Source organism: uncultured Microbacterium sp., from assembly GCF_947488465.1.
In the GTDB taxonomy this organism is placed as follows: domain Bacteria; phylum Actinomycetota; class Actinomycetes; order Actinomycetales; family Microbacteriaceae; genus Microbacterium.
Genome location: NZ_CANKZA010000005.1, coordinates 1 through 115,015, shown reverse-complemented (window position 1 = coordinate 115,015; position 115,015 = coordinate 1). Strand labels below are relative to the sequence as shown.

General features: G+C 68.9%; 104 protein-coding genes, 1 tRNA gene, 2 pseudogenes and 1 riboswitch (1 of these 108 cut by a window edge). Of the genes and pseudogenes, 61 read left to right on the top strand and 46 right to left on the bottom strand.

The features are described from left to right. From Q0653_RS11775 to Q0653_RS11750, 6 genes are all read right to left on the bottom strand, one after another. Positions 1-309, bottom strand: the 5' end (the start) of a protein-coding gene (locus Q0653_RS11775; protein ID WP_298944726.1) for a glycosyltransferase. Its footprint begins 804 nt before the window's first position; 309 of the gene's 1,113 nt are visible here — the first part of the coding sequence; its start codon is at positions 307-309; its stop codon lies beyond the left edge, outside the window. Positions 310-312: 3 nt separating this feature from the next. Beyond that, complete coding sequence (locus Q0653_RS11770) at positions 313-1,764, bottom strand: LCP family protein (RefSeq protein ID WP_298944725.1); 1,452 nt, start codon at positions 1,762-1,764, stop codon at positions 313-315. After that, positions 1,761-2,228: a 5-(carboxyamino)imidazole ribonucleotide mutase gene (gene purE, locus Q0653_RS11765; protein WP_298944851.1), complete on the bottom strand. Its 468-nt coding sequence runs from the start codon at positions 2,226-2,228 to the stop codon at positions 1,761-1,763. The genes Q0653_RS11770 and purE overlap by 4 nt, the downstream gene beginning before the upstream one ends. Positions 2,229-2,357: 129 nt before the next feature. Beyond that, positions 2,358-3,476: a 5-(carboxyamino)imidazole ribonucleotide synthase gene (locus Q0653_RS11760; RefSeq protein ID WP_298944724.1), complete on the bottom strand. Its 1,119-nt coding sequence runs from the start codon at positions 3,474-3,476 to the stop codon at positions 2,358-2,360. 40 nt (positions 3,477-3,516) lie between these two features. Continuing rightward, a complete protein-coding gene (locus Q0653_RS11755) occupies positions 3,517-4,080 on the bottom strand; it encodes a PH domain-containing protein (RefSeq protein WP_298944723.1) in 564 nt (187 codons plus the stop codon). 104 nt (positions 4,081-4,184) lie between these two features. Next, positions 4,185-4,961: a biotin--[acetyl-CoA-carboxylase] ligase gene (locus Q0653_RS11750; RefSeq protein ID WP_298944722.1), complete on the bottom strand. Its 777-nt coding sequence runs from the start codon at positions 4,959-4,961 to the stop codon at positions 4,185-4,187. Between the two features lie 59 nt (positions 4,962-5,020). On the opposite strand from Q0653_RS11750, the gene Q0653_RS11745 reads away from it, so the two are divergent. After that, positions 5,021-6,655 (top strand): acyl-CoA carboxylase subunit beta, encoded by a 1,635-nt coding sequence (locus Q0653_RS11745; RefSeq protein ID WP_298944721.1) that lies wholly within the window; start codon positions 5,021-5,023, stop codon positions 6,653-6,655. Beyond that, complete coding sequence (locus Q0653_RS11740; RefSeq protein WP_298743361.1) at positions 6,652-6,906, top strand: acyl-CoA carboxylase subunit epsilon; 255 nt, start codon at positions 6,652-6,654, stop codon at positions 6,904-6,906. Before Q0653_RS11745 ends, Q0653_RS11740 begins: the two co-directional genes overlap by 4 nt. Positions 6,907-7,107: 201 nt before the next feature. Here Q0653_RS11740 and Q0653_RS11735 read toward each other — a convergent pair whose 3' ends face one another. From Q0653_RS11735 to Q0653_RS11720, 4 genes are read right to left on the bottom strand one after another with little or no spacing between them, the layout of a single operon-like run. Further along, positions 7,108-8,157: a hypothetical protein gene (locus tag Q0653_RS11735; protein ID WP_298944720.1), complete on the bottom strand. Its 1,050-nt coding sequence runs from the start codon at positions 8,155-8,157 to the stop codon at positions 7,108-7,110. After that, positions 8,154-9,392, bottom strand: a complete 1,239-nt coding sequence (locus tag Q0653_RS11730) for an ATP-binding protein (RefSeq protein WP_298944719.1) — start codon at positions 9,390-9,392, stop codon at positions 8,154-8,156. Before Q0653_RS11730 ends, Q0653_RS11735 begins: the two co-directional genes overlap by 4 nt. Next, the gene (locus Q0653_RS11725; protein WP_298743367.1) at positions 9,382-10,047 is read right to left on the bottom strand and encodes a response regulator transcription factor; all 666 of its coding nucleotides are present in this window, start codon (positions 10,045-10,047) and stop codon (positions 9,382-9,384) included. The genes Q0653_RS11730 and Q0653_RS11725 overlap by 11 nt, the downstream gene beginning before the upstream one ends. Positions 10,048-10,079: 32 nt before the next feature. Further along, positions 10,080-11,384 carry a TRAM domain-containing protein gene (locus Q0653_RS11720; protein WP_298944718.1) on the bottom strand — a complete coding sequence of 435 codons (1,305 nt, stop codon included), beginning with the start codon at positions 11,382-11,384 and terminating at the stop codon, positions 10,080-10,082. Positions 11,385-11,422: 38 nt separating this feature from the next. On the opposite strand from Q0653_RS11720, the gene Q0653_RS11715 reads away from it, so the two are divergent. The 3 genes from Q0653_RS11715 (at position 11,423) to Q0653_RS11705 (ending at position 14,395) form a co-directional block, all read left to right on the top strand. Next, positions 11,423-12,076, top strand: coding sequence for a nucleoside triphosphate pyrophosphatase (locus Q0653_RS11715; protein WP_298944717.1), 654 nt, complete (start codon positions 11,423-11,425; stop codon positions 12,074-12,076). Between the two features lie 80 nt (positions 12,077-12,156). Beyond that, positions 12,157-13,953 (top strand): biotin carboxylase N-terminal domain-containing protein, encoded by a 1,797-nt coding sequence (locus tag Q0653_RS11710; protein ID WP_298743373.1) that lies wholly within the window; start codon positions 12,157-12,159, stop codon positions 13,951-13,953. Between the two features lies 1 nt (position 13,954). After that, positions 13,955-14,395, top strand: coding sequence for a hypothetical protein (locus Q0653_RS11705; protein ID WP_298743375.1), 441 nt, complete (start codon positions 13,955-13,957; stop codon positions 14,393-14,395). 24 nt (positions 14,396-14,419) lie between these two features. Here the strand turns inward: Q0653_RS11705 and Q0653_RS11700 are convergent, their stop codons facing one another. Next, positions 14,420-15,871: an NAD(P)H-quinone dehydrogenase gene (locus Q0653_RS11700; RefSeq protein ID WP_298743378.1), complete on the bottom strand. Its 1,452-nt coding sequence runs from the start codon at positions 15,869-15,871 to the stop codon at positions 14,420-14,422. 78 nt (positions 15,872-15,949) lie between these two features. On the opposite strand from Q0653_RS11700, the gene Q0653_RS11695 reads away from it, so the two are divergent. From Q0653_RS11695 to Q0653_RS11685, 3 genes are all read left to right on the top strand, one after another. Beyond that, positions 15,950-16,783, top strand: a complete 834-nt coding sequence (locus Q0653_RS11695; RefSeq protein WP_298944716.1) for a purine-nucleoside phosphorylase — start codon at positions 15,950-15,952, stop codon at positions 16,781-16,783. After that, on the top strand, positions 16,780-18,441 hold the full coding sequence (locus Q0653_RS11690; protein WP_298944715.1) for a phospho-sugar mutase: 1,662 nt from the start codon (positions 16,780-16,782) through the stop codon (positions 18,439-18,441). Before Q0653_RS11695 ends, Q0653_RS11690 begins: the two co-directional genes overlap by 4 nt. 510 nt (positions 18,442-18,951) lie before the next feature. After that, the gene (locus Q0653_RS11685; protein ID WP_298743384.1) at positions 18,952-19,524 is read left to right on the top strand and encodes a GNAT family protein; all 573 of its coding nucleotides are present in this window, start codon (positions 18,952-18,954) and stop codon (positions 19,522-19,524) included. 34 nt (positions 19,525-19,558) lie between these two features. Here the strand turns inward: Q0653_RS11685 and Q0653_RS11680 are convergent, their stop codons facing one another. Next, complete coding sequence (locus tag Q0653_RS11680; protein ID WP_298944849.1) at positions 19,559-21,454, bottom strand: PTS sugar transporter subunit IIA; 1,896 nt, start codon at positions 21,452-21,454, stop codon at positions 19,559-19,561. 133 nt (positions 21,455-21,587) lie between these two features. Here Q0653_RS11680 and Q0653_RS11675 point away from each other — a divergent pair, with 133 nt between their 5' ends. From Q0653_RS11675 to Q0653_RS11640, 8 genes are all read left to right on the top strand, one after another. Then, the gene (locus Q0653_RS11675) at positions 21,588-21,917 is read left to right on the top strand and encodes a PTS sugar transporter (protein WP_298743386.1); all 330 of its coding nucleotides are present in this window, start codon (positions 21,588-21,590) and stop codon (positions 21,915-21,917) included. Beyond that, positions 21,914-22,189, top strand: coding sequence for an HPr family phosphocarrier protein (locus tag Q0653_RS11670; RefSeq protein WP_298743388.1), 276 nt, complete (start codon positions 21,914-21,916; stop codon positions 22,187-22,189). The genes Q0653_RS11675 and Q0653_RS11670 overlap by 4 nt, the downstream gene beginning before the upstream one ends. Positions 22,190-22,209: 20 nt before the next feature. Then, the gene (gene ptsP, locus Q0653_RS11665; RefSeq protein WP_298944714.1) at positions 22,210-23,877 is read left to right on the top strand and encodes a phosphoenolpyruvate--protein phosphotransferase; all 1,668 of its coding nucleotides are present in this window, start codon (positions 22,210-22,212) and stop codon (positions 23,875-23,877) included. Positions 23,878-23,907: 30 nt separating this feature from the next. Further along, on the top strand, positions 23,908-25,461 hold the full coding sequence (locus Q0653_RS11660) for a PTS mannitol transporter subunit IICB (RefSeq protein WP_298944713.1): 1,554 nt from the start codon (positions 23,908-23,910) through the stop codon (positions 25,459-25,461). Positions 25,462-25,547: 86 nt separating this feature from the next. Then, positions 25,548-25,988, top strand: a complete 441-nt coding sequence (locus Q0653_RS11655) for a PTS sugar transporter subunit IIA (protein WP_298944712.1) — start codon at positions 25,548-25,550, stop codon at positions 25,986-25,988. Then, positions 25,985-27,139: a mannitol-1-phosphate 5-dehydrogenase gene (locus tag Q0653_RS11650; RefSeq protein ID WP_298944711.1), complete on the top strand. Its 1,155-nt coding sequence runs from the start codon at positions 25,985-25,987 to the stop codon at positions 27,137-27,139. Before Q0653_RS11655 ends, Q0653_RS11650 begins: the two co-directional genes overlap by 4 nt. Positions 27,140-27,173: 34 nt before the next feature. Next, positions 27,174-27,920 (top strand): alpha/beta hydrolase, encoded by a 747-nt coding sequence (locus Q0653_RS11645; RefSeq protein WP_298944710.1) that lies wholly within the window; start codon positions 27,174-27,176, stop codon positions 27,918-27,920. A 230-nt stretch (positions 27,921-28,150) separates the two neighbouring features. Beyond that, on the top strand, positions 28,151-29,002 hold the full coding sequence (locus Q0653_RS11640) for a DUF559 domain-containing protein (RefSeq protein ID WP_298944709.1): 852 nt from the start codon (positions 28,151-28,153) through the stop codon (positions 29,000-29,002). Positions 29,003-29,198: 196 nt separating this feature from the next. On the opposite strand, the gene Q0653_RS11635 is transcribed toward Q0653_RS11640, so the two are convergent. From Q0653_RS11635 to Q0653_RS11600, 8 genes are all read right to left on the bottom strand, one after another. Then, positions 29,199-30,314, bottom strand: a complete 1,116-nt coding sequence (locus Q0653_RS11635; RefSeq protein WP_298944708.1) for an adenosine deaminase — start codon at positions 30,312-30,314, stop codon at positions 29,199-29,201. A gap of 31 nt (positions 30,315-30,345) precedes the next feature. Beyond that, a complete protein-coding gene (locus Q0653_RS11630) occupies positions 30,346-31,638 on the bottom strand; it encodes a thymidine phosphorylase (protein WP_298944707.1) in 1,293 nt (430 codons plus the stop codon). Further along, complete coding sequence (locus tag Q0653_RS11625) at positions 31,635-32,033, bottom strand: cytidine deaminase (RefSeq protein ID WP_261607290.1); 399 nt, start codon at positions 32,031-32,033, stop codon at positions 31,635-31,637. Before Q0653_RS11625 ends, Q0653_RS11630 begins: the two co-directional genes overlap by 4 nt. A gap of 5 nt (positions 32,034-32,038) precedes the next feature. Continuing rightward, complete coding sequence (locus Q0653_RS11620; RefSeq protein WP_298944706.1) at positions 32,039-33,322, bottom strand: ABC transporter permease; 1,284 nt, start codon at positions 33,320-33,322, stop codon at positions 32,039-32,041. Further along, on the bottom strand, positions 33,319-34,626 hold the full coding sequence (locus Q0653_RS11615) for an ABC transporter permease (protein ID WP_298944705.1): 1,308 nt from the start codon (positions 34,624-34,626) through the stop codon (positions 33,319-33,321). Before Q0653_RS11615 ends, Q0653_RS11620 begins: the two co-directional genes overlap by 4 nt. Next, the gene (locus tag Q0653_RS11610) at positions 34,623-36,137 is read right to left on the bottom strand and encodes an ABC transporter ATP-binding protein (RefSeq protein ID WP_298944704.1); all 1,515 of its coding nucleotides are present in this window, start codon (positions 36,135-36,137) and stop codon (positions 34,623-34,625) included. Before Q0653_RS11610 ends, Q0653_RS11615 begins: the two co-directional genes overlap by 4 nt. An 87-nt stretch (positions 36,138-36,224) precedes the next feature. Beyond that, positions 36,225-37,343, bottom strand: coding sequence for a BMP family ABC transporter substrate-binding protein (locus tag Q0653_RS11605; protein WP_298743409.1), 1,119 nt, complete (start codon positions 37,341-37,343; stop codon positions 36,225-36,227). Between the two features lie 164 nt (positions 37,344-37,507). Then, on the bottom strand, positions 37,508-38,623 hold the full coding sequence (locus Q0653_RS11600; protein ID WP_298944703.1) for a mannose-1-phosphate guanylyltransferase: 1,116 nt from the start codon (positions 38,621-38,623) through the stop codon (positions 37,508-37,510). A 210-nt stretch (positions 38,624-38,833) separates the two neighbouring features. Between Q0653_RS11600 and sdhC the strand changes: the two genes are divergently transcribed. The 7 genes from sdhC to trpS are packed head-to-tail and all read left to right on the top strand — an operon-like array spanning position 38,834 to position 45,481. Continuing rightward, positions 38,834-39,268 carry a succinate dehydrogenase, cytochrome b556 subunit gene (sdhC, locus tag Q0653_RS11595; RefSeq protein ID WP_298944702.1) on the top strand — a complete coding sequence of 145 codons (435 nt, stop codon included), beginning with the start codon at positions 38,834-38,836 and terminating at the stop codon, positions 39,266-39,268. Further along, positions 39,268-39,729 (top strand): succinate dehydrogenase, hydrophobic membrane anchor protein, encoded by a 462-nt coding sequence (gene sdhD / locus Q0653_RS11590; RefSeq protein ID WP_298944701.1) that lies wholly within the window; start codon positions 39,268-39,270, stop codon positions 39,727-39,729. Before sdhC ends, sdhD begins: the two co-directional genes overlap by 1 nt. A gap of 47 nt (positions 39,730-39,776) precedes the next feature. Further along, positions 39,777-41,600 (top strand): succinate dehydrogenase flavoprotein subunit, encoded by a 1,824-nt coding sequence (sdhA, locus tag Q0653_RS11585; RefSeq protein WP_298944700.1) that lies wholly within the window; start codon positions 39,777-39,779, stop codon positions 41,598-41,600. Then, on the top strand, positions 41,600-42,358 hold the full coding sequence (locus tag Q0653_RS11580) for a succinate dehydrogenase iron-sulfur subunit (protein ID WP_298743419.1): 759 nt from the start codon (positions 41,600-41,602) through the stop codon (positions 42,356-42,358). The genes sdhA and Q0653_RS11580 overlap by 1 nt, the downstream gene beginning before the upstream one ends. 24 nt (positions 42,359-42,382) lie before the next feature. After that, positions 42,383-43,573: a YihY/virulence factor BrkB family protein gene (locus tag Q0653_RS11575; RefSeq protein WP_298743421.1), complete on the top strand. Its 1,191-nt coding sequence runs from the start codon at positions 42,383-42,385 to the stop codon at positions 43,571-43,573. Positions 43,574-43,602: 29 nt separating this feature from the next. Further along, a complete protein-coding gene (locus Q0653_RS11570) occupies positions 43,603-44,436 on the top strand; it encodes an exodeoxyribonuclease III (RefSeq protein ID WP_298944699.1) in 834 nt (277 codons plus the stop codon). A 40-nt stretch (positions 44,437-44,476) separates the two neighbouring features. Further along, positions 44,477-45,481 (top strand): tryptophan--tRNA ligase, encoded by a 1,005-nt coding sequence (gene trpS / locus Q0653_RS11565; protein WP_298944698.1) that lies wholly within the window; start codon positions 44,477-44,479, stop codon positions 45,479-45,481. 170 nt (positions 45,482-45,651) lie between these two features. Here the strand turns inward: trpS and Q0653_RS11560 are convergent, their stop codons facing one another. Beyond that, positions 45,652-46,500 (bottom strand): DUF559 domain-containing protein, encoded by an 849-nt coding sequence (locus tag Q0653_RS11560; protein WP_298944697.1) that lies wholly within the window; start codon positions 46,498-46,500, stop codon positions 45,652-45,654. A gap of 418 nt (positions 46,501-46,918) precedes the next feature. Between Q0653_RS11560 and Q0653_RS11555 the strand changes: the two genes are divergently transcribed. Beyond that, positions 46,919-47,782 (top strand): DNA-formamidopyrimidine glycosylase family protein, encoded by an 864-nt coding sequence (locus Q0653_RS11555; protein WP_298944696.1) that lies wholly within the window; start codon positions 46,919-46,921, stop codon positions 47,780-47,782. A gap of 66 nt (positions 47,783-47,848) precedes the next feature. On the opposite strand, the pseudogene Q0653_RS11550 reads toward Q0653_RS11555, so the two are convergent. Next, positions 47,849-48,151, bottom strand: a pseudogene (locus tag Q0653_RS11550) (FGGY-family carbohydrate kinase); the annotation flags it as partial. Between Q0653_RS11550 and Q0653_RS11545 the strand changes: the two are divergent. The 7 genes from Q0653_RS11545 (at position 48,079) to Q0653_RS11515 (ending at position 54,793) form a co-directional block, all read left to right on the top strand. Continuing rightward, positions 48,079-48,804 (top strand): sugar-binding domain-containing protein, encoded by a 726-nt coding sequence (locus tag Q0653_RS11545; RefSeq protein WP_366521991.1) that lies wholly within the window; start codon positions 48,079-48,081, stop codon positions 48,802-48,804. The pseudogene Q0653_RS11550 and the gene Q0653_RS11545 overlap by 73 nt on opposite strands. Positions 48,805-49,063: 259 nt before the next feature. Further along, positions 49,064-50,095, top strand: a complete 1,032-nt coding sequence (gene ribD / locus Q0653_RS11540) for a bifunctional diaminohydroxyphosphoribosylaminopyrimidine deaminase/5-amino-6-(5-phosphoribosylamino)uracil reductase RibD (protein ID WP_298944695.1) — start codon at positions 49,064-49,066, stop codon at positions 50,093-50,095. Next, positions 50,095-50,727: a riboflavin synthase gene (locus tag Q0653_RS11535; protein ID WP_298944694.1), complete on the top strand. Its 633-nt coding sequence runs from the start codon at positions 50,095-50,097 to the stop codon at positions 50,725-50,727. Before ribD ends, Q0653_RS11535 begins: the two co-directional genes overlap by 1 nt. Beyond that, positions 50,724-51,989 (top strand): GTP cyclohydrolase II, encoded by a 1,266-nt coding sequence (gene ribA / locus Q0653_RS11530; RefSeq protein ID WP_298944693.1) that lies wholly within the window; start codon positions 50,724-50,726, stop codon positions 51,987-51,989. Before Q0653_RS11535 ends, ribA begins: the two co-directional genes overlap by 4 nt. Further along, positions 51,986-52,459 carry a 6,7-dimethyl-8-ribityllumazine synthase gene (gene ribH, locus Q0653_RS11525; RefSeq protein ID WP_298944692.1) on the top strand — a complete coding sequence of 158 codons (474 nt, stop codon included), beginning with the start codon at positions 51,986-51,988 and terminating at the stop codon, positions 52,457-52,459. The genes ribA and ribH overlap by 4 nt, the downstream gene beginning before the upstream one ends. Positions 52,460-52,484: 25 nt before the next feature. Next, positions 52,485-52,835: a Fe-S protein gene (locus Q0653_RS11520; RefSeq protein ID WP_298944691.1), complete on the top strand. Its 351-nt coding sequence runs from the start codon at positions 52,485-52,487 to the stop codon at positions 52,833-52,835. 56 nt (positions 52,836-52,891) lie between these two features. Then, entirely contained in the window at positions 52,892-54,793 is a 1,902-nt protein-coding gene (locus tag Q0653_RS11515; RefSeq protein ID WP_298944690.1) for an ABC transporter ATP-binding protein, read from the top strand. 75 nt (positions 54,794-54,868) lie between these two features. On the opposite strand, the gene Q0653_RS11510 is transcribed toward Q0653_RS11515, so the two are convergent. Together Q0653_RS11510 and Q0653_RS11505 are read right to left on the bottom strand one after the other, a co-directional pair. Next, a complete protein-coding gene (locus tag Q0653_RS11510; RefSeq protein ID WP_298944689.1) occupies positions 54,869-55,066 on the bottom strand; it encodes a CsbD family protein in 198 nt (65 codons plus the stop codon). 124 nt (positions 55,067-55,190) lie between these two features. Continuing rightward, positions 55,191-57,080, bottom strand: a complete 1,890-nt coding sequence (locus Q0653_RS11505) for a phosphoenolpyruvate carboxykinase (GTP) (RefSeq protein ID WP_298944688.1) — start codon at positions 57,078-57,080, stop codon at positions 55,191-55,193. Between Q0653_RS11505 and Q0653_RS11500 the strand changes: the two genes are divergently transcribed. The 11 genes and pseudogenes from Q0653_RS11500 (at position 57,073) to Q0653_RS11450 (ending at position 66,153) form a co-directional block, all read left to right on the top strand. Beyond that, positions 57,073-57,204, top strand: a complete 132-nt coding sequence (locus tag Q0653_RS11500) for a hypothetical protein (protein WP_298744449.1) — start codon at positions 57,073-57,075, stop codon at positions 57,202-57,204. The genes Q0653_RS11505 and Q0653_RS11500 overlap by 8 nt on opposite strands. Next, entirely contained in the window at positions 57,201-58,643 is a 1,443-nt protein-coding gene (locus tag Q0653_RS11495) for an XRE family transcriptional regulator (RefSeq protein ID WP_298744447.1), read from the top strand. The genes Q0653_RS11500 and Q0653_RS11495 overlap by 4 nt, the downstream gene beginning before the upstream one ends. Beyond that, a pseudogene (locus tag Q0653_RS11490) lies at positions 58,597-59,427 on the top strand (cation:proton antiporter); the annotation flags it as partial. The gene Q0653_RS11495 and the pseudogene Q0653_RS11490, both read left to right, overlap by 47 nt. Before the next feature lie 184 nt (positions 59,428-59,611). Next, positions 59,612-60,520: a hypothetical protein gene (locus tag Q0653_RS11485; protein ID WP_298944687.1), complete on the top strand. Its 909-nt coding sequence runs from the start codon at positions 59,612-59,614 to the stop codon at positions 60,518-60,520. Positions 60,521-60,599: 79 nt separating this feature from the next. Further along, entirely contained in the window at positions 60,600-61,397 is a 798-nt protein-coding gene (locus Q0653_RS11480) for a transglutaminase family protein (RefSeq protein ID WP_298944686.1), read from the top strand. 55 nt (positions 61,398-61,452) lie between these two features. Next, on the top strand, positions 61,453-62,076 hold the full coding sequence (locus Q0653_RS11475) for an ABC transporter permease (protein WP_366521997.1): 624 nt from the start codon (positions 61,453-61,455) through the stop codon (positions 62,074-62,076). A gap of 61 nt (positions 62,077-62,137) precedes the next feature. Further along, positions 62,138-62,695, top strand: coding sequence for a hypothetical protein (locus Q0653_RS11470; RefSeq protein WP_298944685.1), 558 nt, complete (start codon positions 62,138-62,140; stop codon positions 62,693-62,695). A 110-nt stretch (positions 62,696-62,805) separates the two neighbouring features. Continuing rightward, positions 62,806-63,651 (top strand): ABC transporter substrate-binding protein, encoded by an 846-nt coding sequence (locus tag Q0653_RS11465; protein WP_298744439.1) that lies wholly within the window; start codon positions 62,806-62,808, stop codon positions 63,649-63,651. Positions 63,652-63,691: 40 nt separating this feature from the next. After that, positions 63,692-64,537: an amino acid ABC transporter permease gene (locus Q0653_RS11460; protein WP_298944684.1), complete on the top strand. Its 846-nt coding sequence runs from the start codon at positions 63,692-63,694 to the stop codon at positions 64,535-64,537. Next, the gene (locus Q0653_RS11455; RefSeq protein WP_298944683.1) at positions 64,534-65,268 is read left to right on the top strand and encodes an amino acid ABC transporter ATP-binding protein; all 735 of its coding nucleotides are present in this window, start codon (positions 64,534-64,536) and stop codon (positions 65,266-65,268) included. Before Q0653_RS11460 ends, Q0653_RS11455 begins: the two co-directional genes overlap by 4 nt. Before the next feature lie 234 nt (positions 65,269-65,502). Further along, the gene (locus tag Q0653_RS11450; RefSeq protein ID WP_298944682.1) at positions 65,503-66,153 is read left to right on the top strand and encodes an NAD(P)H-dependent oxidoreductase; all 651 of its coding nucleotides are present in this window, start codon (positions 65,503-65,505) and stop codon (positions 66,151-66,153) included. Positions 66,154-66,156: 3 nt separating this feature from the next. Here Q0653_RS11450 and Q0653_RS11445 read toward each other — a convergent pair whose 3' ends face one another. Both Q0653_RS11445 and glyA read right to left on the bottom strand, forming a co-directional pair. Beyond that, the gene (locus Q0653_RS11445) at positions 66,157-67,038 is read right to left on the bottom strand and encodes a bifunctional methylenetetrahydrofolate dehydrogenase/methenyltetrahydrofolate cyclohydrolase (protein ID WP_298944681.1); all 882 of its coding nucleotides are present in this window, start codon (positions 67,036-67,038) and stop codon (positions 66,157-66,159) included. A 147-nt stretch (positions 67,039-67,185) separates the two neighbouring features. Continuing rightward, a complete protein-coding gene (gene glyA / locus Q0653_RS11440) occupies positions 67,186-68,460 on the bottom strand; it encodes a serine hydroxymethyltransferase (RefSeq protein ID WP_298944680.1) in 1,275 nt (424 codons plus the stop codon). 54 nt (positions 68,461-68,514) lie between these two features. Then, positions 68,515-68,599: riboswitch (ZMP/ZTP riboswitch) on the bottom strand. A gap of 76 nt (positions 68,600-68,675) precedes the next feature. On the opposite strand from glyA, the gene Q0653_RS11435 reads away from it, so the two are divergent. From Q0653_RS11435 to Q0653_RS11420, 4 genes are read left to right on the top strand one after another with little or no spacing between them, the layout of a single operon-like run. Further along, positions 68,676-69,695 carry a family 20 glycosylhydrolase gene (locus tag Q0653_RS11435; RefSeq protein ID WP_298944679.1) on the top strand — a complete coding sequence of 340 codons (1,020 nt, stop codon included), beginning with the start codon at positions 68,676-68,678 and terminating at the stop codon, positions 69,693-69,695. Further along, positions 69,692-70,834: an N-acetylglucosamine-6-phosphate deacetylase gene (nagA, locus tag Q0653_RS11430; RefSeq protein WP_298944678.1), complete on the top strand. Its 1,143-nt coding sequence runs from the start codon at positions 69,692-69,694 to the stop codon at positions 70,832-70,834. Before Q0653_RS11435 ends, nagA begins: the two co-directional genes overlap by 4 nt. Positions 70,835-70,857: 23 nt before the next feature. Further along, on the top strand, positions 70,858-71,253 hold the full coding sequence (locus Q0653_RS11425; protein WP_298944677.1) for a YrdB family protein: 396 nt from the start codon (positions 70,858-70,860) through the stop codon (positions 71,251-71,253). Then, entirely contained in the window at positions 71,250-72,626 is a 1,377-nt protein-coding gene (locus Q0653_RS11420) for an FAD-linked oxidase C-terminal domain-containing protein (RefSeq protein ID WP_298944676.1), read from the top strand. Before Q0653_RS11425 ends, Q0653_RS11420 begins: the two co-directional genes overlap by 4 nt. Before the next feature lie 391 nt (positions 72,627-73,017). Here Q0653_RS11420 and Q0653_RS11415 read toward each other — a convergent pair whose 3' ends face one another. The 3 genes from Q0653_RS11415 to Q0653_RS11405 form a co-directional block, all read right to left on the bottom strand. Next, the gene (locus Q0653_RS11415; protein ID WP_298744419.1) at positions 73,018-73,797 is read right to left on the bottom strand and encodes a glucosamine-6-phosphate deaminase; all 780 of its coding nucleotides are present in this window, start codon (positions 73,795-73,797) and stop codon (positions 73,018-73,020) included. After that, complete coding sequence (locus Q0653_RS11410) at positions 73,790-74,245, bottom strand: hypothetical protein (RefSeq protein WP_298944845.1); 456 nt, start codon at positions 74,243-74,245, stop codon at positions 73,790-73,792. The genes Q0653_RS11415 and Q0653_RS11410 overlap by 8 nt, the downstream gene beginning before the upstream one ends. A 270-nt stretch (positions 74,246-74,515) precedes the next feature. Next, complete coding sequence (locus Q0653_RS11405; protein WP_298944675.1) at positions 74,516-75,691, bottom strand: ROK family transcriptional regulator; 1,176 nt, start codon at positions 75,689-75,691, stop codon at positions 74,516-74,518. 195 nt (positions 75,692-75,886) lie between these two features. On the opposite strand from Q0653_RS11405, the gene Q0653_RS11400 reads away from it, so the two are divergent. Then, the gene (locus tag Q0653_RS11400) at positions 75,887-77,338 is read left to right on the top strand and encodes a L,D-transpeptidase family protein (protein WP_298944674.1); all 1,452 of its coding nucleotides are present in this window, start codon (positions 75,887-75,889) and stop codon (positions 77,336-77,338) included. Positions 77,339-77,700: 362 nt separating this feature from the next. On the opposite strand, the gene Q0653_RS11395 is transcribed toward Q0653_RS11400, so the two are convergent. Continuing rightward, a complete protein-coding gene (locus Q0653_RS11395; RefSeq protein WP_298744410.1) occupies positions 77,701-79,917 on the bottom strand; it encodes an NADP-dependent isocitrate dehydrogenase in 2,217 nt (738 codons plus the stop codon). Positions 79,918-80,078: 161 nt separating this feature from the next. Between Q0653_RS11395 and Q0653_RS11390 the strand changes: the two genes are divergently transcribed. Further along, the gene (locus Q0653_RS11390) at positions 80,079-80,531 is read left to right on the top strand and encodes a GNAT family N-acetyltransferase (protein WP_298744408.1); all 453 of its coding nucleotides are present in this window, start codon (positions 80,079-80,081) and stop codon (positions 80,529-80,531) included. A 13-nt stretch (positions 80,532-80,544) separates the two neighbouring features. Here the strand turns inward: Q0653_RS11390 and Q0653_RS11385 are convergent, their stop codons facing one another. The 7 genes from Q0653_RS11385 to Q0653_RS11355 all read right to left on the bottom strand — a co-directional run bounded on the left by Q0653_RS11385 (position 80,545) and on the right by Q0653_RS11355 (position 90,356). Beyond that, complete coding sequence (locus Q0653_RS11385) at positions 80,545-82,359, bottom strand: ABC transporter ATP-binding protein (RefSeq protein ID WP_298944673.1); 1,815 nt, start codon at positions 82,357-82,359, stop codon at positions 80,545-80,547. Continuing rightward, on the bottom strand, positions 82,356-84,197 hold the full coding sequence (locus Q0653_RS11380; protein ID WP_298944672.1) for an ABC transporter ATP-binding protein: 1,842 nt from the start codon (positions 84,195-84,197) through the stop codon (positions 82,356-82,358). Before Q0653_RS11380 ends, Q0653_RS11385 begins: the two co-directional genes overlap by 4 nt. 295 nt (positions 84,198-84,492) lie before the next feature. Beyond that, the gene (locus Q0653_RS11375) at positions 84,493-84,993 is read right to left on the bottom strand and encodes a methylated-DNA--[protein]-cysteine S-methyltransferase (protein ID WP_298944671.1); all 501 of its coding nucleotides are present in this window, start codon (positions 84,991-84,993) and stop codon (positions 84,493-84,495) included. Next, positions 84,990-86,576, bottom strand: a complete 1,587-nt coding sequence (locus Q0653_RS11370; protein ID WP_298944844.1) for an AlkA N-terminal domain-containing protein — start codon at positions 86,574-86,576, stop codon at positions 84,990-84,992. The genes Q0653_RS11375 and Q0653_RS11370 overlap by 4 nt, the downstream gene beginning before the upstream one ends. 169 nt (positions 86,577-86,745) lie before the next feature. After that, positions 86,746-88,353: a bifunctional phosphoribosylaminoimidazolecarboxamide formyltransferase/IMP cyclohydrolase gene (purH, locus tag Q0653_RS11365; RefSeq protein ID WP_298944670.1), complete on the bottom strand. Its 1,608-nt coding sequence runs from the start codon at positions 88,351-88,353 to the stop codon at positions 86,746-86,748. A 25-nt stretch (positions 88,354-88,378) separates the two neighbouring features. Further along, entirely contained in the window at positions 88,379-88,969 is a 591-nt protein-coding gene (purN, locus tag Q0653_RS11360; RefSeq protein ID WP_298744399.1) for a phosphoribosylglycinamide formyltransferase, read from the bottom strand. 4 nt (positions 88,970-88,973) lie between these two features. Next, positions 88,974-90,356 (bottom strand): DUF6350 family protein, encoded by a 1,383-nt coding sequence (locus tag Q0653_RS11355; RefSeq protein ID WP_298944669.1) that lies wholly within the window; start codon positions 90,354-90,356, stop codon positions 88,974-88,976. Positions 90,357-90,457: 101 nt separating this feature from the next. On the opposite strand from Q0653_RS11355, the gene Q0653_RS11350 reads away from it, so the two are divergent. From Q0653_RS11350 to Q0653_RS11325, 6 genes are all read left to right on the top strand, one after another. After that, complete coding sequence (locus tag Q0653_RS11350) at positions 90,458-91,924, top strand: NCS2 family permease (protein WP_298944668.1); 1,467 nt, start codon at positions 90,458-90,460, stop codon at positions 91,922-91,924. A 19-nt stretch (positions 91,925-91,943) separates the two neighbouring features. After that, entirely contained in the window at positions 91,944-92,876 is a 933-nt protein-coding gene (locus tag Q0653_RS11345; protein ID WP_298944667.1) for a hypothetical protein, read from the top strand. 103 nt (positions 92,877-92,979) lie between these two features. Beyond that, positions 92,980-94,344 carry a hypothetical protein gene (locus Q0653_RS11340; RefSeq protein ID WP_298944666.1) on the top strand — a complete coding sequence of 455 codons (1,365 nt, stop codon included), beginning with the start codon at positions 92,980-92,982 and terminating at the stop codon, positions 94,342-94,344. Then, entirely contained in the window at positions 94,341-94,928 is a 588-nt protein-coding gene (locus Q0653_RS11335) for a hypothetical protein (RefSeq protein ID WP_298944665.1), read from the top strand. Before Q0653_RS11340 ends, Q0653_RS11335 begins: the two co-directional genes overlap by 4 nt. Continuing rightward, entirely contained in the window at positions 94,925-95,509 is a 585-nt protein-coding gene (locus tag Q0653_RS11330) for a hypothetical protein (protein ID WP_298744387.1), read from the top strand. Before Q0653_RS11335 ends, Q0653_RS11330 begins: the two co-directional genes overlap by 4 nt. Next, positions 95,494-95,835: a hypothetical protein gene (locus Q0653_RS11325; protein WP_298744385.1), complete on the top strand. Its 342-nt coding sequence runs from the start codon at positions 95,494-95,496 to the stop codon at positions 95,833-95,835. The genes Q0653_RS11330 and Q0653_RS11325 overlap by 16 nt, the downstream gene beginning before the upstream one ends. A 67-nt stretch (positions 95,836-95,902) precedes the next feature. Here the strand turns inward: Q0653_RS11325 and sucD are convergent, their stop codons facing one another. Both sucD and sucC read right to left on the bottom strand, forming a co-directional pair. Beyond that, on the bottom strand, positions 95,903-96,805 hold the full coding sequence (gene sucD, locus Q0653_RS11320; RefSeq protein ID WP_298944664.1) for a succinate--CoA ligase subunit alpha: 903 nt from the start codon (positions 96,803-96,805) through the stop codon (positions 95,903-95,905). 14 nt (positions 96,806-96,819) lie between these two features. Continuing rightward, positions 96,820-97,986 carry an ADP-forming succinate--CoA ligase subunit beta gene (sucC, locus tag Q0653_RS11315; RefSeq protein ID WP_298944663.1) on the bottom strand — a complete coding sequence of 389 codons (1,167 nt, stop codon included), beginning with the start codon at positions 97,984-97,986 and terminating at the stop codon, positions 96,820-96,822. A 149-nt stretch (positions 97,987-98,135) separates the two neighbouring features. On the opposite strand from sucC, the gene Q0653_RS11310 reads away from it, so the two are divergent. After that, on the top strand, positions 98,136-98,813 hold the full coding sequence (locus tag Q0653_RS11310) for a TetR/AcrR family transcriptional regulator (protein ID WP_298944662.1): 678 nt from the start codon (positions 98,136-98,138) through the stop codon (positions 98,811-98,813). 143 nt (positions 98,814-98,956) lie between these two features. Here the strand turns inward: Q0653_RS11310 and Q0653_RS11305 are convergent, their stop codons facing one another. Beyond that, a complete protein-coding gene (locus tag Q0653_RS11305; protein WP_298944661.1) occupies positions 98,957-100,678 on the bottom strand; it encodes an acyl-CoA dehydrogenase in 1,722 nt (573 codons plus the stop codon). Between the two features lie 209 nt (positions 100,679-100,887). On the opposite strand from Q0653_RS11305, the gene Q0653_RS11300 reads away from it, so the two are divergent. The 3 genes from Q0653_RS11300 (at position 100,888) to Q0653_RS11290 (ending at position 104,628) form a co-directional block, all read left to right on the top strand. Next, entirely contained in the window at positions 100,888-101,922 is a 1,035-nt protein-coding gene (locus tag Q0653_RS11300) for an ATP-dependent DNA ligase (RefSeq protein ID WP_298944660.1), read from the top strand. 183 nt (positions 101,923-102,105) lie between these two features. Further along, positions 102,106-103,407 carry a threonine/serine exporter family protein gene (locus tag Q0653_RS11295; protein WP_298944659.1) on the top strand — a complete coding sequence of 434 codons (1,302 nt, stop codon included), beginning with the start codon at positions 102,106-102,108 and terminating at the stop codon, positions 103,405-103,407. Positions 103,408-103,461: 54 nt separating this feature from the next. After that, positions 103,462-104,628: an AI-2E family transporter gene (locus Q0653_RS11290; RefSeq protein WP_298944658.1), complete on the top strand. Its 1,167-nt coding sequence runs from the start codon at positions 103,462-103,464 to the stop codon at positions 104,626-104,628. Here the strand turns inward: Q0653_RS11290 and ligD are convergent, their stop codons facing one another. From ligD to Q0653_RS11275, 3 genes are read right to left on the bottom strand one after another with little or no spacing between them, the layout of a single operon-like run. Then, positions 104,629-105,639, bottom strand: a complete 1,011-nt coding sequence (gene ligD, locus Q0653_RS11285) for a non-homologous end-joining DNA ligase (RefSeq protein ID WP_298944657.1) — start codon at positions 105,637-105,639, stop codon at positions 104,629-104,631. It abuts the gene before it with no gap. Positions 105,640-105,692: 53 nt separating this feature from the next. Beyond that, positions 105,693-106,691, bottom strand: a complete 999-nt coding sequence (locus Q0653_RS11280; protein ID WP_298944656.1) for an SseB family protein — start codon at positions 106,689-106,691, stop codon at positions 105,693-105,695. Positions 106,692-106,710: 19 nt separating this feature from the next. Continuing rightward, positions 106,711-109,173, bottom strand: coding sequence for a UvrD-helicase domain-containing protein (locus Q0653_RS11275; protein WP_298944655.1), 2,463 nt, complete (start codon positions 109,171-109,173; stop codon positions 106,711-106,713). Positions 109,174-109,391: 218 nt separating this feature from the next. Here Q0653_RS11275 and Q0653_RS11270 point away from each other — a divergent pair, with 218 nt between their 5' ends. The 3 genes from Q0653_RS11270 to Q0653_RS11260 all read left to right on the top strand — a co-directional run bounded on the left by Q0653_RS11270 (position 109,392) and on the right by Q0653_RS11260 (position 111,375). Continuing rightward, positions 109,392-109,790, top strand: coding sequence for a YccF domain-containing protein (locus Q0653_RS11270; RefSeq protein WP_298744361.1), 399 nt, complete (start codon positions 109,392-109,394; stop codon positions 109,788-109,790). 8 nt (positions 109,791-109,798) lie between these two features. Then, a complete protein-coding gene (locus tag Q0653_RS11265) occupies positions 109,799-111,181 on the top strand; it encodes a threonine/serine exporter family protein (protein WP_298944654.1) in 1,383 nt (460 codons plus the stop codon). Between the two features lie 121 nt (positions 111,182-111,302). Continuing rightward, positions 111,303-111,375, top strand: a tRNA-Met gene (locus Q0653_RS11260). A 311-nt stretch (positions 111,376-111,686) separates the two neighbouring features. Here Q0653_RS11260 and Q0653_RS11255 read toward each other — a convergent pair. From Q0653_RS11255 to Q0653_RS11245, 3 genes are all read right to left on the bottom strand, one after another. Beyond that, a complete protein-coding gene (locus Q0653_RS11255) occupies positions 111,687-112,685 on the bottom strand; it encodes a hypothetical protein (protein WP_298944653.1) in 999 nt (332 codons plus the stop codon). A gap of 150 nt (positions 112,686-112,835) precedes the next feature. Then, a complete protein-coding gene (locus Q0653_RS11250; protein WP_298944652.1) occupies positions 112,836-114,227 on the bottom strand; it encodes a DUF2252 domain-containing protein in 1,392 nt (463 codons plus the stop codon). Positions 114,228-114,424: 197 nt separating this feature from the next. Beyond that, on the bottom strand, positions 114,425-114,802 hold the full coding sequence (locus tag Q0653_RS11245) for a tyrosine-type recombinase/integrase (RefSeq protein ID WP_366521988.1): 378 nt from the start codon (positions 114,800-114,802) through the stop codon (positions 114,425-114,427). Between the last annotated feature and the right edge of the window lie 213 nt (positions 114,803-115,015).

Genomic DNA, 115,015 nt, shown 5'->3' with positions numbered 1-115,015 from the left:
CTTGACGAGCGGCGCAAGGATCGTCGGCGAGTGGACCATGCCCCGAGGTGCCCCCGACGGCACACCCAACTGCCACGCGGCGGCGAGTTCGCGGCGCGGCAGTGTCATTCGGGTGATGTCGGACAGGCCCGGGACCTCCCGTTCGAGGGTGGCTGCGGCATCCGGCCCCGCGGGGACGACCGCGGCGACCTCGCACCCGGCCGGCGCCGTGCGCACGAGTTCACGGGCGAGTTCCCGCGATGCGGTGGCGAGGTCGGCATCCGTCCGCGCAACGACCTGGTCGAGCACGACGTGCAGCGTCGCGGTCATGCCTCACCCCTCCGGGGCCGGGGTCGCGGTGGGCGGGTGCAGCGTCGTCTGCATCAGATCGCGCACGAGCGCCCAGTCGTCGACAGTCGGCGCATCCGGGTCAACCCCCGCACCCTCAGGAGTGAGCTCGATCGTCGTGACCGGCTGCTCCTTCGCCTTGACGGCAAGCCCGGTCAGGAACGGCAGGAGCGACTCGGGGATGTCGGTCTGGACGAGATCCTCCCCCGCCGCGGCGACCTCCTGGAAGCGCACGAGCACGTTTGCCGGGGTCGCCTGCGCGAGGATCGCTTGCTGCAGCTCGCGCTGGCGACGCATGCGGTCCCAGTCGCTCGTCGTGTAGCGAGAGCGCGCGTACCACTGCGCCGTGTCGCCGTCCATGTGCTGCGGTCCGGCTTCGATCCAGCCGGTCGCCCAGTCCGCCGCGGGCTCGCCCTCATACGTGGGTCCGCCGCCCTCCGGCAGACGCTCGGTGACGGTGATGTCGACCCCACCGAGCGCGTCGACGATATCGGCGAAACCCTTCATGTCGACGAAGACGTAATAGGGGATCTCGATGCCGAGGACCCCGGATGCGGCATCCTTCGTGGCTTCGATCGCGGGCGACGAACCCTGATCGGCGGCATCCGGGTAGATGCTCTCGCCGCGATCGGGCTGGCAGACCTCGACGGCGTTGGTCAGCTGGTTCATGCCGGCGGCCCAGCCGCACGTCTGCGACACGTGCCCCTCGAACCCATTCGGATAGAGATCCTGCATGGGCCCCTCAGCGAAGGGGGCGTTCTGCATATCGCGCGGGATGCCGGTGATCGTCACCGCGCCGCTATCGGCGTTGACGGAGACGACCGAGATGCTGTCGAAGCGCATGGAGTCGCGGCCGAGGCCGCTGTCGGCACCCAAGAGCAGGATGTTGTAGTAGCCGTCGGACGGCGGGACGGACGGGCCGCTGTTGCCGAAGATCGTGGCGAGCGCCTCGCGGGCCGGCCCGATGAGCGACTGCGCCGCGTAGACCGCACCACCGCTGGAGAGGACGAGGCCGACGATCGCGACCACCGCCGCACCGGCCTTCGACCAGCCGCTGACCTTGACGAAGCGGACGAGCCTCAACGTGTCGATCGTGAGGACGAGCCAGAGCACGGCGTAGGCGAGCAGCACGAGCTGGACGACGAGGAGCGCCGCTCCGTTGGCGAGCGAATAGAGCAGCGTCGGCCAGAGGAGAGAGGTCAGCAGCGCCAGCAGCGCGACCGTCCACATCACGAGCGTCGCGGTGAGGCCGATGCGCCCCAGGCGCCGCGAGCCGGCGAGGATCTGCGCCGATCCGGGGATGAGGAAGTTCAGCGCCACGAGCCACCAGGCCCGGCGGGTCATCATGGCGGGCGACGACGCATCCGGTCGGCGCATCGGCTGCGTCTCGATGAGCGGAGCCGGCCGCGTTCCCGACCGCGGCGGTGCCAACGTCACAGGGAGTCCTTCAGCCGACGGTTCTTCTCGTCCACCTGAGCCTCGAGCGTGCGCGCGTACTCCTCGACGCGGTCTGCGAGGCGGTCATCACCCGTCGCGAGGATGCGTGCCGCGAGCAGTCCGGCGTTCTTCGCGCCGTTGATCGACACCGTCGCCACCGGGATGCCGGCGGGCATCTGCACGATGCTGAGGAGCGAATCCATGCCGTCGAGGGTGGCGAGTTGGACGGGCACACCGATCACCGGCAACGCGGTCAGCGAGGCCAGCATCCCCGGCAGGTGCGCTGCTCCCCCGGCGCCCGCAATGATGACCTTGAGTCCGCGCGATCGCGCCTCGCGGCCGTAGCTCAACAGCTTGTCGGGCGTGCGGTGCGCCGAGACGACCTCGACCTCGTGCGCGACGCCGAACTCCGTCAGCGCCTGCGAGGCGTCGCTCATGATCCGCCAGTCCGAGTCGGAGCCCATGACGACGCCGACGAGAGGAGAGTCTGAGGAATGCAGGGCGCGGGTCACCCGTCCAGGGTAGGCGGCTCGGCTGGAAGAATCCCGGAGCGCCACGCAACCCCGGCCGGCGGCTGGATCCCCGGCCGCGCGTCAGTCGCCGAAGCAGGCGGCAGCCGAGCGGGCCTCGTAGACCACGGCGTCCAGATCGTCGCCGGCGGCGTTCACGTGGCCGACCTTGCGGCCTGGGCGCGGCGCCTTGCCGTACGTGTGGACCTTGGCCGACGGGTGGGCGGTGAGCGCCGCCGGCAGGCGGCTCTCAAGGGTGTCCGCCGCCGGTCCGCCCAGGATGTTGACCATGACCGACCACGGCTGCCGGATGCCGGGGTCTCCGAGCGGCAGGTCGAGCACCGCCCGGACGTGCTGCTCGAATTGCCCGGTGATCGCGCCGTCCTGGCCCCAGTGGCCGGAGTTGTGCGGGCGCATCGCGAGCTCGTTGACGAGGATGCGTTCATCCGCCGTCTCGAACAGTTCCACGGCGAGCATCCCGGTGACGCCGAGCCCCTCGGAGATCGCTTCGCCGATCTGCGCGGCGACCTCGGCGAGGCGGCCGGTCGCGTGCGGCGCGGGGGCGATCACTTCGGCGCAGACACCGCCGCGCTGCACGGTCTCGACGACGGGATAGGTGACGATCTGCCCCGACGGGCGCCGCGCGACCTGCTGGGCGAGCTCGCGCGTGAAGTCCACGAGCTCTTCGACCAGCAGCGGTGTGCCGTCCGCGAGCCAGTCCGCGGCATCCTCCGGCGTCGACACCACGCGGACTCCCTTGCCGTCGTAGCCGCCGCGCGGAGTCTTGATCACGGCCCGCCCGCCGTGCGAGTCGAGGAAAGCCTGGAGGCCGGCGGCATCCGTGATCTCAGCCCACTCCGGCTGCGGCATGCCGAGCTCGGCGAGGCGTGCGCGCATGACGAGCTTGTCCTGCGCGTACTGGAGCGCATCGGGCCCGGGATGGACGGCGATCCCCTCGGCGACGAGCGCGCGCAAGACGTGCTGCGGGACGTGCTCGTGGTCGAAGGTGACGACGTCGACATCCTGCGCGAACGCGCGGACGGTCTCGAGGTCGCGGTAGTCGCCCGTCGCCGTCGCCGCGATCTGCGCCGACATTCCGGGCTCCTCAGCGAGCACCCGCACGTCGATGCCGAGTTCGACCGCCGGCGCGATCATCATGCGCGCCAATTGTCCGCCGCCGACGATTCCCAGAGTCAGTGCCATGCAGCCATCTTCCCAGGTCCGCGAGGGGCACGCCGTCCCGTCAGGGCAGCGGAGGTGGATCGCCGGGCATGATCGGGATGCTGTGCGAATCGCGGTGGGCGAGGATCTGGCTCACCTCGACCTGATCGGCAAGCGTCTCGTGGACCAGTCGCACGGAGGGGACGTTCGCGAGCCGAAGCGTGCGGTCCGCGCCGGTGAGGGTCAGGGTCCCCGCTCCCCAGAGCCGCTGCAGCGGCCCGCGTCGCTCAGAGATGGCGTAGCCGCGGGCGTGGCTGAGTTCGCTGCGGCGGCGGCCGAAGAATCCCGACCGCTCGATCACGCGCCGCGTGGTGATCGTGTAGGTGTGCGACAGCCACCGGACGTAGGGCACCACGACGAGCAGCAGGACGATGAGTCCGGCGGCGGTCCACAGCATCCAGTCCTCGAACGGAGCCGGGAGGTTCTGCCAGAAGTAGCCGACCGCGGCGGCCACCGCAATGAGCACGAGCGCCGACCACAGCAGGCGCCGGGCGTGCGCGCGCAGGCGCGCGACGCGCAGCTCCGCCGCCGCGCTGCCCGGAGCGGGCGTGACGGGGCGTCCCTGGTAGGCCGTCGGCTGGGTCACGGGTCCATTGTGCCCATCCGCGTGCCGTTTACAGGCTCGACCGGCCAGGAAACGCCGGATCGACCCGCAAAACGACGATTCATCCTGTAGGCGTCACGCGCGAATCAGCGCAGATGCACGATGTCGGCCGCAGCGATGACCGATTCGACCCCGTCCGCGGCGAGAACCAGGCGGCCTTCCGCGTCCAGGCGCTCCGCGCGGCCGTGCAGCACGGTGCCGTCCGGCAGAGATGCCGCGACGTCGGCGCCGATCGTCGCGCACAGCGCCGAGACGGCCGGCGCCACGGCCGCACCCCCGTGGACGGCGAGCGTCGCGATGTCGTCCCGGAGGAACGTCAGATAATCGGCAAGAAGCCGGTCCTCGTCGGCCTCGCGACCGAGCGCGGCGAACGACGTCGCGGTCGTGACGGGCAGATCCGCGGCCACCATCGAGGTGTTCACTCCGGCCCCGACGATCACGACGTGCGGATCCGACGGCAACACCTCCGCCAGGATGCCGCAGATCTTCTGCCGGTCCACGAGCACATCGTTGGGCCACTTGAGCGTCACCGGGAGCCCCGTGAGTTGTGCGGCGATCGCCCGGGTCATGGCGGCGCCGGCGATCAGCGGAATCCAGCCCCGGTCGGCGGTGGCGACGGCACTCACCCGCAGAAGGACCGAGACGGCGAGCGCCGAGCCGGCCGGCGTCGTCCACGACCGGTCGAGCCGGCCGCGGCCGGCGCGCTGATCGCGGGTGAGTAGGACCGACAGGTGCGGATGCCCGTGGACATCAGCCTCGGCATCTCGGAGGAGTTTCGCGTTGGTCGAGTCGACCTGATCGATCACCTGCAGGCGCGGGCTGACGGCGGCGGCACGCGGATATCCCTCGGGAGGCATAGACATGCGCCCCACCCTACGCCGCCCCCGCGAGAGTGCACAGCGGAATCGGGATCGCGTTGTCGATGTCCCCTCATGTCCGAGGCGACCCGGTCGCTAGGGTGGAACGCGTGACCGACAGCTTCGACATGTCCACGACCGCCGGCAAGATCGCCGACCTCCGCGCGCGCTATCAGGAGGCGGTCGTCGACGCCGAGACCGTCGCGCGCGACAAGCAGCACGCCAAGGGCAAGATGACGGCGCGCGAGCGCATCGAGCTGCTCGTCGACCCGGGTTCCTTCGTCGAACTCGACGAGTATGTCCGCCACCGCACGAGCGCGTTCGGGATGGATCGCGCGCGCCCCTACGGCGATTCCGTCGTCACGGGCGTCGGGACGATCCACGGCCGCACCGTCGCGGTCTACTCCCAGGACTTCACGACCTTCGGCGGCTCACTCGGCGAGGTCGCCGGCGACAAGATCATCAAGGTCATGGAGTTCGCTCTCCGCGGCGGCATGCCGATCATCGGCATCCTCGACTCCGGCGGCGCGCGCATTCAGGAAGGCGTGGTCGCCCTCGGCAAATACGGCGAGATCTTCCGCCTGAACACCGCAGCGTCCGGCGTCATCCCACAGATTTCGCTCATCATGGGCCCCGCGGCGGGCGGTGCGGTCTACTCTCCCGCGCTCACGGACTTCGTGGTCATGGTCGACAAGACGAGCCAGATGTTCGTCACCGGCCCCGACGTCATCAAGACCGTCACGGGCGAAGACGTCGGCATGGAAGAACTCGGTGGCGCGCACACGCACAACACCCGTTCGGGCGTCGCGCACTACCTCGCCGAAGACGAAGACGACGCGATCGACTACGTCCGCACCATGGTCGGATTCTTGCCCGATAACAACATGTCGGAGATCCCGGTCTACGAGAACGGTTTCGAGTGGGAGACGACGGATGCCGATCGCGTCCTCAACACGGTGATCCCCGACTCCCCGAACCAGCCGTACGACATCCACCAGGTCATCGCGCACATCACTGACGGCGGGGACTTCCTGGAGGTGCAGCCGCTGTTCGCGCCGAACATCGTGATCGGCTTCGGCCGGATCGAGGGGCGCACGGTCGGCATCATCGCCAACCAGCCGTCGCAGATGGCCGGAACGCTCAACATCCAGGCGGGCGAGAAAGCCAGCAGGTTCGTGCGGTTCTGCGACGCGTTCTCCATCCCGATCTTGACCCTCGTCGACGTGCCCGGATATCTCCCCGGCACCGACCAGGAATGGGAGGGTGTCATCCGGCGCGGCGCGAAGCTCCTGTATGCCTACGCCGAAGCAACGGTGCCGCTCGTGACCGTGATCCTCCGCAAGGCCTACGGCGGCGCGTACATCGTCATGGGTTCCAAGCAGCTCGGCGCCGACGTCAACCTCGCATGGCCGACCGCCGAGATCGCGGTCATGGGTGGCCAGGGCGCCGTCAACATCCTCTACCGCGGCGAGATCAAGAAGGCGGAGGACGCCGGGGAGGACGTCGCCGCCGTCCGCACCCGCCTCGCCAACGAGTACACCTACGACGTCGCCTCTCCGTTCCTGGCAGCCGAACGTGGCGAGCTCGACGGCATCATCGAACCCGCTCAGACCCGGGTGTACGTCGCCAAGGCCCTGCGCGCGCTCCGCGGCAAGCGCGCCAGCCTGCCCGCGAAGAAGCACGGGAACATTCCGCTATGAGCGGCCAGGGCGATGCGCGCTCGACCCCCCGCGAGCCGGGCGCCGAGCCGGTGCGCCTCCGCGTGCTCAGCGGCGAGCCGACTCCGGAAGAGCTCGCGGCGGTCATGGCCGTCGTCACGGAGGCCTATGAGGGCGAAGCCGCCGCGGCCGTGACAGAGGACGCTCCGCTCACCTCGGCGTGGCAGATCTCGGCGCGCGCCCTGCGGCCGACGCTGCGTCGCGATATCGCCTGGGGCCGGTTCGGCGGGTAGCGGACCACACCCATGTCCCCCAAAGTACCTACAGACAACGCGACCATGGGTCGCGAAACTAGAACTGCTGGAACGCTTCTGCGTTCGGTCGAGATGCTCTTCGAGCAGATCGACCTTTGCGAGTCGGTTTTCGGGTAACCACTCGCTCAGGCGAGGGGTGTGCGGTTCCGCCGCCCCTCGCCTTCCTCATTTCTTCGGCGCTCAGACGCTGGCGCCCCGGCGCGGGATCTCGTGCCAGAGATCCACACTCTCGTCGCCGTCGTCGCCGGCAGAGCGGCCGACGACGGTGACCGCCACATCTTCGTGGGTCGACGCGCGGATGTACACCCGCTCCGAGGTCGCGCCGCCGAGGATGACGGCGAGCTCCCGCCGGATGCGGAGGAGATCGGCTTCGCTCACGCCATCGAGGCCACCCTCATCGAGCACGGTCACGGCGGCGCCGCGACGCCGCGCGTCAGCCAGCCGCTCGCGCACGACATCATCGAGGAGGGCAGGGCCCCGGAGATCGTCGCGGAGAGTCCCCTCGGCGATCCGCGCCTGGACGCGTTCGTCCTCGCTGAGCCCGCCGTCCGACTCGATCGTGCGGACGAGCACGGGTCCGGCAACCGAGAGCGCCCGCTGAATGTGCGTCCGACGCTCGCGCCGCGTGCCCTCTTGCGAGGCGAGCCACTCCGAGGCCGCACGCTCCAACTCGGTCAGTTCGGCGGTATCCCGCGCGGCGCGCTCGACCAACCAGGTCAGCAACTGGGCAACCCCCACCCACAGCACGGCTCCGACGAGCCCGAAGGCCAAAGCATCCACAAGTCCGATCCAGGCCGTCGCGGAGACGGCCAGAAGCACGATCCCCGTCCACGCCGCCCACGGCCGACGGCGCACCATGACGATCGACATCAACGCGCCGATGGCCCCGAGGCTCCAGGTCGCGAAACCCTCCAGGCGCGCGCTCTCCCCCGCTGCCAACCAGGTGGCCGACGGAATGACGGCAGCGACCAAGACGCTCAGCGCCGCGGCCCACACGGGAAGCACCGAGCGGCGCCCCAGCCCACCGATGACCGCGTGTGCCACCTCCCCCGCGGGACGTCGAACATTCCAGAACGTGCACAACCACGTGGTCAGCAGGTAGAGGACGACCGCCGCGACGAGGAGCCAGGGATGCCTCGGCGGCGTGGTCCACAAGAGCGCCCCGACCGCCAGATACGTGGTGAATGCGACCGCGAGAGCCGTCAGCACGGAGCGGATCGCGACCGTCATCGCGCGTGCTCCCACGCGAGGGTGACAATCGTTCCCGTCCCATCACTGTGCACCCGCGCCCGCCCGCCGACCGCGGCGGTGCGCGCGACGATCGATCCACGGATGCCGAGACGGTCATCGGGCACCGAGGACGGATCGAACCCGCCCCCGGAGTCGGAGATCCGGATGCGGACGCCGGCCCGGTCGGCGATCACGTCTCCGCGCAGGCCGGTCGCCGTGGCGTGCTGCACGGAGTTCGCGAGCGCCTGCATGGCTGCCAGCACGAGGGCGCGCGCGACGCGGCCCGGCACGGCGGGGGAGGCCGCATCCACGGCGGAGTCGATGACGATCTCGACTCCCAGGTCTGACGCAGCCGACTCGATGCCCCGAACGATCACGTCGGGGCTCACGGGCTCATCCGACCCTTCCGCGGGGTCTTGGTCGGCGTTGGCCAATCGGGTGAGCGCATCGCGCGACATCGAGACGGCCAACGTCCGCTCTCGCTCGCTCCGCGCGCGCTCCGCGGCGATCAGCGCCGCGAGCACGCTGTCGTGCATGAGCGCGGCCACGGCGACCCGCTCCTGCTCGGTGGCATCGGCGGCGGCGGCCGCGGCGTACGAGGCGATGGCATCGCGCCGCGCACCGTCGATGCCCACGGAGACCGAGCGCAGCATCCATCCGATCGCCATGAGCACGCTGGCCAGGATGATCGCGAAGACGACGTCCAGGGCCACGCGGGTGAGGTGCTCGACCGCGAATCCGAGTTGCACGGCGCGCACAAGGCCGTACATCAGGGGGATGCCGATCGCCCACGCCACCTGCGCCGAGAGGCGGAACGTCATCGCGGCGGCGACCGTAGCGACGTTGATGAGATACCAGATCCAGGGCTGACCGAACGCTTCCGTTTCTCGCCCGGCCGTCGCGAGCGGCCAGACGAGAAGGACCAGGGGGAACACCACGGCGAAGACCGTGGAGGTGGTCCGGGTCAAGAATCCCCCGAAGAGCGCGAGGATCATCGCCGTCAGCGGCACGAACACGACCACGAGGAGGGGGCCGTGCCACCGAGGGTCTTCCTGCACCGACCCGAGTGCGTTGAGGAATGACTGCCCGCCCAGGACGGTCGAACCGATCGCGACGACGAGGGCGAGGATGCGCTCGACTCGGCGCTCGGTGAAACGCTCCGCACCCGACGAGATGTCGCCGAGCGGACGGCGCACCGCGGGATCGACCGCGATGGCGGGGGCGTCAGCGGCCACTCGCGCCGCTCGCTTCTCCGGCGACCAGGCCGTCCTCCATCGCACGCCGGAGGAGGTCCACCTTCGTCGGTGCGGGACGCCCCACCTCGACGTACTTGACCCGCACGCGCGTGATGTTCTCTTTCGCTGTCGAGTACGCAACACCGAGGCGGTCGGCGACGAGCTTCAGCGGGAGCCCGGCGGCGTAGAGACGGAGGACGTCCCGCTCACGTGCCGAGAGTTGCGCGTCGGCGAACGCGCGATCGCCCTCCACGGCGCTGGCCCATTCGACGTTGTCGAGGGGCTCTCCGGCGGCGACCGTGGCGATCGCCGAGATCACATCGTCGATGCGCGAGGCCTTGCTCACGACGCCGGCTGCGCCCGCCGTCAATGCTTCCCGGACGGCGGCAGGCCGGTCGGCGACGCTGTGGATGATGACCTGGGATCCGTCGCGAACGATCCGCCCGACGTTCTCCGTCACGGTCGTGCCGTCGCCCAAAGTGAGGTCGAGGACGACGACGTCCGCCGGCACTTCCCGTGAGAACGTGCGCCAATCGAGGTATGCCCGCACGGTACTGCCCGAGTAGACCACCTGGTGGATGCCGGAGCGCGCACACGCGGCTTCCAGCCCCAGGCGCACCGACTCGTGATCGTCGATCAGCGCCACCCGTGTCATCAGGCCAGCCTATCCAGGCCCACCCCGGGAGATCACCGAGAGAGGACGGCGACGGTCTCGATGTGGTGCGAGTTCGGGAAGAGGTCGAGCGCGTCGATCCGCTCGGGCCGATAGCCGAACGAGGCGAATGTCGCGATGTCGCGAGCGAGCGCGACCGGGTCGCACGCGACGTAGACGACGGATGCCGGCGCGATGCCCGCGATGTGCTCGACGACCTCGCGCCCTGCCCCCGCCCGCGGCGGATCCAGCAGCACGACGCCGCGGCGCAGCCGACCACGCTCCCGCGGACTGGCGCTGGCGGCCTGCGCCGCCAACCAGCGGTCGACCCGGCCGGTCTCGGCGCGAGCGCCGACCCACTCGGCGAGATTGTCTCCCGCGTGCTCGGTGGCCCGCGCGTCGGATTCGACCGAGGTGACCTGCGCGCTCGCGCCGGCCAGTTCCGCCAACGTCGCGGCGAACAGGCCGACACCGCCGTAGAGATCGAGGTGCTGCGCTTCGGGGTCGATTCGGTCATCGCCCGAGAACGCGGCGCGGACGACCGAGGTCAGCGCCTCCGCCGCAAGGCGGTGCACCTGCCAGAAACCACCGGCATCCACCCGGAACGCGCGGCCACCGACGATCTCGGTCACGATCTCGTGCGCGGTCGGGTCGACCCGAGGGCGCGGCGGGCGGGGTGCCGAGCGTGCACCTCTGCTCCGAGCGGGGCGGGGAGCGCGCGGGATCTCGGGCCGGAGGATCACTCGCACGCTGCCGTCTGCGGGCTGGACCAGGTCGATGCGCCCGGGCTCGAAGCCCTCGAGACCCCGTGCGACGTCCTCGATCTCGCGGGTCGCCAGCGGCAGATCGGTTACCGGGATCACCCGATGGCTGCGCGCCGCGAACGGGCCGATATGGCCGGACTCATCCACGTGCAGGCTCACCCGGGTGCGCCACTGCGTACCATCCGGGGTCTCTCCGTCGAGTCCACGCATCGTGACGTGGGGCTCGTCGATCCCTCCGAATCTCCGGAGCGCGTCTTCGAGCACGCGCTGCTTGAGCGCGCGCTGGTGGCCGAGCTCGATATGGCCGAGATCGGCGCCACCGGGACGCTCCTCCGGGGGCGTGTCGATGTCGGCAGCCCCCCAGACGTGCGGCTGGCGGTGCGGCGATGCGTCGAGCACCTCGACCGCTTCGGCCCGCCAGAAGGATGCTTTGCCGACATCGGTCAGCCGCACCCGCATCCGCTCCCCGGGAATCGCGTCGGGCACGAACACGACACGGTTCTCGTGGCGGGCGACGAAGACGCCACCGTGGGCGACATCCGTGATGTCGAGGTCGAGGAGGTCTCCGGGCTGCATCCCTCCACGCTAGTGCGCGCACGCCTACGCTGGAACGCATGCGCGTGTGCCTGGCCTCCACCTCCCCCGCCCGCCTGATGTTGTTGCGCAGCGCCGGCATCGAACCGCTCACCCGGGCGCCACAGGTGGATGAAGAAGCGGTCATCGCCGCCGTGGAGGCGCATGAGGGGCGCGCCCTCGCACCGGACGAGCACGTGTTGCTGCTGGCCCGCCGGAAGGCCGCCGACGTCGCCGCCACGATCGCCGTGGAGGATCCCTCCTTCGACGGGATCGTCATCGGTGGAGACTCGATGTTCGAGCTCGACGGGGAGATCCTCGGCAAGCCTCACGTTCCGGAGGTCGCCGCTGCGCGCTGGCGCGCGATGCGCGGACGCACCGGCATCCTGCACTCCGGCCACAGTGTCTTCCGGCTGCGCCCGGGTGCAGAGCCACGCGAGGCGCACGCGGTCGCTGCGGCATCCGTCAGCTTCATCGCCGACATCACCGACACCGAGATCGACGCCTACGTCGCCTCCGGCGAACCCCTCCAGGTCGCGGGAGCGTTCACCGTCGACAGCCTCGGCGGGGCCTTCATCGACCGTGTCGAAGGCGACCCCTCGACGGTCGTCGGGATGTCGCTGTCGACCGTGCGGCGCTTGGTCGGCGACCTCGGCCTCGTGTGGACCGATATGTGGAACGTTCCCGCGCACTAGAGGGTCCCCTACACGATTTCGGGGCGATCTTGTGCGAGTGATCCAAAGGGGACCACCCCTCTCTGAGTAGGCTGGCACCCATGCCTCTCCCCTCCGATGCGTCCGGCGTGCGTACTCCGATGACCAAAGTGCTCGTCGCGAACCGCGGCGAGATCGCCGTGCGCGTGATCCGCGCCGCGCGCGATTCCGGCAAGGGGTCGGTCGCGGTCTACGCGGATCAGGATCGCGACGCGATGCACACCGGACTCGCCGACGAGGCCTACGCGCTCGACGGCTCCACGAGCGCCGACACCTACCTCTCGATCGAGAAGATCCTCTCGATCGCCCGGCGCTCGGGGGCGGACGCCATCCACCCGGGCTACGGGTTCCTCGCGGAGAACGCCGATTTCGCGCGCGCGGTGATCGGAGCGGGCCTCATCTGGATCGGCCCATCGCCCGACGCGATCGACGCGCTCGGCGACAAGGTCACCGCGCGTCACGTCGCCGAGAAGGTCGGCGCGCCGCTCGCGCCCGGCACTCCCGGCCCCGTCTCCGGTGCCGACGAGGTCATCGCTTTTGCCGAGGAGCACGGGCTGCCGATCGCGATCAAGGCGGCGTACGGCGGCGGCGGACGAGGCCTCAAGGTCGCCCGCGAGTTCGACGAGATCGCCGAGCAGTTCGAGTCTGCGACCAGAGAAGCCATCGCCGCGTTCGGTCGCGGAGAGTGTTTCGTCGAGAAGTACCTCGACAAGCCCCGGCACGTCGAGACCCAGTGCTTGGCGGATGCCGCCGGCAACGTCGTGGTGATCTCCACCCGCGACTGCTCGCTGCAGCGCCGCCACCAGAAGCTCGTCGAAGAGGCTCCGGCACCGTTTCTGACCGACCAGCAGAACCGCACGCTGTACGAATCGTCCAAGGCGATCCTCCGTGAGGTCGGCTATGTCGGCGCGGGCACGTGCGAGTTCCTCATCGGCGCCGACGGGACGATCTCCTTCCTCGAGGTCAACACCCGACTGCAGGTCGAGCACCCGGTGTCGGAAGAGGTCACCGGAATCGACCTGGTGCGCGAGCAGTTCCGCCTCGCCGAGGGCGGCACGCTCGACTACGACGACCCCGCACCGGTCGGGCACTCTTTCGAGTTCCGCATCAACGGCGAAGACCCGGGGCGGGGCTTCCTGCCGCAGCCGGGCCGCATCCACCAATTCAAGACGTTCGGTGGCCCCGGCATCCGCCTCGACTCGGGCGTCACCGCGGGCGACAGCGTCTCGGGCGCGTTCGATTCGCTTCTGGGCAAGATCATCGTGACCGGCCGCGACCGCGCCGAAGCGCTCGAGCGCTCTCGTCGGGCGCTGGACGAGTTCGAGGTCGCCGGCATGCCGACGGTGCTCCCCTTCCACCGCAAGGTCGTCACCGACCCCGCCTTCACCGCGGAGAACGGCGATTTCGGCGTCTTCACACGCTGGATCGAAACCGAGTTCGTGAACGACATTCCGCCGTGGGACGGCGAACTCGAGTCGCCGGATGATCCGGAGCCGCGCCACACGGTCGTCGTCGAAGTGTCCGGCAAACGTCTCGAGGTGAGCCTGCCCGACCGCATCGTGCACGCCCCCGTCAAGGTCGGCCGGCCCGCCGCGGTGCCCCCGTCGCGTCGGTCGCACGCCGTCGCCGTTTCGGCCGGCGCCTCGGGCGATGCCGTCAAGTCCCCCATGCAGGCGACGATCGTCAAGCTCGCGGTCGAGGAGGGACAGCAGGTCGTCAAGGGCGACCTCGTCGTCGTCCTCGAGGCGATGAAGATGGAGCAGCCGCTGCAGGCACACAAGGACGGTGTCGTCGGCGCGATCGATGCGGCGCCCGGCACGACCGTCTCGGCCGGTCACCAGCTACTCACGATCTCCTGACGTGAACCGCCGCCTGGTCGCTGTCGCCGCGGGGACTCTCCTCGCCCTCGGACTCGCCGGATGCACCGGCGGACCGACCGAAGCCGACCGCTCCGCCTGGTCGGGCTGGTTCACCGAGGTCAGCAGCGCCGGGTCCGGCAACAGCGTCGGCGGGCAGGTGACCGACTCGAGCGCGGCGAGTGCGACCCGGATCGACTTCGCCGAGCCGGCGACGTTCACCTCCGTCGAACTGCGGTGCATCGGCAGCGACCGCGCCGCTTTCACGCTCACCTACACGGGAGCAGACACCACCCTCACACTGTCGCAGGACATCGTCTGCCATGGCGGAGAGCCCCTCACCCCGATCGCGGTTCCCGCGCAGGTCGGCGCCCTCACGGCGTTCGCCGCGGCGGCGACGTCGGCGCAGGCCGAGGGCTACTGGGTCGCCACCCTCCAGCCCTGATCCCGGAGGTGCTCCGGCGGGGCGTCAGGCGACGGTGTCCTCGTCGGTCGTGACCTGGTGCATCGCACGCGTCGCGTCGGTGATCGAGCCGGTCAGCGACGGGTAGACCGCGAACACGCGCGAGATCTGATCGACCGTGAGTCGGCGCTCGACGGCGATCGCGATCGGGTAGATCAACTCGGAAGCGCGCGGCGCGACGATCACGCCGCCGATCACCGTGCCCGATCCTTCCCGGGCGATGATCTTCACGAATCCATCCTTGACGCCCATCATCTTCGCGCGCGGATTCGCCGCCAGCGGCAGCTTGTGCACGTACCCGTTGATCGCACCGGATTCGAGGTCTTTCTCTTGACGTCCGACGGTGGCGATCTCAGGAGCGGTGAAGATGTTGGCGGTAATCCGGCGGCGCTCCAGCGGGATCACGGTGTCGCCGAGCGCGTGGAAGACCGCCGTGCGCCCCTGCATCGACGCGACGGATGCCAGGGGTACGAAGGTCGTGCAGTCCCCCGCGGCGTAGATGTTCGGCACCGACGTCCGGGCGACGCGGTTGACCTGAATGTGACCCGAGTCGGTGAGCTGGATGCCGGCGGCCTCCAGGCCGATCCCCGCAGTGTTGGGGATCGACCCCACGGCCATGAGGCAATGGCTGCCTTCGACCGTTCGACCGTCCGACAGTGTGACGATGACGCCCTCCCCCGACCGCTCCACCCGCTCGGCACGTGAGCGCGAGAGCACGGTCATGCCGCCGCGCGTGAAGACCTTCTCGAGGACGGCAGCCGCATCCCGGTCTTCACCGGGAAGAACCTGGTCACGGCTCGAAATCAGCGTGACTTTCGCGCCGAGGTTCATGTACGCCGATGCGAACTCGGCGCCCGTAACGCCCGAGCCGACGACGATGAGGTGCTCCGGAAGCGCCCGCATGTCGTAGAGCTGGGTCCAGGTGAGGATCCGTTCGCCGTCCGGCCGCGAGCTCGGCAGCTCCCGCGGCGATGCACCGACCGAGACGACGAGAGTGTCCGCCTCGATGCGATCGAAGTCCGTTCCGCCGGGGCCGGTCGACACGACGATCGAGTTGCGGTCTTCCAGCCGGCCGTGGCCGGAGATGATCCGCACTCCGGCGTCGACGAGCTGGGCGCGCATGTCGTCGGACTGCTGCCGCGCGAGCGAGAGCAGGCGCCGGTTGACGGCGGCGAGGTTGATGGCGATCTCGGGCTTCATCGGACGACCGCTGTCCGACTTCGCGAACAGTTGCACCCCGAGGTCTTCGGCTTCGGCGATCGCGACGGCGGCATCCGCCGTGGCGATGAGACTCTTCGACGGGACGACGTCGGTCATGACCGCTGCGCCGCCGACACCCGCACGCTCGACGAGGGTGACCTCGGCGCCCAGTTGCGCGGCAGCGAGTGCCGCTTCGTATCCGCCGGGACCGCCGCCGAGCACGGCGACGCTCTGGTTACTGACGAAGCTGGGGGACATTCCTCCATTCTCTCAGGCACGGCACACGCCGACGTGACCAGTGGCCCCGGATGCCGTCTCCTTCATAGAGTGGGACCCATGTCCGACACGATCACCCACCCCCTCGACGACCCGACCGCCGATCCGTTCGCCGTCGCCGCCGATGCCGCTGCCGATATCGCCCGCCTGACCGGGGTGGAGCGGCACGACATCGCTCTCACTCTCGGCAGCGGATGGGGCAAGGCCGCCGACCTCATCGGCGAGACGACCGCCACTCTCGCCGCCACCGACGTCACCGGTTTCAGCTCGCCCGCGCTCGCGGGTCACGTGGGGTCGATCCGCAGCATCCTCACCCCGTCGGGCAAGCGGGTGCTCGTCATCGGGGCCCGCACGCACTACTACGAGGGGCACGGCGTGCGCCGGGTCGTTCACAGTGTGCGGACGGCCGCGGCGACCGGCGCGCAGACGATGGTGCTGACCAACGGCGCCGGCGGCATCAAGCCGACGTGGACCCCCGGACAGCCCGTGCTGATCAGCGACCACATCAACCTCACCGGCGACTCGCCGTTGGAGGGCGCGACGTTCATCGACCTGACCGATCTCTACTCGACGCGCCTCCGCGACCTGGCGCGCCGCGTCGACCCGTCGCTCGACGAGGGCGTCTACTGCCAGTTCCGTGGACCGCAGTACGAAACGCCCGCCGAAGTGCGGATGGCGAAGACCATCGGCGGACACATCGTCGGCATGTCGACCGCGCTCGAGGCGATCGCGGCGCGTCAGGCCGGCATGGAGATCCTGGGATTCTCGCTCATCACGAACATGGCAGCCGGCATCCAGACCACCCCCCTCAGCCACGCCGAGGTGATCGAGGCAGGCCAGACCGCGGAGCCCGTGATCTCGGCGCTGCTCGCGCGCGTGATTGGTCAGCTGTGAGCACCGTCGCGGCCGCGCACGCGTGGCTCGCGCAAGACCCGGACCCGGTCACCCGCGCGGAACTGTCCGCGGTGATCGCCCGGGCTGAAAGCGGGGATGCTGCCGCTCTCGCCGACCTCGACGACCGCTTCGACGGCCGGCTGGCGTTCGGCACGGCGGGACTCCGTGGACGCCTCGGCGCCGGCAGCAACCGGATGAACCGCGTGCTGGTCGGTCAGGCCGCGGCCGGATTCGCCGGGTACCTCCGCGAGAAGGCGGCCTCCGGCGCGGTTCCCACGGTCGTGATCGGCTACGACGGCCGGCGCAACTCGGATGTGTTCGCGCGGGACAGTGCCGAACTCTTCGCCGGCGCGGGACTCCGGGCGATCCTGCTCCCCCGACTTCTGCCGACGCCGGTACTCGCCTTCGCGGTCCGCCACCTGGGCGCGGCGGCGGGCGTGATGGTCACGGCATCCCATAACCCTCCCGACGACAACGGGTACAAGGTCTACCTCGGGGGCGCCGACGAAGGCTCGCAGATCGTCTCTCCCGCCGACGGTGAGATCGCCGCGCACATCCAGCGGGTGGCCGATGCCGCTGACCTCGGCGCGCTCCCCCGTTCAGAGGCGTATGAGATCGCCGATGAATCGGTGATCGAGGCCTACATCTCCCAGACCGCGACGGTCGCCCCGGCGCCCGCGGGCGCTGCCGGGATGCGCTGGGTCTACACCGCGATGCACGGCGTGGGCTATGAGACGCTCGTCCGGATTCTGGAGACGGCTGGGTACCCGCTGCCGACCGTCGTCGAGGCTCAGATCGAGCCGGATGGCCGCTTCCCGACGGTCGCATTCCCGAACCCGGAGGAGCCCGGCGCGATGGACCTCGCGTTCGAGACGGCCCGGGTAGCCGGCGCCGAGTTCCTCCTGGCCAACGATCCGGATGCGGACCGGCTCGCCGTCGCCATTCCCGAACCCGCGGCAGACGGGGGCTGGCGCCGACTCACCGGCAACGAGGTGGGATTGCTGCTCGGCTGGCGCGCCGCGGAGCGCGCCACGGGAGGATCGCTCGCGTGTTCGCTCGTCTCCTCGCCGGGCCTGCAGGCGGTCGCCGAGCACTACGGCCTCGACTTCCATGCGACTCTCACCGGGTTCAAGTGGATCTCGCGCGCCCCCGGACTCGTCTACGGCTTCGAGGAGGCGCTCGGCTACCTCGTCAACCCGGGAACCGTGCGGGACAAGGACGGCATCTCGGCGGCGATCGCGATGCTCGGGATGATCGCCGAGGCGCGGGAACAGGGCGAAACCCTCGCCGATGTCATCACGCGCTTCCACGACACATTCGGTGCGTTCGCGAGCGGCCAGGTCTCGATCCGAGTCGATGACGTCGCCGTGATCGGCACGATCATGGCGGCCCTGCGGGCAGAGGCTCCGGCATCCATCGGTGACGTCGCCGTCGAGCGGGTCGAGGACCTCCTGGTCCCATCCGATGATGTGCCGCCGAGCGACGTGCTGCGGCTGTGGCTGACGGACGGATCGCGCGTGATCGTGCGCCCGAGCGGCACCGAGCCCAAGCTGAAGGTGTATCTCGATGTCCGCGGCGACACGCCCGCCGATGCCGCCGCGCGCGTCGCGGCGCTCGACGCGGGGGCCCGGGCTCTGCTGGCCGCCGCGCAGGCCTGACTCAGCCCGGTCGGGCTCGCCGGCAGGTCCGGCGCCCTCCGCCGCCGAGCTCCTCCGGCCCGCGGTCCCCCTCGGCCCGCGGTCCCCCTCCCGCAGTGGTTCCCCGGCCGCCCTCCCCGGCCGCCCTCCCCGGCCGCCCTCCCCCGGCCGCCCTCCCCCGGCCGCCCTCCCCCGGGGTCCTCCGCCCCGCGGTCCATATTCAGTCCGCCCGCAGGGCCGACCGCGCGACAGCCGCGCGACTCCGGGGCGGGACCGCGCGGCCGCGGCCGTCCAGACTGAATACGGACCGAGGAGTGCCGGCGGCCGAGCGCACGGTGAGCCGGTGCCGGTGGCGGTCGTGCCCGGGCGAGGGTTCCGAGCCGCCCCGCGCGAATGTGTCGATTACAGGACTTTCGCACGCCGAGGTCCCTGTCGATCGCGGTTTTCCGCGGGTGACGTCGCAGGCGGTGCCAGTTCGTCCTGTACACGGGACGGCGAGCGGCCTCGCCTCGGCGGCATAGGCTCGGATGCGTGCTGCTGAATGAACCCGTCGTGCTCGAGAACACCTATGTGCGGCTCGAGCCGCTGAGCCAGAGCCACGCAACAGACCTAAGGGACGCCCGCGAGGGGCTGGAGTACGCGTGGTACACCTCGGTGCCCGCCGCCGTGCCCGAAGAAATCGAGCATCGCCTCGCCGAGCACGCCGCTGGCCGCATGAACCCCTTCGCCGTCGTCCGCGACGGACGAGCCGTCGGTATGACGACCTTCTGCGGCATCGATCAGGCGAGCCCGCACGTCGAGGTCGGCTACACCTGGCTGTCACCGACGGTTCAGCGGACCTCGGTGAACACCGCCGCCAAACTTCTCCTTCTCACCCACGCGTTCGAGACCTGTGGCGCCATCGCAGTCGAGCTGCGCACACACTTCCACAACCTGCAGTCGCGCGCGGCGATCGCGCGACTCGGTGCACGCCAGGACGGCATCCTGCGCAATCACCGCCTCGGCCCCGACGGGAGCCCCCGCGACACGGTCGTCTTCTCGATCCTCCCGCACGAGTGGCCGGGCGTCCGCCGCGGGCTGGAAGCCCGGCTGGCGCGCGGCTGACCCTGCCGGCGCCGGCATCCGCACGCCCCCGGCCTCAGCCGTCGACGACCGCCACGAGCTCGTCGAGGAACGCAGTGAAGGTCGTTCCACGGCGCAGGATGCGGTGGACACTCTCCCGCTCGCTGAACACCTCCACGAGCTGCTCGAACACCGTCTGGAACGCTTCCCGGTCGGACTCGGAGAAGGCCACCATCGCCACGACCTGCACGCGCCCTTCACCCCACCGGATCGAGGACTCGGCGAGGGCGACCGCGATCGCGGTGCGCGTGGCCGTCATTCCGATCGCGTGCGGGACGGCGAGCGCGTCGGTGAATGCGGTCGACGACAGCCGCTCGCGTTCGAGCGTCCGTGTGACGTAATCGTCGTCGATGACTCCCCGGGCAACGAGCGCCGCGCCCAGCGTGCGGATGACACCATCGGCGTCGGCGTCGGCCGGCACCCCCGCGACGAACGCATTCTCGACGAAGTACCGCTCCAGTTCGCCTCGCAGGCGCGTGAGCCGGCGTCCCCGTCGCACGCGACCCGCCGCCGCCTGCACACGTTCGATGTCGTTCTCCGTCAGAAACGGCTGGATGCGCACGACTCGGTCGCCCGCGATCGGCGCATCGATCGTGGTGAGCACGAGGTCGGTATCCAACGCGTGCCAGTCGGGATCGACCCGCGTTTCGACGCCGACCACGTCGACGGCCTGCCCGAGCGAGCGGTCGATCGACGAGCGCAACAGCTCGTGGAGTTCGTAGTATCCGGGGCACACGATCGTCGCCGTCAGCACGGCGCTCGCGGCGCGGCGCCGTTCGAGTCGCCCGCCGACATGCATGGCGATGTAGGCGATCTCATCCTCGGCCAGGTCGATCCCGAGGAGTCCCCGCAGCCCGTCCGCGACGAAGACCGCAACTTCGAAGATCATCGGGTACGTCGACTTCAACGAGCGGGTGAGGGGGTTCCGTGACCACGCCTGCTCCTGCGCCCGCTGGCGGAGGTTCTGCACGTGGAGGGCGAGGCGGAGCACGAAATCCTCGTCGTCGATGTCGACGAGGAACTCGGCCGCCGCGCGCTGGACGACATCACGCACCGCGCTTTCGACGTCGGGTTCGATCCGGGACCGCATGACGGATGCCGTCTCCGCCACCCCCGGTGCCACGACGCGGCTGAGGATCAGTGCCGCGAGGTGGCGACGATCACCCGCGCCGAGACGGACATCCAAATGCTCCTGGCACAATCGGTCGAGCAAGTCGCCCACCTCGGGAGCGGATTCTGCTCCGGCGGACGCATCGGCCCCCAACGCGCGGTCGCGGGCCACGCGATCAGCGGTGATCGCGATGTGCATCATGACGTCGCCGATGCCGAATTCGTTCACGAAGTACCCGAGCGCGCCGAGGCCGGCGACGAGGTCGCTCTTGAACGGCCCGAACACGGCCGTCCCGATCGATCCTTCGCCGAGCGTTCGGCGGAGGGCGGCGAGGTCGAACGCGCCGTCCTCGGTCTCTTCGTGGGCGAGGCGGCTGAGCAACCGTCGCTGGGCCATCTCGGTCCCGCGGAGTTTGGCGAGGGATGCGGTGCGCTCGAGCGTCAGGTGCGTGCCGCCGAGCAGGGCCCGCACGCGCCCCAGGTCGCCCTCGAGGGTCGCCGGGCTGACGTGAAACTGCTCCGCGGTCGCATAGACGTCGATGCCGCCCTCGTCGGCCAGCAACGCCCGCACGAGACGGTGCAGGCGCTCGCGCGGAGTGGTGGCATCGACGGCGGAGCGCAGCGCCGCGGGGGCATCCGCGCCCGCCCGATAGCCGATCGGGCTCGACTCGACGACCGTCCCGCCGGGCACCCGGGCGTTCAGCGCCGTGACGTAACTGCGGATGCTGCGCGGAGTGACCCCGATCGCGTCGGCGAGTGCGCCCGCCGTCATCCAGTCGCCGTCTCGGGTCAACAGAGCCATGACACGGTCTTGGCGGGCTCTGCTCACCCACCCAGTCAACCATCTCGGCAGAAGACTTTCCGGTCCCGCGGAAAGAGGCCTGGTTGTCTCCTCCCAGCACTTTCACAAGAATGGCGGAGAAGGAGGCGGGTCAATGAGGATCCTCGTGGTGTGCGGCGCGGGAGCGTCGAGCACATTCGTCGCGCAGCGCGTTCGGCATGCCGCTCAGGCTGCGGGACGGGACATGAGCGCGATCGCCGGCACCGAGCAGTCGCTGCCGATCGATCTCGATGCGGCCGATGTCGTGCTCGTCGGCCCCCATTTGGTGCAGTCACTGCCACGAATCGAGCAGGATGCCGCGTCCCGCGGTGCGACGGTCGTCCTCTTGCCCGCGGACATCTTCACGGATTTCGATGGGACCCGCGCGCTCGCGCTCATCGACGACGCGCTTGAGAAACCACACCACCGAAGGGACCAGACATGACTGAGGCCACCCGCACGATCCGGATCGGTTCCTCCAACGGGCTGCATGCCCGGCCGGCGAAGCTCTTCGCCCAGGCGGTGAAGGACTCCGGCATCCCCGTGACCATCGCGAAGGGATCGGGGAGCCCGGTGAACGCTGCGAGCATTCTGGGGGTCATTTCACTCGGCGCGGAAAAGGGTGACTACGTCACGCTCACCGCCGAGGGCGAGGGCGTGGAGGAACTCCTCGACACGCTCGCCGACCTGCTGTCCACCGACCACGACGAAAACTGAAACCGAGGAGAGAGAAGAACATGAGCGAACTGCGCGGAGTCGGCATCGGACTGGGTGTTGCCCAGGGACCTGTGGCACGGATGGCTGAGCCCCTGCCCGCCCCCGAGGACACCCCCAGCACGCGAAGCGCCGACGAGGAGACGGCACGCGTCCGCGAGGCCGTCGCTGCGGTGGCCCGCGAGCTCGAAGAACGCGGATCGCACGCCGGCGGTCTGGCCCGCGACGTGCTGGAGGCCCAGGCAATGATGGCCGAGGACCCGAGCCTCGACGCCGAGATCGGCACGCGCATCGCGGCCGGCAAGACCGGCGAGTTCGCGGTGCACGACGCCTTCGCCTCGTTCCGCGACACACTGTCGGCCATGGGCGGCTATCTCGGCGAGCGCGCTGCTGACCTCGACGACGTCGCCCAGCGCGTCATCGCCCGCCTGCGGGGCCTGCCGGCCCCCGGCGTCCCCGATCCGGGCCACCCGTTCATCCTGGTCGCGAAGGACCTCGCTCCGGCCGACACCGCGCTCCTCGACCTTGACAAGGTCCTTGCCCTCGTGACCACCGACGGTGGACCGACCTCGCACACCGCCATCCTTGCCCGCGAGAAGTCGATCGTCGCGATCGTCGGCGCTGCCGCGGCGAAGGATCTCGTCGACGGTCAGACGGTCATCGTCGATGCGGCCAAGGGCGTCGTGACGCTCGACCCGACCGACGACGAGCTCGCACAGGCGCAGCACCGCGCCGACGCGCGCGCGGCGCAGGCCTCGGCACCGCTCACCCCGGGCGCTCTGGCCGACGGCACCAAGGTTCCCTTGCTGGCCAATCTCGGCAAGCCCGCCGGAGCGGCCGAGGCCGTCGAGCTCGGCGCGGAGGGTGTGGGCCTGTTCCGCACCGAGTTCCTCTTCCTGAGTTCGACGAATGCCCCGACGGTCGATCAGCAGACGAAGGCCTACACCGAGCTGCTCTCCGCCTTCCCCGGCCAGAAAGTCGTGGTGCGGGCGTTGGATGCCGGTGCGGACAAGCCGCTCGCGTTCCTCAACGACGCGCACGAGGAGAACCCGGCACTCGGGCTCCGCGGCATCCGTGCCCTCCGGGCAAGCGAAGACATTCTGCGCGAGCAGCTCACGGCGCTCCAGCAGGCCGACAAGGCCACCGAGGCAGACCTCTGGGTCATGGCGCCGATGGTGGGCACGGTCGAGGAGACCGAGTACTTCACGACGCTCTGCCGCGAGTACGGCATCAAGACAGCCGGCGTCATGGTCGAGGTGCCGTCCGCGGCGCTCATGGCCGAGAAGGTGCTCGCGATCGCCGACTTCGCCTCGATCGGCACCAACGACCTGACGCAGTACACGATGGCCGCCGACCGGCTGCTGGGCTCGGTCTCGAGCTTCCAGGACCCCTGGCACCCCGCCGTGCTGAAGCTGATCGGCCTGACCGGTGCTGCCGGAAAGGCGCAGGGCAAGCCGGTGGGCATCTGCGGCGAGGCCGCCGCCGACCCGCTGCTGGCCGTCGTGCTCGTGGGCCTCGGCGCCACGAGCCTGTCGATGGCGCCGACGGCGCTCGCCGACGTGCGGGCCACGCTCCTGCAGTACACGCTCGACGACGCCCGACGCATCGCGGAAGCGGCCCTCGCCGCCCCGGATGCCGCCGCGGCCCGAACCGCGGCCCAGGCGGCCGCAGACACCGAAACCTCGGCATAGGCCGCGGTCGACCCGAAGGAGAAGCAGCACATGACAACGGCGTCCACGACCACCGGAGGAGCCAACAGCGCACGCGTCGGCGTCCAGCGGTTCGGTACGTTCCTCTCGGGCATGATCATGCCCAACATCCCCGCGTTGATCGCGTGGGGAATCTTCACGATGTTCTTCATCGAGAAGGGCTTCACCCCCAACGCCGGCCTGGCGACCATCGTCGGACCCTTCATCCATTACCTGCTCCCCCTGGTCATCGGCTACACCGGCGGATACATGGTGTACAAGCAGCGTGGTGGCGTGGTCGGCATCATCGCCACGATGGGAGCGATCGCGGGCTCGGACCTGCTCATCGCGCAGTTCAACGCCGCCGCGGTCGCTGCCAACCCGGATGCCGGCGAGCTCGGACAGGTCCACATGTTCATCGGAGCGATGATCCTCGGACCCCTGGCCGCCTGGTCGATGAAGCGGCTGGACAGCCTGTGGGACGGCAAGATCCGCTCCGGCTTCGAGATGCTCGTGAACATGTTCTCGGCGGGCATCTGGGGCTTCGTGATGGCGATCATCGGCTTCTACCCGATCGCGTGGCTGGTCAACGGACTGATGACCGTGCTGAGCAACGCCGTGAACTGGCTCGTCGAGCTGAACCTGCTCCCGCTGACGAGCATCCTCATCGAGCCGGCGAAGGTGCTGTTCTTGAACAACGCCATCAACCACGGTGTGCTCACCCCGCTCGGCCTCACCGAGTCCGAGGCGGACGGCAAGTCGATCCTGTTCCTGCTCGAGGCCAACCCCGGCCCGGGTCTCGGTCTGCTGCTCGCCTTCGCCTTCTTCGGGATCGGCGCCGCCCGCGCCTCGGCACCGGGTGCTGCCGTCATCCAGTTCCTCGGTGGCATCCACGAGGTGTACTTCCCCTACGCGCTCATGAAGCCGAGCCTCATCCTCGCGCTGATCGCCGGCGGCATGACGGGAGTCACGACGAACATGCTGCTCGGCGGTGGTCTGGTCTTCCCGTCCGCGCCGGGAAGCATCTTCGCGGTGAGCGCCGCGGCGGTGGCTGGCGGTGTGCCGAACCTGCTCGTGGTGCTCCTGTCGGTCGTGCTGGCCGCCACGGTGACCTTCCTCGTCGCGAGCGTCATCCTGCGGGCGTCTCGTAAGCGCGACCTGCTCGCGCAGGGCGACCAGTTCGCCGACGCGATCGCGAAGACCGAGGTGAACAAGGGCAAGAGCTCCGACGCGCTCGCGAACCTGCGCAGCGGCGCGGCGGCCGACACGGCCGGTGTCGCCACCGACAAGCAGGTGCGCACGATCGTGTTCGCCTGCGACGCCGGCATGGGGTCGTCCGCGATGGGCGCGAGCGTGCTGCGCAACAAGATCAAGAAGGCGGGCGTCGAGTCGGTCTCGGTCACCAACAAGGCGATCGCGAACCTCGACGGCAGCGAAGACCTGGTCATCACGCAGCAGCAGCTGACCGACCGGGCACGCGCGAAGAACCCCGGCGCGTTGCACATCTCGGTGGACAACTTCATGAACTCGCCCAAGTATGAAGAGGTCGTGGATCTGGTCAAGAATCAGAACACCGACGGCGCCTGAGCGCCGGTGAACCGCTGCGGAGCCGGATGGCGTGATGCCCCGGCTCCGCGGCCCACACTGTTACACAGACACGAAGGAGACGCACGATGGCACACGAGGTTCTCAACGTCGGACAGGTCCGCATCCACTCCGGATCGGTCAGCCGCGAAGACGCGATGCGCGAAGCCGCCGACATCCTCGAATCGGCGGGTGCCGTCACCAGCGCCTACTTCGACGCGATGCAGCAGCGCGAGGTCACGGTCTCGACCTACATGGGCAACGAACTCGCGATCCCGCACGGGACCAACGAGACGAAAGACGCCATCCTCGATTCGGCGCTCTCGTTCGTCCGCTACGACGGAGGCGTCGACTGGGGCGGGGAGCCGGTGAGCTTCGTCGTCGGCATCGCGGGGAAGGGCGACGAGCACCTCGAGATCCTGTCGCAGATCGCCCTGATCTTCTCCGACGACGACGAGGTCGCACGGTTGAAAGAAGCGAACACCCCCGAGGAGCTCTACAGCCTGCTGTCGTCGGTGAACGAGCGATGAAGGCCGTCCACTTCGGCGCCGGCAACATCGGCCGCGGGTTCGTCGGCCTTCTGCTCCACGAGGGCGGGTACGACCTCGTCTTCTCCGATGTCGCCGCTCCCCTCGTGGATGCCGTGAACGCCGCGTCGAGCTACACCGTCCACGAAGTGGGCGAAGGCGGCACCGACAAGGTGGTCACGGGCTTCCGCGCCATCAACAGTCAGACCGATCCGCAGGCCGTCGTCGATGAGATCGCCGGGGCGAACGTCGTCACGACCGCGGTCGGCCCCACGATCCTCCGTTTCGTCGCGCCGCACATCCTCGCCGGCATCGCCCTGCGCGACCCCGCCGCTCCCCCGCTGCAGGTCATGGCGTGCGAGAACGCGATCGGCGCGACCGACATGCTGCAGGAGGAGATCAAGGCCCTTGCGGCAGACGCCTGGGACGGCCTGTCCTCCCGCGCGGTCTTCGCCAACACCGCCGTCGACCGGATCGTGCCGGCCCAGGCCCCCGGCGAGGGCATCGATGTGACGGTCGAGCCCTTCTACGAGTGGGCGATCGAGCGCCTCCCCTTCGGCGATGCGCCACCCCATATCCCGGGTGCGCACTTCGTCGACGATCTCGCGCCGTACATCGAGCGCAAGCTCTTCACGGTCAACACCGGGCACGCCACGACCGCGTACTTCGGTAGCCAAGCGGGCGTCGAGAAGATCTCCGATGCCCTGGCCGACCCCGCGATCGCCGCAAAAGTGAGCGCGACGCTCGAAGAGACCTCCACGCTCCTGGTCGCCACGCACGGCCTCGACCCGGCGGACCTCGCCGCCTATCGCGCCACGATCCTCCGCCGCTTCGCGAACCCCGCCCTGCCCGACACCGTCGGCCGGGTCGGACGACAGCCCTTGCGCAAGCTCTCGCGCCACGAACGCTTCGTCGGGCCCGCCGCCGCCGCTGCCGAACGCGGGCTGCCGGTCGGTGCGCTCGTCGCCGCGATGGCTGCTGCCCTCGAGTTCGACGATGCGGCCGACGAGCAGTCGGTCGACCTGCAGCGCCGACTGCGCGAAGAGGATGCCGCGCAGTTCACGGCATCCGTCACGGGGCTCGAGGCCGATCACCCCCTCTTCGGACAGATCGAGGACGTCGTCCGGGCACGTCAGGCGGACCTCGCCGGCTGAGTCCGACACGGGGCACGCGTCGTCGTCTGGATGGGTGCCCCCGAAACGCCGCCGCCGTGTTCTTCGCTGGATCTTCGGAATTCTGGGCGGGCTGGTCCTCGCCGCCGTCGCCGGCATCCTGATCTGGAGCCAGGTCGGTGTGATGGCTGCCGAACCCGAACCGCTCGCGGCCGTCCGCGCCGACGAACGGATCACGATCAGCGACGACAGCGCCGGCATTGTGCTCGCACCGCGTACGGGTGAGAGCAACGTGGGGCTCATCTTCATCCCGGGGGCGAAAGTCGATCCCTGGGGCTACGCCCCGACGCTCGCGGACCTCGTCGTCGACGAGCAGATAACCGTTGTGATCACGAAGCCGTGGCTCAACCTCGCGTTCTTCGATTTGCGCGGCCTGTCGAGTTTCACCGACCTCGCGCCGGACGTGGCGTCGTGGATGGTCGGCGGGCACTCGCTCGGTGGCGTGCGCTCGTGCCAACTCGCCGCCGATGCCGAGGCGCCCGTACTCTTCGCCTCGTACTGCCCGAACGATCTCTCCGGCATCGATCTGCCCGTTCTGAGTCTGGCGGGGTCGGAAGACGGCCTGTCGACCCCCGAGAAGATCGCGGACGCCCGCGATCTTCTCCCCGCTGACGCGGAGATGGTGGAGATCCCCGGCGCCAGTCACGCGTCGTTCGGCTCCTACGGGCTGCAGGCGGGTGACGGCACGCCGACCGCGAGCGCGGCCGAGGTGCATGCCGTCATCACGGCGCAGGTCGGCGAGCTCGCCGCTGCTCTCCGCTGATCGGCCCACCGCGCCCGCCCGCGAGCACTCGCCCCGGCCGCGGTCACAACTCCGGACGAATGGCGCACACGTCGGGTGTCGAGCACCAAAATCACCTCCCGGACAAGTTCACACCGGAGTTGCGGACAGCATCCGCGAACGTGCTCTCCCCAGTTCAGGTTCCGGGCGTTCTCTCCACATATCCCGCGTCCGGACCACCGACCTCCGCGTGCGGCGACGAGAGTTCCCTCATGCTTCGCCCACGAACCCCGCGACCGACTCTGCCGCCTGATGTCCCCCTGCGCTTCCTCTCTCGCCTCGACCTCCTCGCCGGCGGCGCGCGGCCACGCGAGATCACCACGGCGGTTCGCGCCGGCGACCTCCTGCGCCCCCGGCGCGGTCGATACCTGCCGCACGACTGCCATCCGACGGTGATCACCGCTGTGCGCGCCGGCGGCCGGGTCGACTGCCTGTCGCTGCTCGCACTGCTCGGTGTCTTCGTCGAGAGGCCCTCCCCTCCGCACGTTCAGGTCGATCCGGACGCAAGCCGTCTTCCGACCGCGCCCGACGGCGTCACTCGCCACTGGCGTGCGACCACAGCGGCGGAGGACGCCGTCATCACACCCCTGGTCGAGGCGCTCGCCGCCTCTGTTCGGTGTCAGGCACCGCGCGCCGCGTTGGCGACATTGGACAGCGCCTGGCATCTCGGTCTCGTCGACGAGACCGAGATCGCACAGGTGTTCGCCCTGCTACCGCGACGATATCGGCGCCTCCGCCCCCTTCTGGATCCTCGCGCGGAGGCGGGCACCGAGTCCCTCGTCCGACTCATGCTGCGCGGACTCGGCTGCGGATTCGACCTGCAGGTCGAGATCGACGGAGTCGGCTTCGTCGACATTCTGGTTGAAGGCTGGCTGATCGTCGAGTGCGACAGCGAGAAGCACCACGGCGGCTGGCAGGACCACAAGCGCGATCGACGGAGGGATGCGGCCGCCGTCGCGCTCGGGTACGTGCCACTGCGATTCATCGCCGAGGACATCCTGTTTCATCCGGAACGCGTCCTGGCCACGCTGCGCTCCGCCCTGGCGCACGGTCCGCGCCGCTGAGGCGCGCAGCGTCGGTGCCACGACAGGCGGCGCCCTTCGGGCCGACGCCGGCGTTCACAACTCCGGTGAATCGCGGCCCCGCCTGGCGCGGCGCCGACGCCACGCCAGCCGAGCACGACTTTTCCGGAGTTGTGAACGGAACCCGAACCCAACCTGCGCCGAGGCCTCAGGCCCGACGACTGGCCCCGCGGGTGCGTCAGGCGCCGAAGCCCTCTCCGATGAGCTCGATGAGCTCCTCGCGCTCCTCCACCGAGAGGAAGGCGCCCGCAGCAGCGTTCAGCTGGAACGCCTCGAGGTCCTCCAGGCGATAGTCGAACGTCTCCGCCAGCAGAGCCAGCTCGCGGGTGAGCGACGTGCGACTCATGGTGCGGTTGTCGACGTTCACCGTGACGGCGAACCCGAGCTGGTAGAGCAGGTCGAACGGGTGGTCTTCCAGCCCCGTTCCCCAGGCGGCGATCGCGCCGGTCTGCAGGTTCGACGAGGGCGACAGCTCGAGCGGAATCTCCCGATCGCGTACCCAGCGGGCCAGGTCGCCGAAGGTCACCAGCACTTCGTCGCCCTTCTGCTGGATGACCTCGAGGTCTTCGGCAATGCGCACGCCGTGGCCGAGGCGCAGCGCGCGACCGTCGATGAGGGCCGAGCGGATCGAATCGAGTCCGGCGGCCTCCCCCGCGTGGACGGTCGTCGGGAAGAACTGGGCCGCCAGGTAGTCGAACGCCGCGCGATGGTTCGAGGCGGGGAATCCGTCCTCGGGACCGGCGATGTCGAACCCGACGGCCCCGCGACCGCGGAAGGCGACCGCGAGCTCGGCGATCTCGAGCGATCGGTCGGTGTGCCGCATCGCGGTGATGAGCTGTCCGACGCGGATGTCGCGATCGGTGCCCGAGACGGCGTCCTCACCTTCCTCGATGCCCTCCTGAACGGCCTCGACGGCCTCTTCCAGCGACAGACCGCCGGCCAGGTGTTGTTCGGGCGCCCAGCGCACCTCGCCGTAGATGACGCCATCGGCGGCGAGGTCTTCGACGAACTCGCGGGCGACGCGGCGGAGGCCGTCGGCGTTCTGCATGACCGCGGTCGTGAGGTCGAACGTCTTCAGATACTCCACGAGCGAGCCCGAGTCGCTCTGATCCTCGAACCAGTCGGCGAGGTCGGCGGCATCCGTCTGCGGAACCTCGAGCCCGATCTCGTCGGCCAGCTCGATGATGGTCTGCGGGCGCAGCGCCCCGTCCAGGTGATCGTGGAGCGACACCTTCGGGAGGGACCGGATGGAGACGCCGTCGAGCGTCGTGTCACCGTGCTGGTCGATGGCCATGTGGATCTCCTGGAGGTTCGGGTTCGGGTAATCAGGCGGTGATGCGCTCGAGGACGAGCGGGGTGGATGCCGGGGCTTCCGCCCCGATCTCCCAGGCGCCGTCCAGGGCATCGAGCGCCCGGGCGAAACGGTTTCCATCATCGGCGAGCAGGGTGAACACCGGCTGTCCGGCCGCCACACGCTCACCCGGCTTGACGTGGAGATCGATGCCCGCGGCGTGGACGACGGGGTCCTCCGCGCGCGCGCGGCCCGCGCCGAGGCGCCACGCGGCCACACCGAACGGCAGCGCGTCCATGCGCGAGACGACGCCGTCTGCGTCTGCCACGACCGTGTGGGTCTCGCGGGGGGCGGGGAGGGCGGCATCCGGATCGCCGTCCTGGGCGCGGATCATCTGGCGCCAGGCGTCCATCGCGTGGCCGTCCTGCAGGGCCTCTTCGACGTCGGCGTCCGGCTGGCCGGCGAGCGAGAGCATTTCGCGGGCGAGCGCAACGGTCAGCTCGACGATGTCGGCGGGGCCACCGCCGGCGAGCACCTCGACCGATTCACGGACCTCGTTGGCGTTGCCGATCGCGAGGCCGAGCGGCGTGTTCATGTCGGTCAGCAGCGCCGTGGTCGCCACGCCCGAGTCGGTGCCGAGTGCGACCATCGTCCGCGCGAGCTCGCGGGCCTTGTCGACGTCGCGCATGAAAGCACCCGAGCCGAACTTCACATCGAGCACGAGCGCGCCGGTGCCTTCGGCGATCTTCTTCGACATGATCGACGAGGCGATCAGCGGGATCGCCTCCACCGTGCCGGTGACATCCCGCAGCGCGTAGAGCTTCTTGTCGGCAGGAGCGAGGCCCGAGCCGGCGGCGCAGATGACCGCGCCGACGCCCTCGAGCTGAGCGAAGAGCTCCTCATTGCTGAGGGCGGCGCGCCAGCCGGGGATCGACTCGAGCTTGTCGAGCGTGCCGCCGGTGTGCCCGAGGCCACGCCCCGACAACTGCGGAACCGCGACGCCGAAAGCCGCCACGAGCGGCGCGAGCGGCAGCGTGATCTTGTCGCCGACGCCGCCGGTCGAGTGCTTGTCGACCGTCGTTTTACCGAGGCCGGCGAAGCTCATCCGCTCGCCCGAGGCGATCATCGCCGAGGTCATCACGCGAATCTCGTCGCGCTCCATGCCGTTGAGCAGCACCGCCATCGCGAACGAGGCCATCTGCGCATCGGCGACATAGCCCCGGGTGTAGGCGTCGACCATCCAGCGCAGCGCATCCTCGGGGACGGTGCCACCATCGCGCTTGGCGCGGATGACATCGACAGCGTCGAACGGCTCAACAGCGGTCATCGGGCAGCCTCCAGATCACGCGGGCCGAACGCATCCGGCAGGACTTCGTCGATCGTCCGGATGCCGGAGACCGTCTCCAGCAGCATGCCCGGCAGCGCGAATTCGTAGAGCAGTTGACGGCAACGTCCGCACGGCATGATCGTCTCGCCGTCGTTGTTGACGCAGACGAACGCGACCAGCTGGCCCCCGCCCGACATATGCAGGTCGCCCACGAGGGCGCATTCGGCGCAGAGGCCCACACCGTAAGACGCGTTCTCGACGTTGCACCCCGAAACGATGCGTCCGTCAGCGACGAGGGCGGCAGCCCCCACCCGGTAGCGCGAGTAGGGTGCGTAGGCGCGTTCCATGGCCTGAACGGCGACGCTGCGCAGTTCGTCCCAATCGATGTCGGTCACGGTGTCTATCCCTTGATGTACGGTTTTCCGGATGCCGCAGGCCCCCGGATCTGCCCCGCGAAGCCGGCGACCGCGAGGATCGTGACGACGTACGGAAGCATGAGCATGAATTCGCTGGGGATCGGGGTCTTCAGGATCGTCAGCAGGTTCTGCAGGTTCGTCGCGAAGCCGAACAGGAGCGCCGCGAGGGTGGCGCGGATCGGGTCCCACCGGCCGAAGATCACGGCGGCCAGAGCGATAAACCCGAGGCCGGCCGTCATTTCCTTGCCGAACTGCGGCACCGACACGAGCGTGAAGTAGGCGCCGCCGATACCGGCGATCGCGCCCGCGAGCATCACATTCCAGAATCGGGTGGCGTTCACCTTGATGCCCACGGTGTCGGCTGCCTGCGGGTGCTCGCCGACGGCGCGAAGCCGGAGTCCCCAGCGCGTGCGGTACAGCCCCCAGGCCACGAGGGCGACCGTGACGAACATCAGGTACACGATGAAGGTCTGGTTGAACAGCACCGGCCCGATGATCGGGATGTCGCTCAGCACCGGGATCTCGATGCGGCCGAACCGCTCGGGACGGTTGAGCGTCGCCTCGTTGGGCACCAACAGCGCTCCATAGAGGAAGCCGGTGAGGCCGGTGACGAGCACGTTGAGCACGACACCGACGATGACCTGATCGACGAGGTACTTGATGGCGAACGCCGCGAGCACGAACGAGACGAGGACGCCGCCGATCATCGCGCCGATGAGGCCGATGAACGGGTTGCCGGTGATGCTCGCCAGCAGCGCCGCCGAGAAGGCACCGAGCAGGAGCTGCCCCTCGATGGCCACGTTCACGACACCGGCGCGCTCGCCGATCACGCCGCCCAGCGCGCCGAAGACCAGCGGCACCGAGAGGGAGACGGCACCGAACAGCAGGTTCGACACCGGGACGAGGCCACCGGCGGCGGCCCAGACCAGGAAGGCGAAAACGGCCAAGACGCTGAACGCGATCGTCAGCCACAGCGGGGTGCGGCGGTACGACCAGGCCACCCAGGTCGCCCAGAGCGCGAGGAGCGCGAGGAGCGCCCAGAGCGCCCAGCTGGTCGGTCCCGTCGGAACCTCCACATCCGGGAGTGCGATCGCCGAGGTCGGGTCCCCCAACCGGAATGTGGACACACCTCCACGCGGAGCGAAGACGAACAAAGCGCCGAGGAGCACCAGGACGATGCCGAAGACGATCGGCACTTTGAAGTGGCGTTCCTTGACGACGGTGAGCTGAATCGTGCCGTCATCGGCGACCAGCGTGGGAGCGCTCATGCCGCCACCGCCTTCTTCGCGGCCTTGGCTCGCGCCTTGGCCGCCTTCTCGAGGTCGGTCTTCGGGAGGAAGAACACCGCGCGAAGGAGCGGCGGCGCGGCAATGAACAGCACGATGAGCGACTGGACCACGAGGACGATGTCGACGGGAATCCCCTGCGCCTGCATCGAGAACGATCCGGCCTTCAGCGCACCGAACAGGATGCCGGCGGCGAACGTGCCCCACGCGCGGCTGCGGCCGAGGAGCGCCACGGTGATCGCGTCGAAGCCGATGCCCGCGTCGATCGTCGCACCGAACCCGGTCGTCACGTTGCCTTGAATCTGGTTCATGGCGGCCAGGCCCGCGAGACCCCCGGCGAACAGCATCGCGTAGACGTACAGGCGCTCGACGTTGATGCCCGCCGCACGCGCGGCATGCGGGTTCTCCCCCACCGCGCGCAGGCGCAATCCCAGGCTCGAGCGCTCGATGAGCCACCAGACGAGCAGGGTAGCCAGAACGACGACGACGAAACCCCAGTCGAGCGCCGGGAAGAGCGGGCCGAGCAGATCGGGGAACTGCGCGGAGGCGGGAGTGGGCTTCGTCTGCGGCTGATTGGTGCCGGGCATCTGGAGGAGGCCGGGGCTGCGCAGCATCCAGAGCAACAGGTAGAACGCGACGTAGTTGAGCATGATCGTGAGGATCACCTCGTGCGCACCCGTCTTCGCCTTGAGGAGTCCGACGATGCCGCCCCACAGCGCACCACCGAGGATGCCGGCCATCAGGGTGAGCGGAAGGTGGATCCACATCGGCAGATCCAGGTTGAAAGCGAACAGCCCCGCGAACATCGCGCCGATGAGCATCTGACCACGCGCGCCGATGTTGAACAGGCCCACGCGGAACGCGAGCGCGACACCGAGGCCGGCCGCGATCAGCGGCGCGGCGAAGCCGAGAGAGTTCGTCAGCGGGCGGATCTGCGCCGCGAAGTCGGCGCCGCGTGGGTTGAACACGGCACCGCGGAAGAGCGCCTCGTACCCGCTGTAGACCGCATTCCACACAGCGGCGAACGTGTCGCCGGGTCGGGAGAAGAAGTAGCCGGCGGCGGCCTGCACGTCTTCGTTCGTGATCGCGATGAGCACACCGCCGACGATCATCGCCAGGACGATCGCAAGGAACGTCGTCACGGCACTCCCCCGGAGCATCTCCTTCAGGACGACGTTCGACCGCGGCGGCGGCGGAATCTCTTCACCGGCCAGGGGAGTGCTGATGGGGGGGAGCTGCTCAGCGGGGCGCGCCGCGTCCGCGGCGCCGGGCGTCACGCCGCTCATGCGGCTACCTCCGGATCGGTTGCGCCGGCCATCATGAGGCCGAGGATGTCACGGGGGGTATCCCCCGGCACGATGCCGACGATCCTTCCGCGATACATGACCGCGATGCGGTCGGCAAGTGCGGTGACTTCGTCGAGCTCGGTCGAGACGACGACGACGGGGATGCCGGCATCCCGCGTTTCGATGATGCGCTTGTGGATGAACTCGATCGAGCCGACGTCGACACCGCGCGTCGGCTGTGCGGCGACCAGGAGGCGAAGCTCTCGGCTCATCTCTCGCGCGATGACGACCTTCTGCTGGTTGCCGCCCGACAGGGTTCCGGCGGGCGTCTCCGGACCCTGGGTGCGGATGTCGTACTCTTCGATCCGCGCGCGCGCGAAGTCGTCGAGCGCGGCCCGTCGAATGGTCCCCATCCGGGAGAACTCCGAGTCGGTCGACCGGTCGAGCACCAGGTTCTCCGCGACGGAGAAGTTCCCGACGAGCCCGTCTTCCTTGCGATCTTCCGGGACGAAACCCACACCGGATTCGAGGATGCCGCGCACGCTCTTGCCGACCAGTTCTTCGCTGTCGAGGCGGATCGATCCCTCCGTACGGGCGGCGAGACCGACGATGGCCTCGACGAGCTCGGTCTGCCCGTTGCCTTGCACGCCGGCGACGGCGAGGACTTCGCCCGGACGCACGTCGAAGGTGACGCCGTCGACGACGATCGCGCCACGGGTGGTCAGCACGCGCAGATCGCGCACCTGCAGACCGCCCTCGCGCACCTGGGGAGCGTTCTTGTGCACCGTCAGCTCCACTGCGCGTCCGACCATGAGCGAGGCGAGTTCCGCGTTGGATGCGGTGGGGGAGGCTTCACCGACGACCGCACCCAGACGGATGACCGTGATGCGGTCGGCGACTTCGCGGACCTCACGGAGCTTGTGGGTGATGAAGACGATCGAGGTTCCCTCGTCCCGGAGCTGGCGCATGATGGCCATCAGCTCATCGGTCTCCTGCGGCGTGAGCACCGCGGTGGGCTCATCGAAGACGAGCACCTTCGCATCGCGGGAGAGCGCCTTGATGATCTCGACGCGCTGCTGCACACCGACCGGCAGGTCGCCCACGAGGGCATCGGGATCGATCTGAAATCCGAAGCGGTCGGCGACGGCGCGCACGTGCGCGCGTGCGGCGCCGAGGTCGAGCCGTCCGAGCCCCTTCGTCTCCTCATGGCCGAGCATGACGTTCTCGGCCACGGTGAAGACGGGGATGAGCATGAAGTGCTGGTGCACCATCCCGATGCCGGCCGTCATCGCGTCGCCGGGGCCACGGAAATGCTGGACGACCTCGTCGAGCACGATCTCGCCCTCGTCGGCCCGGTACAGACCGTAGAGGACGTTCATCAGGGTGGACTTCCCGGCACCGTTTTCGCCGAGGAGAGCATGGATCTCCCCCGGCTGGACGAGCAGATCGATGTGGTCGTTGGCGACGAGGCTGCCGAACCTCTTCGTGATCCCGCGGAGCTCGAGCTTCATACCGGCCAATCTATCGAGAACGAACGTCTACTCACAGCGAAACGGGGCCGAGAGGACTGCTCCTCTCGGCCCCGTCATCGAGGCTGCTTACGGGGAGTTGTCGGACTCCACCGTGATGTCGCCGGCGATGATCGACGCCTGCAGGGCGGCGAGCTCGTCGAGCAGGCCATCGGGCAGCTGCGACTCGAAGTCGTGGAAGCTCGAGAGCTTGACGCCCTCGTTCTCCAGCGTGCCCACGTACGGAGCCGGGTCGAACTCTCCACCGGCAGCGGCGATGGTCGCGTCGTAGACGGCGACGTCGATCGCCTTCATGATCGAGACCAGCGTCACGTCGGTGACACTCGTGTCGGCGACGGCGAGGTCGCTGTCGACGCCGAGCATCAGCGTGCTCTTGCCGCTGTCGGCGATGGCCGCCGCGGCGCTCTTGTAGATCGGGCCACCCACGGGGAGGATGACGTCGATGCCCTGGTCGAGCACCGACTGTGCGGTCTGCTTGGCGGTGTCGTTCGCGTCGAAGGCGCCGGTGAAGGCACCTTCCTGCGTGGCGACGTCCCAGCCGAAGACCTCGACCGCGGCGCCCTTGTCTTCGTTGTACTTCTCGACACCGAGCTGGTAGCCGTCCATGAACACGGCGACCGACGGGATCTGCATGCCACCGAAGGTGCCGACCTTGTTCACGCCCGCTTCAGCCGACCACGCGGCCGCGGCGTAACCGCCGAGGTACGCGGCCTCGGCCGTGTTGAAGACGAGGGGCTTGATGTTCGGAGCATCGGTCGTGCCGTCGAAGTCGGTGTCGGCGTAGTCGTCGATGATCGCGAAGTCGATGTCGGGGTTCGCGTTCGCGGCCTCGACGGTCGCGGCGGCGAGCTTGAAGCCCACGGCGACGATCAGGGTGCAGCCCTCGGCGACCGCGGTCTCCATGTTGGGGGCGTAGTCGTTGTCGTTGGTCGACTCGAACTCGAGCGGGGCGACATCCAACTCGGCCGCAGCCTTGTCCATGCCGTTCTTCGCGGACTCGTTGAACGACTTGTCGTTCCAGCCGCCGGCGTCGGAGATCAGGCAGGGCAGGAAGCCATCCACGACAGCGCCGGCGTCGCCGGTGCTGGTGGGGGTGGTCTCCGGCGCCGAGCCGCAACCGGCGAGAGCGAAGATGAGTCCCGCGGCGGCGGTGATGCCGGCGAGCTTCTTGGTGGTCGAGATGGTCAATGCAGCCTCCACATTGATATGACCGCGGATTTCGCGGACGCACCTGTCGAAGGTACCCAGTGTGACCGCCGATTTGCACCCTGCACCCACCCGCCGGGCCCAATGGTTACAAAGACGCAATCAATCCGTCATGTGGGCGGCATCCTGCGCAATCGGGCCGGTCGTTAGAGGACGTCGCCGCGGCCCGTCAGTTTCAGCGCGTCGACGACACCTTTCACGCGCTGCGCGTGCTCGCTCGTGGTGACCAGCAGGGCGTCGGGAGTGTCGACGACCACGATGTCTTTCACGCCGATCAGGCTGATCACGCGGTTCGTGTGGCTGACCACGATGCCACTGGCGGCGTCGGAGAGGATGCGGGCATTCTCCCCCAGGATCGCGAGGTCGTTTTTGCGTCCCCCGGAGTTGAGCTTGGCGAGGCTCGCGAAGTCACCGACGTCGTCCCAGTCGAAGTGCCCCGGCACGACGGCGAGGCGCCCCCGTTCGGCGGCAGGTTCTGCCACGACGTAGTCGATCGCGATCTTCGGCAAGGTCGGCCAGATCCGGTCGACGGCGGGTCCGCGCAGGTCGCGATCGTCCCAGGCCTCGGCGAGGGCGATGAGTCCGGCGTACAGCTCGGGGTTGGATGCCGCAATCTCGGCCAGCAGAACATCGGCGCGCGAAATGAACATGCCCGCGTTCCACAGGTAGTCGCGATCGGCGACGTACTGCTTCGCCGTTTCGAGGTCGGGCTTCTCAACGAAGCGCTCGACCAGCGAGGCGTCGCGCGCGCCGTCGACGATGAGCTCACCCCCGCGCTTGATGTACCCGAATCCGACTGCCGGCTCGGACGGCGTGATCCCGATCGTGCACACGTAACCTTCGCGTGCCACTTCGACGGCATCGCGCACCGCGAACTCGAAAACGCGCGTGCCGCGGATGACGTGGTCAGCGGCGAAGGAGCCGATGATGACATCCGGTTCGCGGCGGTGGAGGATCGCCGCGGCCAACCCGATCGCCGCCGCCGAATCGCGCGGCTCGGACTCCAAAATGACGTTCAGATCGGCGATGCCGGGCAACTGTGCTTCGACCGCCGCGCGATGAGCGCGGCCGGTGACCACGGCGATCCGATCCGGACCGGTCAGGGGTGCCAGCCGGTCCCACGTGTCACGCAGCAGCGAATGCCCCGACCCGGTGAGGTCGTGCAGGAACTTCGGCGCATCGGCGCGCGAGAGCGGCCACAGCCGCGAACCCACCCCTCCCGCGGGGATGACAGCGTAGAAGTCCTTGATCGGGTGGGCCATGCTCCGAGAGTACCCGCCCCACCCGACTCCCCCCGGAAGTCGGGAGTTATCTCGACGTCGAGATAACTTAGGCGAACCTCACTCGCTCCCGGTCGACATCGGCGCATAGGATGACACCAGCGCCCGTGTGCGACGCCGAGGGTCGAAAACGCCCCGGGGATTTCATCCCCCGCCGTATCGAGGTGTCCCATCACACCCAGGGAGGACGAAGTGTCTGCACCAGCACGCGTCACGCCGGAGGTTTCCGAAACCACGTCCAAAACCCCGCGCGGCACGCTCTACCGCGGCCGCGAGGGCATGTGGTCGTGGGTTCTGCACCGCATCACCGGCATCGCCATCTTCTTCTTCCTCCTCGTGCATGTGCTCGACACCGCTCTCATCCGCGTGTCCCCCGAGGCATACGACGCGGTGATCGGCACCTACAAGAACCCCATCATGGGTATCGGCGAGGTCGCCCTCGTCGCCGCGATCGCCTACCACGCCTACAACGGCCTGCGCATCATCGCCGTCGACCTGTGGCCCTGGGCCACGCGCTACCAGCGCCAGCTGTGGTGGGGTGTTTTGGGGATCTGGGCCGTCACCCTCGCCGGCTTCGTGCCGCGCCACCTCATCAACGTCTTCTCGAACACCGGAGGGGGACACTGATGACCGCAGACACCCTGGCCGCACCTCGCTCCCCGCAGAGCCGCGAGCCGCACATCCGCAAGAAGGGTCCCAATCTCGAGAAATGGGGCTGGCTGTACATGCGCATCTCCGGCGTCGTGCTGGTCGTGCTCATCTTCGGCCATCTGTTCTCGAACCTGATGGTGGGCGACGGCATCAACGCGCTCGACTGGGGCTTCGTCGCCGGCAAGCTCGCGAACCCGTTCTGGCAGGTATGGGACATCCTCATGCTGTGGCTGGCGCTGATTCATGGCGCGAACGGCATGCGCACGATCGTCAACGACTACGTGACCGGCGAGACGGTGCGCAAGACCCTCGTGTGGGCGATCTTCGTGGCCGCAGGCCTGCTGATCGTGCTCGGCACACTCGTGGTGTTCGCGTTCGACCCCTGCAACGGCGTGACGACAGACAGTGCGTTCTGGGAGGCCTGCCAGGCTCTGTGAGTCCGGCACGGCGACGAGACGAAAAGTAGACGAAGAGGCATCCTGACGTGAGCACTTACCCCGACGCTGTCCTGAAGAACGGCGTGTACTACCACGAGTTCGACGTCGTCATCGTGGGTGCCGGCGGCGCCGGCATGCGCGCAGCCATCGAAGCCGGACCCGGCGCGAAGACCGCCGTGATCACGAAGCTCTACCCCACCCGCTCGCACACCGGTGCGGCGCAGGGCGGCATGGCGGCGGCGCTCGCCAACGTCGAAGAAGACTCGTGGGAGTGGCACACCTTCGACACCGTCAAGGGGGGCGACTACCTCGTCGACCAGGATGCCGCGGAGATCCTGGCCAAGGAAGCCATCGACGCCGTCATCGACCTCGAGAACATGGGCCTGCCGTTCAACCGCACGCCCGAGGGAAAGATCGACCAGCGCCGCTTCGGTGGACACACCGCCGACCACGGAAAGACCCCCGTGCGTCGGGCGTGCTACGCCGCCGACCGCACCGGCCACATGATCCTGCAGACGCTGTTCCAGAACTGCGTCAAGCTCGGCATCAACTTCTTCAACGAGTTCTACGCGCTCGACCTGATCACGGTGAAGGATGCCGACGGCAACACCCAGATCGCCGGCGTCGTCGCGTACGAACTCGCCACCGGCGACTTGCACGTCTTCCACTCCAAGGCCGTCATCTTCGCGACCGGCGGCTTCGGCAAGATCTACAAGACGACCTCCAACGCCCACACGCTCACCGGCGACGGTGTCGGGATCATCTGGCGCAAGGGACTGCCGCTGGAGGACATCGAGTTCTTCCAGTTCCATCCCACCGGTCTTGCCGGACTCGGGATCCTGCTGACCGAAGGGGCGCGCGGCGAAGGGGCGATCTTGCGCAACGCCTCCGGCGAGCGGTTCATGGAGCGCTATGCGCCCACGATCAAGGACCTCGCGCCGCGTGACATCGTCGCCCGATGCATGGTCAAGGAGGTCCTGGAAGGCCGCGGCGCCGGCCCCAACAAGGACTACGTCTACCTCGACTGCACGCACCTGGGCGCCGAGGTCCTCGAGACCAAGCTCCCCGACATCACGGAGTTCGCCCGCACCTACCTCGGTGTCGACCCGGTGACCGAGCCCGTCCCGGTCATGCCGACCGCGCACTATGCCATGGGGGGCATCCCGACCAACACCGACGGAGAGGTGCTGCAGAACAACGATCGGGTTGTTCCGGGCCTCTACGCTGCGGGCGAGTGCGCGTGCGTCTCGGTGCACGGCGCGAACCGCCTCGGCACCAACTCGCTGCTGGACATCAACGTGTTCGGTAAGCGGTCGGGACGCAAGGCCGTCGAATACGTGCAGACGGCCGACTTCGTGCCGCTCCCCGACGATCCCGCCAAGGAGGTGCGCGAGCTCATCGAGGGTCTCCGCAACAACCCCGGCGGCGAGCGGATCGCGGTGCTCCGCAAGAAGCTGCAGGAAGAGATGGACGCAAACGCCCAGGTCTTCCGCACGGAAGAGACCCTCACCAACGTCATGGGCACGATCCACGATCTGCGCCAGCGGTACAAGAACATCCACGTCGACGACAAGGGCAAGCGGTTCAACACCGATCTGCTCGAGGCCGTCGAGCTCGGGTTCCTCCTCGACCTCGCCGAGATCGTCGCGTACGCCGCGCGCAACCGCAAGGAGAGCCGCGGGGGCCACATGCGCGAGGACTACGAAGCGCGCGACGACGAGAACTACATGCAACACACGATGGCGTACCTCACCGGAGATCCGCACTCGCCGGACCCCGAGGACCACATCACCCTCGACTGGAAACCGGTCGTGTTCACCAAGAACGACAAGGGCGAGCTCAACTACCCGCCGATGGAGAGGAAGTACTGATGACCCTCGTCGCTGAAGAGGCCGCCGTCACCACCGATTCCGGCATCCAGTCGTACCTGGTCACCTTCATCGTGCGTCGCTTCGACCCGGAGGTCGACGACGAGCCGCGCTGGGTCGATTACGACGTGGAGCTCTACCCCACCGATCGCGTGCTCGACGCTCTGCACAAGATCAAATGGGAAGTCGACGGGTCGCTGTCGTTCCGCCGTTCGTGCGCGCACGGTATCTGCGGATCCGACGCCATGCGCATCAACGGGCGCAATCGCCTCGCCTGCAAGACGCTGATCAAGGACCTCGACATCTCGAAGCCGATCTACGTCGAGGCGATCAAGGGCCTGCCACTCGAGAAAGACCTCATCGTCGACATGGAGCCGTTCTTCGCGTCGTACCGCGAAGTGCAGCCGTTCCTCATCGCGAACTCGAAGCCCGAAGCAGGCAAGGAGCGCGTGCAATCGATCGTCGACCGCGAGGTCTTCGACGACACGACCAAGTGCATTCTCTGCGCGGCATGCACGTCGTCCTGCCCCGTCTTCTGGACCGACGGACAGTACTTCGGTCCGGCCGCGATCGTCAACGCTCACCGCTTCATCTTCGACTCGCGCGATGACGCGGGAGATGTGCGCCTCGACATCCTCAACGACAAAGAAGGCGTCTGGCGCTGCCGCACGACGTTCAACTGCACCGAGGCGTGCCCGCGCGGCATCGAGGTGACCAAGGCGATCGCCGAGGTCAAGCAAGCGGTCCTGCGGGGGCGCTGAGCCTCCGGTCGATAGTGTGTACCCGTGACTGAGCGGGGCGAGACGTCGGATGCCGACTGGCGCGCGCGCTGGGAGAAATCCGAGTTACGCGGGCGATGGGACGAGCCGATCGAGCGCGCCACCGAGCTGACCCGCAAGACGCTGGCGTGGTTCCCCATCCGGGTGTGGCGGCACTTCCTCCAGCACAACGGCTTCCTGCTCGCCGCGGCCATCAGCTACCAGTCGCTGTTCGCGATCTTCGCGGTCATCTACTTCGGCGGCGCCGTCGTCGGTGTGTGGCTGGGCGGCAGCGAACAGGCCATCGCCGGGCTGATCGCGATCATCAATTCCTATATCCCCGGTCTGATCGGCAGCGCCGACCACCCAGGCCTGATCCGCGCAGAAGACGTGGCGGCGATCGCGTACTCCTCCACAGGAGTCCTCGCCATCACCGGCGCCGTGGCCTTCGTGGTCGCGGTCTGGACCGCAATCGGCTTCGTCACTTTCACCCGCCGCGCGGTGCGCGACACGTTCGGCCTCTCCTTCGATCGCCGCAACTACCTGCTGCTGAAGGCGCGCGATCTGCTGGCCGCGCTGATGTTCGGGGTGTCACTTGTCATCGGCGCGGTTCTGGCGTGGGTCTCCAGCGGCGCCGTCGAGTTGCTGTTCGAACTGTTCGGACTCGCGGGTGCCTCGGGCTGGGTTTCGCTCGTCAGCCGGGTGGCATCGATCGCCGTCGGGTTCGCGATCAACACCGCAGCGTTGGCCGCGCTCATCCGGTTCCTCACCGGGACCTCCCTGCAGTGGCGTCTGATCTGGCCGGGCGCCCTCATGGGCGGCGCGGCGCTGATCGTCCTGCAGCTCGGCGCCGGTCTGCTTCTGTACTACACGCCGTCCAACCCCTTGCTGGCGACCTTCTCGGTCTTCATCGGGTTCCTGTTGTGGTTCCGTCTCGCCGGCATCGTGATTCTCGTCGCGGCCTCCTGGGTCGCCGTCCGCGCGAAGGACGAGCAGGTTCCGCTCGTCGAACTCACCGAGGAAGACCGTCGCGCTGCGGAGTATGCGGCGCTTCTCACCGCCGCCCAGGTGCGCCTGCGCGATGCGCAGATCGCTCGCGGCGAAACATCGTGGTGGCGAATGCCCTTCGCCCAGCGAGACGTGCGACGCGCGGAGGACGAACTTGCGCGCGTGGAAGCATCCCCACCCCCGCCGCGGCGCACCGGGCTGTTGGACTGAGTGTCCGCGGTGCGCCCTAGGCTTGTCCGGTGCCCCGGAACCTTCGCCTCGCCTCCGTCAACGTCAACGGCATCCGTGCCGCGTCCCGCAACGGGATGTCGGCGTGGCTCGACACCGCCGACGTCGACATCCTCACCCTGCAGGAGGTGCGGGGCGAGGCGGTACACCTCGCCGCCGCGCTCCCGGGGTGGCATGTCGTGGGCGACGAAGCACTCGCCAAGGGGCGTGCCGGGGTGGCGATCGCCGCTCGGGAGCCGCTCGATATCTGGCGCGTCGAGCTCGGCGAGGACACCCTCGACTCGAAAGGACGCTGGATCGAGGCCGACATCGACGTCGACGGAACTCGCGTCACGGTGGTGAGCGCGTACGTGTTCACCGGCGAAGACGGCACCGAGAAGCAGGTTGCGAAATACGCCTTCCTCGATGCTATGGAGGCACGGATGGCGCACCTCGGCGAGCTCGCCGTCATCACCGGCGATCTCAACGTCGGGCACCGCGAGCTCGACATCCGCAATTGGAAAGGCAACGTCAAGAAGGCCGGATTCCTGCCGCGCGAGCGCGCCTACTTCGACCGGTTCACCGGAGCCGCCGGTGAGGATGTCGCCTGCGTGGACGGATCTTCCGGAACCGGGCTCGGCTGGGTCGATGTCGGCCGGCGCTGGGCGGGTGACGTCGACGGACCCTACACCTGGTGGTCGAACCGCGGAAAGGCATTCGACACCGACACGGGCTGGCGCATCGACTACCACCTCGCCACGCCCGCTCTCGCCGAGCGGGTGACGGACTACCGCGTCGTCCGCGCGCCGTCCTGGGACACCCGGTGGAGTGACCACGCGCCCGTGATCGCCGACTACGCCTTCTGATGCGGGCGAGGCGCCGGCATCCGGTCAATAGACTGGACCGGTGAGCAAACCCCGCCTGTACTCCGGAATGCAGCCCTCCGCCGATTCACTTCAGATCGGCAACTACATCGGGGCGCTCATGCAGTGGCGCGACCTGCAGGACTCGTACGAGGCATTCTTTTCGGTCGTCGATCTGCACGCCCTGACACAGCCGAACGACCCGGCCGAGCTGCGCGCGAAGACCCGGCGCACGGCCGCGCAGTACATCGCGGCTGGCATCGAGCCGTCGCGGTCGACCCTGTACGTCCAGTCGCACGTGCGCGCGCATGCCGAGCTCGCGTGGATCCTGTCGACCATCACCGGGTTCGGTGAGGCCTCGCGGATGACGCAGTTCAAGGACAAGTCCTCGCGCTACGGCACCGATGCGACGAGCGTCGGGCTCTTCACCTATCCGGTGCTGATGGCCGCCGACATCCTGCTCTACCAAACCGACATCGTGCCCGTCGGCGACGACCAGAAGCAACACGTCGAGCTCACGCGCGACCTCGCCGAGCGTTTCAACGCGCGGTACGGGAAGACGTTCACAGTGCCCATGCCGGTGATCCAGAAGGACACCGCGCGCATCTACGACCTGCAGAACCCGACCGCGAAGATGAGCAAATCGGCCGAGTCCGACGCGGGCGTCCTGTGGCTGCTCGATGACCCGGCCGCTTCGGCGAAGAAGGTCATGCGTGCCGTGACCGACTCGGACGGGACCGTCCGCTACGACCGCGAGAACAAGCCGGGTGTCTCCAACCTGCTCGTGATCTACGCTGCCCTCACCGGTCGCCAGATCCCGGCGATCGAGGACGAGTACGCGGGTCGCGGCTATGGGGACTTCAAGAAGGGCCTGGCCGAGGTCGTCGTCGAGGAGTTCGGGCCGGTCCGCGCTCGTGCCCTCGAGCTGCTGGATGACCCCGCTGAACTCGATCGCGTGCTGGCGGCGAACGCCGCGCGCGCCGACGAGGTCGCCGACGCCACCCTCGCCTCGGTCTACGACAAGATCGGCCTTCTCCGCCGCCTGTAGCCTGGCATCCTCCCCCGGTTGCTGCGTTTGCCACCCGGCCGCGGCCCGCTCGGCACCCTTTCTCCCACCTCCACCGACCGTATTCAGTCTGCTGGTGGTGCACCCGGACGCAGGATCCGCGTGATTCCGAGCCAGAGAGTGCCGTGCCTGCGCAGCCAGACTGAATACGGTCACGCGGCCGCATGTTCACGCACACGGGTGACCAAGCCCCGAAGCGCGGCGAGGACGATCTCGGGGCGATAAAGGATGTCCTCCGCTGTCAGCCGCAGCACGCTGTAGCCGAGCGCAGCCAGCGCGCGGTCACGGCGGTAGTCCTTGAGTTGCTGCTCCCAGCTGCTGTGGAACTGTTTGCTGTCGCACTCGACCACGAGCCATCCATCCACGACGAGGTCCACGGCGCCCACGCCCGTGAAACCGACCTGCAGGTCGACTGCACACCCCATCCGCAGCAGCATGAGGCGCACGAGGGTCTCGGTTCCCGCTTGTGCTCGTGCGTCAACAAATCCCCGGAGGACGCGATACCGCGACGGGAGTACATCGAAGACACGCTCCAGGCCTTCGGCGGAGAGGCACCCCGTGTTCAGCGCACTGTCGAGCGTGGCGATCGCGTATCTCGGTTCCTGACATCGCACGGCGTGCGCGACAGCATCCACGACATCAACCGCCCCGGATCCTGGCGGCTCCACCAGAGCTCGCCAGTGCAGAACCACGCGCCGTCGCTGAGAGCGAGCCGCGAGATGCCGCTTTCCGACGGGGGCTCGCATCCTGCTGTCACCGCGCTCCATATGGACGTGTGTCACGGAATGGTCGAACACGAAAACGCCACACTCCGCGAGGAGCGAGACGCATCCGAGCCGCCCGCCCACTCGCCCTGCACGGATCAGAGCGTCGGGCGCGTCGCCTCGGACGTAGTGCCCCTTGCGGACACGGATGAGCACGCGATCGGCCAGAGCCTGGGTGATCTCGCGCCTGTTGATTCCCTCTGCGCGCAGTTCGGCGCGCGTCCATACCTCGAACATCCCGCAACTCTCGCCGTCTGCGCCTTGGCGTGGAGACCGCAGCGGCACATCGGAGGACACCCGAGAGAATTCGCGTGCTGTGGAGGAAGCTCCGCGCGCCACCCGTGCCGTATTCAGTCTGGCGAGGGTGCTGCCGTTGGCCTCTGCCGCGGAATCACGAGGGTGTGGGCGATTGGCCGCGACGCGGAGACTGAATACGGATCGGGGATTGTGGACGGGGCGGGGACCGGTGCCCGGGGACCGGGGACCTGGGACCGGGGACCGGGGGACCGGGGACCGGGGACCGGGGACCGGGGGACCGGGGACCGGGCACCGGGGACCGGGCACCGGGGGCCGGGGACCGGGACCGGGGACCTCGGTCCTGGAACGCGCTGACGGCGGGCTGACGGGGCCGATCGGCACGTGGGAGGATGAGGCCATGCCGGAGATGCCGGAAGTCCAGGGACTCGTCGACTTCCTCGCTGCGCGCGCGACTGGGCTCGCACCGACCAAGGCCACCGTCGCGAACATCGCGGCGCTCAAGACCTACGATCCGCCCCTCGACGCGCTCATCGGCTCCCCCGTCACCGCCGTCGCACGGCACGGCAAGTTCATCGATCTGGCGACGGATGCGGGATACCATCTGATCTTCCACCTGGCCAAAGCGGGCTGGCTGCGGTGGTACGAGCAGCTGCCACGCACCGTGATCCGTCCAGGCAAGACACCGATCGCCCTGCGCGTGGCGTTCGACGACGGCTCGGGATTCGATCTGACCGAGGCTGGCACCAAGAAGTCGCTCGCGGTGTACTCCGTACGCGATCCGCAGGATGTGCCCGGTATCGCGCGGCTCGGACCGGATCCGCTCGCCGACACCTTCACCCGTGACGCGCTCGCCGAACTCCTCGCCGGTCGCCGCACCCACATCAAAGGGGTTCTGCGCGATCAGTCCGTCATCGCCGGGATCGGCAACGCCTACTCGGACGAGATCCTCCACGCCGCGCGCATGTCGCCGTACGCGTTGGCGGCCAGCCTGGATGCCGCCGACATCGATCGGCTCGCCACGGCGGTGGATCGCACCCTCAGAGAAGCGGTGGCCGCAGCGTCCGGCAAGCCGCCCGCGGATCTCAAAGATGCCAAGCGCCGCGGGATGGCCGTCCACGGGCGCCGCGGCGAGACATGTCCGGTCTGCGGGGACGAGGTACGGTCGGTGTTCTTCGCGGACAACTCACTGGAGTACTGCCCGACGTGTCAGACGGGTGGGAAGCTGCTGGCCGACCGGAGACTCAGCCGACTGTTGAAGTGATCGGATGATCTCGATACACCGCGCCTGCGGCGCGGCACTCGATCAGCGAGGGGCGGAACGCGCGACTCAGTCGGTCGTACCCATCAGGATGCGGGCATCCTCGTCGACCCAATCGATCGACTTGCCGACGGCCTTCTTCCACTGGCGGTAGCGACGCGCGGCCTCACCGGCATCCATCTGCGGCTCGAACCGCACGTCCTCTTGCCAGTGCGAGCGCAGTTCCTCACGGTTCTTCCACACTCCCACCGCGAGCCCGGCGGCATACGCCGCCCCGAGCGCCGTGGTCTCGACGACCTTTGGGCGCACGACGGGGATGCCGAGAATATCGGCCTGAAACTGCATCAACACGTCGTTGCGCGTCATCCCCCCGAGGCCGAGCGCCTCGATCGCACCGCGACGACGGCGGCGCCTGGGGGTCTACGACCGCGGCGGTCAGCACGCACCTGATCCCGACGCGCACACACGGCAGCGTCATCGTGCAGCTCAACGGTTCGGGCAACACGCGCACGACAGGTCTGCTCTACGCGAGTGAGATTCTGCAGCGGTTCGCGCGCGCGTACGGAGCCGCCGTGCAGCAGTTTCCGGTACCCGCGTTCTTCGACGATCCGGCGACGCGACGCGCGTTCTGGCGTGAGTCGAGCACGCGCCGCATCCTCGATCTGCAAGAGCGGATGAACCTCGTCGTCTTCAGCGTCGGGGCGGCCGAGTCCGGCATCCCGAGTCACGTGTATGCCGCGGGATATCTCGACGCTGCCGAACAGGCGCAATTGGAAACGACCGGGGTGGTCGGTGACGTGGGCACCGTGTTCTACCGCGCCGACGGATCGACCGACGGGATTGCGCTCAACGACCGTGCGACGGGTCCGGATTTCGCGACCCTGCGGCGCGTGCCCCACCGGGTGTGCGTCATCGCCGGTACGGCGAAGCTTCGCGGGCTCCGCGGTGCCCTGGCCGCTGACCTCGTCACCGAGCTGGTCATCGATGAGGCCACAGCTCGCGCCCTGCTCGACGACACGGAATGAAATCGCGCGCCCGGTGTTGAGTAGGATCGGAGAAGTTACACGTGCTCCGGGGTCGGTGAGAATCCGAACCGGCGGTGATAGTCCGCGAACCCTTCGTCGTTCTGGCTCACGCCGGGACGAAGGGCCGATCCGGTGGAATTCCGGGACCGACGGTGATGCGACAGACATCTGTCGCTAGTCCGGATGGAAGGCAGCACGCAGCGTCGTTCGCGACGTCTGCGGTGTCGACCCTGCCCGGGGCCTCACAGGAGGAACACCGATGGCGACGACAGACCGCGAACGCGAGGCGATGCACCGTGCCCTCACGCTCGCGTTGAACGGTCCCCGCGGCCTCAACCCGCAGGTCGGGGCTGTGCTCCTCTCCCCCGCGGGTGAGGTTCTGGCCGAGGGGTGGCATCGCGGAGCCGGCACACCGCACGCGGAAGTCGACGCACTGTCGCAGGTACCGGCGGGCGCCGCCCGCGGCGCGACGGCCGTCGTCACGCTCGAGCCGTGCAATCATTCCGGGCGCACGGGACCCTGCACCGATGCGCTCATCGCCGCCGGCATCGCCCGGGTGATCTACGCCGTCGCCGACCCCGGCCACGACTCCGCCGGCGGTGGAGCCCACCTGCGCGCCGCCGGGGTGGAGGTCGTCTCCGGCGTGCTCGAGGATGCGGGTGTGGCGCTCCTGGACTCGTGGCTCACGGTGCAGCGACTCGGCCGGCCGCACCTCACCGTGAAGTGGGCGCAGTCCCTCGACGGACGTGCCGCCGCGGACGACGGCACGAGCCAGTGGATCACCGGGGAGACGGCCCGCGCCGATGTCCACCTCCGGCGAAGCGCAGCCGACGCGATCGTCGTCGGCACCGGCACACTGCTGGCCGACGACCCCGCCCTCACCGCTCGACACCCGGACGGGACCCTCTACCCGCACCAGCCGCGTCCCGTGGTCATCGGCACGCGAGCGATGCCGCAGGAGGCGCGGGTGCGCCGACATCCCCTTCCCTTCATCCAAGACGAGGGCGAGGATCTCCCCGATCTGCTCGACCGGCTCCGCGAACTCGGCGTCCACCGCGTCTTCATCGAGGGCGGACCGCGCGTCGCCAGCTCGTTCCTCCGCGCGGACCTCGTCGACGACGTGCTGATCTATCTCGCGCCGACCCTTCTCGGCGGCTCGCGCCTGGCACTTGCCGACATCGGGGTCGGGACGATCGCGCAGCAGCGCCGCCTCACCGTCTCCTCCGTCACCTCGCTCGGCGATGACCTCTTGGTCGTTGCCCATCCGATCCACCCCGAACAGGAGAACTGATGTTCACCGGAATCATCGAAGAACAGGGAACCGTGACCGCGGTGACGCCCTCCGGCGACGGCGTGCGGCTCACCGTCCACGCCCCCCTGGCGGTCTCGGATGCCCACCACGGCGATTCGATCGCCGTCAGCGGCGTGTGCCTGACCGTGATCGATCAGGGCGAGGACTGGTTCACCGCCGACGTCATGCGCCAGACCCTCGACATGTCGGCCGCCGGCGCCGCCCAGCCCGGCACTCGCGTCAACATCGAGCGCGCGATGGCCGCACACGGCCGCCTGGGTGGGCACATCGTCCAGGGCCACGTCGACGGGGTCGGCACGGTCCTCGAGATTCGCCCCGGCGAGCAGTGGCGCGTCATCCGGATCGGGATGCCGGCCGAGCTTGCCCCGCTGGTCGTCGACAAGGGATCGATCACGATCGACGGAGTCTCTCTCACCGTCTCGGACGCAAGTCCCGCCGACGCCGAGCAGCACTGGCTCGAAGTGTCTCTCATCCCCGAGACGCTCGAGGTCACGACCCTGGGCGCCCGCACCGTCGGCGAGACCGTCAACCTCGAGACCGACATCCTGGCGCGCCACGTGCAGCGCCTGCTCGCCTTCGCCCCCGAAACGAACGACGGAGAATCCCGATGACCCTCTCCAGCATCCCGGAGGCCCTCGACGCGCTCCGCGCCGGCAAGCCGGTCATCGTCGCCGATGACGAGAACCGCGAGAACGAGGGAGACATCATCCTGTCGGCCGAGCTCGCCACCGCCGAGTGGCTCGCCTGGACGATCCGCTGGTCCAGCGGATTCATCTGTGCGCCGATGCCCGCCGACTGGGCCGACCGTCTCGACCTTCCTCCCATGGTGGCCGTGAACGAAGACAGCCGTGGCACGGCCTACACGGTCAGCGTCGATGCCGCCGACCGCGTCTCGACCGGCATCAGCGCGGCCGACCGCTCGCACACGCTCAACGTGCTGGCTGACCCGGCCTCCGTCCCGACGTCGGTGATCCGACCGGGGCACATCCTGCCGCTCCGCGCCGTCGACGGCGGCGTGCGCGAACGCGCCGGTCATACCGAGGCCGGCGTCGATCTCATGAAGCTCGCCGGGCTTCAGCCCGTCGCCGCGATCGGTGAGGTCGTCGCGGAAGACGGGTCGATGATGCGTCTTCCGGGTCTTCTGGAAATGGGTGCGCGCGAGGGCATCCCGGTGATCACGATCGAGCAGCTCATCGCGCATCTCGACGGCAGCGAGGGCACCCCCGTCGAGCACGCGCGGAAGCGGCGGGTAAGCCTGCGCGCCGAGGCCGAAGTACCGACGTCGCACGGAACGTTCCGCTTCCTCGCGTACAAGGACCGCCTCAGCGGCACCGACCACATCGCGGTCGTCTCAGGCGACCTGAGCGAGGATGCTCCACTGGTCCGCGTGCACTCCGAGTGCCTGACCGGCGAAGCGTTCGGCTCACTCAAGTGCGAGTGCGGCCCGCAGCTCGATGCCGCACTCGACCGCATCGAGCAGGACGGCGGCGTCGTGATCTACATGCGCGGTCACGAGGGACGCGGCATCGGGCTCATCAACAAGCTGCGCGCCTACAGCCTGCAAGAGCGCGGGCTCGACACGGTCGATGCCAACCTTGCGCTCGGTCTCCCGGCGGATGCCCGCGACTACAGCGCGGCGGCCGGCATCCTCGACGACCTGGGCGTGCAGAATGTCCGCCTGCTCACCAACAACACCGACAAGGTCGCGCAGCTGCGCAGTCTCGGCATCTCCGTCGTCGAGCAGGTCCCCCTGCTCGTCGGGGTCGGGGCCAACAACCACCAATACCTCGTCACGAAGCGGGACCGCATGGGCCACATCATCGACGACGCAGATCTGGATCGCGCGCGGACCATCACGGAGGAGAACGCATGAGCGGGCACGGAGCACCCGAGACCCGGGCCGTCGATGCGACGGGCATCGAGGTCGTGATCGTGGCCGGACTCTGGCACGACGTCATCAGCGACGGACTCATCGCCGGCGCCGAGCGGGTGCTCGCGGCATCCGGAGCGTCGTGGCGCCTGGAGCGCGTGGCGGGGTCGTTCGAGTTGCCGGTCGTCAGCAAGGCGGTGTTGGATGCCGGGGCCGACGCGGTCGTCGCACTCGGCGTCATCATCCGCGGCGGCACACCCCACTTCGAATACGTGTCGGCCGCGGCGACCGATGGCCTCACGCGTGTGGCGCTCGACACCGGCAAGCCCGTGGGCTTCGGCCTGCTGACGCTGGACGACGAGCAACAGGGCATCGACCGTGCCGGGCTCCCCGGCTCGAAGGAAGACAAAGGCGCCGAGGCCGCCGACGCAGCCCTGCGCACCGCTGTCCTCCTCCGCGACCTGCGCGACTGAGCAATCCTTCAGGTAGGCTGATGGCATGGAAATCCTCCGGCACGCCGTCGTCCTCGTCCACCTCGTCGGCTTCGCCGTGCTTTTCGGCGCGTGGGTCGTGGAGGCGGTCGGCCAGCGCCGGTTCACGCGCATCATGAGCTGGGGCATGGTCATCGCCGCCGTCGCGGGGATCGCCCTGGCCGCGCCGTGGGGAATCTCGTACGAGCTGAACTACGTCAAGCTCGGCACGAAGCTCGTGATCCTGCTCGCCATCGGCGCCCTGCTCGGCATCGGCACCGCCCGCCAGCGGAGAAACGGTTCGGTCGCCCCGGCCCTGTTCTGGCTCGTCGGCATCCTGACCTTCATCAACGCCGCACTCGCCGTCCTCTGGCGCTGAGCCCGCGCGGTGCGGGACGGGCGAGAATAGAAGCGCCCCTCCTGGAGAAAGCCGCCATGTCCTCTGCCCCGACATCCACCACCTCCCCACGCCGCCGCGGTCGCCGCGCGGAACCCGAGAGTGGGCCGCGCGCGAGCCTGACCCAGCTCCTTCCTTACGTCTTCGAGCACAAGCCTGTCGTCGCGCTCATCGTCGTGCTCAGCATCGTCGGCGCGATCGCGACGCTGGCCCAGCCCGTCCTGGTCGGTCAGGTCATCGAGCGGGTGCAGAACGAGCAATCGCTGGGACTGTTGATCTGGGGCATCGTCGCGCTCGTGGTCGGCGGTTCGCTCATCACCGGCTACCAGCACTACCTCCTGCAGCGCACCGGGACTGCCGTCGTCTACTCGTCCCGCCGCAAGCTGATCGCCCGTATCCTGCACCTTCCGATCAGCGAGTTCGACTCGCGCCGCACCGGCGATCTCGTCTCTCGCGTCGGCACCGACACCACACTTCTCTACGCCGTCCTCACCCAGGGCCTGGCCGATTCGGTGGGAAACGCGCTGCTGTTCGTCGGTGCGATCATCGCGATGGCCGTTCTCGACCCGCTCCTGCTGCTCGCGATCGTCGTCGTCATCGGGGTGTCGGTCGTCGGCGTGGTCCTGCTCAGCGGTCGCATCCGCCAGGCAACCCAGGAGCAGCAGGAGAAAGTGGGCGAGCTCGCCTCCGGCGTCGAACGGGCGATCGGGTCGATCCGCACCGTACGTGCTGCCGGGGCGACCGAGCGCGAAGCGGAGGCGGTCACCACCGTCGCCACCGATGTCTTCGGCATCGGCGTCAAGATCGCGAAGGTCTCGGCGCTCGTCGTGCCGATCGCCGGAATCGCCCTGCAGGTATCGCTCCTCGTCGTGCTCGGACTCGGCGGGTTCCGCGTCGCCTCGGGTGCGATCTCGATCGCCAGCCTCATCACGTTCGTGATGTTCCTCTTCCTTCTCGTGGCGCCGCTTGGATCGTTCTTCGGCGCGATCACCTCGGTCAATCAGGCCCTCGGCGCGCTCGGCCGCATCCAGGAGGTCCTCGATCTGCCCGCGGAGGAGGACGGTGACGCCGGCCGTGCCCGCGGTGCGGTCGCGGCCGTCGACACCGACGATGCGCTCGAGTTCCGGGACGTCCGCTTCCGCTACCCCGAGCATGTCGTCGCGGCCCGCCGAAGCGCCGAGACCGCAGCCTTGGCTGCTCTCGAAGACGCCCACGTCGACTCGGCTGCCATCACCCTGCCCGCGGAGGATGCAGCGCACGGCGACGTGCTGCGCGGCGTGTCGTTCCGGGTTCCGCGTGGCGCGCGCGTCGCGCTCGTCGGCCCGTCCGGAGCCGGCAAGTCGACGATGCTCGCGCTCATCGAGCGGTTCTACGACCCGACCGCGGGCGCCATCCTCCTCGGAGGGCAGGATGTGCGCACGCTCGCGCGCGCCGACCTCCGCGCCCAGCTCGGGTACGTCGAACAGGATGCCCCGACGCTCGCCGGAACGATCGCGGAGAACCTGCGCCTCGCATCGCCCGACGCGAGCGACGCGGAGTGCGAGGCCGTGCTGCACGCCGTGAACCTCGGCGACGTGCTCGCGCGCAATCCGCTGGGGCTTCAGGCTCCGGTCGGCGAGGCGGGAGTCATGCTCTCCGGCGGCGAGCGCCAGCGCCTCGCGATCGCCCGGGCGCTCCTCGCCGCCCCGCCGATCCTGCTCCTGGACGAATCGACGTCATCGCTGGACGGCCTCAATGAGCAGCGGATGCGCGAGGCCATCGATGCCGTGGCCGCCGGCCGGACCCTCATCGTGATCGCCCACAGGCTCTCCACCGTGGTGGACAGCGACCTGATCGTCGTCCTCGACAAGGGTGAGGTCGTCGGCCAGGGCTCGCACGCCGAGTTGATCGAGTCGACCCCGCTCTATCGCGATCTGGCGGCGCACCAGCTCCTGGTTTAGCCGGCGGGAGGCGACGTGACGCGGACGGGAATCCCCCCTCTCCCGCCCGCGCTACGCCGCCTCGAGCGGCCGGGCTCACTTGCCCGTGAGGGCGTCCCCGATGTCGGTGCCGGCATCCTTCACGTCGGATGCCGCGTCCTTCGCGTGAGCCTTGACCTGGTGGGCCTTGCCCTCCGCGACGAGCTTGTCGTTGTCGGTCATGGTGCCGACGGCTTCCTTCGCCTTGCCGACGAGGTTCTCGGCGCCGTTCGTGATGTCATCTCCCAAGCCCATCGGCGTCGCCCGAGGCCGGGCTGACGAGGTCGCCCGCGCCGTGGCCGTGGCCGCCCGCGCCGTCCTCAACGACGACCACGCGCGCGTCACGGTGTGAGTCGCATCGCCGCCCCCCCGGCGCGGGTCAGGCCCGCGCGAGCTTGAGTCGGTACCGCAACGCCGCAAGCTCGGAGTACAGGGCCGCAGGAACCTTTCCGTCGAAGATCCGGTAGAACTCCTCGGTGAGGTCGGCTTCGTGCAACCACAATTCCGGGTCAACCGCGAAGAGTTCCGCGAGATCCGCCTCCGGCACCTCGATCCCGTCGAGGTTGAGGTCTTCGGTGCGCGGCAAGCGGCCGAGAGGGCTGTCGACGGCGGGCACGCTGCCGTCGAGCCGCCGGATGATCCAGTCGATGACGCGCGCGTTGTCGCCGAAGCCGGGCCACAGGAACCGACCGTCGGCACCCTTGCGGAACCAGTTCACCTGGAACACGCGCGGCGCGCGATCGAACCGTAGCTTCTGGCCGACCTCGAGCCAGTGCGCGAAGTAGTCGGCCATGTTGTAGCCGCAGAACGGGAGCATCGCGAACGGGTCGCGGCGCAGTTCCCCGACCGTTCCCTCAGCGGCGGCCGTGCGCTCCGACGAGATGTTCGAGCCGAGGAAGACCCCGTGGGTCCAGTCGGTCGCCTCGAGGACGAGCGGCACATTGGTGGCACGGCGGCCACCGAAGAGAATGGCATCCAACGGCACTCCCTCGGCCGCATCCCAGTCCGGTGCGATCTGGGGGCACTGCGCGGCGGCGACGGTGAAGCGCGAGTTGGGATGCGCGGCGGGGCGACCGGATGCCGGGGTCCAGGCGTTCCCTTCCCAGTCGGTGAGTTCGGCGGGGATGTCGTCGGTCAGCCCTTCCCACCACACGTCGCCATCGGGGCGGAGGGCGACGTTCGTGAAGATCGTGTTGCCCCACAGCGTCTCGACGGCGGCGACGTTGGTGGACTGCCCCGTGCCCGGTGCGACGCCGAAGAACCCGGCTTCCGGGTTGATGGCGTAGAGGCGGCCGTCGTCGCCGGGACGGAGCCAGGCGATGTCGTCTCCGAGGGTCTCCACGCGCCAACCGGGGATCGTGGGACGCAGCATCGCGAGATTCGTCTTGCCGCATGCCGACGGGAACGCGGCCGCCAAATGGTAGGCCTTGCCCTTCGGGTCGATCACGCGGATGAGCAGCATGTGCTCGGCGAGCCAGCCTTCGTCGCGGCCGATCACGGAGGCGATCCGCAGGGCGAAGCACTTCTTCGCGAGGATCGCGTTGCCGCCGTAACCCGACCCGAACGAGAAGACCTCGAGCGTGTCGGGGAAATGCACGATGTACTTCTCGTCGTTGCACGGCCAGGCCACATCCTGCTCGCCCGGTGCGAGCGGGGCACCGACGGAATGGACGGTCTTGACCCAGGGTTTGCCGGCGGCAATCTGCTCGAGCACCTCGGTGCCGACGCGCGTCATGATCCCGATCGAGGTGACAGCATAGGCCGAGTCGGTGACCTGTACGCCGATGTGCGAGAGCGGTCCGCCGACCGGCCCCATCGAGAACGGCACGACGTACATCGTGCGGCCGTGCATCGAGCCGCGGAAGAGTGGCGTGAGGGTCTCGCGGATCTCGGCCGGAGCGATCCAGTTGTTGGTCGGCCCCGCATCCGCCTCGTTCTCGGAGGCGATGAACGTTCGGGCCTCGGTGCGGGCGACATCGCTCGGGTGTGATCGGGCCAGGTACGAGCCGGGGCGCCACTCGGGGTTCAGCTTGATGAGCTTGCCCTCTTCGACCTGTTCGCGCAGGAGCGCTTCGTTCTCGGCGCGCGAGCCGTCGATCCAGTGGATGCGGGAAGGCTGCGTCAGCGCGGCGATGTCAGCGACCCACGTCTCGAGTTCGGCCATCGCCGCACCCGCAAGATGCGGGCGCTCCCCGTACCGCGGCGCCGGCGGGCGCTGACCCGTCGTGATGGTCGGGGTCGGGCGGGTGAAGATGTCGGCGATGGCCATCTCGATCTCCTTCGTGCGCGGCGTCGGCGCGGGCTGGTGTTTCGATTCTCGATCCCTTGATCACACTTTTATCGACCAATTGGCCAGCAAGAATTCGGATTCTTTCCGTATGATCAAAGAATGACTCCGAACGCTGTGGAACTGTCGACGCTCGGGCACCGGATTCGCCACCGCCGTCTCGCGCACGGCTACACGCTGGACGAACTCGGGGCGATCGTCGGCGTCGCCGGCAGCCAATTGAGCTTGATCGAGAACGGCAAGCGCGAGCCGAAGCTCTCCTTGCTGCAGGCCATTGCGGTCGCGACAGGGACCGACGTCACAGACCTCCTCTCCCCCGAGCCCCCCAACCGCCGCGCGGCGCTCGAACTCGAGCTCGCCCGCGCGCAGTCCAGTACGGCGTTTCGTCGGCTGGGCATCGCCCCCGTCAAGGCCGGAAAGACGATGAGCGACGAGACGATCGAGAGTGTGCTCGGTCTCCATCGCGAACTCGAACGCCGGGAGCGCGAAGCCATTGCGACGCCGGAAGAAGCGCGCCGCGCCAATACCGAGCAACGCCTGCGCATGCGCGCGCAACGCAACTACCTCCCCGACATCGAAAAGCTCGCCGAAAAGCAGCTCACAGCCGCCGGGCACGTCTCGGGCGCGCTCAAGCACCGCACCGTGGGGGTCATGGCCGAGCAGCTCGGTTTCGAACTGCTTTACGTGAGCGACCTCCCCCATTCGGCGCGGTCGGTCACCGATCTCGAGAACGGCCGCATCTACCTGCCACCCGCGTCGATTCCGGGCGGACACGGCTTGCGCTCGATGGCGCTGCAGGCGATGGCCCACCGGCTGCTCGGCCACCAGCCGCCCACGGACTACGCCGAGTTCCTCTGGCAACGCCTCGAGATCAACTACTTCGCGGCGTGCTGCCTGATGCCCGAGACGGCATCGATCGCGTTTCTCGACCAGGCCAAGAAAGACCGCAACCTCGCGGTCGAGGACTTTCGCGACGGGTTCGGCGTCACTCACGAGGCCGCCGCCATGCGCCTGACGAATCTCCTGACAGAGCACTTCGATATTCCGCTGCACTTCCTGCGGGTCGACGGATCCGGCGCGATCAATCGCGTGTACGAGAACGATGGGCTGCCGCTCCCGGAAGATGTGACCGGGTCTGTGGAAGGACAGATCGCCTGCCGCCGCTTCCTTGCGCGGTCCGCCTTCGAAGAGCACAACCGCACCACGGAGCACTACCAATACACCGACACGCCCGCCGGTACGTTCTGGTGCTCGACGCAGACGGGCACCACCGCCGATGGCGAGTTCTCGGTCACCGTCGGGGTGCCCTTCGACGACGCACGCTGGTTCCGCGGCCGCGAGACGCCGAAGCGCGCGGTCTCGCTCTGCCCCGACGAGTCCTGCTGCCGGCGCCCGCCCGCCGAGGTGACAGCACGATGGGCGGGAAAGGCCTGGCCGAGCGCCCGCGTCCACCAGCAGATGTTCTCGCCGCTGCCGCGGGGGGCCTTCCCGGGCGTGGATGACGGCGAGGTCTACGCCTTCCTGGAGCGCCACGCCGCGGAGTAGCCTCGCGGCGGGGTCGCCTCACGGCGCCGAGTCGCCTCGCGGCGCCGTACCGTGTACAGGATCTTTTCGCTGTCCGCTCCGGCACTCCCCCGTCGTTCCGGGTCGGCGCAGCGCGCGGGGGTGTGTTTCTCCTGCGCACCGCACAAGCTGCGCGCGGAACCGGGAATGCCGGGGCCTGGTTGCGCCTTGTGTCTGGGGCGCAGACTGGTCTCGTCGGCGGGAGGAGGAAGCCATGCAGGGTCTCGAAGTGACGGTCTTACTGGGCCTCGCCATTCTCGTCGGCACCGTGCTTGCGCCGCGCCTGCGAATAGCGACGCCGCTCCTCCTCGTCGTCATCGGACTCTTGCTCGGATTCTTCCCGGAGCTGCGAGAGATCCAGCTTCCGCCCGAAACCGTGTTGCTCCTCTTCCTCCCGGTCATGCTGTTCTGGGAGAGCCTGACGACCTCGCTCCGCGCGATCCGCCGGTCGTTGCGCTACATCGTCCCAATGAGCACCCTGCTGGTCGTCGCCTCAGCCTTTGCTGTCGCGTGGATCGCGACCCTGTTCGGGATGCCGTGGCAGACCGGCCTGCTCCTCGGCGCGGCGGTGGCGCCCCCCGACGCGACAGCGGTCGCCGCGCTCGGGCGCCTGCTTCCCCAGCGCATGTTCATGAAGCTGAAAGCCGAAAGTCTCACCAACGACGGCACCGCACTCGTGCTGTACGCGATTGCTCTCTCGCTCGCTCTCGGTGACAGCGTGACGGCGTGGTCGGTTACCGCCACCGCGCTCGTCTCCTACCTCGGCGGCGCCGCGGCGGGCATCGCGATGGCGGCGCTGACTTTCGTCGCCCTCCGCCGCTCACGCAACGCGCTCGTGATCAATATCACCACGCATCACGACGGCCGCATCCCGCCGGCAGGCGGGCGCCGCCTGGCCGTTCGGCGTCTACCTGCTCAACGGGGCGCTGTTCGTCCTGATCGGGCTCGAGGTGCAGTACGTCGTGAACGAGATCCCCCCTCGTCAGATCGGTGCACTTCTGCTGGTGACGGTCTCCGCCTGGGCCGCGCTGCTGGTGGTGCGCTACATGTTCCAACTGCTCTTCGCACCGTTCACGCGTCCTGCAGGCGGATCTCGATCCGGATCCCCACGTGGCCGGGTTGTGAGCACGGTTGCCGGTTTCCGCGGAGCGATCTCGCTCGCCATCGCTCTGTCGGTGCCGGCGACGGTGGGCGGCGCAGGTGACCTCTCCGGTCGGGATGCCGTGGTCTTCGTGACGGCCGGAGTCATCCTGCTGAGTCTGCTCGTCCAGGGGCCACTCCTGCCCGCGGTGGTGCGGTGGGCGCGCCTGCGTGATGACGGCGTCGAGGAAGACGAGTACGAACTCGCCCAGCGCACGATCTCGGGGGCGGCGCTCGCGGCGATCGATGACCTTGCCGCCGAGCATGGAATCAGTGACGGCGTGCGAGATCGTGCACGTCACGAAGGGTACGAACTGCTCGAGCTGTCCAATGCGCGGGCCTATGCGCGGCAGACCGCGAACGACAACGACCGCATCGCCGAGCTCGAGGACGTCCTCGACGATCCGGCAGCTCCCGACACCGGCCCCCTGACCGCCCCCGGGACGATCCGCCATGTCGTGACGCCGCCCGACGGCGAGACTTCGGCATCCACCCTGCACATGCTCGCCACGAGCTCGGGGATCGATCTGACCCAGCGGTCACCGATCACCCGGTTCGAGGAGGCGTCGCGACTCAAACTCGCTCTCCTGCAGCGCAAGCGGGATGTCCTGCTGCGCATGCGCCGTGATGGCACGATCGATGACCTCGTCGAACGCCGCGTGGAGACGCACCTCGACTTCGAAGAGCTCCGCCTGCGCGGCATCGAACACCCCGACTGATCCCGGACGGGATCAGCAGACGCACGGAACTTCATGTGAACGTCACCCAGCGAAGCCCCGCGCATGCCACTCTGGGACGATGCAGCGCACCGTCACGAGTCGCATCGTCCTGAACATCACCGAGACCGCCGATCTGGTCTTCGCCATCGCGGTCAGCCGCGCGTACACGCCGACCACGGAGACGCTCACGGCCACCGTGGCCGGAGTCCCGGTCGAGGTTCGCGAGATCGACGACATCCACGGCGGCCGACTACACCGCCTGACCGCGCAGCCGGGCGAGCTTGTCGTCGAGTACTCCGCGACGATCGATGGCACCGGTGCTCCCCTCGACACGGACGAAGCCGCGCCGCTCGTTTATGTCCGCCCGAGCCGCTATTCCGAGTCGGATTCGCTCGCCCCCACCGCCGCGGCCGAGTTCACCGGCATCGACGAACCGGCAGCGCTCCTCACCGCGGTGTCCTCGTGGGTCGGCACGCATCTGAGCTACGTCAGCGGTTCGTCGCTGCCGACCGACGGCGCGACTCGCACCTTGATGAACCGGCAGGGTGTCTGCCGCGACTACGCGCACCTGTGTGTCGCGCTCCTCCGAGCCTCGGGGGTGCCGGCACGCCTCGTCGCCGTCTACGCGCCGGGCCTGGTGCCGATGGACTTCCACGCGGTGGCCGAAGCATGGGTCGACGGCGCGTGGCGGGTCGTCGATGCCACCACCCTCGCGCCTCGTCAGAGCCTTGTGCGCATCTCGACGGGCCGGGATGCCGCCGACACCGCGTTCCTGAACGTCCTGAGCGGACGCGCCGACCTCGTCTCCACCGAGATCACTGCGGTCGCCGACGCACTGCCGGCCGACGACCTCGATCAGCTCGTGACAATCGGTTGAGTGGGATGAGCGCACGCATCGCGGTTGACGTCGCAGACCTCACCCGGCACTACGGATCTACCTGGCGGCGATGGTCGCCGCCGGCATCCTGCTCTCGGGGTTGCAGAATCTGGGCGTCGACATCGCGATGGAGCGCAGCGACGGCACGCTCAAGCGCCTCGGCGGCACGCCACTTCCCGTCGTCAGCTATTTCATCGGCAAGCTCGGGCAGGTGTTCGTCACCGCGACGCTCCAGGCGGCCCTCATCATTGCGATCTCCGCGCTGGTTTTCCAGGTGCCGTTGCCGACGGATGGCGGGTCGTGGGTGACGTTCGCCTGGGTCTTCGCGCTCGGGGTCACGACATCCGCCGTCCTCGGCATCGCCATCTCCGCGCTCCCCCGCAGCGGACGCTCGGCCACCGCGGTGATCATCCCGATCGCACTCGTGCTGCAGTTCATCTCCGGCGTCTATCTGACTTTCTCCATCCTGCCGAGCTGGCTGCAGTCGGTCGCGAATGTCTTCCCGCTGCGCTGGATGGCCAGCGGCATGCGCGCCGCGTTTCTGCCGGCATCCTTCGAATCGGGCGAACCCGGCGGAACCTGGGCGCTGATGACGGGCGCGCTGATCCTGGTCGCGTGGCTCGTGATCGGACTCATCGTCTGCCGGATGACCTTCCGATGGATTCGCAAGGACGGATGAAAACAGGGAACTACCCCGCGGGAACTACCTCGCAGGCCCCGCCCCGTGACACAGTGATCTCATGAAGATCTGGATCGTGCGATTCGCCTCGCTGTACGTGTTCAACCTCGTGGTGCTGTTCGTTCTCGGGTTGTTGTTGCCGAACGTCAGTGTCGGCTGGGCTGCGTTGTGGGCATCGGTGATCCTCACGGCGGCGACCCTGTGGCTGAAGCCGCTGATCTCGAAAGCGTTCACCGGCGCTGCACGGAAGTCCGCCGGCCAGCGCACCGGCCTCGCCGAGAAGCTCGTGCAGTACGGCATCGTGTTCATCGTCGAACTCATCGTCTGGATCCTCGTGGTGACCTTCTCCGGCGTCCGCGTCGGAGGCTGGTTCTGGGGCTGGGTGATCCCGCCGATCGCGCTCGCGATCGCCTGGATCGTCTACGACCTGGTCGACGACCGCATCCAGCGCACAGCGGGCGATCTCTACGACCGGGCGGATGCCGGCATCCGCGGTGCGCGCGGAAACACCGCGGAGGCGCCCACGCCGACCGCCGCTGGCCGCGAAGGCGCGGCGGAACTGCAGGACGGCCTGACCGCTGAGCAACGCACGATGCTGGACGACCTCGGCAAGAGCTGATCCACACGATCCGCGTGTGACGACCGCGTAACAAAGCGTCGCCGGATCGTACCGATGCGCGTGGGAGCGGCGAAGATGGATGCCGCCCCCCCCACACCCGAAGGAAGTCCATGACGCGTCCTGCCCTGCGCACCGTTTTCGCCGCTGCCGCCGCGGCCACCGCACTGCTGCTCGCCAGCTGCGCATCCGGATCGACCCCGGACGCCGGTGAGTCCGCCGCCGCCGACGACTTCGTCACGCCGGGCACGCTCACCATCGCCACCGGGGACATCGCGTACGAACCCTACGTGATCGGCGACGACCCGGCATCCGGCGAAGGATTCGAAGCGGCGATCGCGTACGCCATCGCCGACAAGCTCGGGTTCGCCGCAGAAGACGTCGAGTGGGTGCGTACGAGCTTCGAAGCCGCGATCGCGCCGGGCCCGAAGAACTTCGACTTCAACATCCAGCAGTACACGATCACCGACGAGCGCCGCCAGGCCGTCGATTTCTCGTCGCCCTACTACGCCGCCAGTCAGGCGGTCGTGGGCATCACCGGTGGGGCGACCGACGGTGTCGACTCGATCGCGGGGCTCAAGGGACTCTCCCTCGGCGCCATGGCCGGTTCCACAAGTGCGCAGACGATCGAAGAGGTCATCCAGCCCGACACCGCACCCCGGCTCTACGCGTCGAACGAAGACGCCGTCGCCGCCTTCAACGCGAACCAGTTCGACGCGTTCGTCATCGATCTGCCGACCGCGTTCCTGGCCACGGCGATGTACATCGAGAACTCCTACATCGTCGGCGAACTCCCCGTCGGCGGCGTGGCCGATGAGTGGGGTGTGGTGCTGGCGAAGGACTCGCCGCTGACCGAGCGCGTCAGCGCGGCGATCGACGAGCTGCGTGCGGACGGCACGCTGGAGGCGATCACCGACGAGTGGCTGGGAGCGGGCCTGGGCGTCACGCTGCTCCAGTGACCGGAGCGCACTGCAGCGCCTCGTCGAGTACCGTCGTTTCGTGACCGTGCACACCCCGAGCGAGCTCGAACTCGAGCGGCGCGCGTACCGCGCCGGGCGAGCTCGACGTTCGGTGTTGGTCGCGATCGCCTCCACGATCGCCTTCGCCCTGATCGTCTGGGTGACCGTCATCAACACACCCGGCTGGGCGTCAGTCCAGGCATCTTTCTTCGATCCCGAGATCGCGCTCGCCTCGTTCCCCCGCATCTGGGAGGGGTTCCTGCTGAATCTCACCGTGCTCGGGCTGTCGGTCGTCACGGTCGGAGTCTCGGCGCTCACGCTCGCACTTGTGCGCACCCTCCGCGGGCCGGTGTTTTTTCCGGTGCGCGTTCTCGCCGCCGCGTATACCGATATCTTCCGAGGTCTGCCGTTCATCATCGTGCTGTACCTGTTCGGTTTCGGGCTTCCCACACTTCTGGGAGAACGCATCCATCCGATCGTCCTCGGCACGATCGCGGTCACCCTGACCTACTCGGCCTACGTGTCGGAAGTGATCCGGGCGGGCATCGAGGCGGTGCACCCGTCGCAAACGCTCGCCGCCCGCGCGCTCGGCCTCGGCTATACACGGACGATGCGCACCGTCGTGTTGCCGCAAGCGCTGCGCAAGATGACCCCGCCGCTCATGAACGACTTCGTCGCCATGCAGAAGGACGTCGGTCTCATCTCCATCCTCGGTGCCGTCGATGCGGTGCTGGCGGCGAAGATCGAGTCATCGCAGACCTACAACTTCACGCCGTACGTGGTCGCCGGCATCCTGTTCATCCTGCTGGCGATTCCGACCGTGCGTCTGACGGACTGGTACACCGCGGAGTTGCGCGCGCGCGAGCAGGCGGGGGCGATCCTGTGACCGCGCTTCTGCACGCGGCGGACCTCTGGAAGTCGTTCGGCGCCCAGCATGTGCTCCGTGGCGTCTCGGTCTCGCTCGAAACGCACCAGGTTGTCGCCCTCATCGGGGCGTCCGGCTCGGGAAAGTCCACGCTGCTGCGCTGTCTGGGCCTGCTGGAACCCATCGACGACGGCCAGATCCTGCTGGACGGAGAGGACATCTCCGACCCGCGCGTCGACGGCAACCGCGTGCGCGCGCGCCTGGGCGCCGTATTCCAGAGCTACAACCTGTTTCCGCACCTCTCCGTGCTCGACAATGTGACTCTCGCCTCGCGGGTCGTCCATCGCGTGCCGCGCCGGGCCGCTGAAGAGCGCGCGATGGCGCTTCTCGAGCGCATCGGCCTGGCCCCGCTCGCCCGCGAGCATCCCGACCGACTGTCGGGTGGCCAACAGCAACGGGCCGCGATCGTGCGCGCGATCGCCACCGACCCTGAGGTGCTGCTGCTCGACGAGATCACCTCAGCGCTCGATCCGGAACTCGTCGGCGAGGTCCTCGAACTCGTGCGCGACCTCGCCGCCGAGGGCGCGACCATCCTGATGGCCACGCACGAGATGGCCTTCGCCCGCGATGTCGCCGACCGCGTGGTGTTCCTCGATGAGGGCGTGGTGCTCGAGCAGGGCACACCGGCCGAGGTGTTCGGCGCGCCGCGCGAGCCCCGCACCCGCGCATTCCTCTCCCGCTTCACCACCTGACCGCGGGACTTTCTGACGTGTCAACATGGTGACATCTCATTAAGTCAACTGGTTTACTCAGGGGATGACGACCCGCATCACGTTCACGCTGCACGAACTGGTCGCCGCCCTGGACAGCTACGCCGACCGCGTATGAGGAGAGCGGTTCGGCGTGAGCTTCAACCACTTCGTCTTCTTGGCGGTCCTCTCCGATGTCGAGCCCGCCGCGGAACCCACCCCCGGAGCCGCATCCTCATGACCTCGCCCGCGCACATCCTGGTCGTCATCGGCTCGCCGATCGCCGACAGCTTCACCCACGCTCTGGCCTCCGCTTACGTCGATGCCGCGCGCACCGGCGGCGCCGAGGTCCGCGTCGTCGATCTCTCCCGCGACACGGTCCCGCAGCATCCTGCCATTCGGGGCGAATTGCGGATGCCGCGCACCTCGGAAGACGTGCCGCTTCCCGATGACGTCGCGGCCTCTGTCGCCGGGGTCGCGTGGGCGGATCATCTCGTGTTCTTCTTCCCGCAGTGGTGGGGCGCGTACCCCGCCGCGATGAAGGCGTACATCGATCGCGTGTTCCTGTCGGGCTTCGCGTTCCGCTACCGCGAGCGGGGCAGCCTGTGGGACAAGCTCCTCACCGGGCGCACCGCCCGCATCGTCATGACGATGGACTCCCCCCGCGCGTGGAACGCGTGGATGTACCGCGACGCCGCGATCCGCACGCTGCGCACCGCGACGCTGGAATACTGCGGCGTCCGGGTGCGAGGAGTGACTCGCCTCGCCGCGGTGCGTCACAGCTCCGCGACAACGCGCGAGCGGTGGCTGCGTCGTATGGCCGCCTTCGGCGCGAAAGACGCTCGGGGTGTCACCGCGATGGCGCGGGACACCCTCGTGTCCGCGTGACCGTCAGCGCGCGGCGCGCTCTGCGGCCTCGACCACGTTGGTCAGCAGGAGGGCAACCGTCATCGGGCCCACACCGCCCGGGTTGGGCGAAAGGTATCCGGCGACCTCGGCCACGTCGGGGTGGACGTCACCTCGGACGACGGATGTCCCCGTCTCCGGGTCGGTCTCGCGGGTGACCCCGACGTCGAGCACAGCGGCGCCGGGCTTGACATCCTCGGCGCGGATGAGATGGGCGACACCGGCCGCCGCGACGATGACGTCCGCCTGCCGCAGGTACCGGCCGGCATCCACCGTGCCGGTGTGCGTGAGCGTGACGGTCGCGTTCAGCTCTCGGCGGGTCAGCAGCAGCCCGATCGAGCGTCCGATCGTGACGCCACGGCCGACAACGACGACGTGCTTGCCCTTCAGGTCATAGCCGTTGCGCAGCAGCAGCTCGATGACGCCGCGCGGCGTGCAGGGCAGCGGGGTGTCGATCGGGCTGTTGACGTTCAGCACCAGGCGCCCGAGATTGGTCGGGTGGAGGCCGTCGGCATCCTTCGCCGGGTCGATCCGCTCGAGGATCGCATCGGTGTCGATGTGCTTCGGCAGCGGCAATTGCACGATGTAGCCGTGGCAGGTCGGGTCGGCGTTGAGCTCGTCGATCAGCGCCTCGACCTGCGCCTGCGTCGCATCGGCCGGTAGCTCGCGCTGGATCGAGTTCATCCCGAGCGCCTCGGACTGGCGGTGCTTCATCCCGACGTAGAGCTGGGATGCCGGGTCTGCTCCCACCAGCACCGTCGCGATGCCCGGGACCACACCGCGCGCCGCCAGCGCCGCGATCCGCTCGGCGAGCTCGGCCTTGATCTCGGCCGCCGCGGCCTTCCCATCCAATGTGACAGCAGTCATGCTCTCTCCTCGTTCGTCGTCTCCACCCGGCTCCCCGGACCGCGAGACACCCCTTATGCCCCGAGACACTGAATGCCCGCGCGTGTCTCGGTGCACCAGACGTGTCTCGCGGACGCGCAGGACTGCCCGCGCGGGGGGGATGCCGGGTTACTGGTGGAGGTTGGGGTACAGGGGGAAGGCCGCCGCGAGCGCGGCAACACGGGCGCGGAGCGCGGCGACGTCGGCGCCGGGCAGAAGCGCCAACGCGATGATGTCGGCCACCTCGGTGAACTCGGCATCACCGAAGCCGCGGGTTGCGAGCGCGGGCGTGCCGATGCGGAGGCCCGAGGTCACCATCGGCGGGCGCGGGTCGTTGGGCACGGCGTTGCGGTTGACCGTGATGTGGATCTCGTGCAGCAGGTCTTCAGCCTGCTTGCCGTCGATCGCCGCGTCGCGGAGGTCGACGAGCACGAGGTGCACGTCGGTGCCGCCGGAGCGGACGGCGATGCCGGCATCCTTCACGTCCTGCTGCGTCAAGCGCTCGGCGAGAAGGGCAGCGCCGCGGACGACGCGCTCCTGACGCTCCTTGAATTCGGGCGTCGCGGCGAGCTTGAACGCGGTCGCCTTCGCAGCGATGACGTGCATCAGCGGACCGCCCTGCTGACCCGGGAAGACGGCGGTGTTGATCTTCTTGGCGAGGTCGGCGTCGTTCGTCAGGATGAAGCCCGACCGCGGACCGCCGATCGTCTTGTGCACGGTCGACGAGACGACGTGCGCGTGCGGGACGGGCGACGGGTGGATGCCGGCGGCCACGAGCCCGGCAAAGTGTGCCATGTCGACCCACAGCAGCGCGCCGACCTCGTCGGCGATCTCGCGGAAGCGCGCGAAGTCGAGCTGACGGGGGTAGGCGGACCATCCGGCGATGATGACCTTGGGCTGGTGCTCGCGGGCGAGGCGGGCGACCTCGTCCATGTCGATGACCGAGGTTTCGGGGTCGACGCCGTACGCGACGATGTTGTACAGCCGGCCGGAGAAGTTGATCTTCATGCCGTGCGTCAGGTGCCCGCCGTGGTCGAGCGAGAGCCCGAGCAGCGTGTCGCCGGGGCGCGCAATCGCGTGCAGCACGGCTGCGTTGGCCGTGGCGCCCGAGTGCGGCTGGACGTTGGCGAACTCGGCGCCGAAGAGGGCCTTCGCACGCGAGATCGCGAGCTCCTCGGCAACATCGACCTCTTCGCAGCCGCCGTAGTAACGACGGCCCGGGTAACCCTCGGCGTACTTGTTGGTCAGCACGGAGCCCTGCGACTGCAGCACCGAGACGGGCACGAAGTTCTCGGAGGCGATCATCTCGAGATAGCCGCGCTGGCGATCGAGCTCGCGCTCGAGGACCTCGGCGATCTCGGGGTCGACCTCCGCGAGCGGGGCGTTGAAGTAGGAGTCAGTCATGGGGTCCTCCGGTGGTTGAGTGCCGCCGCTCGATGGCTGCGGCAAATCGAAACCACGGCCGACCCAGGCGAACGGTCGAAATGCCATGTCGATCGCTCCCTGGTGGTGGCCCACCTCAACGCCAGTTGCGACCTGTCGAGCATATCGGATGCCCGCTCGATAAGCTCTCCTGAGGCCTTTTGTTAGGACCCTTTACTTGACATGATGGAGTGATCATGACTGCGCCGCACCTCGTTCCCACACCCACCTCGATGACCGCCCTGCCGGAGGCAGCGTTCCGCATAGGGTCCGGGGCTGAGATCACCGGCGATCCCGCCGCGGTCGCGGCGTTGCAGCGCCACCTCGATCCCCTCCCCGCCGCGCCCTCGAGCGGCTCCATCGACCTGTCGGTCCAGGCGGGCGGCCCGGCCGGGTCGTACCGGCTCGCGGTGGGTACGGCATCCGTCGCCGTGACGGGCGCGGATGCAGCCGGACTCTTCGCCGGTATCCAGACCCTCACCCAACTCCTCGCAGAGGGCCCCGACGGCTGGACGATCCCCGCCGTCCGTATCGACGACGCACCCCGGTTCCTCCGCGATGTGTTCGCGGAGGTCGCGGCTCTGACGCCCGGGCCATATCTGCACTTCGGCGGGGATGAAGCCCTCGGCACCGACCCGGCCGACTTCGCGGAGTTCGTCGCGCGCGCCTCGGCGCTCGTCGTCGCCACGGGCAGAACCCCGATCGCCTGGCACGAGGCGGGCGCGGCGGACGGCCTCGCGCCCGGAACCATCGGTCAGTACTGGGGCTTCGTGTCGCCGACCGACGGCATGGACGACAAGACGCGGCGATTCGTCGCCGGCGGCGGCCGCATCATCCTCTCCCCCGCCGATGCGATCTACCTCGACATGAAGTTCGATGCGGCCAGTCCCCTCGGGCTCACCTGGGCGAACGGCCCGACGAGCCTCCGTCGCGCGTACGAATGGGACCCAGCGACAGTGATCGATGGGATCGGCGACGCGGAGATCCTCGGCGTCGAGGCTCCGCTGTGGACCGAGACCGTGCGGGACCTCGCCGACATCGATGCGTTGGCGTTCCCGCGGATCGCGGCGGCGGCCGAGGCGGGATGGTCCGCACCCTTCGGGGCGACGCCGGAACGCACCTGGGAGTCGTTCCGCACGCGCGTCGCAGCACTCGAGCCACTCTGGACACGGCTCGGCATTTCGTTCACCCCCGTCGCCGAGGGCGAACCCGCATGAGCGTGGTCATCCACTCGGCGCGGCTCGTCGATGAGGGACAGATCACGACGGATGCATGGGTATCGTTCGCCAACGGTGTCGTCAGCGCGCGGGGCACGGGCGCCGGGTGGCGCGAGATCACCGCGGCGGCGGTCGTCGACGCGGGGGGCGATGTGCTGAGCCCGGGCCTCATCGACATCCACGGCCACGGCGGTGGAGGCGCCTCCTACGACGACGGCGTGGAGGCGATCCGCACCGCGCGTGCCGTGCACCTCGCGCACGGCACGACGCGCGCCGTGCTCTCCCTCGTCACCGCCTCGGTCGAGGATCTTGTCGCCCGCGTGGCCGTGATCGCCGACCTCGCCGAGCGCGACGTCACGATCCTCGGGTCGCATCTGGAAGGCCCGTTCCTCGACCCCGGTCACAAAGGTGCGCACACCGAGGGTCTGCTGCGTGCTCCGGATGCCGCATCCGTCGACCGGCTGCTCGACGCCGGGCGCGGCAGCATCCGTCAAGTAACGCTCGCTCCGGAGCTTCCCGGAGGGCTTGCCGCCGTCGCCCAGTTCGTCGCAGGCGGGGTTGCGGTCGCCGTGGGGCACACGAATGCGACGCGCGATCAAGCCGCTGCGGCCTTCGCCGCGGGCGCGACGCTCCTCACCCACGCGTTCAATGCCATGCCCGGCATACATCACCGCTCTCCCGGCCCGGTCCTGGTCGCGATGCAGGATCCCCGCGTCACGCTCGAGCTGATCGCCGACGGCATCCACGTGCACCCGGACGTCATCGCGCTCGCCTTCGCCGGGGCGCCCGGACGGATCGCGCTCATCACCGATGCGATGGCCGCCGCCGGCGCCCCCGAGGGACACTACGAACTGGGCGGCCTCGCGGTGACCGTGCAGGACGGTACCGCGCGCCTGGATGCCGACGGCGCGATCGCCGGGTCGACGCTGACGCAGGATGCCGCGCTCCGGCTCGCGGTGGAGTGCGGCATCCCTCTTCCCGATGCGGTCGCCGCGGCCACCGGGGTGCCCGCGCGCGCGCTGGGTCTGGACGACCGGTACGGATCGCTGCGTGTGGGCGCCGCCGCCGACGCGATCCGGTGGGATGACGGGTTGCACGTCCGCGACGTCTGGGTGGACGGCATCCGGCGCGTCGGTTGATCCACGCCGCGTAAACTGGGCGCATGGCCGATCTCCCCACTGTTCGCCCCGAGAAGCCGGCCGAGCCGCTCCCCGCGGGCACCCGGCCGCCGCTCGATGCCGTCGCGATCGTCGCTTTCCTGTGCGAGCTGTTCGCCTTCGGCACGCTCGCAGTCTGGGGCTTCACCGCCTGGCCGTTCCCCTGGAACATCGCCGTCGGCATCGCCGCCCCGGTGCTGGCGATTCTGCTGTGGGCCTTGTTCGTCTCGCCGCGCGCCGTGTTCGCCGTGCATCCGTTCGTGCGCGCGTTCGTCGAACTGCTCGTCTACGCCTCGGCGACGATCGTCTGGTGGACGAGCGGTTCGCCCTGGATCGGCCTCGCCTTCGCGGTCGTCGCGGTCACGGTGGGTCTCATCTCCGGGCGTCGCCGGCTCGCATGAGCGCCGACGTCGTCGCCCTTCTGCGCCACGCGCTGGGCGATCGCGTCGACACCTCCGCCGCCTCGCGGGAACACGCCCGCGCCGACAAATCCGGCCACGCGGCTGAGGGAACACCCCTCGCCGTCGTGCACGCGGCATCGGTCGAGGATGTCCAGGCGACGCTGCGGATCGCCTCGGCCACCCGAACTCCCGTCGTCACCCGAGGAGGCGCGACCGGCCTCGCCGGCAGCGCGAACGCGGGCACGGGCGAGATCGCCCTGTCGGTGCGGTCGATGGACCGGATCCTCGAAGTGCGCCCCGACGACCTCCTCGCCGTCGTGGAACCCGGCATCCTGAACGCGGACCTCGACCGCGCCCTTGACGCCCAGGGACTGTGGTGGCCACCCGACCCCGCGAGCCGCGAGATCTCGACGGTGGGCGGCAACATCGCCACCGGCGCCGGTGGACTGCTGTGCGCCAAGTACGGCGTCGTGCGTGACTCCGTCCTCGCTCTCGATGTCGTCCTCGCCGACGGCCGGCTGTTACGGCTCGGGCATCGAAGCGTGAAAGGCGTGACGGGACTCGACCTCACGGCCCTGCTGATCGGCTCGGAGGGAACGCTCGGGGTCATCGTCGGCGCGACCCTGAAGCTCCGCCGCCGTGTGCCGGGCGAGACGCGCACGCTCACTGCCATGTTTCCGGGCGTGCGCGACGCTGCGGTCGCGTCGGCCGCCGTGACCGCGTCGGGCGTGCAGCCGGCGATCATGGAGCTGATGGATGCCGCATCCCTCGCGGCCGTGCACGCGCTTCTCACGTTGCCGCCACCGAGTCCCGGCACGACCCAGCTGATCGTGCAGACCGATGGTCCGGCGGCGAGCGCCGAAGCGGAGGAGATCGCCGCCGTTCTCGGGGGCGCCGGCGGAACAGTGCGGATCGCCGCCGACGATGCCGAGGCCAAGCAGTTGTGGCGCGTGCGGCGCTCGATGCATCCCGCGATGGAGACGCTCGGCACGACGCTCATCGAAGATGTCTCGGTGCCGCGGAGCGCCCTGCCGGAGATGTTCGATGAGATCACTCGCGTCGAGCAGGCGTATGGACTCACCATCCCGACCGTCTGCCATGCCGGCGACGGCAACCTGCATCCGAATTTCGTGTTCACCGGCCCCGACGTGCCGGATGCCGTGTGGGCCGCCGCGGACGAACTCTTCCGGGCCGCGCTGCGCCTAGGCGGCACGCTCACCGGTGAGCATGGAATCGGCGTCCTGAAGCGCCGATGGCTGCGCGACGAGCTCGGCGACGACCAGTGGGAGCTGCAGCGCCAGATCGCTCGCGTGTTCGATCCGGCCGGCATCCTGAACCCCGGGAAGGTCTTCGCTCAGAGCGCCGACGGATAGATCTGCGCCGACGGTACCGCGATCTCGCGCGCGCCGCCTCGGCCGCGAACCCGCGCTTGTGTCACCGAATCCGGCCGTTCTGCGTACACACGCGCGGTCTCGCGCGCCCTTTGCGCCGACACGCTCGCCACCCGGCCGCGAAACTGCGCGTGTGTCACAGGATCAAGCCGCAAAGCGTACACACGCGCGGTTTCGCGGCGCCCTTGGCGCCGACACGCTCGCCACCCGGCCGCGAAACCGCGCTTGTGTCACAGAATCCGGCCGCAAAGCGTACACACGCGCGGTTTCGCGGCGCGGCAGCGCGACGGCAGCGCGCAGCGCGGCAGCGCACGGCGGCAGCGCACGGCGGCAGCGCACGGCGCGGCAGCGCGCGGCGCGGCAGATCCGACCCCTACAGCCCCTGCCAGGCGGGCTTGTTGGCGAACGCGTAGCGGTAGTAGCCCGCGTGCTCGAGCTGCGAAGCGGCGGCCTCGTCGACGACGACCGTGACGTGCTCGTGCAATTGGATGGCCGAGCCCGGCAGCGACGAGCTGATCGGCCCTTCCACGGCCCCCGCCACGGCACGCGCCTTGCCCTCGCCGAATGCGAGGAGGAACAGGTGCCTCGCCGACAGGATCGTCCCGAGACCCTGCGTGATGCAGTGCATCGGCACGTCGTCGACCGAGTCGAAGAAGCGCGCGTTGTCCTCACGCGTCTGCTCGATGAGCGTCTTGACCCGCGTGCGCGATGCGAACGAGGAGCCGGGCTCGTTGAACCCGATGTGCCCGGAGGTCCCGATCCCGAGGATCTGCAGATCGATGCCGCCGGCCGCCGCGATCGCCCGCTCATAATCCTCACCGGCGTGCGAGATCGTCTCGAGCGCGCCGTTCGGGGTCTGGATGCGAGTCGGGTCGAGCCCGAGGGGCTCCACGACCTCTTTCGTGATGACGGAACGGTAGCTCTCGGGGTGGTTCGGGTCGATGCCGACGTACTCGTCGAGCGCGAACCCGCGCACCTGCGAGACGTCGACCCCGGTCAGGCGCGAGCGCAGCGCCTCGTAGACCGGCATCGGCGTCGATCCGGTCGCAAGCCCCAGCACCGCGTCGGGGCGCGCCGTGACGAGCTTCACGATCTCGTCGGCGACCAAGACGCCGGCGGCCGCCGCAGACGGGACGATGATGACTTCAGCCATGAGGAACGGTCTCCTGTTCGTGGGTGTCGGCGCGGAGGAGCGCCGCCGCGGGCGAACCCGGCGGGAGCAGTTCGACCCGGTCGGCCAGGTGCAGCGAGCGTAGGAACGGGGATGCCGCCGCGCGTGCCTCGAGTTCGGTCACCACACGGCTCAGCATACGGTCGCCGAGGGCGCTGACGCCTCCCCCCAGCACCACGGATTCGACGTCGGTGGACAGCACGATCACGCGCACGGCGGCGACGACGCCGAACGCGAATCCGTCCCGGAGGGCCAGCGCGACCGGGTCCCCGGCATCCGCCCCGTCGAACACGTCACGCACGGGCAGCGCGCCGCTGGAGGTGAATGCTGCCGCCTGCGTGTTGCCCATCTCCACGATGTCCGGGCTGTCGCTGGAGGACAGACTGGTGGTGAGCTTGTCGACGAGACCGGTCCACTGCTGTTCCTCGATCGTGAGGGTGGAGCCCGGGTTTCCTCCTCGAAAGTCTCGATGAGGTAGTCGCGGGCATCCTGCGGTGTGTCGGTGCCGACGAGCCAGACGCGCAGTTCCGCAGGTTCGGGCGTGCCGCCATCGGTCGCCGTCGACCCAGTGGAGCAGCCGGCGAGAACGACAGCCGAAGCGCCGAGGAGCGCGATTGCTCCGAGCTTCTTGTTTATGGTGTCTTCCTTTTTCTCTCTTGGTGGTTCCCGGGGGTAACCCATCCGGGGGGATTGATGGGTGTCAGGACACCCCGAGCTGTCCTGACAGGACCATGACGGCAGCGCCGCGAAGGACGATGTCCTCGCCTTGCTCCGTCATTCGCACCTGCACGCCGTCGTGGAACTCGGCGAGCGTGCGGGTGCCCAGTGTCAGGGCGGTCGCCTGGGCGAGTGGTCCGTCGAGAAGTTCGTCGGGGCCGGAGAGGATGATCTCCGACAGGTCGAGGGCGCCCACGATCGGCGCGAGGGCAATACCCAACCGTGCCCCGGCGTCGCGCAGAACCGCGTCGCGATCAGCAGCGGGCTCACCCAGTCGCGCCGCGAGAGAGGGCGCCGACAGCCAGGCTTCCAAGCATCCGACCTTGCCGCAGACGCAGACCGGTCCCCCGTCGGTGCCGACGGTGACGTGGCCGATCTCGCCCGCGGCGAAGCGACTTCCGCGCAGGGGCTGACCGCCGGTGAGAAGACCCGACCCCACACCTCGACCGACGCGCACGAGGAGCACATCGTCGTCGGCGCCGCCGAACGTGTACTCGGCGAGGACCGCAGCATTGGCATCGTTGGCCACGAGCACGGGAAGACCGAGCTCGGCGTGCAGCACGCCCTCGAGGTCGACTCCCGTCCACCCGAAGTTCGGAGCGGTGAGGACGACTCCGCGGTCGTTGACGACGCCGGGGCTGCCGACACCGATCCCGAGGACCGGGGCGTGGGCGTCCTCGACGAGCGCCTTCGCCAACGCGGTCACGACCGCGAGGATGTCGGCCCTGTGCGCCGGAACAGGCACATCGTGACGAGCAACGATTTCACCGTCGAGCGTGAGGATCGCGCCGAGGAACCGCTCGCTGCCGGACAGGTCGAGGCCCACGATGCGGTGACCGTCGCGGTCGAGGTCGACGAGGATCGCGGGCTTGCCCGGGCCGGCGGCCTCACGAGTCCCCCGCTCGACCACATAGCCGTCGATGATGAGCTCGGCCACGAGGTCGGAAATAGTCACGCGGGTCAAGCCGGTCTCGCGGGCGAGATCGGCGCGACTCATCGCGCCCTGGTGAAACAGCGTCTGCAGCACGAGCGAGCGGTTGTGCGCACGGGCGTGCTCGGGCAGCACCTTGCGCGCGTGACGCAACGACCGTCCGGCACCGAAGGAGCGACCGGCGAGCGGAGCGACGGGAGGTACGCGGGATGTTTCGAGCTCGGACATGTTTGTTAGTAGACCTTACGAACCAGGAGGACACAAGTGCTTTTCCTAATTTGCGAGGAGCGTTTACAAAACTGTTACATTCGTGTGATCCTTCGTCCCGCCGCGCTCGACAACGGCAGGAACTGCGTCGATCTTGCGTTCAGCCGCCATCGCGTACCATGGAGGAGCGCAAATGCGCCAATCCGGGGGTGAGAAGTGACCGATCTGGCCACAAAGAATGAGGCTGACGACACGGCGCCGACAATGGTGACCAACACGACGTCAGCAACCGACGCCGCTCCTCTCGAGTGGGCCCCTGCGGAAGCGGTCACCCCCAGGAAGCGTCGACTGTGGCTCTGGATCGGCATCCCTGCGCTCGCCGTCGCCGGCGGCGCCGCCGCGGCATCCATGGTTCTCATCGCCCCGGGAACGTCCGTCGCCGGCGTCCCGGTCGGATTCATGACCGAAGGCGCCGCCACCGACGCCATCGGGCAGCGCCTGGCAGAGACGACCGTGACCCTCGGCGAGGGCGGCCCCACCGTGACCGGTGGAGACCTCGGTGCGAGCGTGGATGCCGCGGGCCTCGCCGCCAGCGCGTTCGCGGATCGCCCGCTCTGGAACGTCCCGCAGTGGTTCGGCGAACCGCTCGAGGCCGAGATCGCGCTCGAGCCGGGTACGGCGAGCGCTGCACTACGCGACGCTCTCCCCACCGCATACAGCGACCCGACTCCCGCAACCGTCGTCTTCACCGATGGGCAGTTCACCGTGACTCCGGCGGTCGACGGCACCGGCATCGATGTCGACGCGGTGTCGTCGGCACTCGCCGCCGGGTTCTCCACGGGTGCGCTCGCTTCCGTCGTCGCCACCGAACCCGCCCCCGTGGCGGCCGCAGCCACAACGGAGGCAGCACAGGCCGTCGCCGACAACGCAAACGCGCTCCTCGGAACGATCGGCTTCTATGTCGGCGACGAACGCACCGTTCCGGTCGACGCCGCCACGGCTGCGAGCTGGCTGACGATCACGTCCGACGAGACCGGTGCGTTCTCGATCACGGCGGATGCCGCCCAGATCCAGTCCACCGTCGACACTCTGCCCGCCGCGGTGAACCGCGAGCCGGTCAACGGGACCGCTGTCGTGAACTCCGACAACACGGTGCTCTCGACGAGTCTCGCGAGTCAGGATGGCCGTGTCCTCGGCGACACCTCGTCCATCGCGAACGACTTTGCCGCGCAGCTGGCTTCCGGCAACGGCGTGTACGCCCTTCCCGTGGAGGTCACCGCCGCGACGACCACGACCCTTGCACGTCTGCTCGAAGTGGACGTGGGAGAGCAGCGCCTGTACCTCAAGGAGAATGGCGTCGTGGTCGACTCGTGGTTGATCTCGAGCGGTCGCGTCGGCGCCGACACCGAGTTCGGTCGGTACCAGATCGGCTGGAAGACTCCCGTCCAGACGATGCGCGGAACGGCGCTCGACTCGGGCGTGGAGTACGAGCAGCCCGATGTGCGCTGGGCCATGTACTTCAACGGCGACCAAGCCTTCCACGGCGTGTACTGGCACAGCGCCTGGGGCACCCGCAAGAGTGCCGGGTGCGTGGGCATGCCGAACTCGCGCGCCGAGCAGATCTACGCGTGGGCGCCGCAGGGCACCGACGTCTGGATCCACGGCTGACACGAGGCCACTGACGCCGCGTCGCTGACGTTGGACGACTGGCGCGGCCATCCCCGAAGCGGTGCCACAGTTCCCGGGCCCCTACTCGTCTCGCGAAACCGCGCGTGTGTCACGGCATCCCAGCGAAAAGCGGACACACACGCAGTCTCACGGAGGTGGACGGTGACTGCAGGCGCTACCTGCCGCGCGAGCCGGTGCCCGATCCGGTCCGCGAAACCGCGCTTGTGTCACGGTATGGCGCCCAAAAGCGGACACACGTGCAGTCTCGCGTGGGATGGGGCGCTGCAGCAACCGCGACGCAGCGCGCGCGCAACGAACGAAGGACCGGATGCCGCGGCATCCGGTCCTTCGTCACGTGACGCTCAGAGGGCGTCGATGATCGCGTTCAACGTCGCGGAGGGGCGCATGACCGCCTCGACCTTCGCGGTGTCGGGGTGGTAGTAGCCACCGATCTCGACCGCGTCGCCCTGCACCGCGAGCATCTCATCGACGATGCGCTGCTCGTTCGCCGCGAGGTCGGCGGCGATCGGCGCGAATACCGCGGCGAGGTCGGCATCCACCGTTTGCGCAGCCAATTCCTGCGCCCAGTACAGGCCCAGGTAGAAGTGGCTGCCGCGGTTGTCGATCGTGCCGAGCGCGCGGCCCGGCGACTTGTCATTCTCGAGGAACGTGCCGGTCGCGGCATCCAACGTGTCGGCGAGGATCTTGGCCTTCGCGTTGCCGGTGTACACCGACAGGTGCTCGAGCGATGCGGCCAAGGCGAAGAACTCACCCAGCGAGTCCCAGCGCAGGTAATCCTCTTCGAGCAGCTGCTGCACGTGCTTGGGAGCTGAACCACCCGCACCGGTCTCGAACAGCCCACCGCCGGCGAGCAACGGGACGATCGAGAGCATCTTGGCGCTCGTGCCCACCTCGAGGATCGGGAACAGGTCGGTGAGATAGTCGCGCAGCACATTGCCGGTAACCGAGATCGTGTCCTCACCCTTGCGCATGCGCTGGAGGGAATATCTCGTGGCCTCGGCCGGCGGCAGGATGAGGATCGTGATGTCGTGGGTCTCCAGCGTCGCGAGAGCCTGGTGGACCTTGGCGATCAGCTGGGCATCGTGTGCGCGGTTGACATCGAGCCAGAACACGGCGGGCACTCCGGTCGCGCGAGCGCGTCCGACGGCCAGGCGCACCCAGTCGATGACCGCGATGTGCTTCGTCTGCGTGGCGCGCCAGATGTCTCCGGCCCCAACCTCATGCTCGATCAGCACGGTGCCGTCGCTGTCGAGCACCTGCACGGTACCCGCCGACGCGATCTCGTAGGTCTTGTCGTGGCTGCCGTACTCTTCGGCCGCCTGGGCCATGAGGCCGACGTTGGGAACGCTGCCGATCGTCGCAGGATCGAGCGGTCCGTTCGCGTTGACGTCGTCGAGGACCGCCTGGTAGACGCTCGCGTAGGACGAGTCCGGGATCACGGCGATCGTGTCGTCTTCGCTCCCGTCCTTGCCCCAGAGCTTGCCGCCGTTGCGGACGAGGGCGGGCATCGACGCATCCACGATCACGTCGCTCGGGACGTGCAGGTTCGTGATGCCCTTGTCGCTGTTCACGTACGACACACGCGGGCCGCTCTCGAGCCCTGCGGCGAATGCGGCAGCGATCTCGGCGCCGCCGTCGATGTCGGCCAGGCCGGCGAGAATCGCACCGAGTCCGTTGTTTCCGTCGAGGCCCGCCGCGCGCAGCTGCTCGCCATACGTCGCGAAGACGTCGGCGAAGAAGACCCGCACGACGTGTCCGAAGATGATCGGGTCGCTGACCTTCATCATGGTGGCCTTGAGGTGCACGGAGTACAGCACGTCGTCGGCCTTGGCCTGAGCGAGCGTGTCCGCGAGGAATGCATCGAGGGCGGATGCCGACAAGAACGTCGCGTCGATGATCTCGCGCGGGAGGACCTTCAGCCCGTCCTTCAGCACCGTGACGGTTCCGTCGGTCGCGGTGTGCCGGATCGTGAGCACGTCGTCGTGCGCGGCGACCCAGCTCTTCTCGTTGCTCTTGAAGTCGTCGTGGCCCATCGTGGCGACCCGGGTCTTGGATCCGGTCGGGAACGCCTTGTTGCGGTGCGGGTGCTTGCGCGCGTAGTTCTTCACGGAGAGCGGCGCACGACGGTCGCTGTTCCCCTCACGGAGGACCGGGTTGACGGCGGAGCCCTTGATGCGGTCGTACCGCGCGCGGACGTCTTTCTCTTCGAGCGTCGTCGCGTCATCCGGGTAGCCGGGGATGTCGTAGCCCTGCGACTGCAGCTCGGCGATCGCGGCTTTCAGCTGCGGGATGGATGCCGAGATGTTCGGCAGCTTGATGATGTTCGCTTCGGGGAGCGTGGCCAATCCGCCCAGTTCAGCGAGCGCGTCGCCGACCTGCTGCTCGGGGGTCAGGCGCTGCGGGAACGCGGCGAGTACGCGACCCGCCAGCGAGATGTCGCGGATGTCGACCTCGACGCCGGCCTGACCGGCGACGGCCCGGACGATCGGCAGGAACGAGGCGGTCGCGAGTGCCGGAGCCTCGTCGGTGTGGGTGTAGATGATGGTGGATTCAGACACGTCTGATCTCTCTCCTCGAGCGGCGCGGTTCGCGATCCAGCCTACCCCACCGGCCGAAAGTATCTTGATGTCAAGATATCTTCCGATGTCGGGCCGACATATTCACGACGGGTCGGCGGCCGCGCGTTTCGCATGCGCCGATCGCCCGCTACCCTGGGGTCATGACCGAGCTGCGCCTCGTGGAACTGTCCGCCTCGACGATCGTCGCGGTGAACACCATGTCCCTCAAGCCCGGGCAGGAGCAATATCTTGCCCCGACGAGTTATGCCGTCGCCGGCGCTGTCGTCAATCCGACGACCGCCTGGCAGCGTGTCGTGCTCGACGGCGATGAGGTGGTCGGCTTCGTCAGCGCGAACTTCGACCCCGAGGCGCCGCAGGAGCATTTCCGCTCCGTGCTGTGGCGTATCAACGTGGATGCCGATGACCAGGGCCGCGGCGTCGGCCGCTTCGCGGTCGACGGCCTCCTCGCCGAAGCGCGCGAGCGCGGCATCGACCACGTCGACGTGATCTACGAAGCGGGCGAAGAAGGCCCCGAGGCATTCTTCCGACGCGTCGGGTTCACCCCGACCGGCGAGACGGAGTTCGGCGAGGTCGTCGCCGAAATCCGCCTCTAGCCGGCATCGCGAATCAGACCAGCGATTCCCGCCAGGCAGCGTGGAGCCGCGCGAACTTGCCCGTTCCCGCGATGAGCGTGGCCGGAGCGTCGTCTTCGATGATCTCGCCGTGCTCCATCACGAGCACGCGATCGGCGATCGCCACGGTCGACAGCCGGTGCGCGATGATGATCGCCGTCCGGTCTGCCAGCAACGTCTGCAAGGCGTCCTGGATCTGACGTTCACTCGGGATGTCGAGTGAGGCCGTCGCCTCATCGAGGATCAGCACCGCCGGATCAGCCAGGAACGCGCGCGCGAACGAAATCAACTGGCGCTGCCCTGCCGATACACGCCCGCCGCGCTTGTTGACGTCGGTCGCGTAGCCGTCCGGCAATCGCTGGATGAACTCGTCCGCGCCGACCGCCCGTGCCGCCGCCTTGATCTCGTCGAGCGTCGCATCGGGCTTGCCGAGCGCGATGTTGTCGGCGACCGTGCCACTGAACAGATACGCCTCCTGCGTGACCATGACGATCGCGCGCCGGAGATCCTTCGGATGCAGTGAACGGAGGTCGACGCCGTCGAGCGTCACCTGGCCGCTCGTCGGGTCGTAGAACCGCGACACGAGCTTGGCGAGCGTCGTCTTGCCAGCCCCGGTCGTGCCGACAAGCGCGATCGTCTGCCCCGCGGGAATGTCGAGCGAGAAGTGCGGCAAGATCGTGCGGTCGCTCGCGTACCCGAAGACGACATCCCGGAACTCCACATGACCCCGCGCCTGCCAGAGATCGATCGGACGTGTGGGGTCGGGGACGGTGGGCTGCTCTTCGAGCACGCCCGAGACTTTCTCGAGCGCGGCCGTGGCGGACTGATACGAGTTCAGGAAGAACGCGACCTCCTGCAGCGGCGAGAAGAAGTTGCGGACGTACAGCACCGCAGCCAGCAGCGTTCCGATCGCGAGGGAACCCTCACCGACCCGGAGCCCGCCCCAGAGGAGCACGCCCGCCACCGCGAACGCGGAGACGACCATCATGCCGGGCTCGAACGTGCCGAACAGGCGGAGCGAGCGCATGTTCACGTCGCGGTACTGACCCGACAGGTCACCGAACTCGACGTTGTTGCGCTCTTCCTTCCGGAACGCCTTGACGGCGCGGATGCCGGTCATCGACTCGACGAACTTCACGATCACCTTCGCGCTGACCACGCGCGACTCCCGATACGCGCGCTGGGAGTTGCGATAGAACCAGCGCATCAAGAAGTACAGGGGGATGCCGGCGACAGCCAGGACGATGCCGGAGCGCCAGTCGATGAGGAGCAGCGCGATGAGCGTGAATCCGCCGTAGAGGATGCCGGAGACGAGCTCGTTGAGCCCCCCGTCGAGGAGCTCCCGGATCGAGTCGAGGTCGCTCGTCTGGCGCGAGATGATCCGTCCCGACGTGTACGACTCGTGGAACTCGAGGCTGAGACGCTGTGTGTGCAGGAATATCCGCTTGCGGAGGTCGAGCATGACGGCCTGCGTGAGCCGCGCGGCGACGACCGCATACCAGCCGATGAGGGCCGCACCGCCGATGCCCGCGACGAGGTAGACCGCGACGATCACGATCGTCGGCATCCAGTTGGCCTCGGCGATCACCTGCGGCAGAGCCGTATTGATGCCGTAGGCGATCAGCGCGGGGCCGGCGACACGCAGCGCGGTCGAGATGACCAGCACGATGCCCGCCAGCGCGAGCTGCATCTTCAGCGGCGTGACGAGCGAGCCGAGCAGGCGCAGCGATCGTCGGCGGATCTCCCGCGATTCATCGCGCGTGTAGTCGGAGCGGTCTTCGCCGCTGGTTCCGGTGACGGTCGTGCTCACAGGTCCACCCCCTCGGTGCTCGTCTGGCTGTCGGATCCGTGGGTCTGCCGCTCGGCATCCTCCAGGCTCGAGATCACGTGCCGGTAGTGCTCGCTCGTTCGGAGCAGTTCGCTGTGTGTGCCGACGGCGGAGATGCGCCCGGCTTCGAGCAGCGCGACGCGGTCGGCGAGCATGACCGTCGAGGGCCGGTGGGCGACGACGAGCGTCGTGGTCGCGACCATGACGCGGCGGAGGGCGTCCTCCACGAGTGCCTCGGTCTCGACATCCAGTGCCGACAGCGGGTCGTCCAGGACGAGGACAGCGGGGCGTGCCGCGACCGCGCGCGCGAGCGCCAGACGCTGCCGCTGTCCGCCGGACAGGCTGAGCCCTTCCTCACCGATGACGGTGTCGACACCGTTCGGCAGGTCCTCGACGAAGCCGGCCTGTGCGACCTCGAGCGCTTCGCGCAACACCGCCTCGGCTTCCGGGCCGCCGGCTGCCAGGTCTTCGCGCCCGAGCAACACGTTGTCCCGCACGGACTGGGAGAACAGCGTCGCATCCTCGAAGGCCATACCGACGTGGGTGCGGAGCTCGCGCAGCGACAGATCGCGCACGTCGACGCCGTCGAGAGTGACCCGCCCCGCCGTCACGTCGTAGAGGCGCGCGGGCAGCGTCGTCAGCGTCGTCTTGCCTGACCCGGTGAGGCCGACGAGGGCCATCGTCTCGCCCGGCTCGAGCACGAGGTCGATACCGTCGAGCAGGTCGCGCTCGCTGGTCGCGGCATCCTGATAACGAAAATGCGCGCCCTCGAACGCGAGCGCACCCCGCGCCTGCGGCAGTGTGGTGGGCGCGGCCGGGTCGACGATCGTGTTCTCCTCGTCGAAGACTTCGTAGATGCGGTCGGTGGCGGTGCGAGCATCCAGCAGGAACGAGAAGAGGAAACCGATGGATTCCATCGGCCAGCGCAGCACGGTCGCCATCGCGAAGAACGCGACGAGCTCCGCGACGCTGAGCTGGCCGAACTGCGCCAGCACGATGCCCACGCCGAGGCACAGGGCGAAGGCGATATCGGGGAGCAGCACCAGCCAGAACCAGATCCACCCGACTGCTCGGGCCTTGCTCAGCTCCGTCTCGCGGAGGGTCTCGGCTTGACGCGTGAACTTTTTCAGCGCGTGTCCGCCGCGGCCGAAAGCCTTGAGGACGCGGATGCCGTGGACGCTCTCCTCCACCGCGGTCGCGAGGTCACCGGCCTGATCCTGACTCTGCCGGGCGAGACTGCCGTAGCTGCTCTCGAACCGGTATCCGGCGTACCAGAGCGGCGCGCAGACCACGAGGAACGTCACGCCCAGCGCCCAGTGCCAGCGGAAGAGCAGCGCGGCACCCACGACGATCGTGAGGATGTTGACGACGAGCAACACGACGCCGAAGGCGAGCCAGCGGCGCAGCATGCTGATGTCCTGCATCATCCGGCTGAGGAGCTGGCCGGACTGCCACCGGTCGTGGAAGGCGACGGGCAGGCGCTGCAGTCGCTCGTAGAAGCTCGTGCGAAGCGTGTACTCGACCGCGGTCGACGGCGCCAGCACGAACCAGCGGCGAAGCCACACCATGAGCGCTTCCAGGAGCCCGAGGACGAGCACTGCGGCTGCGCCCCAGATCAGCTGGGTCTGGTCGCCCGAAGTGATCGGGCCCTGCACGAGTACCTCGAGCACGAGAGGGATCGACAACGCCAGGAGCGCAGCGACCAGCGCGCTCGCGGCACCCATGATCAGGCGCGGAAGGACGGGCTTGGCGAAGGGATAAAGCCGGGCGAGCGCACGCAAAGTGGACAGCCGGGGCTGCTTGTCGAGAGAAGAAGTCATGATCCTTGGCGGGGTGGTGGTGCGGATGCCGGAGACGGCGAAGGGAGGCGGGCGCAACGGCGCCCGAACGAAGCTCGAGGAGAAGGCGCGAACGGCGGATCGAGGCGCCGCGAACAGGTCGGAACTAGCCCTGGCGGGTCCGACGCCCGCGCGAGAGGAGGGCAGCCGGCTTCGTGGCAGTGACGATGGCCTGATACATAGCTACCTCCTCGGTGTGGCGGACACAGTGCCGGGGTTTCCGATCGGAAAACACCACAGCCCTCCAGACTATGTCTGAGAGTTCGCCGAAGGCAAGTCACCCACGCAGATCTCCTGCGGCTTCCCTCGCCAGGAGCGCGCGCTTCACGTCGGTACCCCACGCGAACCCGCCGAGTGAGCCATCGCCCCGCAGCACCCGGTGACACGGGACGAACAGGGCCGGCGCGTTGCGTGCGCAGATCGATGCCGCTGCCCGCGCCGCCGAGGGTCGCCCGAGCTCGGCGGCGAACGCGCTGTAGCTGAGCGGACGGCCGGGGGCGATTCGGCGCAGCGCCGCCCAGCCGGCAAGTTGCAGCGCTGTGCCGTGCTGATGCACCGCGACGGTGTCGATCGCCGCAAGGTCGCCCGCGTAGTATGCGTGCACCGCTGCGGCGGCCTCCGTCTCACCCTCGCGTACCTCGGCCGGCGGCGTGGTCAGTCGGCCCAGGAGCGCGCGGTGGTCGCCGGTCCACCCGCTCGCGAGCACGCGCTGGCGCGCATCGACGACCAGCGCGAAGAGGCCGTCGGGGGTGTCGAGTGTCTGGACGATCGCGGTCATGAGAGTTCCTTGTCGGCCGGGAGGGGTTCAGTCGCATGGCCGGTGGGGCCCGTGAGTGCAGGAGTGACGCCTGCGGTCGTTTTCGCGCCACGCGCCAGACGACTCGCCGCGGGTCCGGGCGCAGCGCGCCACAGATGCGCCATGAGGTAGCTGCGCCAGGGCGCAACGCGTGCGGCCCACGCCTCGAACCCACGTGGGTCGGCCGGAATGCCGGCCGCCCCCGCGCCGGCGCGCACCGCCACATCGCCCGGCAGGCACACATCGGTGTCGCCCAGCACCCGCATCCGCACGTAGTCGGCGGTCCACGGCCCGATCCCCGGCAGGGCGAGCAACGCCGCGCGTTGGGCCCGGCCGTCATCACCCGCGGTGAGCGTCAGGGTTCCGTCGGCGAGCGCGGCCGCAGCCCCCGTGATCGCGCGGATGCGCGCGCCCGGCCCGCGGAGCACCTCGTGGCCGTGCTCGGCGATCGCCGCCATCGTCGGGAAGAGCCGGTCGGTGCCTGCGTGCGGAGCGACCCGCTCCCCCAGCGCCTCCGTGAGGGCGGTGAGGGCGGTCGTCGCGGCCCTCACCGAAATCTGCTGGCCGATCATCGCGCGGATGAGCATCTCGTGCGGGTCGGCGGCGCCGGGCACGCGGATACCCGGGACCCGCACGACGAGGGGCGCCAGCTCAGGGTGTGCCGAGAGGGCCGCATCGACCGCAATCGGATCGGCGTCGAGGTCGAAGAGGCGTCGTGCGCGGGCGACGAGGACGGGCAGATCGCGCATCTCCGACACCTCCGCGCGCAGGCGCGCCCGGCCTCCGTCGTCGATCCTGAGTTCGAACCACGCATGTCCTCCCGGAAGGCGGAGGGTGCGCGCGAACGCGTCGGCTCGCGCCGTTTCCACGCCGCCCACCGCGCGAGCCGCCATCCAGGCGAACAATCCCGAGGCATCAAGCGGTCCGCGATGCGGTAGCACGAGGTCGATCGCCGCGCGCACACCATCGGGGGACGCCGTGTTCTCGATGACAGAGCGCAGCGTGCGGGCCGGCCGTCTCGCCCGCAGCTCGAGTGGCGGCATCCCGAAGACGTCGCGGATCGTGTCGTTGCACTGACGGATGCTGGAAAAGCCCGCCGAGAACGCGACGTCGGCGACCGGAAGATCGGTGGAGACCAGGAGCAGGCGCGCGGTGTGGGCGCGCTGAGCGCGGGCGAGCGCGAGCGGTCCCGCGCCGAGCTCGGCGGCGAGCAACCGCGTGAGGTGGCGCGCCGAGTACCCGAGCCGGGCCGCGAGGCCGGGCACGCCCTCACGCTCGATCACCCCATCGGCGATCAGTCGCATGGCGCGGGCGGCGACATCGCCACGCAGGTTCCACTCGGGCGATCCGGGCGCCGCTTCCGGCAGGCACCGCTTGCATGCGCGGTACCCGGCCTCGTGCGCGGCCGCCGACGTGGGATAGAAAGTGACGTTGGCCGGTTTCGGGGTGCGCGCCGGGCAGCTCGGCCGGCAGTAGATCCCGGTCGATCGCACCGCCGTGACGAACTGGCCGTCGAAGCGCACATCGCGCGCATCGATCGCCCGGTAACGCTCGTCGAAGGTCATGGCGGGGATCACCCCCCCAGCCTGACACGCCACCGGCATCCCCTCTAGCGGGATTCGGACACGGCAGTGCCGCCCTTCGCGTCCGCGAGACACGGGTTGTGCCCCGAGACACTGGACCGCAGCAGGTGTCTCGGGGCGTAGCCGGTGTCTCGCGGAGAGGTGGCGGGGGTCAGTGGAAGAAGTGGCGCTCTCCGGTGAAGAACATCGTCACGCCGGCCTCCCGGGCCGCGTCGATGACCTCCTGGTCACGCACCGAGCCGCCGGGCTGGATGATCGTGGTGATCCCGGCGTCGATGAGCACCTGCGGGCCGTCCGCGAACGGGAAGAAGGCATCGGATGCCGCGACCGAACCCGCCGCGCGCGCTCCAGCGCGCTCGACAGCGAGGCGGCACGAGTCGACACGGTTGACCTGCCCCATCCCGATGCCGACGGTCGCCGACGCCTGCGCGAGCACGATCGCGTTGGACTTGACCGCACGGCACGCTTTCCAGGCGAACGCGAGGTTCGCCTTCTCGCTTTCGGCGGGCATCTCGCCGGTGACGAGTTCCCACCCGTCGACGAGCGATTCGATCTCCGCCGGGAACCGGTCGGCATCCTGGAGCAGCAGACCGCCCGAGACCAGCCGCACGTCCATGCGCTCCTGCTGCCAGTCGGCTGGCAGGCGCAGCACGCGCAGGTTCTTCTTCAGGCGAAAGACCTCCAGCGCCTCGGGCTCGAAGTCGGGCGCGACGATGACCTCGGTGAAGATATCGCGGAGATTCTCGGCCATCTTCAGCGTGACCGTACGATTGGCGGCGATCACCCCACCGAAGGCCGAGACCGGGTCGCATTCGTGCGCGCGCAGGTGCGCCGACGCGATCGGATCGAGGGCGTTGGTGGATGCCGTCGCAATCCCGCACGGGTTCGCGTGCTTGATGATCGCGACCGCAGGCTTCACCATGTCGAACGCCGCGCGGAGGGCGGCATCCGCGTCGACGTAGTTGTTGTAGGACATCTCCTTGCCCTGCAGCTGGGTCGCCTGGGCGATGCCGTGTCCCCCGATGCGCGAGTAGATCGCGGCGCGCTGGTGCGAGTTCTCGCCGTAGCGGAGGGTCTCGAGGCGCTCCGCCTTGATCGTGAGGTGCTGCGGCAGGTCGCCCTCTTCACCCAGAGTCTCCTCGGCGAACCAGGTCGCCACGGCACGGTCGTAGTCGGCCGTGTGGGCGAAGGCCCGTGCCGCGAGCTCGCGGCGCTGCACGAGCGAGGTCCCGCCCTGACCGACGGCCTCCACGATCGAGTCGTACGACGCGGGCGAGACGACGATCGCGACGTTGGCGTAGTTCTTCGCGGATGCCCGCACCATCGCCGGGCCACCGATGTCGATCTGCTCGACGACCGCGTCACCGGTCGCGCCGGAGGCGACGGTTTCGACGAACGGGTAGAGGTTCACCACGACGAGTTCGAACGGCAGGATGCCGAGATCGCCCAGCTGTGCCTCATGGTCTTCGAGGCGGAGGTCGGCGAGCAGGCCCGCGTGCACGCTCGGGTGCAGCGTCTTGACCCGACCGCCGAGCGACTCGGGGAATCCGGTGATCTCGGAGACATCGGCCACCGTGAGTCCGGCCTCACGCAGGAGCGCGGCGGATCCGCCGGTCGAGACGATCTCGACACCGGCCGCGGCGAGGGCCTGAGCAAGCGGCAGCAGTCCGGTCTTGTCGCTGACCGAGATCAGCGCACGCCGGACGGGCACGACGTCGCGGGGGCGGTAGAGGACGGGGTCGATGGACGGACCGGCCATGCGGAGCTCCTGTGTTCGGGGATGTTCAGGTGGAGAACGAGGCGAGATCGAGCTCGCCCGAGCCGATGCGGCGGACCACATCGATCAGGAGGCGGCGCTCGACGGGCTTGATGCGGTCGTGCAGCGTGTGCTCGGTGTCGCCGGGCTGCACGGCGACGCGCTCCTGCGCGAGGATCGGGCCGGTGTCCACGCCGGTGTCGACGACGATGACGCTGGCACCGGTCTCGGAGACGCCGGCGGCGAGCGCGTCGCGCACACCGTGTGCACCGGGGAATTCGGGGAGGTACGCCGGATGCGTGTTGATCAGGCGTGGCGCCCACGCGTCGACGACACCGGCCGGCAGCAGACGCATGAGGCCGCTCAGGACGACGAGGTCGGGCGACCACACCTCGAGATGATGCTGGAGTTCCTCGCCCCAGGCCGCACGGTTCTCAAACTGCTCGAACGGAACGAGGAACGTCGGGATGCCGAACGCCTCCGCGTGTGCGAACCCGTCGGCCTCGCGGTCGGCGCCGACCACGACGATGCGCGCGGGGAAATCAGGCTCGTCAGCGGCCTCGAGAAGGGCCCGGAGATTGGAGCCGGTACCCGAGATGAGAACGGCGACCGTGAGCACCCCGTCAGTCTACCGGCGGGCGCGGGCCGGATTCAGCGCGGTCGTCGGCGCCGAGGTTGAGATCCAGGGGCACGGTGTCTCCGGCATCCCCCGCGGGAGGACGGTCGCGCTCCGATGCGGTCGTGCTCGGCGTGTCCTCGTGGTCGAACGGCACCGCGGCCGGGACGAACGCACGCTCGGCCGGGACGTACGTCTCCCAGGCGGTCGGCGCCGTATGGCGCGCAGGGGTCAACAGGGCGATCGCGGCGCCAACGCCGAGCTCCAGCCCGATCGCCAAGGCCGTCGGGCCCGGCTCGGGTCCGACATGATCGAGCCGCCCCGGGCCCAGAGAACCCGACGCCGCGACCGAGAGCACTGCCGCCGCGGCGCCGCCGAGCATCGTGATCGCGCCGAGAACCGTGAGCCGCGGCGCGGTCCCGACCGCGCCGAGGCGCGCCCGCGCCGCCCAGCCGGCAAGGAACCCGACGGCGATGACGGCGAGGATCGTGAGCAGCATCCACGACGTGGTCGTCTCGGGCACGATCCCGAGAATCGGGATGCCGGGGATCACGCCCAGGCTCGTACCGGCGGGGGACACATTCGTCCCGACCCCGATCGCGAACCCCGGACCGCCGGCATACGCCATGCCCCATACCGCGAGGGTTGGGAGATACGCGAGCTGACCGAGGGTGAACACCACCGCTCCGATGGCGTCGACGTGGGCCGCTTCGTAGAGGGCGACGACCTCGCCGCCGCGGACGATGAGACCGGCGACGACGAGCAGTGCACCGACGCCCAGCACTCCGGCGATCGCGATCCCGAGTCCGGCACCTGCGGCGGCCGCCTCGCCATGACGGCCAAGACGCGGGCGCAGCGCATCGACGATGCCGTCGTCCCCCACCCGCCAGGCGACGACGGCCGCGGCGATCAGGGCCGGCACCGCGAAGACCAGCGCGGGAGCGGCAACCGCCTGCCAGGTGAAGATCGCAGCGACCGGGTTCCCGGAGCTCAGGCGGACGAGGACGGCGATGGCAGCGAACACGAGTGCGCCGGACGTGACACCGAACAGGCCCGCACCGGCGCGCGCGGCGCGGGCCCCCGAGCGCGCCCCCGCGATCGCGCTGAATCCCGCGAACGCCAGCGGTGCGAGCGACAGGGTGAACTGCGCAGCATCGGCCGGGATGCCGGTGATCGCCAGATACTCCGCCGGCAGCGTGATGTGCAGCGGCACGAGGTGACCCAGTTGCCAGAGCCGCGCGGCCGCCGGCCAGAGGCCTCCCCAGTCGGCGCTCCCGCCGAACCCGACCACCCACAGTACGGTCAGCGGCGCGAGCGCGGCGACGAGTCCGACGGCCGCGGTGATGGTGGCGTCGAAGGCTGCGAGGAGGGTGACGAGGAGGCGATTCATGCGGGTTCGACCCTACCGACCGCCGGCTCCGGTCTCGGTCGGCCACGCCCCGGTCTCCGGCATCCGTTCGCACCCGCTACCTTTTCTCAAGGAGGATCCCCATGAGCGCACCCACGTCAGCCGATCGGGCTGAAGGCACCACCCCTACGAGCGGCCTCGACCGCTTCTTCGAGATCACCAAGCGCGGATCGACGGTCGCGACCGAGATTCGCGGGGGGCTCGTCACCTTCATCACGATGGCGTACATCGTGATCCTGAACCCCATCATTCTCTCCGGGGGTACCGACGTCGTCGGCGACAACCTGGCGTTCACTCAGGTCGCCGCCGTCACGGCGCTGACGGCGGGGGTCATGACGATCCTCTTCGGGCTCGTCACGCGACTGCCGTTCGCGTTCGCGGCGGGCCTCGGCATCAACTCCTTCCTCGCGGTCTCCGTCGTCGGGCAGGTGACCTGGCCCGAAGCGATGGGGCTCGTCGTCATCAACGGTCTGCTCATCGTGCTGCTGGCCGTCACAGGACTGCGCCGCATGATCTTCGAGGCCGTGCCGCTCGAACTGAAGACGGCGATCACGGTCGGTATCGGCCTGTTCATCGCGTTCATCGGTTTCGTCGACTCCGGCTTCGTGACCTCGACCGGTCAGGGCTCCCCGCCCGTGGGACTCGGAACGTCGGGATCGATCGCGACGGTTCCGACCCTCCTCTTCGTCGTCACGCTGTTGCTGTGCGGCGTTCTGATGGCGTTGAAGGTCAAGGGGGGCCTGCTCATCGGCCTGCTCTCGGGTACGGTCCTCGCGATCGTCGTCGAAGCGATCTGGAATCTCGGTCCCAAGTTCGGCGCCGACGGCGCCGTCAATCCGGGCGGCTGGAGCCTCTCGGTCCCCGAACTTCCCGCCTCGTGGGTCAGCCTGCCGGATCTCACCCTGGTCGGTCAGTTCGACCTCTTCGGCAGCTTCAGCCGGATTGGCGCCCTTGCCGCGACCATGCTGATCTTCACTCTCCTGTTCACGAACTTCTTCGACGCGATGGGCACCTTCACGGGCCTGTCGCGTGAGGCCGGGCTCGCCGATGAAAAGGGCAACTTCCCGCGGCTCAAGTCCGCGCTCGTCGTCGAGGGCATCGGCGCCGTCGCCGGTGGCGCGACATCGGCCTCCTCGAACACCGTGTTCATCGAGTCTGCGTCCGGGATCGGCGAGGGCGCGCGCACGGGGCTCGCAAACCTGGTCACGGGCGTGCTGTTCCTCCTCGCGATGTTCCTCACGCCGCTCACCTCGATCGTGCCGACGGAGATCGCGGCGGCGGCTCTTGTCATCGTGGGTGCACTGATGATGTCGCAGATCCGTCACATCGATTTGACCGAACTGTCGGCGCTGATCCCGGTGTTCCTCACGGTCACGGTGATGCCACTCACCTACTCGATCGCCAACGGCATCGGGGCAGGCTTCATCAGCTGGGTCATCATCCGTTCGCTCTCCGGCAAGGGCAAACAGATCAGCCCGCTGCTGTGGATCGTGGCGGCCGGCTTCGTCGTCTACTTCGCCCGCGGACCGATCGAAATGCTCCTCGGCTGAAGCTCGGTAGGCTCGTGCGGTGACCAGACGCAAAGACCCCGAGATCGCCGCCGAGTGGATCCGTGGCGCGTTCGGATGGATCGTCATCCTGCTCGCCGCGATCCTCGTCGTCCCCGTGGCGATCATCGCCGGAATCGGATTCGCCCAGGGGACCATCCCCTCGTCGGACGCCGGCGGCATCTTCGGATCCGGCCCCGGGTACCCCGCCTTCCCTCCGCCGTTCTGGCTGCTGTGGATCCCCGCGCTCGGCGCCCTCGCGCTCAGTGTGGCGACGTGGCGCTTCCGCGGCCAGTTCATGGACTCGATCTTCAGCGCGCGCTGGGATCTCGCCATCGTCGCGACCTTCGGCGCCTCCACGACCCTCGCCGCCTCCGTCACCTTCGGCGCCCCCTACCTGTGGGTCGTGCTCGGCGCGGTCGCGCCCTGGGTGCTGACGCTCCTCGTGGTGCTCTCCCGCGGCGTCTGGGACGCGTTCCGCGACGCGGCTACGGCGTTCCGCCCGGCACCGAAGGCCGATCCGCGCCGTCCGCGCGAAGCGCCGTCCGCGCGCGAATCGATCCCCGCTCTGCGCATCACCGCCGACGCCGACCGCTGGAAGCGCTCGCGACAGCACCTGACGCTGCAGGACGGCGATCCGCGCACTCTCGCCGTCGACGTGTACGACAGCGCGACGAACGACCTGGGCCTCGCCCGCGCCCTCGTGCGCGCGATCGACGGGGAGGATGCCGCACCTCCCCGCTCGACGCCGTTCTCCGGCGGGCCGGGCACCGCCATCCGCACGGTGCGCCAGGTCGCGGGCCGGGGGCGGGGTCTCGTCACGGCGACGTGGCACTGGGATGACGGCAAGCGCGCCATCCTGATGGCGACCTTCGACGTCGACCCCGACCGGTTCGCGGCGGTCGAGGCCGACCTCGACCGCCTCGCCGCCGGCATCCGCATCGGAACCGCGTGACCGACCGCCGGGCGGCGGGGTGTCGCGGAGGGCACTATGGGGAGTCCTCCCCATCGCCCCGCGACCACCCGGCGAAATAGCATCGTCGAGGAAGGGAGCAGCCATGGACCTGCCCACGACGATCGCCCCGATCCCGGGTGACCCGGCGACGATCCGCTCGCGCGCGTCGCGCTTCGAGCGCACCGCCGACGCGATCCTGGATGCCGTCTCGGGCCTCCGCACGGCGATCGCGGAGACCCGCAACCACCGCAGCGATGCGCTCGACGAACTGGCCGGGAACGCGACGAATGTGGCAGACAAGCTCGCCACGCTCGAGAACCGCTATCGGGTCGCCTCCGACGCGCTGGGCGACTTCGCCACGGACCTCGAGACGGCGCAGGCGCAGGCGGCGCCCATCGTCGAGGAGCAGAGCGACGCCCAGGCGCAGCTGAGCTACGCCAACGGGCGGATCCGTGAGTTCGAGCAGCAGCGCCTGTCGATCACGGATCCCACCGAGTTGATCGACCTCAATCAGCAGCTGATCCGCATGCACGCACGGGCGAGCACCCACCAGGGCACGCTGTCGTCGGCCCAGACGCGCTTCAACACGATCCTCGAGACGCTCCGGCAGTCGGGGCGGAACGCCGCCTCGCGCTTCGAGACCGCGACGAACGGCGACGGCCTCAACGACTCGCTGCTCGACAACGTGCTCGGCTGGGTGCAGGAGAACGCGGAGATCCTGCAGGCGATCCGGCAGGTGCTGCAGGTCATCACCGCCGTGCTGTCGGTGCTGAGCTTCGTCTTCCCGGTGCTCGCACCGTTCGCCCTCGCCGCGGGTCTGCTCACCGCGGGGCTCAGCCTGCTGCTCGCGGCCGCCGGCGAGATCTCGTGGGTCGATTTCGCCCTCGACGTCCTCGCGGTCGCGACCCTCGGCGTCGGTGCGATCGCCTCGCGCGGCGTGGGCCAGGTCGTGAACCTCATGCGCGCCAACCGGCTCGCCGTCGTGAGCAACGCCCTCCCCCAGGCCACATCGCGCGGCCTGAGTGCCGCCTCGCGCCTCGTGACGAACCAGTTCGACAACGTGCTCAGCGGCGCGCTCACCTCGGTCAAGACGCCGATCCCCGGCCTCACGCTCGGCCAGAACACGCCGGCCTTCCTCCGCCGGGCCGTGGAACTCATCACCGCGAAGGGCGGCAGCAACGCCGACTTCCTCCGGTTGCTGCAGAACCCCACCGTCACCGGGAGCAACGCGACGATCGAGGCGCTCACCGCGCTCGGCCAGACGCATCGCTTCACTCAGCAGCTCGCCACCAGCACGAACATGGTCTTCCAGCAGGCCGACGCGACGCTCGGCGAGCGTCTGCCCGCCCTCCTCGACGCCCTTCCCGACGGCCTCACGGACAACGTCGTGGGCGACGCGCTCCAGGGGGCCTCCGACTGGTACAACGACAACGTCCACCAGGCGAGCACCTGGCGGGTGGGTTCGTGACGGCCGCTGTCGCCGCACGGCGGCCCCGCTACGTCCTGCCGCCCGGCTGGGCGTCGATCCCGGTGGCCGCCGACAATCGCGATACCGCCCGCGAGGTCTTCACCGAGGCGTGGCGCCGTGGCCCGCGCGACAGCATCGGTCCGTTCATCCACCGCCTCGAGGAATGGCTCGTCGACGTGCTCGACGACGCGCGCGACGCCGACTGCTTCGCTGTCGTGCTGCCCCTCGGTGTGCCCTGGCAGGTGCCGGTGTCCACCGCGATCTCGCTCAGCCTCGTGCCGACGGCGACGGGCGCGCTGCCCGTGCTGCCGCCGGGAGGCGAAGCGCGGGAGACGGATGCCGGTCCCGCCCGCCGCGTCGTCACCGACGTCCCGACGGACGGCGCCGATCCCGAGTCGCTCGCGCTCCTGCGCACGATCGAGTACACCTGGCTCGCACCGGACGGCGGGCTGCTGGTCGGGTTCGCGTCGATCTCCGGCCAACCCGTCGCGGAGTTCGCCCCGGTGACGGACGCCCTGTCGCTGCTCGTCGAGACGATGCTCGAAGCGCTCGACTGGCCGACCGTGAGCGAGGAGCCCGCATGACCCTGCGCGTGGACGCCGACCCGGCACGCTGGATGTACATCCCGTCACGGTTCCCGTGGCAGGGATACGCCCGGCTGGAGGACTGGAGCGCGACTCTCGTGAGCGTGCTCAGCGACCTCCACGGCTACGACGCCGACCAGCAGGACCTCTTCCGTTCCTACGCGGAAGGGCTCTCCCGCGGGATCGACACGGGGGAACACCGGTACGGCTACCTCACCCAGCCGCACGTGGAGGTGGCGATCGCGAGCGTGTACGAGTGGCATCGACTCGACGTCTCCGATGAGGAGCTGCTGGGCGTCCTCGATGAGCGCGCGGTGCGCCCGCCCACGGTGGAGGCGTTCGAGAGCGACGCGCTCGGCACCGGCGCGGTGAGCGTCCGCCATGTCGCCGACCCGGACGGGACGGTGAGCGCCGTCGCGCACTGGGTCTGGCGGCAGCCCGACCGCGACATCATCCTCGTGATCGGGGACGCGGACATCCCGCGGTTCCTGCGATTGCGATCCGTTTACGACGAACTGGCCCGCGCGATCTCGATCGTGCCGGGCGATGAGGGAAGGAGCTCGATATGGCCGGCAGCCTGAGACTCGACACCGAGCAGGTCCAGCAGGTGGCGAACGACATGCAGCGGATCACGCGGACGCTGGAGGATGCCGCATCCGACTCCTCGAGTCTCGCCTCGGTGATCCCCGTGCCCGAGCTCTCCCGCGCCGTCGAAGACTTCGCGGGTGGCTGGGACGACAACCGCCGGAACCTCGTCGAAGAGGTCTCGGCGCTCCGCGAGCAGGCCGCCGCCGTGGCCCAGGCGTTCGACGACGTCGATTCGCAGCTCGTCGACGCCCTCACCCGGCCGCCGCAGCCGGAGTACCAGGCCATGCCCGCGACTCACAACGGCCCCATCGCCTACTGACCGGCGACCCGGTACGACGAAGGGGTGGATGCGATCCGGCATCCACCCCTTCGTCGTACGGTGCGGCTTACAGCGCCGCGACGACCTCGCGCAGGAGCGCAGCGGTCTCGGACGGCGTCTTGCCGACCTTGACGCCGGCGGCCTCGAGGGCCTCCTTCTTCGCCTGTGCCGTGCCCGCGGAGCCCGAGACGATCGCGCCGGCGTGGCCCATGGTCTTGCCCTCGGGGGCGGTGAAGCCGGCGACGTAGCCGACGACCGGCTTCGTCACGTGGGCCTTGATGTAGTCCGCCGCACGCTCTTCGGCGTCGCCGCCGATCTCGCCGATCATGACGATCGCCTTCGTCTCGGGGTCGGCCTCGAATGCCGCGAGCGCGTCGATGTGCGTCGTTCCGATGACGGGGTCACCGCCGATACCGATCGCGGTGGAGAAGCCCAGATCACGCAGCTCGAACATCATCTGGTAGGTCAGGGTGCCCGACTTCGACACGAGGCCGACCGGGCCCTTGCCGGTGATGTTGGCGGGCGTGATACCGACCAGCGCCTCACCGGGCGTGATGATGCCGGGGCAGTTCGGACCGATGATGCGGGTCTTGTTGCCCTTGCTCTGCGCGTACGCCCAGGCCTCGGCGGTGTCGCCGACGGGCACGCCCTCGGTGATGACGACGAGCAGCGGGATCTCGGTGTCGATGGCTTCGATCATCGCGTCCTTCGTGAACGCGGGCGGCACGAACGCGATCGACACGTCGGCGCCGGTTGCGGCGATCGCCTCGGCCACCGATGCGAAGACGGGCAGGTCAATCGCGTTGCCGTCCTTGTCCGTGTGCGCGACCGTCGTGCCGGCCTTGCGGGCGTTGACGCCACCGACGACCTGGGTGCCGGCCTTGAGCATGAGCGCCGTGTGCTTGGTGCCCTCGCCGCCGGTGATGCCCTGGACGATGACCTTCGAGTCCTTGTTGAGGTAGATAGACATGTTCCTGATTCCCCTTACGCGTTCGCCAGCTCGGCGGCCTTGTCGGCGCCCTCGTCCATACCGGCGGCGAGGGTCACGAGCGGGTTGTTCGCCGCCGCGAGGATCGCGCGGCCCTCCTCGACCTGGTTGCCGTCAAGACGCACGACGAGGGGCTTGGATGCCGCATCCCCGAGGATCTCGAGCGCCTTGACGATGCCCTCCGCCACGGCGACGCACGACGTGATACCGCCGAAGACGTTGACGAACACGCTCTTCACCTGCGCGTCACCGAGGATGACGTCCAGGCCCGCGGCCATGACGGTCGCCGAGGCGCCGCCGCCGATGTCGAGGAAGTTGGCGGGCTTGACACCGCCGTGCTTCTCGCCCGCGTAGGCCACGACGTCGAGCGTCGACATGACGAGCCCGGCGCCGTTGCCGATGATGCCGACCTGGCCGTCGAGCTTGACGTAGTTGAGGCCGGATGCCTTGGCCTTCGCTTCGAGCGGGTCGGCGGCATCCTTGTCTTCGAGCTCTTCGTGCTCGGGGTGACGCACCTCGGAGGCGTTGTCGTCGAGCGTGACCTTGCCGTCGAGGGCGATGATCGAGCCGCTCGCGTCGAGGATGAGCGGGTTGACCTCGACGAGCGTCGCGCCTTCGCCCTTGTACACGTCGTAGAGCTTGACGAAGACGTCGGCGACCTTCGGCGCCAGCTCGTCGTCGAAACCGCCAGCCTGGGCGATCTCGAGCGCCTTCGCGCTGTCGATGCCGGTCAGCGGGTTGACCTCGATCTTGGCGAGGGCCTCGGGGCGCTCGACCGCGAGCTCTTCGATTTCCATGCCGCCCTCGACCGAGCACAGCGACAGGTAGGAGCGGTTGGACCGGTCGAGCAGCACCGAGAAGTAGAACTCCTTCTCGATCTGGGCGCCCGCGGCGACCATGACGCGCTTGACGACGTGCCCCTTGATGTCGAGACCGAGGATCGCCTTCGCTGCCTCAAAGGCCTCGTCTGCGGTCTTGGCGACCTTGACGCCGCCGGCCTTGCCGCGGCCTCCGGTCTTGACCTGGGCCTTGACGACGACCACACCGCCGATTTTCTCGGCTGCGGCCTTCGCCTCCTCGGGGGTGTCGGCGATGATGCCGGCAAGCACCGGCACCTCGTACTTCTCGAACAGGTCTCGTGCCTGGTACTCGTAGAGATCCACGTGCAATCCTTCGCTGGGCGACTGTGGTTTCGGTGCCGAAAGTCTCTCGATGTCGAGAGATCGACCAGTATCTCAGCCTAGTACGCGAACCTGAATGCCCGTGCCCGCCCTGAGATGCCGAGCCTGGCACGCGCGTTAGGCTCTCCCCCATGAGTGAGCCCGCTCCGACCACCGCCCGCAACACCGTCGTTGCCGCCGCCCTCGACCTGTTCGCCGCCCAGGGATTCGAGGCGACATCGGTCGAGCAGATCGCGCAGGCGGCGGGGGTGTCACGGTCGACGTTCTTTCGCCAGTTCGGGGGCAAGGATGACGTCGTCTTCAGCGACCACGACGTCTTGCTCGCGCAACTGCGGACGTTCCTGGCCGACGCCGATGCGACAGCGACAACGAACCCGTGGGCGACGGCGTGTGCGGCATCCGTCGAGGTTTTCCGTCACTTCGCCGCGGAGCCCGAACTCGCCCGCCGTCGCTACGCCGTCGTGCGCCAGGTGCCGGCGCTTCGCGAGCGCGAGATCGTCACGGTCTTCCAATACGAGCGCCTGTTCGACGAGTACCTACGGGCGGCGTTGCCGGGGCTCGACCCGATCGACGCCGTCGCCTTCTCGGCCGCGGTGACGGCCGTGCACAACCACGTGCTGCGTCGGTTGCTGCGCGGCACGGACGACGTCGCCGAGTCGGTGCTCACCGACGCGTACGACGGCCTCCTACACCGCTTCGGCGTACACCCTGACGGCGAGGATGCGCGCAGCGACGACGTCGTCGTGGCGGTCTTCCCCCGCCGGATGCCGGCCGCCGAGGTCGCCCGCCGCCTGCACGACGCGTTCTGACCGGCCCGCGCCGCATCCCTCCGTCCGCGAGACACCCACCCTGCACCGAGACACCGGGCTGCAGCGCGTGTCTCGGTGCAGCGACGGTGTCTCGCGGCCGGCGCGGGGGGGCGGGGGGCGGGGGCGGGCGGGGGCGGGGCGGGTCAGACCGTCTCGCCGGAGGCGACGGTCTCGGCCAGGGCGTGCACACGGGGCAGGTGGTGCGCGCCGTAGAAATCCGCGGCGACCAGGCGCGCGGCATCCTGCGCGTCGGGGGTCGGATGTGCGAGCACGGCCGACACCGCGAGCGCGTGCATCCATCCGCCGGCGAGGGTGCCGAGCAGCATGAGGTACGGCACACTGACCGCATGCGCGTCGCGGGGCGAGCCGCCGAATCCGATGATGTCGCCCGTCGCGCGCCGCGCGGCAGCCACGGCGCGATCGAGGCGCTCGGCCGCACGTACGGCCACGGGCTCGTCGCTCCCTCGGAGGAGCGCGGTGGTCTCGTCGATCTGCGCGAAGAAGCGCTCGGCGGTCGCGCCGCCGTCGCGGACGACCTTCCGGCCGATCAGGTCGTTGGACTGGATGGCGGTCGTGCCCTCGTAGATCGGCATGATCCGCGCGTCGCGGTAGTGCTGCGCGACGCCGGTCTCCTCGATGAAGCCCATTCCGCCGTGCACCTGGATCGCGTCGCTCGTGAGAGCCACAGCATCCTCCGTCGCCCACCCCTTGAGGATCGGCACGAAGAACTCCGCGAGCGGCAGGAACGTCGGATCAACCTCCGCACGGTCGAACAGGTCGGCGACGTAGACCCCGAGCGCGCGCATCGCGAAGATGCGGCTCGACATCGACAGCAGCATCCGCCGCACGTCCGGATGCTCGGCGATCGGCGCGCCGACACCACGGCCCAGCACGCGACCCTGTGTGCGCGACTGCGCGTACGCGACGGCCTGCTGGTACGCCCGATCCGAAATGCCCGTCGCCTGGAAACCCATGCCGATGCGGGCGGAGTTCATCATGACGAACATGCCGGCCAGGCCCCCGCCGACCTCGCCGACGAGGTATCCCGTGGCATCTTCGTAGGAGAGCACACAAGTGGGGCTCCCGTGGATGCCGAGCTTGTGCTCCAGGGCGACCGTCTCGACGGCGTTGCGTTCACCGAGAGTGCCGTCCGCACCGACCAGCAGGCGCGGGGCGACGAACAGCGACAGCCCTTTCGCTCCCTCCGGTGCGCCCGGGGTGCGCGCGAGCACCAGGTGCACGATGTTCTCGGCGATGTCGTGGTCGCCCCACGTGATGAAGATCTTCTGTCCGCGAATGGCCCACGTCCCGTCGCCGCACGGCGTCGCGATCGTGCGGATGCCGCCGAGATCGGTACCGGCATCCGGCTCGGTCAGATTCATCGTCCCCGTCCACTGACCGGAGACGAGCTTGCTGAGGTAGATCTCGCGGATCTCGTCGGATGCCGCGGCATCGAGGGCGTGGATCTGCCCGGCGGTCAGCAGCCAGCACAGGGCGAAGGCGGCGTTGGAGGCGTTCCAGATCTCGCCCAGCCCGGCTCGCACGGCTCCCGGCAGGCCGTCGCCGCCGGCCGAGACCGGCGCTTCGGCGGTGACCCATCCGGCCTCGACGAACGCACGGTATGCCTCGGCGAAACCCTCCGGCATCCGCACCTGGCCGTCCTCGAGTCGCGCGCCCACGCGGTCGCCAACCGTCTCCAGAGGTGCGAGGACGGATGCCGCGAACTCCCCGGCCCCGGCGATCACATCGAAGGCGTCCTCAGCTGTGAGGTCGCCCCCGGTCGTGCGCGCGACGATGTCGACACCGAAGGCCTCACCGAACAAGAAGGCGTAGTCGCCGGTGGGCGGCTGGTACTCGGCGGCCATGGTGCTCCTCGGAGATCTGCGCGCGGGTGCGCGATGAGACTGCGCTCCATAGTAACTGACACTGAGTATCACCGCGGCCGTCGGACTCCACGGGGACGCCCCCTCCCCCGGGTTCAGGGTCGGGTGTGGCCGCTTCCCGCGCGGGATCACGACCACACGCGACCCCGAAGGCGTGGCGCCGGGCTGCGCGGGGCGCGAAGATGGGCGACATGTACGAGATCCCCACGCCGATGCTCGCGAAGGCCGTCGCCGGGATCCCCGACCCCGCGAAGACCCCCGGCGGACTGAGCTTCGAACCGAAATGGGACGGGTTCCGCGCGATCGTCTCGTGGGACGGCACGGAGGTTGTCATCGGCTCGCGGGGCGCCAAGCCCCTGACCCGCTACTTTCCCGAACTCGTCGACGCGTGTGCGCGGCTTCTCCCCGAGCCCTGTCTTCTCGACGGAGAGATCGTCGTCGCCGCGGGCGATCCCGCTCATCTGCAGTGGGATGCCCTCTCCGCGCGCATCCATCCCGCTGCCTCGCGGGTGGCGCTGCTGTCGGAGCAGACGCCGGCGATGTTCATCGCGTTCGACCTGCTCGCCCGCGGCTCGCGTGATCTCCAGACCGAGCCCTTCGCGGTGCGCCGTGCCGAGCTCGAAGACCTGGTCGGCGGGGTCCCACATCCCGTACACCTCACCCGCACGACGACGGATGCCGCCCTCGCTGCGCGTTGGCTCGCCGAGTTCGAGGGCGCGGGGCTCGACGGTGTCGTCGCAAAGCCGCTCGGTCAGCCCTACGCTCCGGGCAAGCGCACGATGCTGAAGATCAAGCACGCGCGCACGGCAGATGTCGTGGCGATCGGGTACCGCACCCACAAGAGCGGGCAGGGCGTGGGCTCGTTGCTCGTCGGTCTCTACGGCGCGGACGGCGAGCTACACGGCGTCGGCGGCGTCGCCGCCTTCAGCGACGCGCGCCGGCGTGAGCTCATCGACGAACTGGCGCCGCTCGTCGCCCGCGACGACGACGGCGATGCCCTCACGGGCGAATCGGAACGATCACGGTTCACCGCGTCGAAGGAGGTGTCCTTCGTGCGGCTGCGCCCAGAGCGCGTCCTCGAGGTCCGCTACGACCAGCTCGAAGGCCACCGGTTCCGCCACACGGTGCAGTTCACCCGGTGGCGTCCCGATCGCGATCCGCGCTCGTGCACGTTCGGACAACTCGAGACGGTCCCCGCCTACGATCTCGCGGACGTCCTGGACTGACGCCGAAAACGGGTTCGGGCCCGCAGCGGCGCCGGACACCGGCGGCCGGCCCTGCGGGCCCGGAAGCCCCGTCGAGGCGACTTCATGACCCCGAGATTACAAGAGCCCCGCGGCCGAGGCAATGGGGGCGGCCGTGAAAAACCGCGGTTCGCCAGATCCCTCCAGCGGTGCCAGGATCGAGGCATGACAGGCCTCCCCGGCGACGCCGATCCGGTGCCCACACACACCGAGGAGCTGCGACTGGAGCCGGTGCAGTTCATCGCACGCACCGACGCCGTCATGCGCCTCGGTGCTCTCATGCTCTCGGCCGGCGCGTCGTCGGCGCGGGTCCGGGACAGCATGGAGCGCACCGCGCACGCGGTCGGCATCGACGATCTCCACTGCCGCGTCGGGATGACCGACATCGTCGCGACCGCCAGTCGTGGTCAGATGTTCCGCACGCGAGTCGCCGAGGTGCGCCGCCCCGGCGTCGATGCGACCAAGATCACCGAGCTCAAGCGCCTGACGAACGACCTCACACCCGGCATGACCCACCGGGACGTGCAACGACGTCTCGATGCGATCGAGCACCTGCCACATCAGTATCCTGTTGCGTTGCGTGTGCTGGCCGCCGCGCTCGCGTGCGCGGCCTTTGCCCTCCTGAACAACGGCGGCTGGCAGGAGTTCGTCGCCGTCGGTGTCGCCGCTGCGGCCGGCCAAGGTGTGCGGATGCTCGTGCACCGTCTCCACACGAACGAGTTCCTCCTCGTGTTCGCGTCGGCCGTCACCGCGCTGTTGATCTACCTCGCCGTCGCGCAGGTGTTCACCCTGGTCGGGCTACCGGGCGGTCAGCACGACGCTGCTCTCACGAGCGCCGTGCTCTATCTCGTGCCCGGTTTCGCGCTCGTCACGGGAGCGCTCGATCTCGCGCGCCTCGACCTCAACGCGGGCATCGCCCGGGTCGTCTACGCCGCTCTCATCCTGCTTGCCACCGGCACCGCGGTCTGGGGCGTCGCCGCCATCTTCCAGACGACGGTGACGCAGACGGCATCCCCGCAGTTCGGCGAGCCGGTGCTGTCGGTCATGCGACTGCTCGCCGGGTTCGTCGGCGTCCTCGGCTTCGCGCTGCTCTTTTCGACGCCGTGGGCGATCGCACTCGCCGCCGCCGCGCTCGGCGCCGCCGCGAACGTCGGGCGTCTGTCCCTCGTGGATGCCGGAGTCACGCCACCGGCGGCCGCCGCCGCGGCAGCCCTGGCCGTCGGCCTGGGTGCCTTCTTCGTGTCCGATCGGCTCCGGGCTGCGCGGGTGACGATCACCGTGCCGGCCGTTCTCATCATGGTGCCGGGCGCCGCCGCGTACCGATCGATCGCCGGGATCATCGACGGCGACACCCTCGCCGCGATCCAGAACGGGTTCACGGCGGTGTTCGTCGTCGTCGCGCTCGCGATCGGGTTGACCGTCGCGCGGGTGCTGACCGAACGCGAGTGGTCTCGACCCCGGCCCTGAGTGACCCTTGTCAAGCCATGCGACGAAAACCCGCACGTCGGTTAGCGTCATCGCATGGGAATCTTCCGGCGTGACTCGTCTCCTCTCCCCGTGACGGGACATCTGACCGTCGACGCACGGCAGGATCGGGCGCTCGGGCGGTTGTGGGCCGACGGTTTCGGCTCGCTCGCGATCCGCTGCCTGCAGCTGATCCTCGTGGTAACGGTTGCCGGTGCGGTGATCTTCGGCATCCAGCTGATCACGGTCGTCACGATCCCCCTCGTCCTCGCCCTGATCCTGGCGTCGGCCTTCGCGCCGGTCATGCGATGGATGCGGGGGCACGGCGTCCCGTCGATCGTCGCGACGCTCGTGACGCTCCTCGCCATTGTGGCGCTCCTCGGCGGCGTCGGCTGGCTCATCGTCTGGGCCGTGCAGAACCAGTGGGACGATCTGGCCACGCAGGCTCAACAGGGCTTCCAGGATGTCGTGGCGTGGGTCAACACCCTGCCTTTCGCGCCCTCTCCCGCCCAGTTGGACGAGTGGATGGGTGCCCTCACCGACTTCGTCACGAGCGCGCAGTTCGGTTCGGGTGCGCTGGCCGGCGTCGGCGCGGTCGCCAACTTCGTGACCGGTTTCATTCTTCTCGTCACGGTGCTCTTCTTCTTCCTGAAGGACGGCCCGCAGATGTGGGCCTTCCTCCTGCGCCCCTTCCGCGGCGCGGAGTACGAGCGTGCACGCCGAATCGGCGATAAGACGGTCTCGACCCTCGGGTCCTACATCCGCGGGACGGCCGCCGTCGCCGCCGTCGATGCGATCGGCATCCTCATCGGACTCCTCATCCTGCAGGTGCCGCTCGCCCTGCCGCTTGCGGCACTCGTGTTCATCCTCGCGTTCATCCCGATCGTCGGTGCGACCGTCGCCGGCATTCTCGCGGCGCTCGTCGCCCTCGTCGCCAACGGATGGGTCGTCGCGCTCCTCGTGGTCGGCGTCGTCGTCCTCGTCAACCAGCTCGAGGGCAACTTCCTCCAACCGTTCCTCATGGGGCGCTCGATGAAGTTGCACGCCTTCGTCGTTCTGGTCGCCTTGACCGTCGGCGCGGTCGTCGGCGGCATCGTCGGGGCGATCCTCGCGGTGCCGATCACCGCGGTCGCCTGGGGCATCGTGCAGGTGTGGGACGGGCCGAACATGCCCGCCCGGTGGGCGCGCCCGAAGCATGCGGGCGACCCTGCACTGCAGGACTGATCAGGTCTTCTTCGCGCGGCTCGGCTGCACGCGCGGCGGCTCACCGGGCATCTTCGGGAACTCCGGCGGGAACGGCAGCTCCCCGAGCCCTGCGTCGACGTCGCGCTGCCACCACGCCAGGAGCGTGTCGATGCGGCCGGGGGCCTCCTGCAGATCCCGCCATGGGTCGCCGATCTCGGCCAGGCGCTCGGGTACCGTCCGCACGGTGAAAACGGCGGGGTCGACACCGGCATCCAGCTCGTCCCAGGTGATGGGTGTGGCGACCGTCGCGATCGGCAACGCGCGAGGGCTGTAGGCGCCGGCCATCGTGCGATCACGGTTCGCCTGATTGAAGTCGATGAAGATGCGTTCGCCCCGCTCTTCCTTCCACCAGGCGGTGGTGACCTTGTCGGGCAGGCGACGCTCGAGCTCCCGCCCCGCGGCGATGACGGCGTGACGCACATCGAGGAACTCATGCGTCGGCTCGATCGGGCAGAACACGTGGATGCCGCGGTTTCCGCTCGTCTTCAGCCACGGCTCGAGGCCCGCTTCGCGGAGCACCTCACGCAGGGCCGGCGCGACGGCCGCGGCATCGGCGAAATCCGTCCCGGGTTGCGGGTCGAGGTCGATGCGCAGTTCCACCGGATTGTCCGTGTCGTCCGCCAGCGATGCCCACGGATGGAAGACGACCGCGTTCATCTGCACGGCCCAGACGATCGCCGCGGCCTCATCGAGGACGACCTGCGGATGCTTCCGACCGCTGTTGTAGGTGCACATCACCTCATGCACATAGTCCGGAGCTCCGCGCGGTGGGTTCTTCGAGAAGAACGCTTCGCCGTCGACCGAGTCGGGGAATCGCTCGAGTGACACCGGTCGATGCCCGTTCGCCCGCAGGAACGGCTCCGCGACGGCGATCGTGTACTCGGCGAGCTCCCGCTTCGTGATCCCGAGCGCGGGCCAGATCACTCGGTTCGGGCTCGACAGCGACACGTCGCGGTCACCGACCTGCAGGGACACACGTTCCGAAGCCATGCCCCGACCCTAGGCGCCGCCGCGCAACCGCGATAGGCCTCGGACCGACGCGGTCAGTCGGCGAGGGTGAGCACGGGTGCGAGCTGCTCGCGGTCCAGCGCGATCCATGGACCGCCCGGGTCGACCACGATGCCCGTCAGGCCGACATCCGCCGTGAGCGCCTTGCCCAGCTGTGCGCCCGTCAGCGGCAGCGGCCGATCGCCGCGACGCATCGCGAGCACCTCGAGCGGGTGTGAGAAGACTTCGAGCCGGCGCTGACCGTCGGTCGTGCGCGACTCGGCGAGGCCGAGTCGGGCGCCGTCGTCCGAGTTGCCACCCGCGACCCAGAGCTTCACACGCGTGAGCGCATCGACCACGTCGAGGACCGTCAGTTCATGCCGCGGTGCGCTCAGGAGAGACTTGAGCGTGAGCTCGGGGTCGGCTTCGTCCAGTGCCTTCTGGATAAGAGGTGTCGGCAGCACGATCCGCGAACCGGTCACGGCGTGGTCGAGGATCATGCCGGCATAGGGGCCGGCCACGGCGTTTCGCAGAATGTTCACGGCCGGCTGGCTGATCGCCGACGTGGCCGAGTCGCCATCGGCGCGGATGCTGGCCTGCAGCGCCGCGCCTCCGCTGAACGCGAGAAGGAACCGGTTCTCCCCGATCGTCGACACCGCGAGGGTGAGCTGTTCCCCGGCGGCAAGCAGACTGCGGGCATCGCCGCGCACGCGGACGTACAGGTGCCCCTGCATCGCCTGGCGCATCACGTTCATGACGTCGAGGTTCTCGGGCTTGTCGGGCAGCGCATCGAGCGCGGCCTTGAGCACCACGTTGTCCACGAGTCCCGGAATCGTCTCGGTCGGAGTCGGTGCTTCGGCGGCCGCCGGCCGGCGCTTCACCGGCGTCGGCTGACCGAACGTCGACACCGAGATCCCGACTTCGGGGACGTACTCGTCCGGAACCGAGTCCGGCAGGTCAGCGGCGACAGGTGCCGGTGCGACCTCGACCGGCTCGGCCGGCGCGACCTCGGTTGCGGCGGCATCCTTCTTCGGGCGACGGGAGAACAGAGCCATTGTGCGAGCCTAACCCGGGTCAGAGTTTGCTGATCGGCGCGATCTTGATGAGGAGCTTCTTGGGTCCGGCCGAGTCGAACCGGACGTGCGCGATGCGTTTGGCGCCCTCGCCGGTCACCATGTCGACGCGTCCCTCACCGAAGTCGTCGTGGCGGATGCGGTCTCCCGCCGCGAGTTCGAGGTCGCTGTTGTCGCGCACCTTCGCGGGGATGCGGTTCGCGAACTTCGAGATGTCGCCGGCCGGGCGATCGCGCTTCGGCAGCGGGACGAGGTCGTCGCCGTAGCGATTGCCGCCGGAACCGGAGCCCCCGAACCCTCCGCCGGGCCGCCGCGCGTTGAGCGCCCGCGACTGCGTGCCGCCGCGCGAATTGACGTCGCCGGGCGACTGACGCCAGTCGATCAGATCGTGCGGAATCTCCTGCAGGAACCGGCTCGGCATCGCGACGGTGACCTCACCGAACTGGGCGCGGGTCATGGCGAGCGAGAGATGCAGACGCTGGCGCGCTCGGGTGATGCCGACGTAGAACAGCCGCCGCTCTTCCTGCGGCCCGCCCGGCTCACCGGCGGAGATCCGGTGCGGGAGGAGATCCTCCTCCACACCGGTGAGGAAGACAGCGTCATACTCGAGGCCCTTCGCCGTGTGCAGGGTCATGAGCGAGACCGAACCGGTCGCGTCGTCGAGGTCGTCGGCATCCGACACGAGCGCGACTTCCGTCAAGAAATCCAGCAACGTGCCCTCGGGGTTGTTCCGCGCGAATTCGCGGGTCACGGCGACGAGCTCGTCGAGGTTCTCCACGCGGGCTTCGTCCTGCGGATCTTTCGAAATGCGCAGCGCATCGAGGTACCCGCTCGCCCCGAGCAAGACGTTCAGCCCGTCGGTCACCGCCGTCGGGGGTGCAACCTCACCCGAGGCGGGGAGCATGATCGCGGTCGCCTCGACCAGGACGGCATCGAGATGGGCGATCGCCTTCTGGATCTTGGGCCCGACGCCCAGCGCCGACGCATTGGCCAGGGCGTCGCGGAAGGAGATCCCCTCTTCCGCCGCAAACCGGGCGATCGCCGTCTCGGTCACATCGCCGATTCCGCGCCGCGGCTTGTTCAGGATGCGGCGGACCGCGAGCTCATCAGCCGGGTTGGCGACCGCGACGAGGTAGGCGAGCGCATCCTTGATCTCGGCCCGATCGTAGAACTTCGTGCCCCCCATGATCTTGTAGGGCACGGCCGAGCGGATGAAGATCTCCTCCAGCGCCCGCGACTGCGAGTTGGTGCGGTAGAAGACCGCCATCTCGGCGTAGTCGACGCCCGCCTTGTGCAGGACCTCGATCTCGTCGGCGACGAACTGCGCCTCGTCGTGTTGCGAGTAGCCCGTGAAGCCGACGATCTTCTCGCCCGCGCCGACGTCGGTCCAGAGCTTCTTGTCTTTGCGATCGAAGTTGTTGCCGATGACGGCGTTCGCGGCGCTCAGGATTGTCTGGGTCGAACGGTAGTTCTGCTCGAGCAGCACGACCTTGGCACCGGGATAGTCGCGCTCGAACTCGGAGATATTGCGAATGTCCGCGCCGCGGAAAGCGTAGATCGACTGGTCGGAGTCGCCGACGACCGTGAGCGATGCGCCCTCTGCCTGCGGCGTCGGCGCGTCGAAGATCATCATCCCGCCGCTCTCGAAGTGGTCGCCGGCAGCGCCACTCGGCGGTCGGGTGAGCTCGTGGATGAGGGCGTACTGCGCGTGATTGGTGTCCTGATACTCATCGACCAGGATGTGCCGGAAGCGCCGGCGATACACGTCGGCGACGTGCGGGAACGCACGGAAGAGGTAGACCGTCTGCGCGATCAGGTCGTCGAAGTCGAACGCGTTGGCCTTCTGGAGCGCGCGCTGATAGTCGCCGAAGATCTCGACGAACAGACGCTCCGCGGGGTCGGACATATTCGCCGTGCGTCCGTACGACTCCGCATCGGCGAGTTCGTTCTTGAGCTTCGAGATACGCGACTGGACGGCTGCCGGGGTCAGACCGAACGCATCCGCTTCATGCTCCTTCACGAGACGCTTGATGAGCGCCCGCGAGTCGCCGGAGTCATAGATCGTGAAGCTCTTCGTGAACCCGAACTGCTCGGCTTCGCGGCGGAGAATGCGCACACAGGCCGAGTGGAAGGTGGAGATCCACATCCCTTGCGCCGTGTCACCGACGAGCTGCTGTACTCGCTCGCGCATCTCGCCCGCGGCCTTGTTCGTGAACGTGATCGCGAGGATCTGGCTCGGCCAGGCCTCGCGCGTGCGCAGCAGTGAGGCGATGCGGCGGGTCAGCACGCTCGTCTTACCGGAGCCGGCGCCCGCGACGATCAGGAGCGCCGCACCGCGGTAGGTGACGGCCTCGCGCTGCGGCGCGTTGAGGCCCGCGAGGAGGTCTTCGTCGGGGCGCCCCGAGCCCGGCGCGGATCCCGTGCCTGCGGGTCCGACGATGACGGGCTTGATGGCGTCGCTCATAACCTGACAAGTCTAGGTCGCCCCACCCCCACCACCTCCCGCGGGCCGCCGCCGCGGCATCCCGCCCGGGCTCGCCCCCTCCCCCCGTTCCGTATTCAGTCTCCAGGGCGCCGGAACCGCCCGACACGCCGCGATTGCGCCCCTCGGCTCCGCGCACAGACTGAATACGGATCGCATCGCCCTCGTCACCGGCCCAGCCGACGGGTGAGAATGAGTGCATGCGCACACTGCTCAACATCATCTGGCTGATACTCGCCGGGTTCTGGCTGTTCCTGGGGTATGTCCTCGCGGGTGTGCTCCTGTGCATCCCGATCATTACGATCCCGTGGGCGATCGCCTCGTTCCGCACCGCCGGATACGTCCTGTGGCCGTTCGGACGCACGATCGTCGCCAAGCCCACCGCCGGTGTCGCGTCGTTCATCGGCAACGTGATCTGGGTGATCTTCGCCGGCTGGTGGCTGGCGCTTGCGCACCTGATGAGCGGCATCGCCCTGTGCCTCACGATCATCGGCATCCCGATGGCGATCGCCGACTTCAAGATGATCCCGATCTCCCTCATGCCGCTCGGCAAGGACATCGTTTCCACGCGCCAGGGCGCCTTCGACCGCACCCTGTAGACGATCTGATGAATCCCATGGACAGCTCGCTGATCTCCACGATCGCCGCGATCGCCGTCCTCACCGCCGGGCTCATCGTGCTCGTCGCCACGCGTCGGCGCGGACGCAAAGACATCGCCGACAGCGCGAGAGCCGCCGTCACCACCGGGGCCGTACCGGTCAGCGACAGTGCGGATCCGGATGCCGCCGCAACCGTCGCGGCATCCGAGGCCCTCGGAATCGCGATGATCGATGCCGGCTACTCCGTGGAGACGGTGCAGCTCGCGCTCAGCGAGGTCGCCCACACCAATCGGCTGCCAGCGAGTGACGTGCTCGTCTTTCCGAACGGTTTGATGGTGTCGGCCAAGGGCGAGGGCCAGCGCAGCAGCGGAGCGATCAGCAGCGGCAACGGCGGGCTCCTCTTCTCTCAGATCGACGAAGTGCAGCGCACGGTCGATGCCGTGCGCATCGGCATCCTGGATCCCGCATCGACCATCACCCGCATCGAACGGATCCGCGCGATGGCGCCCCTGTACGCCTGGCCGCTCCGGGTGGTCGGCTACGGGTTCCTCAGTTCGGCGCTTGCTGTTCTTCTGGGCGCCACGTGGATCGGGGTCGCGCTGGCGAGTGTGCTCGGACTTCTCACCGGCGGTGCGCTCCTCGTCGGCGATCGCGTTCCCCGGCGCTACACCGCACTCATCACCGTCGCGGTCGCCTTCACGGTGTCCGTCGTGATCTTCGCGCTGCTCCGCGCGGGGTGGGGAGCCGGCATCCTCGCCGCATTGATCGCCCCGCTCGTGGTGCTTCTGCCGGGAACGCTCCTGACGACGGCAACGCTCGAACTGGCCACCGGGCAGATGATCTCCGGCGCGGGCAGGCTCGCCGCCGGCGCGATGCAACTCGTCTTGCTCGGTGCGGGGATCGTGACTGCGGCCGCGGTCGTCGGGGTGCCCGATTTCGACTTCACCGAGAACCCGGAGGCGCTCGGACCGTTCGCCCCCTGGGTCGCGGTGGCCGTCTTCGGCGTCGGGATCTCCCTCCACCGCAGCGCTCCACCCCGCAGCATCGGCTGGATCCTGTTCGTCCTCTACGTCGCCTACTCGGCACAGGTCCTCGCCGACCTCGCCGTCGGCGGTGTCCTCTCCGCGTTCGTGGGCGCACTGGTGGTCACCCCGGTCACCGCACTGGTCGCCCGCCAGCCGTCCGGCCCTGCCGCCCTCGTCAGCTTCACACCGGCCTTCTGGTTGCTCGTCCCCGGAGCGATCGGGCTTGTGGGAGTTGCCGATCTGCTCGGCGGCGATGGGGCTGCCGCGACGTCCCTGCTGACCACACTCTCGACCATGGTCGCCATCTCGCTGGGGGTACTGGCCGGATCGAGTTTTTCGAATCGGATGCAGCGCCCCGCCCTCTGAACCCCGGGATGCCCGATCGGGAGCCGACACCAATCGACACATCCCGCAACCCCGCGACACACAGGCGCACCGTGTCGGGGGATCGGGTTAGCGTGAAAGAGTTCCCGGGAGACCGGGGCATCGCGGCGATCCGGGTGGTCCCGGGCACCGGTTCATACCCGGTCGTGCTGTGGGTTCGACTCCCGCCGTCGCGTCTCTTCACGAAAGGCCGCGATCCCAATTGTTTCAAGGGAGCGTGGCCGCTTTGCTCCTCTTCGGTGACGACCATCCGGACACCAGGTCGACACACCTTGACCACGACGCCCAGTTTCGCGTTTTCGTCACGTGGATCACTCTTCCGATTTTCCTGTAATCAGGATTACATGTAGTCCCGTAACTGTGATCATTTGAATACCTGGAAGCCGGGAGAGCGATGAAAGGCAACGAGCTGGTGTGGCGCGCTCTCGCGGATCGCGCTCAGGATGTCGGTTCGCCACGAAGCCCGGCCGCGCGTCGGTGCGCCCTGCTATGCCGGCTCACCTGCCAGCCGCGCGCGACGATCCTCTTCACGCTTCGAGTACGCGGCCGCGCGGATCGCTTCGTCCGACTCCAAGCCCGTTCCGAGCGCACCGCCGATGGTCGCTACCGACGCAACGAACCAGGTGAGCACGAACAGATCGCCGTAGTCGAACTTTGTGCCGAGCGAATCGCCCATCACCGCCGGGTCGAGAACGAACAGCGCCCAGGCCAGATTCACTGCGTACAGGGCGAGGTAGCAGATGACGACTCCGACCGTCAGAGACAGCAGAGTCGAGGTGTTGTACAGACGGGACCTTTCCCGAGCCTGCGCTGAATCGCCTTCGGGACGGTCCCAGAGTTTCCCGTCGATCACGATCCAGGTGATCACGATCGCGATGGACGCGATGGTCGCCACCGCGAGGCGCCACCCCGACAGTGACGCGGCGAGCAGCCACACCGTCGGTTCGATCGTCGCGATCGCGCCGGTTGCCAATGCCGCAACGAGCCCGGACTTGAGTCCTGCTGCGAGCAGCCACGGGCGATTCGCCAGCACCATGCCCAGAAGCACCCGCCCACGGGCGCTGAGCCCCGGGAGGGGCAGGCGCTGCTCTTCAGGCATCGTGGGTTCTGCCATGCCGCTGACGAGTCCTCGAACGGCATGACGGGCACGGGTGCGGACTCGGAACCCGCCGAGAGCGGGGAGGGAGAGCACAGCCGACTGGCGCTGGGGGTCGAGCGCGGCAAGTAGGTAGCGGCCATCCACGTCGCGGAGCGGCAACTCGGTCACACCGATGACGAGGTCCCACTCCTTCTGCTCGGCATGCGCCCGTAGCCGTGCCAAGGCGATGTCAACGTCCTCAGACCCCCGGGTGAAGGGTTCGCTCACCAGCTCGATATCCCAGACCCCGGCGTCAGCTCCGACCGGCGGGACGAGGTCGGTCATTCGGCGAGCGACTTCGGTGGGCGAGGCCGGATCCGCCACGAGGCCCACGCGGATCGGCTCCATCTCCTCAACGTACACCCCGCGTCGAGGGCGGTGGGCTGAGCCCGCGTAGAGGCGTTCTCGACGTCGCGACGTTCCTAGCCCATCACCATGCTTGCGAAGCGCGTTCGGGGCGCGCGTACCCGCACTCGGCTGAGAGACGTCCGGACCCGCTCAGACGCCGGTCTCGGCCGGGAGGCGTCCGGATGCGACGGCGCGTCGCAGCAGCTCGAAGTCGGCCTCGGCGACATCGGCGTAGGCGGCCGACCATGCCGCCGTTGCCTCGGCGAATTCCTCAGATCGGCCGAGGTAGCCCACGATTGCGGCCGAGGCGGGCGACTGCCCGTGCGCCCGAGCGAGGAGTGCGGCGCACAGCGCGCCGTACGAGCGGAACTGGTCGGCGTCGAGCGAGTCCGGTTCGATCGACCCCTTCATGTCGCGGAACTGCCGCCAGTAGTAATCCACCCGGTGACGGTCTGCAGAGTCACCGGCCCAGCCACGCATCCATCCGACGAAAAGGTCGGAATTCGCCTGCAGGATCCGCTGGGCGGCGACGACGCGGTGGCCCTCGACGAAATCCGTCGTGCCCGGGCGACCGGGGATGATCGACCGCCGGCCCCCGTACGTTTCCAAGACGGACGGCGGAGCCTCCTTGGCCTGGAGGAACAGGATGTCGCCGGTGGGGCCCTCGACGGCGAGCAGGTAGCAGCGGGTGCCGACACTGCCGACACCGACGACCCGCAGGGCGAAGTCGACCACGCGGTACTGCTCCAGAAGGAACGCGATGTCCTCGCGCAGGGTCGCGCGGTACTGGGTGAAGAGGTCGGTGACCTCGCCCAAGGTCGCGTGGTCGACGTGACGCAGGACGGGGGGTTGATCGACGATGCGGATGCCGCCCTGCACCGAAAACGTCGTCAGGCGCTGCACGAGCCGCTCGGAAGTGCGCGCGCGGGCCTTCTTCGCCGCCTCGCGGACAGTCTTCTCGCCCTTCTTGCCCAGGCGACTGGCGACCGCGGACGTGTCGACCCGAGAGTAGTAGCGCTCCCGCGTAGAGAGGCGGCAATAGGCCTGCAGCGTTTCGCGGTAGGCGTCCGCCGCGGCGAAGGCCGCGCCTCGGCATGCGTCCTCGCTCATGCCGATGTCGCGCCCGCTGATGTGCACGCTCGCGGTGAGCCGGCGCACATCCCACTCCCACGGCGCGACGCCGCCCTCGTCGAAGTCGTTGAGGTCGAAAACGAGCGCGCGTTCGGGCGAGGCGAAGAAACCGAAATTCGAGATATGGGCGTCGCCGCACGAGACGACCTCGAGGTCGGTGGTGGGTGCGCCGCGCAGGTCGGCTGCCATGACCGCCGCCGTGCCCCGGTAGAACGCGAACGGCGATTGCAGCATCCGTCCCACACGAACCGGCACGAGATCCTTCAGTCTCGACGCGTGCTGTTCCTCGAGGATGCCGAGGGGATCCCGGTCGACGGGGAGGACAAGCTCGGCCAGGTCTCGCCGCGGAAGACGCTTGCGCACGCGCCGCCCGGCTTCGCTCGCGGATGACCGCCGCTCGCCGTTGCCCATGTGCGCAGGGTACCCCGGGACGGGGAGCGACAGGGGCGGACGGTCACATACACAGTTCCCACTCCTTGCCGCCCGCGGGGCGGGGCGCGCCATCGTGAGCCCCGCGCGAGAGTGCTGGTGACCAGCCCGATCAGCGACCTGTCGCAAATCGCCGACCAGGAATAGCCACGACCGATGGGGGGCCCCGGCGGGCCGGTTCAGGTGTCGGGTTCGTTCGACGGCGTTCCCACCGGCGGGCTGTCTCGCTGATGCAGCGACATTGACCGATTGCGGGCGTCGTTTAGCGAGACCGACACCGTGTCGAGGTCGTTGTCGAAGAGGTCAGCGTAGACGTCCAGCGTCATCGCCGCAGACGCATGCCCCAACATCCGTTGCACTGCCTTGACGTTCGCGCCCGAGCTGATCGCGAGTGACGCCGCGGTGTGGCGGAGGTCGTGGACGGTCATCCGCTCGAGTCCCGCCGCATCGAGTGCGGTCATGAACCACGACCGCGATGCGCCCGAGGAGCGCGGGCGGCCTACGTAGTCGACACCGTCGCCGAAGAGCAGGCCGTCGCGGGTCTTTCTTTCGCACATCATCGCGATCGACAGCTCGAGGAGCTCCGGAAGCGGAACGGAGCGCAGCTCCGCGCTAGTCTGCGGATTCGCAGCAGGGGATGCAAACTAGCGTGGAATACGCAACATTTATCCGGATCCGACACCGACGCCTAGATGTGATGTCCAGGCAGGTTGTTGAGTCTGCTGATGGGTGCGGCTCCGACTGCGGAGTGGTGCCTGTGATGATTGTAG

Coding starts and splice junctions, on each gene's coding strand:
- Q0653_RS11500 (WP_298744449.1), top strand. CDS start 57,073: ATGGCCATCTCGATCTCCTTCGTGCGCGGCGTCGGCGCGGGCTGGTGT.
- Q0653_RS11480 (WP_298944686.1), top strand. CDS start 60,600: ATGCAGCGCACCGTCACGAGTCGCATCGTCCTGAACATCACCGAGACC.
- Q0653_RS11495 (WP_298744447.1), top strand. CDS start 57,201: ATGACTCCGAACGCTGTGGAACTGTCGACGCTCGGGCACCGGATTCGC.
- Q0653_RS11615 (WP_298944705.1), bottom strand. CDS start 34,626: ATGAGCGGCGTGACGCCCGGCGCCGCGGACGCGGCGCGCCCCGCTGAG.
- Q0653_RS11725 (WP_298743367.1), bottom strand. CDS start 10,047: ATGACACGGGTGGCGCTGATCGACGATCACGAGTCGGTGCGCCTGGGG.
- purE (WP_298944851.1), bottom strand. CDS start 2,228: ATGGGCTCCGACTCGGACTGGCGGATCATGAGCGACGCCTCGCAGGCG.
- Q0653_RS11310 (WP_298944662.1), top strand. CDS start 98,136: ATGAGTGAGCCCGCTCCGACCACCGCCCGCAACACCGTCGTTGCCGCC.
- Q0653_RS11610 (WP_298944704.1), bottom strand. CDS start 36,137: ATGAAGCTCGAGCTCCGCGGGATCACGAAGAGGTTCGGCAGCCTCGTC.
- glyA (WP_298944680.1), bottom strand. CDS start 68,460: ATGACTGACTCCTACTTCAACGCCCCGCTCGCGGAGGTCGACCCCGAG.
- Q0653_RS11655 (WP_298944712.1), top strand. CDS start 25,548: ATGGCACACGAGGTTCTCAACGTCGGACAGGTCCGCATCCACTCCGGA.
- Q0653_RS11465 (WP_298744439.1), top strand. CDS start 62,806: ATGACGCGTCCTGCCCTGCGCACCGTTTTCGCCGCTGCCGCCGCGGCC.
- Q0653_RS11520 (WP_298944691.1), top strand. CDS start 52,485: ATGGAAATCCTCCGGCACGCCGTCGTCCTCGTCCACCTCGTCGGCTTC.
- ribA (WP_298944693.1), top strand. CDS start 50,724: ATGACCCTCTCCAGCATCCCGGAGGCCCTCGACGCGCTCCGCGCCGGC.
- Q0653_RS11560 (WP_298944697.1), bottom strand. CDS start 46,500: ATGTTCGAGGTATGGACGCGCGCCGAACTGCGCGCAGAGGGAATCAAC.
- Q0653_RS11350 (WP_298944668.1), top strand. CDS start 90,458: ATGAGCGCACCCACGTCAGCCGATCGGGCTGAAGGCACCACCCCTACG.
- Q0653_RS11510 (WP_298944689.1), bottom strand. CDS start 55,066: ATGGGCTTGGGAGATGACATCACGAACGGCGCCGAGAACCTCGTCGGC.
- Q0653_RS11710 (WP_298743373.1), top strand. CDS start 12,157: ATGCCTCTCCCCTCCGATGCGTCCGGCGTGCGTACTCCGATGACCAAA.
- Q0653_RS11270 (WP_298744361.1), top strand. CDS start 109,392: ATGCGCACACTGCTCAACATCATCTGGCTGATACTCGCCGGGTTCTGG.
- ribH (WP_298944692.1), top strand. CDS start 51,986: ATGAGCGGGCACGGAGCACCCGAGACCCGGGCCGTCGATGCGACGGGC.
- Q0653_RS11425 (WP_298944677.1), top strand. CDS start 70,858: ATGGCCGATCTCCCCACTGTTCGCCCCGAGAAGCCGGCCGAGCCGCTC.
- ptsP (WP_298944714.1), top strand. CDS start 22,210: ATGAGCGAACTGCGCGGAGTCGGCATCGGACTGGGTGTTGCCCAGGGA.
- Q0653_RS11670 (WP_298743388.1), top strand. CDS start 21,914: ATGACTGAGGCCACCCGCACGATCCGGATCGGTTCCTCCAACGGGCTG.
- Q0653_RS11735 (WP_298944720.1), bottom strand. CDS start 8,157: ATGACGGTCGCGATCCGCTCCGTGCTGACGGCTCTCGCGGTCGCATTC.
- Q0653_RS11640 (WP_298944709.1), top strand. CDS start 28,151: ATGCTTCGCCCACGAACCCCGCGACCGACTCTGCCGCCTGATGTCCCC.
- sucD (WP_298944664.1), bottom strand. CDS start 96,805: ATGTCTATCTACCTCAACAAGGACTCGAAGGTCATCGTCCAGGGCATC.
- Q0653_RS11680 (WP_298944849.1), bottom strand. CDS start 21,454: ATGGCTCTGTTGACCCGAGACGGCGACTGGATGACGGCGGGCGCACTC.
- Q0653_RS11555 (WP_298944696.1), top strand. CDS start 46,919: ATGCCGGAGATGCCGGAAGTCCAGGGACTCGTCGACTTCCTCGCTGCG.
- Q0653_RS11370 (WP_298944844.1), bottom strand. CDS start 86,576: ATGACCTTCGACGAGCGTTACCGGGCGATCGATGCGCGCGATGTGCGC.
- Q0653_RS11470 (WP_298944685.1), top strand. CDS start 62,138: ATGAAGATCTGGATCGTGCGATTCGCCTCGCTGTACGTGTTCAACCTC.
- nagA (WP_298944678.1), top strand. CDS start 69,692: ATGAGCGTGGTCATCCACTCGGCGCGGCTCGTCGATGAGGGACAGATC.
- Q0653_RS11325 (WP_298744385.1), top strand. CDS start 95,494: ATGGCCGGCAGCCTGAGACTCGACACCGAGCAGGTCCAGCAGGTGGCG.
- Q0653_RS11740 (WP_298743361.1), top strand. CDS start 6,652: ATGAGCGGCCAGGGCGATGCGCGCTCGACCCCCCGCGAGCCGGGCGCC.
- Q0653_RS11290 (WP_298944658.1), top strand. CDS start 103,462: ATGGGAATCTTCCGGCGTGACTCGTCTCCTCTCCCCGTGACGGGACAT.
- Q0653_RS11635 (WP_298944708.1), bottom strand. CDS start 30,314: ATGGCCATCGACCAGCACGGTGACACGACGCTCGACGGCGTCTCCATC.
- Q0653_RS11600 (WP_298944703.1), bottom strand. CDS start 38,623: ATGGCCCACCCGATCAAGGACTTCTACGCTGTCATCCCCGCGGGAGGG.
- sdhD (WP_298944701.1), top strand. CDS start 39,268: ATGACCGCAGACACCCTGGCCGCACCTCGCTCCCCGCAGAGCCGCGAG.
- Q0653_RS11515 (WP_298944690.1), top strand. CDS start 52,892: ATGTCCTCTGCCCCGACATCCACCACCTCCCCACGCCGCCGCGGTCGC.
- Q0653_RS11630 (WP_298944707.1), bottom strand. CDS start 31,638: ATGACCGCTGTTGAGCCGTTCGACGCTGTCGATGTCATCCGCGCCAAG.
- Q0653_RS11405 (WP_298944675.1), bottom strand. CDS start 75,691: ATGTCCGAGCTCGAAACATCCCGCGTACCTCCCGTCGCTCCGCTCGCC.
- Q0653_RS11675 (WP_298743386.1), top strand. CDS start 21,588: ATGAGGATCCTCGTGGTGTGCGGCGCGGGAGCGTCGAGCACATTCGTC.
- Q0653_RS11745 (WP_298944721.1), top strand. CDS start 5,021: ATGTCCCCTCATGTCCGAGGCGACCCGGTCGCTAGGGTGGAACGCGTG.
- Q0653_RS11695 (WP_298944716.1), top strand. CDS start 15,950: ATGTCCGACACGATCACCCACCCCCTCGACGACCCGACCGCCGATCCG.
- Q0653_RS11250 (WP_298944652.1), bottom strand. CDS start 114,227: ATGGGCAACGGCGAGCGGCGGTCATCCGCGAGCGAAGCCGGGCGGCGC.
- Q0653_RS11355 (WP_298944669.1), bottom strand. CDS start 90,356: ATGAATCGCCTCCTCGTCACCCTCCTCGCAGCCTTCGACGCCACCATC.
- Q0653_RS11715 (WP_298944717.1), top strand. CDS start 11,423: ATGCGCGTGTGCCTGGCCTCCACCTCCCCCGCCCGCCTGATGTTGTTG.
- Q0653_RS11720 (WP_298944718.1), bottom strand. CDS start 11,384: ATGCAGCCCGGAGACCTCCTCGACCTCGACATCACGGATGTCGCCCAC.
- Q0653_RS11435 (WP_298944679.1), top strand. CDS start 68,676: ATGACTGCGCCGCACCTCGTTCCCACACCCACCTCGATGACCGCCCTG.
- Q0653_RS11700 (WP_298743378.1), bottom strand. CDS start 15,871: ATGTCCCCCAGCTTCGTCAGTAACCAGAGCGTCGCCGTGCTCGGCGGC.
- Q0653_RS11340 (WP_298944666.1), top strand. CDS start 92,980: ATGGACCTGCCCACGACGATCGCCCCGATCCCGGGTGACCCGGCGACG.
- Q0653_RS11380 (WP_298944672.1), bottom strand. CDS start 84,197: ATGACTTCTTCTCTCGACAAGCAGCCCCGGCTGTCCACTTTGCGTGCG.
- purH (WP_298944670.1), bottom strand. CDS start 88,353: ATGGCCGGTCCGTCCATCGACCCCGTCCTCTACCGCCCCCGCGACGTC.
- Q0653_RS11650 (WP_298944711.1), top strand. CDS start 25,985: ATGAAGGCCGTCCACTTCGGCGCCGGCAACATCGGCCGCGGGTTCGTC.
- Q0653_RS11255 (WP_298944653.1), bottom strand. CDS start 112,685: ATGGAGCCGATCCGCGTGGGCCTCGTGGCGGATCCGGCCTCGCCCACC.
- Q0653_RS11390 (WP_298744408.1), top strand. CDS start 80,079: ATGACCGAGCTGCGCCTCGTGGAACTGTCCGCCTCGACGATCGTCGCG.
- Q0653_RS11300 (WP_298944660.1), top strand. CDS start 100,888: ATGTACGAGATCCCCACGCCGATGCTCGCGAAGGCCGTCGCCGGGATC.
- Q0653_RS11265 (WP_298944654.1), top strand. CDS start 109,799: ATGAATCCCATGGACAGCTCGCTGATCTCCACGATCGCCGCGATCGCC.
- Q0653_RS11535 (WP_298944694.1), top strand. CDS start 50,095: ATGTTCACCGGAATCATCGAAGAACAGGGAACCGTGACCGCGGTGACG.
- ligD (WP_298944657.1), bottom strand. CDS start 105,639: ATGGCTTCGGAACGTGTGTCCCTGCAGGTCGGTGACCGCGACGTGTCG.
- Q0653_RS11750 (WP_298944722.1), bottom strand. CDS start 4,961: ATGTCTATGCCTCCCGAGGGATATCCGCGTGCCGCCGCCGTCAGCCCG.
- Q0653_RS11245 (WP_366521988.1), bottom strand. CDS start 114,802: ATGTGCGAAAGAAAGACCCGCGACGGCCTGCTCTTCGGCGACGGTGTC.
- Q0653_RS11660 (WP_298944713.1), top strand. CDS start 23,908: ATGACAACGGCGTCCACGACCACCGGAGGAGCCAACAGCGCACGCGTC.
- Q0653_RS11305 (WP_298944661.1), bottom strand. CDS start 100,678: ATGGCCGCCGAGTACCAGCCGCCCACCGGCGACTACGCCTTCTTGTTC.
- Q0653_RS11505 (WP_298944688.1), bottom strand. CDS start 57,080: ATGGCCATCGCCGACATCTTCACCCGCCCGACCCCGACCATCACGACG.
- Q0653_RS11295 (WP_298944659.1), top strand. CDS start 102,106: ATGACAGGCCTCCCCGGCGACGCCGATCCGGTGCCCACACACACCGAG.
- Q0653_RS11450 (WP_298944682.1), top strand. CDS start 65,503: ATGACCTCGCCCGCGCACATCCTGGTCGTCATCGGCTCGCCGATCGCC.
- ribD (WP_298944695.1), top strand. CDS start 49,064: ATGGCGACGACAGACCGCGAACGCGAGGCGATGCACCGTGCCCTCACG.
- Q0653_RS11415 (WP_298744419.1), bottom strand. CDS start 73,797: ATGGCTGAAGTCATCATCGTCCCGTCTGCGGCGGCCGCCGGCGTCTTG.
- Q0653_RS11580 (WP_298743419.1), top strand. CDS start 41,600: ATGACCCTCGTCGCTGAAGAGGCCGCCGTCACCACCGATTCCGGCATC.
- Q0653_RS11280 (WP_298944656.1), bottom strand. CDS start 106,691: ATGGCTCTGTTCTCCCGTCGCCCGAAGAAGGATGCCGCCGCAACCGAG.
- Q0653_RS11275 (WP_298944655.1), bottom strand. CDS start 109,173: ATGAGCGACGCCATCAAGCCCGTCATCGTCGGACCCGCAGGCACGGGA.
- Q0653_RS11420 (WP_298944676.1), top strand. CDS start 71,250: ATGAGCGCCGACGTCGTCGCCCTTCTGCGCCACGCGCTGGGCGATCGC.
- Q0653_RS11620 (WP_298944706.1), bottom strand. CDS start 33,322: ATGAGCGCTCCCACGCTGGTCGCCGATGACGGCACGATTCAGCTCACC.
- Q0653_RS11330 (WP_298744387.1), top strand. CDS start 94,925: ATGACCCTGCGCGTGGACGCCGACCCGGCACGCTGGATGTACATCCCG.
- Q0653_RS11445 (WP_298944681.1), bottom strand. CDS start 67,038: ATGACTGCTGTCACATTGGATGGGAAGGCCGCGGCGGCCGAGATCAAG.
- Q0653_RS11375 (WP_298944671.1), bottom strand. CDS start 84,993: ATGACCGCGATCGTCCAGACACTCGACACCCCCGACGGCCTCTTCGCG.
- Q0653_RS11760 (WP_298944724.1), bottom strand. CDS start 3,476: ATGGCACTGACTCTGGGAATCGTCGGCGGCGGACAATTGGCGCGCATG.